This is a genomic window from Paenibacillus sp. LK1, assembly GCF_002750415.1.
Classification (GTDB): Bacteria; Bacillota; Bacilli; order Paenibacillales; family Paenibacillaceae; genus Paenibacillus; species Paenibacillus taichungensis.
In genome coordinates this window covers 57672-173014 of the sequence record NZ_PEII01000016.1, presented here as the reverse complement: position 1 = coordinate 173014, position 115343 = coordinate 57672, and the positions used below count along the sequence as shown (strand labels likewise).

The window sequence follows — 115343 nt, the reverse complement described above, 5'->3', positions numbered from 1 at the left end:
CTATTACAGACCGGTTGAACATGATTCGCCTTTATACCAATTCGGTCAATGAGAGGGATTCGGATCTATCACAGGCTATTAAAGCTTCGGTTACCATTCTGGAGGAGATGCTGAGCGATGTGAACGAAATTCCAAGCAAAATCAAAGAATTCTCCACGATCCAGGCCAATATCGGGACATGGATGTCGACTCTGACCAAGCAACCGCTACTTCTCGATTATCTGGTTGTGCGGACACCGGATGCTAAGACAGGCCTCAAAGAGCCTACTGCACTCTCACGAATACCTTATTCGTTAGCGGACTTCTCACGTTCCTTCTATGTGGATTATGATCTCGGAGGGCCAGAAGAAGAAGGTGCGTTAACGATCTGGGTCGGACGAGGGCGGGATTATGTTGATTTATTGCGCGAACTGGTTAGCCAGGATTTCACGCCCAAGACAGGGATTGAAGTCAATATCAATCTTATGCCAAATCCAAACATGTTAATCCTTGGAAATGCAGCAGGAGAGGTTCCTGATATTGCACTTGGAGTAGGAGAATCGATACCTGCAGATTATGCCATGCGGAATGCTGTCGAGGATTTATCACAGTATCCAGGTTTTGATGACATGATGAATCAGTTCATACCGGGTGTTACCAGAGCTCTGATGTATGATGGTGGAACTTATGGATTGCCAGAAGTACAGAATTTTCAATTGTTGTTTTACCGCTCGGACATACTTGAAAGACTGGATTTAGAAGTGCCTGATACCTGGGACGATGTGTTTGATATCTTACCCACTCTGCAAGAGAATGGGATGACCATGAACGTACCAAAAGCTGATTATTCCACATTGTTTCTGGAACATGGTACCGACCCTTATACACAAGACGGTCTGAAATCTAATATATTCAGCGACACTGGACAACAAGCATTTAAATTATGGACCGAGATGTTTACAAAATACAATTTGCCAATTGATATCCCGGCTTTCTTTCAACACTTTCGGGATGGGGATATTCCGATTGGGATATCTGATTTTAACACCTATGTTCAGTTACAAGTAGCTGCGCCGGAAATTACAGGACATTGGAAGGTCGCTCCGTTACCTGGAATTAAGCAGGAAAATGGTGAGGTTGTGCGCTGGTCTCCTCAAGGCCTAACTGGTGCGATGATCATGAAAAAAAGCGAGCAGAAAGATAAAGCTTGGGAATTTCTGAAGTGGTGGACTTCAGGAGAAATACAATCTCGATATGCTGCGGATATGGAATCATTTTATGGTATTGAATATCGCTGGAATACAGCCAATGTAAAAGCGATGGACTCTCTAAACTGGCCTGCTGATGATTTGAAAGCTATTCGGGAACAAGCCAGTTGGGCGTTGAACATGCCGAATGTACCGGGATACTATTTCTTGGGCAGGGAGATGGATTTTGCATGGAATCGAACCGTATTTGACGGCATACCAGCGGATGAATCATTGGAAGAAGCGCATTTGTCCCTGCAGCGGGAGATGGACCGCAGACAGCGGAACTTCGGCATCATGGGCAGAAGTTTGAATATTCCACAGATTACAGAGCCCTACGTATGGGAGGACACAGAATCGTGAAAACAGAGGTTGTTCCAGTGTTACACCCAACTAAGCCACCTTCACCTTTTGTATCAAAGTGGATGCGTTTTCTAAGAGAGCTTAGAAAAGATGCTTTCTGTTATCTTTTTCTGGCACCGTTTCTAATTTGCTTTCTCGTATTTATCGTCGTTCCTGTCGTGATGGCGGCCACACTTAGTTTTACATCTTATGATGGGTTTGGAAGTCTGAATTTTATCGGTTTTGACAATTTCATCGCATTATTTACGCAAGATATTATTTTTTTGACCAAGGCACTTCCGAATACATTTCTGTTTGCATTAATTGTTGGGCCGGGTGGTTATATTCTATCGTTCTTCTTCGCTTGGCTGATACACCAACTGCCTCTGCGGGTCAGGGATTACTATACATTAGTGTTCTATGCACCCTCTATGGCTGGTGGGGTAGCATTGTCGGTCGTTTGGATTGCAGCGTTCAGTGGCGATAGGGTTGGGTATCTAAATAATTTTTTATTGCAAATGGGCTGGATTGACTCTCAAATCACTTGGCTGCAAGATCCCAAGTATTTGCTTCCTATTATGATTATGGTCTCCTTATGGATGAGTTTCAGCGTAGGTTTTCTGGCGATGCTTGCGGGATTACAAACGGTCAATCGCGAGCTGTATGAAGCCGGCCGCATCGATGGCCTCTCCAATCGGCTTCAGGAAGTATTCTATATCACTATCCCATCGATGAAGCCACAGATGTTGTTCAGTGCCGTCATGACCATCGTGTCTACACTGAAGGCAGGCAGTATTTCGACCCAGCTTACGGGTATGGCGGTGACTCCTCAGTATGCCGGTCATCTGATCATTAATCATGTCGATGATTATGCATTCATCCGGTTCGAACTTGGTTATGCTTCTGCAGTGTCGGTCATGCTGCTGTTGTTCAGCTATTTTGTGATGAGGTTTGCATATCGGCTGTTCAACTCGAAGGAGGAGCTGTAAGTATGATAGCCAAATTACGAAAGCTCCGCTCAGTATCATCTTTCGATGTCATTCTGATTTTGTTGTTTACTTGCCTGGCAGTATTTATGTCACTACCCATTGTATTTATTTTCAATCATGCCTTTAAACCACAAAATGAATTGTTTTTGTTTCCACCTCAATTCTTTGTACAACAGCCAACACTAAATAACTTTGAAACGTTGTTTCTTCACGCTACCAATGCCTTGGTACCGTTCACCCGTTACCTGTTTAACAGTATGGTTGTTGTGTCATTTACACTCATCAGTGTAATCATGGTCAGTACAATGGCAGGTTATGTATTGGCAAAATATCAGTTCCATTTCAAGAAACTCATTATGGGGATGATCACACTTTCCCTTATGTTCGCACCTGAAACTGTTTCCATTCCACGTTATCTGGTCATCAGCGCTCTTGGACTGAACAATACGTATTTCGGACACATCTTACCTTCACTTGCATCACCGGTGGCGGTGTTCATGTTGGTCGGATTTATTTCCCAAATTCCAAATGATCTGATGGAGGCTGCAAAGATTGACGGAGCCAGTCATTTCGGTATATTCAGACGAATTATTCTGCCTTTATCCGTTCCAGCCATTGCAACGATATCCATTCTTACTTTTCAAAATGTGTGGGGTGATGTCGAGACCTCAACTTTGTTCATGCAAAAAGAGGCGATGCGTACTTTACCGTTCTATGTGAATAGCCTGCTTAGTGGGCTGCAGAACAATGTCGCAGGACAGAATATGGCAGCAGCAGCCGGACTGCTCATTTTTATCCCGAATTTGATCATCTTCCTGCTCTTCCAACGCAAGGTATTGGAGACGATGGTCCATTCCGGTATTAAGTAAAGTCATCAGTAAAGGAAGTAGAGTCGCGATGAAAAAATGGTTATCAATGGCACTCATAGGCTTGATTGCGTTAACCGTTCTGCCGAAGGCAGCTTCAGCAAGTCTTCCGTACTGGACGGCTTATTATGACAGTAACCAGTCTAACTGGTTCCAAATTCAGCCGATTTACAGACCAGCAGGTGCCTATTCTGCCGACTTTGGGGAACCGGTAGACCTTGACGTAGCCTCAGACGACAAGGTCTACATCGCAGATAAGAAGCAGAACCGAATCGTAGTGCTAGATCAGGATGGTAGTCTTCTGCGTACAATCGGTGAAGAAGAAGGATCAGGACAGTTGTCTTCACCTGAAGGTGTGTTTGTCACACCGGACAATGCAGTGTATGTTGCGGATTCAGGTAATCAGAGGATCGCGGTATTTGATCAAAACGGGGTGTTTCAGCGTGATTTCAAAAAACCGAATACACCATTAATGGGGTCCGAGCACTTTGTGCCCGTCAAGTTGATCGTTGATCGTCGTGGTGTCATGTACATACAACTGAATTCATCTTATCAAGGGCTTGTTCGGTTAAATCCCCAAGGTGAATTCATGGGTTACTTCGGTGCTAACAAAGCAGATCAATCCATGCTCAACTGGTTGAAGAAACTGGTTCTCAATAAAGATCAATTGGCCAAGGAAAAGGCTGCGCTTCCTAAACCGATTACGAATGTCTCGCTAGACAAAGACGGCTTTATCTATACTTCGACTGCTGGCGGTGAGGGGAAGGGAGCCATCCGTAAACTGAATGCAGGCGGCGTGGATATATTCAAGAATAAGACGTTAGAGAACGGTCACGGTATTGTTGATGCTGCGATTGATGCTGATGCATTTCTCTACAATATTGACCTTGACTCTATGCACATCAATATGTACGACCGTAATGGGGAAGCGATGTTTGAGTTTGGTCTTGTCAATAAAGATACGCAGCAGTATGGCATATTGGGTTATCCGACAGGCATTGGGGTGGACAGCAACCATGCGATCTGGATCTCGGACAGCGGTACGAATACCGTACACAAATATGTGCGTACTGATTTGGGAAGAGATGTGCTGAAAGCGCTAGCATTGTATGCAGAAGGGAAATACGAGCAAAGCAAGCCTTACTGGGAAGCTGTCTACGCCCGTAACGATATGTATAACGGCACCTTTCAAGGTTTAGGAAAAGTGCTTCTACATGAAGGACGCAACGAGGATGCGTTGATGTTTATGAAGGCAGCCTTTGATACAGAAGGTTACTCCAAAGCTTTCTGGAAGCTGAGGTTAGACTGGTTGCAGAACCACTTTATGATCCTGATATATAGCCTAGTAGGGGGTGGACTCTTCCTCCATTTTGGTATACGCGGAATACGTTTATACCTGCGGAAGCGGCCGCTTTCTGAGCGCTTGCAGCAACCTTTCGCTGATTTGAAAAATTTCAGTTATGTGATGTTTCATCCATATGAAGGATTCTACCGGATCAAGGAAGCGAGAATTGCACCATGGATTACGATAGCCCTGCTGTCTCTCGTGCTGGCCATCAAATTATGCACAATCTACTGGACTGGGTTCCTCTTTCATCCAGTTGAACTCTCAGAAGTTAATTTACTAAAAGAGATGGGGTTCTTCATCCTACCATGGATCACCTGGATTGTTGCCAACTACTTAGTTTGCAGTGTCAAAGACGGTGAGGGTAAATTCAGAGAAGTAATTCAAGGAAGTGTGTATGCGCTATCACCATACGTATTCTTCTCAATTCCACTTCTGTTATTATCCAACATCGTCTCACTAGATGAATCGATCATCATTCATGCCATGAATATGGTGATGGTACTGTGGCTTCTCTCCATGTTCTTTGTGATGACACAAGTAATTCACAATTTTGAATTTGTGGAAACGATCAAAAACTCGGCCGTTACTGTGTTTGCGATTCTGACGATCTGGATGTTTGGTTCCATTATTTTCGGATTGTCCTTTAATCTGTATGACTTTTTCTATGAGCTTTACAAAGAGGTGAACATCAATCTATAACACACTCAAACGAAAATGGAATAGGGCAGGATGGACCGCCGTTATTGTGCTGGTGCTTGGTCTGATGCTCATCGTGTTGGTTATAAAACCATGGCAGCAGAGTACAACGGAGATTTTTGCCGCTACTGGAATACAAGTGCTGATACCAGAGAAAGCTTCCCTCTATCAAGGTGAAAGATGGAAGCCTGCTGCACAAGCAGATGGTTATGCAATTGCGGTAGATAACGATCAGTACGCCCTGTATGTGAATCCGCTCAATACGCAAATCTACGTTCTGGACAAAAGAAGCGGATACCGTTGGACCAGCAATCCGACTGAAGTTGAGCTCGCGGATGAGAGCGTCAAGGGGCAACTGTTAGATAATTTGCAGTCTCCGTTTGTATTAACCCATGTACGTACGCAAGGAGCAGACCAAACGGTTAGGGAAACATTGAACAGTAAAGCGCCCGGTTTAGAGACGACGATGATCCGTGATATGAAAGGACTTCAAATTCAATACTGGTTTCCTGACAAACGCATTGGTTTTGCTATTCAATACGAATTAACGGAATCCGGATTAAAGGTCAAAGTGCCGGCAGCAGGAATCCGCGAAGAAGGAGATCACGTGTTGTTTTCAATGGATGTCCTGCCTCATTTCGGCGCTGCTATGGCAAATGAAGATGGATATTTATTTGTGCCTGATGGTCCAGGCGGACTGATCCGCTATGATACGGCAAAGGCAAGCCTTTCCAAAGGGTACATCCATCAGGTGTATGGCCAGGAACTGACCAATGCAGGGAATATCAATTTAATGGTTCAGAACAGAGAGAATATCGCTTATCCGGTATTTGGGTTGAAACGTGGAGATCATGCTTATGTCGCTGTCATGAGGAAGGGCGAGGATTCTGCTAATGTAGTCGCAATGGCACCTGGACAACGCTCATCCTTCTACAATGTGTACTCGAGTCAAATCTACCGAGAAGAGTATTTATATAGAATGAGTAGGTTGGCTACTCCAAGCAAGGCTATTCAGAAGCAAAAATTGGACCTGGACCGTGAGGTAGAGTACCGCTTTCTGAATGGGGAGCAAGCTTCTTATATCGGAATGGCGAGTGCTTACCGAGATTATTTACAAGAATCCGGCCAGTTGGGAGAAGCTTTGCAACCGGTAGAACATGTTCCCCTCTACCTGAAATTGATGGGCGGAAATTATGAAAAGGCTTTTGGAAGAGTGCAGTATGTTGCTACCACAACGTTTGATCAAGCGACTGAAATTGTAGAGCGGCTGCAACAGCAGGGTGTCGCTTCGCTTAAGACCATATTTTTTGGCTGGCAGAACGAGGGCGATTACAACATGGAGAAGCGTTTCCCAATTGAGAGTTCGCTCGGAGGTGAGACTGGTGCTAAATCCTTTGTCGCCTCGATGAAGAAATCAGGTATTGATGTTGCTTTCCAAGAGGACTTTTTATGGGTGGACAGCGAGTCATCATTCTCTGGCAAAACAGATGCCATTCGCGGTATTGATGGTACGGCTTATAACATTGATGGGTGGTATCTTGCTAAACCAGTATATACGGCAGTAAGTGCAGCAAAAACAATTGACAAGTTAAAAGATATTGGAGTAAACGGGATCCATTACAGCGGATTGGGCGAGATTCTTGTGCATGACTATGAGTTGTCCGGCATCCGTACAAGAGAATATACGAAGACCGTATACAATGGTTTACTTGATTACACCCGTAAGGAGTTGGGATCGACCAGCGTTGAACGCGGCAATGCTTATGTGCTTGGCAGCACTGATTTCATTGACGGAATGGCATCCTCCTCTAGTTACGATTTCATGATCGATGAGACCGTTCCATTTTACCCAATCGCACTGCATGGCAACGTACCTTACACATTTGAAGCAGGAAATCTGCGCGATGATGAGGATACCGAATTTTTGAAGGCGATAGAATATGGAGCGCTGCCATCCTTTTTCGTCACTCATGATGATTCACGGAAGTTGAAAAACACACCTGTATATGGTCTATACAGCAGCAGATTCGACAAGTGGGAAAGCCGCATTGTAGAGGAATACGGACGATTTGATAGCTTAAGTGATCTTTATTCGCTTAGGATTGTTGATCACGAACAAATAAGTGATGAACGTTATATGACCACGTATGAGAATGGAACTCGCGTCATTGTGGATTATGCAGCCAAGAGCTTCAAGGTGGAGAAAGGGGCTGCCCGATGAGCCAGTTGCAAGAACACAAGAAGAAGGCGCTTCAATACCAATTCAAGCGCTATGGCGTTGGTTTGCTTTTCATGCTGCCCTGGATGATCGGATTCAGTGTGTTCGTAGCTATACCCATCGGTTGGTCAATGTTCATGTCACTACACAAGGTGGCGGTGGTGCCGGGCGGATTTAAATATGAATGGATCGGCATTCAAAATTACCGGGATGCTTTCCTAAAGGACAATGTGTTCCCGATCGAGATGATCACCTATTTTCAGCAAATGTTGTTGATGGTTCCGATTATCGTTATCTTCGCTCTGCTTATTTCGCTGCTGCTGAATCAGAAGTTTCCCGGAAGATTCATCTATCGCGCTTTATTCTTTTTACCTGTCATCTTCGCCACTGGTCAGGTGTTGTCGGAGCTGTTTACGCAGGGGGCAGGCGATATCCCCTTTCTGGATCAATACAATCTGGAACCGTTAGTGAAGCAATATGTCGGAGGCGAAATGGCGAAGATGATCATGGAAGTGCTGGGTCGCGTTGTCCTAATTCTCTGGTATTCGGGGGTACAGATCTTGATCTTTATCGCCGGATTTCAGACGATATCTCCATCTATTTATGAAGCAGTACGGATTGACGGGGCATCGCCTTGGGACAGCTTCTGGAAAATAACGCTACCTGCCAGCATTCCGTTTATAAGCCTTAATGTACTCTATACCATCATAGATCTCTTCACCTTCCCTCTCAATCCAGTGCTGAAGCATATTCGCGACAATATGTTCAAAGTGGATACCGGATACGGATATGCAAGTGCATTGGCTTGGATCTATTTCGGATTCATTTTTGTCCTGATCGCGATAGTACTCGGAATGTTCAGCCGCAGCATGCGCCAGAGGGGGAGAAGATCATGAAAGAAGAACTATGGTTTGATCGGGCCAAAAATAATGTAAGAGATCTGCTGTGGCGGAGAGAGTCGCAAAAGCTTAAAGCTCTGCTTATGGGCAGGAATTTGTCAGACGGGTTGTTAGCTAAACTGATCATCTATGTGCTGCTGTCTATTGTGGCGTATTTGTATCTACAGCCACTTCTCTACATGATCACCACGATGTTAAAGACGGTCAGTGACCTGTTGGACCCATCTGTGAAATGGATTCCCCGCGTCGTTACATGGGAGAACTTGACAAAGGCTTACGAGGGCTTACAATACCCGGAAGCATTGCGGAATACGGCGGTGATTGCTCTTACTTGTTCACTTGTTCAGGTGCTGATCTGTTCTATGACCGGATACGCACTTGCACGGCTGGCTATTCCCTTCAAAGGACTAATTACAGCACTGGTACTATTGACCTTTCTTATACCTCCACAGGTCATCATTATTCCGCTGTATGTTATTTTCAGCAAGTTAGGACTGCTAAATTCGTTGTTTGTATTCCTGGTACCTGCGATCTTCGGCCAGGGTTTAAAGGGAGCACTGTTTATTCTCATATTCCGCCAATTCTTCAAATCCCAGCCCCCTAGCCTTGAAGAAGCGGCAAAGCTTGACGGTGCATCTGCAGCCCGACTTTACTTCCGAATTATGCTGCCACTGGCTCAGTCCGCCTGTCTCGTCGTCTTTCTCTTTTCCTTCATCTGGTATTGGAACATGTATTATGAACCATCCATGTTTTTGGCCAAGGGATTCACACCGTTGTCGATACGTCTGGACAATCTGGAAGAAGTATTGAATCCCTCTCTGCTCAGCAGCCAGGAGTCGGTTAATAACCCGGTTACGGAAGGAACCAAAATGGCAGCGGCATTCCTCATTATTTTCCCGCCGATGTTGATTTTCATGTTCCTCCAGCGCTGGTTCATCACCGGAATTGAACGAACTGGAATTGTAGAGTAGATCACTACTGGGGAGATAAAGTGATTTTTGACTTCATTGGAAAGGGGGAATGCTGGCCGCTAGTGGCTGTGGACGGTCTGTATCTCTGAAGAAAAGAACACAAATAAGATCACAATGGGGAGGGAAAAGCTTGAAAAAGAAGCGGTTAGGAACATCAATATTGGCTGCAGTCTTGTCTCTGACTTTTATGTTGGCGGGATGCAGTGGAAATTCAGGGACTAGCGGGAATAAGGAGAGTTCACCTCCAGCAGGGAATGACACTGTAGTAACGGAGACGGGTCAGGATGGGGATAGGGAGCCGGTTACGTTGAAGTTCATTTCCTGGAAAGAGGGCACTTATGACGAGTTATATGAACTCTTCCATCAGAAATATCCTTGGATAACCATTGAGCAAATTCCCGTCAATAAGCAACCAATCATGGAAATCATTGCATCACTTGAAGCGGCTGGCACGCCTGCCGATGTGACCGAGATCGATACCGATTTGGTGGCTTTTGAGCAGGGGGGTCTCATTGAAGATTTAACACCTTACATTGAGGAAAGCGAAATATTCCAGAATGCGAAATTTCCTGAGGGTTTCTTGGACACCATGACGTTCAACAGCAAAAGGCTGGCGATACCGATGGTTGATGTACCGATGTGGATCTTGGTGAACAAAGATTTACTTGCCAAGCATGGCGTCGATATGCCCTCTAATGATTGGACCTACGATGATTTCCGGAATATTGCTAAGCAGATTACCGATTCGAATGCAGGCGAGTATGGCGTGACTAGCCAACCAGAAATTCAAATGCGCATGCTCTCCAGTAAAGCGATTGCGGATGGTTATGCTGCGAACCACCAATACATGAACGAAGATATGACACAAAGTTTGCTGAATACACCAGAGATCATGAACGAAGTGAAGTGGTTTCAGGAGCTGGTTACCAAGGATGGTTCCATGCAGAGCAACGCAGCCGCAGAAGCAGACGGAAATGTGACTAAGGATTTCATAAACGGTAAAACAGGTTTTGCAATTGGTGGCGACTGGGTACTTCCGACGTTGAAGGAGAAGGCGCCTTTTCAATGGGATGTGCTTCCGTTCCCCAAAGGGAAAGTGAGCCAGCCGGGTTATTCCATTTATGGACCACTTGCCATGCTTGCGGGCTCCAAACAAAAGGAGGCGGCGTTCCTGTGGCTAAGCTTCCAATTCACGCCAGAAGCGCAGAAATGGAAAATTGACCAAGGGGCAAATGCGTCGGTTAACGATCCGGAAATTACCGCTTATTACGATGAAGCTCCAATATGGGAGGGGAAGAACATTGAAGCGGTAAAAATTGCACAACAAAATGCTAGAATCCAGTCAGGATTGACTGTCGTCGGATGGAGAGATTACAACTACAATAACCTCTTGAACGATATTATTTTTGGAGATCGAGATATTAACGATATTATTCCGGAAACCGAAGCCTGGAACAAAAAAACGCTAGAGTTACGCGAAAGTCTGAAGTAACCCGAAGCGGGAATAATAACCGTTGGTCTTATGATCAGCGGTTATTCTACTTGATGTGATATAAGATAAAAGAGAGAACGAGATCGTTGAATTGACAGGAATTACTCCGCTTATACTTGAAGTAAGAATGAATGCTAGCCTACCAAATCATGTTATGGAGGGTACTCATATGATGCCAGATAGACAATTAGAACGGATGCTCGGGAAGTTAGTTCGATTTACCAAGACCATTGAACCGCTTATGTTTACCAAAGTGGATGAAGTGCCAATGAAAAAATACCATACAACAGAATCTCTATATACGATTCCAGACGAATCGAATTTTAAGCATTGCAAGAAGGGGGATATATGGGAAGGGGAAAAAACATACTGTTGGTTTAAAGGAAGCTACAAAGTACTCAGTAGTCTCGCCGGACAAAATTTATATTTGTATCCTCACATCGGAGGATATGAAATGATGATGTGGGTCGACGGTGTACCGTCTGGCATTTTCTGCTCGAAAATCATTGTGAACAGCCATGGTAACCATTACTGTGACATGTTAAAACAACAGGTAACAGGTGGCGAGAATATAGAGATCGCTTTGGAAGTCTATGCTCATCATGATTTTCCGGGTGTGGCACCTCTGGAAACAGAGAGTCAGGGTAACTTTACTTATGTATATGAAAGCGTTGATATATGTACCAAGAATGATGAAATTTGCGCATTTTATTTTGACTTAAAAACACTTAATCAAGTTGTTGCTAGATTGGACTCTAACAACTTCGTGAGAAGCAATATCGTTGCCCAACTGATCGAAGTGCATAAAGTATTGTACTACGATTACGACAATGTAGATTACGATACTTTTATGGGCGCTATACGAAAAGCACACCCGATCCTGCAAAAGTTACTAAAAAATCAAAATTCTATATCCGCACCAAGTGCCGGGATTATTGGACACTCTCACATGGATACAGCGTGGTTGTGGCATAAAGACGAGACATTGAAGAAATGTACTCGAACCTATGCCAATCAATTAAATCTGATGAAACAATACGATGAATATAAGTTTGTACAAAGTTCCGCATACCATACGGCAATGGTTCAGCGGCATTACCCTGAAGTATTTGAAGGGATCAAAGAACAGATTATAAACGGCAGGTATGAACCCAATGGAGGGGTATGGATCGAAAGTGACTGTAATTTGCCTAATGGGGAATATTTAATCCGCCAATTTATTTGGGGACAACGATACACGCAGGAGAATTTTAATTACCGTTCGGATTGTTTCTGGTTACCGGATACGTTCGGCTATAGCGCTTCTTTGCCTCAAATTATGAAGGGCTGCGGAATAAAATATTTTTTGACAACTAAAATGGACTGGAATGATACGAATGTATTCCCGTATGACACCTTTATTTGGAAAGGACTAGACGGGTCGAGAATATTCGTACATTTTAATCGAACTCATATATGGCCTGATGCTGCAAGCTTGGTAGATTATGTTGCCGGGGGAGAGATGAGGGGAATTAAGGAAAAATCCGTTACAAACAAAAGGTTAATAGCCTATGGTTTTGGTGACGGTGGGGGAGGTCCACAATTTGAAATGATTGAAATGGCACGTCGTGTTCGGGATTTAGAAGGGATTCCTAAAGCAAATCACACTACAGTAAGCGAGTTCATGAAAGAACTCGAAGAAACTGCAATAGATCCGTCCATTTATAGCGGAGAATTATATTTGGAACTACACCGTGGAACATTAACCAGTCAACATAATATCAAAAGAAATAACAGGTTAGCTGAAATTTCATTAAGGAACCTAGAATATGTAACAGTAAGGGAAGCTATTAGGAAAAATACTATAGCCAGTGACGAGAAAATTCGTCCGCTGATGGAAGATATGCTAGTTAATCAATTTCATGATATTTTGCCAGGTACAAGTATCGCTCGTGTCCATGATGAATCCTTAGCTGAAACATCTGCAATCATTGAAAAATCGGCCGAGTACATTCAAGAATTGATTAAACCTAAGAACAAATCACTATCTAGAACGGTTATCAATACCTTATCTTTTGACCGGTGTGAAGTAGTGTATCTAGATTATACTGAAGGTTTAAAGGTGCAAGGAGATTATCTTCAACAAGTGACTGCCGACATTCACGGTAACAAGAAGCTAGCCGTAGAAGTCATGATTCCTGCTTTCTCTAGCATCGTATTAACACTGGAGGAAGGTGAGACTGGAGGTGAAGCAGCGTTCGGTTTGGATGGGAATCAATTAGAAACGCCATTAATTAAAGTTACTTTTAATGATCAAGGTTATATTGAATCATTCTTTGACAAAAAAGCCAAGAGGGAGCTCCGCGGTGAAGGCTATGCATTCAACACCTTCCTTATAGCTGAAGATGTACCAACTGCATGGGATAATTGGGATCTGGATGTGGATAGCCAGTATAAATTCGCGGATTCTACTGCAATGATTTCAAGAGAATTGATTTCTAATGGTCCTATTGAAATACGTATTCGAAGCAAGTATCAAGTTACAGTGAAAACAACCATCATTCAGGATATGGTTTTCTATAGTGACAGTCTGCAAGTGAGGTTCGATACTTTGATTGATTGGCAAGACGAGCATCGTTTCTTGAAAACAGCTTTTGATACATCTATTTTTACAAATACTGCAAAACAGGAAATACAGTTTGGATATATTGAACGTCCAACAACAAGAAATAATTCTATGGAAAAAGCTAAATTTGAAGTGGTGAATCATAAATTTACGGATCTGTCCGAAGCAAGGTATGGAGCCGCCTTATTGAATGATTGTAAGTATGGAATCAGTGTGGAAAATTCAAGCATGCAACTCTCACTACATAAGGGAGGTAATCGTCCAGATCCTCGAGGGGATAAAGGCTTACATGAATGTAGTTATTCTTTCTTACCTCATGATGGTAGCTTTTGTGCGAAAAATGTTGTGCATCCTGCATATCAATTCAATATGAAGCCGCTTATTTTGGAAGGGGAATTTCAGCAAAACAGTCTTTTATCGATAGAGGCTGATAATATTCTCGTGGAAGCCATCAAACCGTTAGAGAATAATGATAGAGGATTTGTCATTCGAATGTATGAGGCAGAAGGAGCATATACAATCACCTCTTGGGATGTAAATATCTCTTTTGACAAAATGGAAATAACTAATATGTTGGAAGAAACGCTCGAAAGCCTGGATTCTAATATGGACCTTGTTTTCAAACCGTTTGAAATCAAGACCATTAAGGTGAGTTATTAAAATAAAACAGTGATGGTTGAATGTTAAATCAAATTACAGAACGATAAATCCATCACTTGAGAAGCATTGTATTTTGTTTGACAGAAGGTGCATAGCCGAGAACCTTTTTATAAGCGCGGAAGAAAGATGAATAATCATGAAAACCTACGGCTGATGCTGCGGAATTGGCTGTTTGGCCCTGTGATATCAAGTTTTGCGCCATAATGACCCGTTTATGAATGACATAATTGCCAACCGTTGTGCCTGTTGCTCTCCGGAACATTTTGTTCAGGTGATGTTTGCTGATGTAGAATGCAGCAGACAAATCGTCCAGCTTAATAGATTCGGTAATATGATCGTTTAGATAAGCAATAATTTTTGATACGGATTTAGTGGATGATAGAGATTCAGATGTCCCTTTGAGTGAATAGCTGCTTATCAATATTTGTGATAGAAGTGATTCGAGACGCACGCGAAGCGACAATTCACGAATAGCTTCGTCAGCATGTCTGGCGTCGATCAATTGTTTGAAAAAAGGAAACATAACCTGATTCCCATTATCCATATAATAGATGTCAGCCGAAGCGTCATCAGGATGGAACGGAGATAATAAGACTGACTGGTTTTCAAGAGGTAGAAAGCCAGGTACAAAATGGAGCGATATTCTCTCATAGGGAATGTCGCTTTCGATTTTGACCCCATGAAAAACGTGGGGAGCAATTAGCAAGAGGCTGTGGGGCTTGGGAACATAATGTTTGCCTTCTACAAGATAGCTCACATCACCGGCAACGAAATAGAACACCTCGTAGTAATTGTGACAGTGAAGTGCATATTGTTCAGTCTTCTTACGGTCTACAGCGTGGTGAAGAATTAACGATTCGGTATGGATATTGACAGTATTCATTCAATCACCTCTTCCACTCGGTGTAAAGTTAGTCTAATAGATCGACGCTATATTTGCAATGTAATTGCTCCGATTTACAATGGAATATCTACATGTCAGAACTATAATTAATTAATGTAGACACATTCCAAACGTAGAGAGGGAGCTGTTTCATGTGATTTTAGGTGCACAGTTGTACACGGTACGTTCTTTTCTTCAAACTGAAAACGACATCAAACGTACATTGCAAAAAATTGCCGAGATGGGTTACACATCGATCCAAGTTTCTGCAATCGGTAAAATCAAGCCGGAAACACTTAGAGCCATGTGTGACGAGTTATCGCTCCAAATTGTTCTGACGCATACGAGTCCTGAGCGGATTTTGTATGAAACCGATCAAGTGATTGAGGAGCATAACATTCTTGGCTGCGATTATATCGGTATTGGAGCTATGCCGGATAAATATCGGTCACTGGATTGGTACGGATATTTCGCGAGTGATTTCAGGGAAGCGGCTGGGCGGATCGCCAGATCCGGAAAGCTATTCATGTATCACAACCATCACTTCGAGTTTGAGAAAATGGATGGCAAGCGTATGATCGAACGTCTTATCGAAGATTTCTCACCCGAAGAACTGGGAATTACTCTGGATACGTATTGGGTACATGCTGCCGGAGCTGACGTATGCGAATGGATCGACAAATTACAGGACCGGCTTCATTGCGTGCATTTGAAGGACATGGGTTCGGATAAGCAAATGGAACCGGTGATGGAAGGTAACATGAATTTCACAGGGATTTTGAAAGCGCTTGAAAGTGCAAATACGAAATATTTGCTCGTAGAGCAGGACGTATGTCAGACGAGTCCATTCGATTGTTTGCAGACGAGCTACAATAATTTGGCTTCTCTAGGTTACCGCTAGAGGAAAAGGAGATCGATCATGAAAAAATTACGTATCGGTATTATCGGAATGGGGAATATGGGATCGGACCATGCGAAAAAATTGATTAATGGCACCGTAATGGAGGTGGAGCTTACGGCCGTATCAGACATGGATGCAAAGCGGATTAAGGCTTCCAAGATGTATTTACCGGATACATTAGGCTATTTTAATAGCCCGGAAGAACTGATAAACAGTGGTCTTTGTGATGCTGTTATTATCGCTACACCGCATTACGATCATCCAAGACTTGCGATACAAGCTTTCAGCAAAGGATTACATGTCTTGTGCGAGAAGCCGGCCGGAGTCTACACAAAGCAGGTAAGAGAGATGAACGAGAAGGCTCAGGAAAGTGGCGTCGTTTTCTGTATGATGTTTAATCAGCGAACAAATCCAATGTATCGGAAAATGCGCGAGTTGGTGCAAGGCGGCGAGCTTGGGGCCATCAAACGGGTGAACTGGATCATTACTGACTGGTACAGAACTCAGGCTTATTATGATTCGGGGAGCTGGCGCGCAACTTGGGCTGGTGAAGGTGGTGGAGTGCTCATCAACCAATGCCCTCATAACATCGACTTGCTCCAATGGATCTGCGGCATGCCTTCGAAAGTACGTGCTTTTTGCCATGAAGGCAAGTGGCATGATATTGAGGTTGAAGATGATGTGACGGCGTATTTGGAATTTCCGAACGGTTCCACAGGCGTATTTGTAACCACAACTGCGGATTTACCAGGAACAAATCGTCTTGAGATTACGTTGGAGATGGGTAAGCTGGTCTGTGAACACGGTAAACTGACGCTGCATAAGCTCAGCCAGAACGAACGTGAATATTGTTTCGAATCGAAAGAAGGCTTTACATCGCCGTCGGTTGAAGTATCGGTTGTTCCAGCGGAAGGGGATAATAGCCAGCATATGGGGATCATCGCTTCATTTGGGAAGGCGATCCTGGACGGAACACCGCTCATTGCGGACGGTGAGGAAGGCATCCATAGCTTAATGTTGTCGAACGCCATGCATTTGTCCAGTTGGACTGGCGAAACCGTTGAATTTCCAATTGACGAAGATTTGTATTTATCCGAGTTGAAGAAGCGGATCTCGACATCCAAACGAAAGATAGGGGGATCAGTACTATTTGATACAACAGGAAGTTTTGGTACATGAAATGGATGGAGAAAGAAATCTGATCGTTCTTAAATGCAGATGGAGGGGAGAATAACCCCTCCTTTTATTTGGTGGAAGAAGTACATCCTTTAAACTGGATGAGATATATGATTTCCATTGTTTTACTAAAAAGAAGTGGGTATATTTAAACAGTGAACACGGGTGAATGCTTTTTTTGATATAGAAATCTTGAATGGATGGCGATGTCCGTATTTCAGAAATGGAAGGGGATTAAATGAAGAGTTCCGTTTTCAGATTCCAGAGGTGGCTGGCACCCTATCTACTATGCATAGCTCTGGCATTGTCGGGATGCATGGGCAGCCCGGGGGCAGATATCAATGATTTTTTCACATCATCTAATCTTCCCAGTGAGCCGGAAGTGACACTCAAGTTTTATTTTGGCGGAGAGAAAAAAGCAGCGACCGATGAAGTATGGACGGCAGTCAGCGAGTACGTAAAAGACAAAGGACTGAATGTAAAGTTTTCTATTCATTTCATTTCTTGGCCTGAATATCCGGAGAAACTTCTAGTTATGGCTGCTGCCGGTGATCGGTGGGACCTTAATTTTGATTCGGATTCTTCCTTCAGAGAGATGGCTTCGCGGGGTTCTTATATGCCCTTAGATAAACTTTTACCCGAGTATGCGCCAAATCTCTATAAAAAATATCAGATGGCTGGTAACCTGCGATCTACTACGATGAACGGAGATATTGTCGGACTGCCTTGGTCTATCAAAATGAATCAACGTCCCTATGCCGGATGGCGGGTAGATCTCGCAGAGAAAGCGGGGATTTATCGGGAACCGGAATCGGTGCAGACGGTTCAAGATGTGGACGTGCTCTTACATGAACTAAAGCGCGCATATCCGAACAGTAAAGTGACTCGTATAACAGCACTTCCATTCTATCTCGTGCGGGAGGAGTGGCTGGATTTGGGGTTTCATGGACTAGGTATTAATCTGAATGATCCTAATCATAAAGTGCAGGCCATTGAGCAGCAACCCTTCTATGTGGAAGCCGCAGTGATGAGCAAGAAATGGTATGAAGACAAGATTTTGAGTCCAGAATCACTGATTGACCGAGCAGATAGTTCCGATCAATGGCGCAACGGTAAAGTGTTATTTACACTTACCTCGCATGAATGGGCACATGCTGCTGATCAGGGATTTGTTGATCCAAACTATCGCCAGCAAATGTCTCTTCTGTACCCGGATAAGAAACAGGTCAACCGCAGTCCAATTTCGAACGTTGTTGCCATTAACCGTAACTCGGAGCATGCTGAATTGGTGCTGCAATTTCTCGATATGATGGAGACCGATCGAAAACTGTATGACTTAGTGATCTACGGCATTGAAGGCAAGACGTATCAGATGGACGGGGAGCAGGTGGTATATCCGCACAACCTAAGTGATTCGACAAGCAACTATATGGGCTGGGGCGGGCAATGGGCGCTTTGGAATTCGCGATTCATCAGGTCCACGGAGACATACCCTGGGGATTTCTGGGGAGAGGAAGCGCGGTTTGCCAAAATACCAGTCAATTTGGATTCGCCGTTAGAAGGCTTGCTGCTTAGTGATTATGCGATCAGCAAGGAAGTTGAAGAACGGGTACAGTTGTATGAAGATATGGGTCGGTCCATTGAATTCGGATTGGTATCTGATGTTAAGGAGGCGGTATCGGATTACCGAATAAAACAACAGAACATCGGGCTTGATAAAATCATTGGCGAGGTGCAGCGGCAAGTCGATCTGAATCTGGCGTCGAATCACCCTGACTAACTTCCGGGAGGCTTACTTCATGATTAATGTGTTAATTGTTGATGACGAGTATGAAATTCGTGAAGGTCTTCGTAAGCGCTTTCCTTGGCATGAATATGGAGTTGGAACAGTCCGTTCTGCCTCCGATGGCGACGAAGCACTACAGATTGCACAGGAGTACAAACCCGATTTGATCATTACGGATATCAAAATGAACCGGATGTCGGGACTTGAACTGCTCAGTGAATTGCAGATGAGGGAACCTAAAGATTGGAAAGCAATTTTGATTAGCGGATATGATGATTTTTCCCTAGTAAAGCAGGCGATTCACCTGGGGGCTATCGATTACATATTGAAACCCATCAACATGGATGAGATGGAACGGATTGTGCGTAAGGCAACGGATCACATCAGGCGGGAGAGGCTAGAGGAGCAAAATAAGACGAATATTGCGTACCAGGTTCAATTCGCCGTTCCCATATTGCAAGAAGAACTTCTGCGCGAAGTGGTAGAAAACGAATATAATCCGTATCGAGAAACCCGCATCACGCATCGGCTGAACTCCTTGCATATGGACTGGATGAAAGAATCTCCTTTGCTTATGATGGTCGTTGAAGGAGATGATCTGAAGGCGCTGGTCAAAATGCAAATGCTGACGGCTGAGAAGGATCTTGTACTATTCGGTATTGGCAACGTGGTCAGCCAGACACTGGCTGAAGAATTGAATGTACCCGCAGCTTTATTCAAGGATACCACGGACCGTTGGGTGGCTGTGATCAGTTGTCCTGATGGAAAAATACTGGAGTTATGCAAATCAGTGGCTGAGATCTGCTTGCAACGGATCAATCAATTCGTAAAAGTGAAGGCCAGTATTGCAGTAAGTGCTTTCCCGAAGGAGCTAAAGCATCTTAATGCCTTGTACGTTGAATGCGTTGAATCGTTAGAGCAGAAAGTCATTTATGGGGGCAATCGGTTGTTCACTGAATCCGTTGATGAGATGGATACTGAGAATGAGAAGATGTCCATTCGCGAACCGGCGGCAGTGCTGGATCTGGTCAGGTATGGTGCAGAAAAGGATATTATTGAATCCATGAAAGGTTTCGAAGACATGGTTAAATCATGGGAGCTCTTAAGTCTGAAGGACATTCAACAGCAAATATTCCAGTGGTTAATGAACATCTATCGAACCGCCGCATCCGCTGGTTGGCCAGACCGTTCGTGGGAACGCGATCCTATTGGGTTGTGGGAACGCTTGGAACAATATGACACTCTGGAATCCCTAAAGAAGCATGTAGAAAAAAACTTGCATCTGTTAGCAAGTGATTTTCATAAAATGGATAACTCATCCAGCAGAATTGTGCAGGAAGCTGCAAAATTGATCCGAACCCGTTACAACGAGAATCTATCGTTGCAATACATCGCATCAATGGTTCATGTTACACCGATTTGGCTCAGCAAGCTGTACAAAAAAGAACGGGGTCATACCTTTCTGGAGGATTTAACAAGTATCCGGATGATACGAGCCAAAGAATTGCTGGGCGATATAAAATATAAGATTTATCAAGTTTCATATGAAGTTGGCTATAAGGATCCGGTTCATTTTTCAAAATTGTTCAAAAAGCATGTCGGGGTAACACCAAAAGAATTCCGTAGATTACGGGGGATTTCGGATGATTAATGCTTTTCTGCGCCTGGCATCTTCCTTTCGTAACCGTATGATTTTGATCTTTCTCTCGATAACGATCATCCCCTTTATCCTATTCTCTGCATATGCCCATACCAAATCAATAGAAGGCATTCAGCAAGCCAATATTACATTCTCGATGAGTTATCTGGAGCAAGCCAAGATAAACGTGGAAACGTATTTAGCTCAGTTAAACGAAGGTATCAATAGCTTGATTGGTGACAAAACATTGCAGTATTTATTGGAGAGGCCACCGTTAAGTCAAAAGGAAGAAGAGACGAACTCCGTTGATATGCTGAGTATCGTGTATGAAAAGAAGAAACAGATGGATGCGCTGCAGATTCGAGTATATCCACTAATTCCGGCAGATTATCCAACGTATATGAGAGCTTTGGAGGAATCTGCCTCGGTTGGTGAAGAAGAGTGGTTTCGGCAAGCAGCGGACAGTAACATGCCATATTGGCAATTATCAGTAAGTGATGGTCCGAATCGGGGCCCGCTATTGTCTTATATTAAGACGTTCACAAGTCTTCACAGCAGGACACCCCGCGGCATTGTGATAACGGATCTGGCTGACAATCACCTAAGCCGATTCTTTTCACCTACCAAACGACTGCAAAGGCAAAAATTTCTGATCATTGATGAAAAAGGGGCTATTCTTTTTGATTCGGCCGGAAACGAATGGACTGGTGATGTTTTACCTTCTCCACAACTGCTAGCCAAGCGCAATCTGTATAACGAAGGCGTTGAGAAATTGTCGATTAATGATCAAGAGCATTTGATCACTTTCGTCCGGATGGACAGCCTCCCCTGGACGATTATCAGTCTGACGCCGATGGATGCTCTAGTGGAGCCTGTTATGGAGATGAATCGGTTGCTTCTTGTCATTATTATTGTCTATTTACTTGTATCCATTGGCGTCGTTATTTATCTTACCCGAAATTTCACGCAGCCTGTCCTTCGATTGGTGCGTCTGATGAAAAAGCTTGAAGAAGGCGATTTTGGAATGTACATCCCGCATCAAGAACGTAAGGACGAGATCGGGTGGCTGTTTCGTGGATTCGGCAGCATCGTACGTAAAATCGAGGATTTGATTGCACAATCTACCCGAGCCGAACGGAGCAAGAAAGAACTTGAATTTCAAGTGCTCAGTCATCAAATCAATCCGCATTTTCTATATAACACGCTGGAATCGATCCGCTGGAAAGCGGAGAATCATGGACGAAATGATATTGGTGAAATGGTGTCTGCATTAGGCAATTTATTACGGCTCAGTCTCAATCAGGGCAAGGATATTACGACAGTTGGTCGTGAAATTGAACAGGTGAAGGCCTACGTGCAAATCGAACAGGCCAGAATCGGTATGCCACTGCGAGTGGTGTACTTTTTTGATGAGGATATGCTGAATATGACGTTCATGCGCCTTTTACTACAGCCTCTGGTTGAGAATGCGATTCAACACAGCATACGTGGGAATTTCGAGCATGGCAAAGTTATACTTTCCGGACGAATAGAAGAGCAGGATCTGGTCATTGACATTACTGACAACGGGAAGGGAATACCGGATTCAGTTATACAGGCCTTGGAGGAGGAATCTGAGGATCAGAAGATGAATGGGCGATCTGGTGTCGGCCTGCGCAATGTCAATGAGCGGTTAAAGATTTATTTCGGTTTAGAGTATAAATTACAAATCGAATCCAAGGAGGGCATAGGCACCCGAATTACAATCCGCCATCCGATTCTGAAAGAGAAATTAGAGAATGGGGCATAAATCGGTTTAATTCTCCGTTTTACTTAAGCCATTTATGTTGCTTTTTCGATATGCTAGTGGAACTAATCCAATGTGTTTGCGAAAAAGGGATGAGAAGTAGCTCACACTTTGAAAGCCACAGGCAAGTGCGATTTCACTTACAGATCTTTTAGTTTCCCTCAACATCTCACAACTTTTATGAAGGCGGTATCGAGTTAAGTAATTGTTGGGAGTTTGACCCATGTATTTATTAAATAAAGTACAACAGCGGCTTCGACAAACGGCTCCTGAGGATGCAATGTCTTCAAGAGTTATTTTTTGTTCGTAGTTTTGATGAATGAATCGAGTCATTTTCTGCATATTCGTCCATAATTGCACATCGTGGATATCTCCCACCTTCGGTTGCAAGTGATCTCCAATACCAGCACATAAAGATAAAGCCTGAGAAGTTAAGCGGAATGGATTTGGAGCAAAATTATTGTGCATTTCAGCATAGATCGCTTGAATGGATAACAATATCTCGTGCTGCCAGGAGATCTGTTCAGCTAGTAATACAAAATCATCCATGTTTGGACCAAACTTCTCTTCCCAGTATGCTCGTATGAACGAACCTTCCCCGATGAGAGAAGAATGGATCACTATAACGATAAATGAACAATTACAATGAGTGTGAGAAAAACCAAAGTGCAATCGATGGCTATTCACAAAAATCCCATTTCCTTGTTCTATACTAACAGTCTGTCCGTTAATCGAATACTCCATGGAGCCTTCCAGAATGTAAATGAACTCTATATCCGAATGCCAATGGGCGGCAGCTGCAAAATTATCAAATTGATTCAAGCTTCCTCTCCGGACATACAAGGGTAGATCAGGTAGATTATAATTCAATCGTTCCGATAAATCAGAAAATACCTCTAAATTTTCCATCCAACAAAGTGCCTCCAATAAATATACGATTTTGACAAAAGTATAGCCAATATTTGTGGAAAGGACAATGAATTTATCCTATCTTGATAATATGGAAAGCAACAGAGAGGAGTGGATATACGTTAAAAAGAAAAAGCGCATACAGTTAACTACTCCTATGACGCGAGATTTCAATAAGGAATTAATCACGCTTGTCATTCCCATTGCATTACAAAATCTAATCTCAGCAACAGTTATATCAGCTGATGTAGTTATGTTGGGAATGATTAGCCAATCTACAATGTCGGCCGTATCGTTAGCGGGACAAATCACCTTTGCATTAACATTGTTTTACATGGGTATGGCTACGGGAGCAGGGATTTTGACTGCACAATATTGGGGGAAGAAAGATGTTCAAACCATACAACGTATTCTCAGCACGGCCTGCTTGTTCTCATTTAGTATTTCTATTTTGTTCTTTTTAGTATCATTTTTATATCCTGAAACGTTAATGCGTTTCTTTACAAATGATAGTGAATTAATTCGTTATGGTTCAATATTTTTAAAGATGAATTCGTTCTCTTATCTTGCAATGGGCATTTCACAAATGTATCTCAGCGTGATTAGAAGTATGGAAAATGCAAAACTAAGCGCTTGGATTAGTTCACTATGTTTAATTTTAAACATTTTGTTTAATGCGTTATGCATCTTTGTACTTTTCCCAGATAGACCTGAAATGGCAATCATGGCGGTGGCTCTCGCTACAGTTTTAGCTCGTTTTATTGAGTTGGGCTGCTGTGTTATTTATTCTGTGACGCGAGGATCGATTCGTTTTCATTTTCCAATATGGGATGGTATTCAGCGCAATCTCCTAAAGGATTTCCTGAAATACACCATGCCTGTACAAGGCAATTATATTGTTTGGGGAGGGGCACTAACTGCGACTGCCGCAATTATAGGACATGTAAGTGCTGATATGGTTGCAGCGAATTCTGTTGCATCCGTGGTTAAGAATTTAACCATTGTATTGTGTGGAGGTATTGCTAGTGGAGGTTCTATACTGGTTGGGAAATATCTAGGTAAAGGGGAGACCGAGAAAGCAAAACAGGTGGGAAGCAGGATGAATCTTTATGCTTTACTATTTGGAATAATAGCAGGGTGCACCATTATTCTGATAAAACCGCTTGTTTTCTCTATAGTAAATCTAAATGCCATATCTCAAAACTACTTGGATGGAATGTTATATATCAGTGCATTTTATTGTATTGCTAAATCCATTAATGCAACTAATATCTCAGGAATATTTACTGCAGGAGGTGACTCTAAATTTGGCTTTTGGTGTGATTCGATTGTAATGTGGGGTATTATTTTGCCGCTTGGTTATCTCTGTGCTTTTGTCTGGCACGTATCACCCCTGGTATTATATATCGTCATTAGTTTGGATGAGATCATTAAGTTGCCATTGGCATTTTACCGTTATCGCCAATACAAATGGCTAAATAATATTACAAGGACTTTTTCACCAGTAGGTTAAGAAAAAGCGGTCAAAGAATGTAAGGTTAACTTAAATAAATAGATTAAATTTAATGCAGAGGGGACTAAGACATGAATATTACAGAACGAATGGCAAGCCGACAACTGTTTACTGATCACGACGCGAATTATCCACTGGAAGCTTCTGATCTGGCTCGGGCACGTCAACGAGGAAAGGCACTATGTTATGAAATCAATCGCTTACATCCCGATGATATTGAAATGCGTAAGACTCTGATGGAACAACTTTTCGGTAGTATTGGTGAAAATGTTTGGATGGAACCTCCTATTCGGATGTCGTATGGATCAAACACTACAGTAGGCAACAATGTCTATATCAACTTTAATTTAACTGTTGTCGATGACTATAAAGTCACGATTGGAAACGATGTCATGTTTGGTCCAAACGTCACGATTGCTGTAACCAATCATCCAGTACACCCAGAAAAGCGCAAAGAAGGTGGAATGTTTGCTCTACCGGTAGTCATCGAGGATGGCGCATGGATCGGCAGCTGCGCTGTGATTGTGCCAGGTGTTACCGTCGGTGCGGGTAGTGTGATCGGTGCAGGAAGCGTGGTAACCAAGGATATTCCTAGCAATGTTATCGCTGTGGGTAATCCCTGCAGGGTTCTTCGTGAAATCACTGATCATGATAGAGAGTATTACTACAAAAACATGCGTTTCGACCAAGTTGAATGGTAATGGATAACCAAGCTAATAATCAATTCTAACTTGGGACTAGACGCTACCTGGCAAGGAGAGAATATGGGAGAATGATGCCACTCATTGTTGAAATCATTTTATCAGTATGTATTTTGATTGGATTATATTGTGTAGTAGGTAGGTTGTTGGAATCCCCACGAGTTGTCAGATACGCAGAGCACCTAGAAGAACAATTTGAAAAAAATCTTAATCTTTATGAAGAAAACACCAATTGAATATTAAAGTTTAAGATCTATAGAATGAATTGTTGTTATCCCCTTTTCGTAAACAAGAGAAAAAGACATCTGTTAAGATGGACTTAATCTTGCTGAGCGGAGGGGATTTTTTCATGGCTAAAAAAGGGAAATCTTATCCATAGTGGTAGCCAAAAGGGTTGGCTTGTATATAGATTGAACTACCGGGTGGGATAGTTTAAGCTTATTCACATTGGTTTATCATAGACCGTATTTAAACACATTAAAAAGCCGATTCTTTCCTTATGAGGGAATCGATTTTTCTTTAGCCAAAAACACGATGACATTTAATTTAAATTGAAATAGGGTGGGGAAAATGGATAAGGGATTTACATTAGCTAGTCAACTATTAACGCTGCTTGATACGGAACATAGATGGTTTACCTTAGCTGAAGTTGAAAAAAGTTTAGGTATCTCCGATAAAACCATACGTAAAATGGTTGAGGAAATCAGCAAGCAATTACCTCCTACTGTAACCATAGAAGTTTCTAGAGGAAAGGGAATCGTTCTTCGGCGAGATGGACGAAGTGAGACGATGAGTGAAGTGATTTCTTCGATGTTCAGACAAACCGTCTTTTATCGACTGATGAATGTATTGTTCACCAATGTGGATCGACTGTCCGTGGAGGAGCTAGCCGGAGTTATGTTTATGAGTACCTCATCGTTGAAGAAACTGATTGTACAATTAAATAATAATGATCTAAAAGCGTATAAGTTACGCATTACATATTCAACCCCGACAATCAAAGGGAATGAAATGAATATTCGATATTTCTATTGGAAGTTATATTGTGATGCGTATGAGTTCACAGGATGGCCCTTTGCGAATGTCGATTTTGCATATATCAATCAGTTAATCACAAATACCGAGAATGAGAAAAATATTGTGTATTTTATCAATTCCAAACGGAGATTATCCTTTTTGTTGGCCATTGTTGTGGAAAGAGTCGCTAAAGGGAAATACGTAAAAATCGACGAAAGTGCTTACCCTTGGGAAAAGGGGATGTTTTATATGCCTGTGAAGACCCTCGCCAAGAGTCTTGGAGAGAAGCTTTCCATTGATTTTCCCCATAGTGAAATTTACTTTATGCAATCCCTGGTCAGTCTCAGCCAATATCATTATTATGAAGGATCAGAAATAACGCCGATGAAAGAAGTTGAATTGCATAAGGACAAAGAAGAATATCAAATGGGTAATCTGCTTCTAAGGCTACTAGCCAAAATATACCCTAACTTGGAGATGGAAGAACGATTTTTATTGGAGATATACGCGTTCTTTGACAAGTTATTAATCGATAATGCAATTCCTGAATGGATGATGATTTCACAAAGTAATTTAACGGCTTATGTTCAAAAGGAATGCCAGCAGCTTTATCAAGAACTGCAAACCTGCATGCAAACGTGGAGTAAAGCTTATCCTGCCGTCTTGTACAATAATTTCCATTTAACCAAGCTAACCTTAATTGTTCGTTCTAGTTTACGTTATAAAAGGAAAAGGGCCTTCTTGGTGATTGGAGAAGAATTTTCAATTCGTCATTACATAGCGGATTTGATCAAGAAGGAAACTGGGGATCAGTTGATCATCAATACTTCCATAATGAAAGGGCTCTCCGACGAAATGATGCAGCAACATCAGATCGATTTTGTCATTAGTAATATCCCGGTAACATTGCAGACCGTGCCTGTTGTTATTATCTCTACGATCCCGTCTAAAAGAGATCTAGACAATATTCGTAAAGAACTGCTTTTATAATTTGATCAATTATTTCCCTTACCCTCCGTAAGATTTTGGTCTAGTTTGTTATGCTGAAAAATCTTATGCTCAATGTACTTTCCGAACTGGTTTTCTGAAGGCAAGTGGAAGAGATTTCGGAAAGACTGGGTTCAACATTGAGAGTAGGAGGCAGAAATATGAGTAGGCATTTAGGCGCAAAAAAAGGAGAAATAGCGGACATCGTTTTGCTTCCGGGAGATCCTTTGCGTGCAAAATTTGTAGCAGAACACTTTTTAGATGAGGCCATTTGTTATAACGAAGTAAGAGGCATGTATGGGTACACCGGATTATACAAGGGGATACGTGTATCGGTTCAAGGGACAGGGATGGGGAATCCATCGATGAGTATCTATGCAACGGAATTGATCGTCGATTATGAAGTGAAGAAATTGATTCGTATTGGTACATGTGGCGCGATGCAGAAAGACATTAATATCCGCGATATTATAATAGCCCAATCCGTGTCTTCAGATAGTAATATGACGGATAAGATCTTCCATGGCTGTAATTATGCACCTACAGCAGATTTCTCATTGTTAATGAAAGCGTATCAACAAGCAAAAGCTAAACAAGTAAGTGTCTTTGTCGGTAACATCTATAACTCCGATGAGTTCTACCGTGAGAGCTTAGATCGACTTCACAAGTTTATGGATTTTGGTGTATTAGGAGTTGAAATGGAAAGTACAGCCTTATATACGTTAGCCGCTAAATACGGTGTGAAAGCTCTATCCATTTTGACAGTAGGCAGTCAACTGTTAACACAGGAGCACTTAACTCATCAAGAAAGTGAACAATCATTTTATGAAATGGTCGAAATCGCTCTTAACACAGCGATTGAGAGCTAATCTATCGATACGAGTACGGGTGCAAGAAAAGAGAGTGAGTAAGAAATGAAGGGAATACTATCTGGATTGCAGTGGATGATGTTTATGATCGCAGGTGCAATTGCTGCGCCAATTGCTATCGCAGATTTATATAACCTAACACCTATAGAGGCTTCTGGACTCATCCAGAGCACACTGATTACTTTAGGAATAGCTGGATTTTTACAAGGCGTCATCGGCCATAAATTCCCTATTCATGAAGGTCCAGCAGGGTTATGGTGGAGTATTTTCACCATTTACGCAAGTTTAGTGGGGGTATTGTATTCTTCGAATATTGCTGCCATGCAAGCTTTAAGTGGGGGAATGATCTGTAGTGGAGTTTTATTTATCCTAATCTCAGCATTTAAGCTAATGGATAAAATCGCTCGTCTATTTACGCCAACGGTCACTTTTATATATTTGCTCTTATTGATCTTTCAATTAAGCGGTTCTTTTATGAAAGGCATGATGGGGATCACGTCAAGCCACACCTTGTTAGATGTGAAAGTGTTCGTGCTGAGTGTGATTGTGATTTGCATTACCTTTGGGTTAGGGAACAGTCGCTTTGTTTTGCTGCGCCAATTTTCAGTAATAATCAGTATATCGATAGGCTGTTTATTGTTTATCATATGCGACAAGATGCCGGTGATTTCACCGGCGGATACGCTATTTAAACTGCCCAAAATATTTCCTTTTGGAAGTCCAAGATTTGATAGCGGAACAGTCACAACTGCCTTTCTATTAACACTATTATTAATAACCAATGCGCTTGCGTCTATTCGGTTGATGGAGACCGTTATGAAACAAAAGAAATTGGATCATAACCGTTATTTGCGTGCCGGATTTGCTTCTGGCATTACCCATTTTATTGGTGGTAGTTTCGGAGCGATTGGTTCAGTGCCTATTTCAGGAGCAGCGGGATATGTTGAAAAAACAGGGATGAGGGAACGGAAATCGTTTTTAATTGGATGCATCTTAGTCATCTCTGTATCCTTGTTTCCGCCAATAATGAACGTAATATCCGGTATCCCAGCGCCTATAGGCTATGCCGTTACATTCGTCATCTTTGTGAAGATGGTTGGATTATCGCTGAAGGAATTGAAGAAGGTTCTTTATGAAGAACGAACATTTATTGTTAGCGGAGTTTCTCTGTTAGTTGGTGTGGGTTTAATGTTTATTCCAACATCCGCTACGAGCCATTTATCTCCGATTGTAATAGCCATTTTGAATAATGGGTTAATTTGCGGAAGTCTATTGGCGATTATTTTGGAACAAGCGTTAATGTGGAAAGATGCAAATCGATATGAGGATCCCAAAAAAAAGTATCGATAATTTGGAGGGTTAATTATGCATTATCTAATTTCTGTTGTTGGTCTGGTTATTGTTCTATTATTGGCCTGGCTTGCGAGTAATAATAAGCGGAAAATCAAATATCGTCCAATCATCATAATGATTGTTATTCAGTTAGCTTTGGGATTAATTATACTAAAAACAAGTATAGGCGAATTCTTAATCAAAGGGTTTGCCGATAGTTTTTCGAAATTACTCGGATATGCCAACGAAGGAACGAACTTTGTTTTTGGTGGGATTGCCAATGAAGGAGCTCATACCTTTTTCCTGTTTGTGTTGATGCCAATTGTTTTCATGTCAGCATTAATAGGAATCCTGCAACATTACAAAATACTGCCGTTCATTATCAAGTATATTGGTCTGGTGCTAAGTAAAGTAAATGGCATGGGGAAATTGGAATCTTATAATGCGGTTGCAGCCGCAATTGTAGGTCAAAATGAAGTATTTATTTCTGTGAAAAATCAGCTTGGATTATTACCAAAACATCGCTTGTATACATTATGTGCATCTGCAATGTCAACGGTATCCATGTCCATTGTTGGTTCATATATGACCATGCTGGAACCTAGATATGTAGTAGCTGCATTAATATTAAACCTATTTGGCGGCTTTATCATTACATCCATCATTAATCCGTATGAAGTCACAGCTGAAGAAGATATTGTTGAAGTTCAGGAAGAGGGCAAACAAACGTTTTTTGAAATGCTGGGCGAATATATTATGGATGGTTTTAAGGTAGCCATTGTAGTTGGGGTAATGTTAGTTGGTTTTGTTGGAATCATTGCTTTAATTAACGGGGTCTTCAGCGGCATATTTGGTATCTCGTTTCAAGGAATTCTAGGGTATGTCTTTGCACCAATTGCCTTTATGATCGGAGTACCATGGCATGAGGCGGTTCATGCGGGGAGTATTATGGCCACGAAGCTGGTTGCGAATGAATTTGTTGCCATGCTTGACTTTGTTAAGATTCAAGACGGTTTAAGTGGGCGTACTACAGCCATTGTTTCCGTTTTTCTAATCTCATTTGCTAACTTTGGGTCCATTGGTACTATCGTGGGTGCAGTAAAAGGATTGAATGAAAAACAAGGGAATATTGTTGCTCGTTTTGGATTGAAACTTTTATATGGCGCAACACTTGTAAGCGTTTTATCTGCCATAATTATCGGAATTATATTTTAGTTGAATCATTTTCTTTTGAATACAATTTGACTCGAAATAGGGCTGTTCCAAAAGGACGGTTGATGTCGAGGGATATAAAATTTTCACATTAAAGTCGCTAATTTTAGCGGCTTTTTTTCGTGTGTTTACTCAAATTCGGAACGACGAATTGGATGCAGTTCACACCAGTCACGAGCAGTCAGACCATGGTTTTCAGCCTGAACTGTACATTGGATAATTACAGACTATCAGTCCAATATGTTCGATTGATCTATTCGGCTTACTCACAGATCAACCAATTAAATTTATGAAAGTATATATTGACAGGGAAAAAAATGTGTATTACATTTAATCCCGTACTTTTTAAACATTTATCTTTAAAAAGTAACTTGGAATAAAAATAGGTATTATTTGTTAGTTATTCTTCACTTCGAAATGGGTTAGAACAGCGTCTGCAGAAGATACATAGTTAGCGTACATATTCAATATTTGATTTTGGGAGGACAATTAGATGGCTTTATTATTCAAAAATCGGGGCGCTCTGCTGCTTCTAATGTTTAACCTATTTTTAGTCTTTGCTGGCATTGGTCTGGTTATACCAGTGATCCCGCAATATATTACTATTTTAGATATTAACGGAACGATTGCTGGCATGCTTACTGCTTCCTTCGCATTTACACAGTTGGTTTTCTCACCACTGGCGGGACGATTATCCGATTCCTTAGGACGCAAGCGAATGATTGTCGCCGGAATGCTAGTTTTCGCCTGTGCCGAGGTGATATTCGGGTTAGCTGACTCAGCTCTGCTACTTTTTGTTTCTCGGATGATGGGTGGCGTTAGCGGAGCACTCATCATGCCAACGGTTATGGCTTATGTGGCAGATGTAACCTCTGAGGAAGATCGAGCCAAGGGAATGGGATTCATTAACGCTTCGATCTCGACAGGCTACATCATTGGCCCTGGCATCGGGGGATATATTGCCGAATTCGGTATCCGCGTTCCGTTCTATGCTGCGGGGGTCGCTGGTCTGATCGCTGCGATCCTCACTATGATTGTCCTGCCGGAATCACTGTCGTCTATTGTAAAGGGTGATGAGAATAGATTGGCTAATCTGGAACCCAAACGAAGTCTAATTCAACAGTTGCGTTCTACTTACCGCGAGCCTTATTTTATCAGCTTAATTATTGTGTTCGTCATGTCCTTTGGACTTGCCAACTATGAAGCGGTATACGGTCTGTTCGTTGACCATAAGTTTGGCTTCACACCAAAGGATATTGCCTTCATTTTCACATTCGGCTCCATTGGAGGCGCGTTGGTTCAGTTAACCATTTTCGGCTGGATTATAAGCCGTTATGGTGAGAAAGCAGTCATTACAGTTTGCCTGCTACTTGCCGGGGTATTTGTCCTGTTGACGTTATTTGTTCACCAATACTGGCTGATCTTCGCCGTCACCTTTGTTGTATTCTTGTCCATCGATATTTTGCGCCCAGCCATCAGCACTCAAATGTCCATGGTCGCAAAAGAACATCAAGGATATTTGGCTGGACTTAACTCCGCTTTTACCAGCCTTGGCAATATCATTGGGCCGGTAGTAGCTGGACTGATGTTTGATATCAATGTTAACTACCCTTATGTGGTTGCCGGAATCATTCTGATTCTTTGCTTCGGGCTTACACTACGCACAGGAATCAAGCGCGTACAGCGTGCACGTGTTTAACGATTTTCGGAAGACAATGCCAGTAATTCAATTCATACAAATTTGGACATTCTACTGCTATAATCAGATTACTTTTAAACCAAAAGTGATTGACGGGAAAATATTAGCGTTTGGAGTGTTGGTTATGGGAAGAGAATTAGTTGTGAATGAAAATATGTATGGGTATGTGGAGGACAAGGAAATTTCAAAACCTATTATTACGGAATACTGTTCTTTTAATGAAAAGGGCAGTATTTTCCCTCCTCATTGGCATGAACAACTTATGATTTTATATATTGAAAAAGGAAAGATGATTCTCCAGGCTGGTAATCAACAGATAATAGGAGAGCAAGGTACAATTTTAATTGTGAACCCTAATGTAATTCACTCAGGGGAAAATATAAATTCGGACTTAGCATATTATTTATTCAAAATTGACCTTTTATTGCTTTTAGGAAATCAGCCTGATTTACAACAATCCATATACACTGAACTGCTCTTAAAGAATCGATTTCTGTTTGAGGAGAAGATCACGGAGGATGAATTTATCCTTGGCAGTATACAGAAGATGATCCGAGAGTATGAGGAGAAGAAGGAAGGATTTGAGCTTGTTTTAAGGGGATTAACTTATCAAATATTGACTGATCTTATCCGATCTTATACAAAGAAAATACCAGAGCAATCAGAAATAGATATCCAGTATAGAAAATTAAATCAAATTAAGTCAGCCATTAAACATATGGAGAAACATATTTCTGAAAAAATCACATTAGATGATCTTTCAAAGGTTTCTCATTTAAGTCCAGTCCACTTTTCAAGAGTTTTTAAAACGGTGTCAGGTTTCTCGCCGATGGATTTTCTAAATCAGATGCGTGTTCAAAAGGCAGCACAGCTTTTGATAACCACGAATAAGACGATTATTGAAATCGCATTGGAAGTAGGTTTTAATGACGGTAACTATTTTAGTAGAATCTTTAAAAAAATTAAAAATGAAACTCCTAGCAATTTTAGATGCAAATATCTAAAACGCTAAGTGTTTTCTTTTTTTTCTACGTAGTTTAACTCTGCGAAATTCTTTCTTGCTGTAAAGAAGACATGTAATAATTTTCTGAGATAATATTGTGCTACATTGTGTTGTTATTATCCACGCCTCAAAAATTTCATGATGATAAATTATATAAGTAAAAGAAAATCATGAAATTTAAAGAGAAGAGGAATAGAAATGAAGATTTTTGTTACGGGAGCAACCGGGTTTGTAGGTTCTGCTATTGTTCAGGAATTAATTCGTGCGGGTCATGAGGTGCTAGGGCTTGCTCGATCAGAAGCAGCTGCTCAATCGCTTAGCGGAATAGGTGCACAAATTCATAGAGGCGATATGGAAGACCTAGATAGTTTGCGCAGTGGAGTATCGGGGGCTGATGCAGTTATTCATACTGCATTTAATCACGATTTCTCAAAATTCAAAGAGAACTGTGAGAAGGATAAGAGGGCTATTGATGCTATGAGCTCTGTTTTAGCTGGTTCAGACCGTCCGCTTATTATTACATCCGCCCTGGCAGTTCTTCCAAAAGGGAGACTCGTAACCGAAGATACGTTGCCGGTGTTCAGGCCACATGCTAATCCTCGTATGGCTTCAGAAGAGGCAGCTGAGGTAGCGAAGGAGAAAGGGGTTAATGTTTCTATAGTTCGGCTTCCGCCTTCCGTACATGGAAATGGTGATCGTGCTTTTATTCCAACACTAATTGATTTAGCTCGTAATAAAGGTGTTTCGGCTTTTATTGAAGAAGGAAATAATTGTTGGCCGGCGGTACACAGGCTTGATGCTGCTCAACTATTTAGGCTGGTTCTGGAGAGCGAAACAACAGGGGTATATCACGCAGTTGCAGAGGAGGGTGTAGCTTTTAAAGAAATAGCTGCTGTGATAGGGGAAAGACTTAACGTTCCTGTTAAAAGCATAGCTCGCGAGGAAGCTAACAACCATTTCACATGGTTTACTCATTTTGCTGAAATGGATCTAAATTCTTCAAGTGAAAAAACGAAAGAAAAGCTAGGATGGAAACCAAAACAACATGGGCTTCTTAATGATATAGATAGCCTGAACTATTTTAAACTAAAAGGCTAATAAGCAATTAATAAATATTATGTTCAATTCCGTAACGACCGATCTCCATACATTAATTTTGTTCAAGCAAGCATGTTCACAAAAGCAGGATAATTTAGGAATAATGTGGAATAAGTATACAACTTTACCGAATTTGGAGGTCGTGAAATGGCGTTTCCGACACATATTGTCTCATCTGGTGGAATTGTAGAAGATGGAAAAGGAAATATCCTATTAGTAAAAGCCCATGACGATGGTTGGGTGTATCCTGGTGGTATAACTGAAGTTGGAGAAAATCTGATTGATGGCGTGATTCGTGAAATTAAAGAGGAAAGTGGAATAGATGCCGAGGTTAACCATTTAATTAATGTTGTTTCGAATACAGCGGTACATAAATGGTATGACGGTGTAACTGATGTTCCTACGAAAGTGATGTTTGATTTCGTGTGCAAGGCTGTAGGTGGAGAGTTAGCAACTTCTGATGAAACGAGTGAATGTAGGTGGGTTCCCAAGGAAAATGTTCTGGATTGGATCACATTACCTGCCATCCGTATGCGTTATGAAGCTTATTTGAACTTTAACGGTTCTGTGAATTATATCGAATACGTCACGGGAACAATGTCAGAATGTGATATCAAGCTTCAAAGGCGTGTTTAAAGTGTACGAAGGATCAAACAAGAACATAGCTCCAACCCAAGTCGCTACAATAGCGGCTTTTTTATTGTTGGACCAAGTTCTTGCTCCAAACTGAGGACAAGAACTTGATCTGATCATTAAACTCAACAAATACTCACTGAAAAAATACCATCAAATGATATCCTCTCAATATCCTACAGAGCGGTCCCTAGATGTCCTTGATGGATGCTGTTTGCGAAATTCTTTCGCGAATGTCTTCTTCAGTTCGTGGGACAAGAAAATCTACCATCAATTCCGCGTTTGCTTGCACTTCCTCGATGAAAGGACGGAAACTCTGATTATATTCTTGGAACGCAAGTTCATAGTTCCCATGGTTTTTATGGAAAGCATCAGCCAAGGCTGCCGCTCCATCGATTGCGAGTGATCCACCCATGCCAGCAGCCGGAGAGGCGCAGTATCCAGCATCACCGACTAGCGCTACCCTGCCTTTTGTCCACGAGGGCATTTTCATTTGGCACAGTTTGTCAAAGTAAAAAGTTTTGGAGTTCTTCACTTCTTCCAGCAATTCTGGCGTTCGCCAGCCTAGTCCGGAAAATTGATTCAAAATGATATGCCGCTGCTGTTCCTCGTTTCGGTAGTCGTAGGGGAGCTCCTTCTCCGAAGAAAAGCAGAGCACGATATCGGTTTTATTGTTATAAGAGTTCAGCATGACCGCCTTGCCCGGCTCGTTGTACATTTGTGTCGTATTCTCCCGGATCAACAACTTATCCACGATCGTGATAGAGAAATACGTTTTAAGAAAATGCGAAAATTCCGCTTCCTCGCCGAACCATAATTTTCTGACGACCGAATGAATACCATCACAGCCGAACACCAGGTCATAAGAGCGTTTTTGTCCTCCTTTGAAAGCTACCTCAACGCCATTAACTTCTTCCTTCAAAGACGTAATGCTATCCCCGAAAATAAACTCAACGTCATCTTGGACAGCCTCGAACATGATATCCAGCAATACATCTCGCTCAATTTCATATTCATCTTCTGCAAGCTGCTCACGGATTTCGACTCTTTCAGTGACATCATCGGAATTTTTGAATTCCATTAATTCCATGTCTATTTTATTCGACTGGATTTGGTCTAGAAGCCCCATACGTTTTGCAATGTCGGCGGTATTTTCGCGGATATTTACAGGTGTGCCGCCTTTTTTAAGACCTTCAGCAATCTCAACAACGGTCACGTTGTAGCCAAACTGCTTCATCCAGTAGGCTGTTGAGATGCCGGCGAAACTCGCCCCGCTAACTAGAATATTTTTTATCATATTCGTTCCTCCCATGATCCATAATAGTTCTAATGATGTTGTATAGAATAAAATAGCTTTGTGAACTGAATATGAATGGCTCGTGCAGAGCTAGTCGTTGATATTTTCCTCAAGAAAAGCCAAGTTTGATTGTGGGGAGTATGGCTCCACTAATAATTATGGATATGGGTTGTATGAAGTAAGCATGAAGCCTGCCAAAAATACAGGCATCGTATATCATACTTTTTCACCTACACAGGACCTGCTCATGGCACGCAATGGGATGAGATTGATATTGAATTCTTAGGAAAAGACACGACCAAAGTACAGTTTAATTATTTTACGAATGGGGTCGGTGGTCATGAGAAGGTTATTAACCTTGGCTTTGATGCATCACAGGGATTCCATACCTATGCTTTCGACTGGCAACCAGCAATATCCCCATAACTCCCGGTAAAATTATGATGAACATATGGAATGGGACCGGGATTGATAGTTGGTTAGGTGCTTATAACGGTGCCAATCCATTGTACGCTGAATACGATTGGGTTAAATATACGAGTAATTAGTTATGCAGAAGCAGCCGCTCAGCGGCTGCTTTTGTTTTTTCAAGAGCACGAGGTACCTCCTGAAAAGAAATTTCGAGTAGAAGATGTTAATGAAATTATCGGCAATTCCGATAAAAATAGCTGAGGGGATTATGGAAGAATGCTCTGGGCAGCCTAGGGGCAAGCGATTCATATACAGTTCATAAATGCAATTTACAATAAGATAAATTCTTGTTAGTAACGTGTTTTACGAAAAGCTGCTAATTACAGATAAATATGGAGGTAAGATTCGTTTGGAATTGTTTGAATTTATTTTATTGATGCTGGTGGCGGTCTCTTTATCCAATTTAGTAAACCGGTTTATACCTTCGATCTCCGTGCCTATTATTCAAATCGTGCTGGGGATGTTGATTACTTTGCTACCCTTGCACTATGAACTGAAATTAAATCCGGAGCTGTTTTTACTTCTATTCATTGCCCCGTTACTGTTCAATGATGGCAGGCATGCGGATAAAGAAGCACTGTGGAAGCTAAAGAAACCGATCCTTTTGCTTGCACTGGGTCTGGTATTTGTGACAGTAGCCGTGATGGGATATTTCCTGAATTGGTTACTTCCGGTCATCCCGCTGGCGGCAGCCTTCGCATTGGCAGCAGCACTAGCGCCTACCGATGCTGTGGCCGTAGGCGCACTGGAGCAGAAAGTGAAGATCCCCCATCAGACAATGCAAATTCTTGAGGGAGAGTCTTTGATAAACGACGCATCAGGGCTGGTCTCCTTTCAGTTTGCCGTAGCCGCAATGGTCACAGGTGTATTCTCTTTCAAAACCGCCAGTATCAGCTTTATTGCGATTTCACTTGGCGGTGTGGTGTTGGGCCTGCTGCTCACCTTAGTAAAATATGGTGTGGTGAAGTGGTTGCGCAAACTGGGAATGGAGAATGTCACGCTTCATATGCTGATTGAGATCCTGACTCCATTTTTAATTTTCATGGCTGCAGAGGAATTGGGGGTCAATGGTATCCTGGCCGTTGTCGCCGCAGGAATTGCCCATTCTTTCGGTTACAAGAAAATGAACCCTGAAGTAGCCAAGCTAAGTGTTGTATCCAAAAGCACCTGGTCAGTTATTATTTTTGTATTAAACGGACTCGTTTTCCTCTTGCTTGGAACACAGCTTCCTGATATTATCCAGACAATTTGGAGTAACCCCGAAATAGGTAATTTTAAAATCATTATGTACACACTATTATTGACTTTTGCTGTACTCGGACTGCGTCTCATCTGGGCAATGCTGATGGATATTTTCGAAGGGACCAAACCGCGTGATCCTTGGGCGCTGAGGTTGAAGAAGGCGCTTATCCTCAGTCTTTCGGGAGTTCGGGGAACGATTACACTGGCGAGTACCTTGTCACTGCCGTTTTTACTTAATGATGGCACTGCATTTCCAGCCAGAGATCTGATCATTTTCCTCGCAGCAGGAGTTATCCTGTGGACACTTCTGGCATCCAACTATCTGTTGCCGCTTTTATTGGGTAAAGAAACACAAACGGAGCAGGAAGAGGACGAAATTCAGGCGAAAATTGAGATTCTGAGGAATGTGGTTACCGGATTAAATGAACTGATCACGGACCAGAATCGTCTTGCGACCGCCCAAATCATCAATACGTATACTTCCAGAATACGAACACTCAAGAAAGATGAGAAGAAGGATAAGGCACAGCGGTCCTTGGGTTTGTCCATATTGAAATGGGAAAGAGAAAATACGCTGCATGCGCTTGAAAAGAAAGAAGTGAATCCATACACAGCGTACCGTTACCTTAACCGAATTAACAAACTGTTGTTTATGCACACAAGAGATGCCCGTTATAAAAAAGAGTTTTTCCCCGTTAAGCATTGGGACGAAGTGTTCGGGATGCTGCAGCAAGTCCGGTTAAGCTTCCGTGAAAGAAGGGCTGAATTGAATAGTCTTAGAATTAAAAATATTACTTATGTCATTAAGCAGCTAAATGTTCAACTCGTAGAAGGCGAGCAAGATATGGAGATGGTCAGCTCGCTAATTCTGCAGTATGAACGAATGTTGCTGGGTCTGACCAGAAATGAAAAGGACACCGGCACCCGAAAGGAGTTTGGCATATCGCTGCAGGAGCTGGCCCGAGTCGGAATTCAGCTGGAGAGAGACAACATCCAGTCCATGTTCGAGACAGGCAGGATTTCAAGACAGGGCGTGAAGGAGATGAAACGAGATATTCTATTCATGGAGCATGATTTGCGAGAAGAGACAAGCTGAGAGGTGCCGTTCGATGTTTTTGTCAAAAACCTAGGGGGAATGCAAAGATCCCTTCCGAAAGCTCAGTGAAGAAAACCGCTATTTTAGCGGTTTTTTTTGTTTTTATGGAACTTTGGAACTTTGTCCTTGACCTGAATACTCATAGGCTGTTTTTAGGCAAGGAGTTGCCTAGAGGATATAAGTGTGTTAAAGTACCTATTAACCAAACATCCTACGTTTAAAAAATAGATGAAATGAGGGCTTACGAATGCTTCAGAAAACAAATCGGCTGACACTGGTCGAGCAAGTCGCATTGCAAATGGAAAGACAGATCGAATCTGGCAAGTGGGCTGTCGGGACTCGTATTCCTGCTGAACCAGAATTGATGGTCGAGTTGAATGTTAGCCGTAATACATTGAGGGAAGCCATTCGGGCGTTGGTCCACGCAGGACTCTTGAAGACAAAACAAGGGGACGGGACGTATGTCAGCTCTTCGAGCGTGCTGGGCGTTGTGCTACATAAACGAATCATGCGCTCCGATACAATGCAGACATTGGAAGTCCGGCATGCGCTCGAGCGCGAGGGAGCCCATCTTGCCGCACAGCGCAGAACGGACGACGAGGCGCGCGAACTTCTTCTCCAATTGGAACGCTGGGAGGCGGCAGCAGCACGCGGTGACATGGATGGAATTGTAACAGAGGATATCCGTCTACACCAAGGCATCATCGCGGCGTCTCATAATGAAATCTTAATCGAATTATACAACCATATCGCGGACGCATCACAAGATACGATTATCAGCTTGACTCGTTATGAAATCGGCGCGAGTTTCAAGGAGATGCACCGGCATCTGGTTGAAGCGATAGTTGATCAAGATGCCGAACGTGCCGTGGCAGCGGTTCACCGTCATATTGCGGAATCGAAAGCTGTTTTTGAGGTCAAAGGAGATGAGCAGCCATGAGCGTACTAAGCGATACAAAGTCAACGATTGGGAAGAAACCGTTGTCGTTGGCTTGGCCAATCATCCTCGGCATCGTTCTGATTGCAATGATTATGCGGTCGCCGTTAACATCGGTAGGCCCATTGATCGGCTCGATTCGCGAATCCCTCGGACTGTCAAATGCTACGGCTGGTCTGCTCACTACGCTACCGTTGCTTGCTTTCGCGCTGCTCTCACCGTTCGCCCCCTTTCTGGCACGCCGTCTTGGGGTGGAACGAACCCTTCTTTATGCTTTGGTTTTACTCATAGTAGGTATTGCGATCCGTTCGTTGGCCGCAACAGCTTCTTTGTTTGCAGGAACTGCTTTGATTGGGTTGGCGATTGCGGTGTGCAACGTACTCATACCAAGTCTGGTTAAACGTAATTTTGCTCATCAAGTCGGTCTCATGACAGGTGTGTACTCGGTGTCGATGAATTTATCCGGTGCGATTGCATCCGGTGTCAGTGTTCCGGTCGCCCGTGATCTCGGTTTCGGCTGGAATGGCGCGCTCGGCATTTGGGGCGTACTCGTTCTTTTGGCTGCATTGTTCTGGTTGCCTCAAGCTCGGGCGAGTAGGGGGGCTGCCGTATCGGCAACAAGTGGTGCGCTCAAGCGTCGAAGTCTGTGGCGTTCGCCTCTAGCATGGATGGTTACGTTTTTTATGGGGATACAGTCTCTCCTTTTCTATGTTTTGGTCGCTTGGTTGCCAGAAATCATGACAAGCCGGGGATTGAGTGAAGACAGCGCCGGTTGGATGTTATCGCTGTTTCAAACTGCTGCGCTGCCTGTAGCGTTCATCGTGCCGATTGTTGCGGGACGCATGAAGAACCAACGTTTACTGGTCATCATCATGACTATCCTGTTGTTTGTTTCATTGGGAGGTCTTTACTTTGGGGGAAATGCGCTCATTTCGTTATGGACAGTTTTACTCGGAATTGGTGGGGGATGTGCGTTCAGCTTGGCCATGATCTTTTTAAGTTTGCGGACGAAAGATGCCCACGATACAGTTTCTTTGTCCGGCATGTCGCAATCCGTAGGATATTTGCTGGCAGCAACTGGACCGATCTTGTTTGGTTTGCTTCATGACATCACGGCAAGCTGGAACCCCCCGCTATTGCTTCTGCTTGGCGTTAGCGCTTTGCTGCTCCTGTTTGGTTTGGGCGCATCCGGCAATCGCACGGTATAAGAGAGAAGAATAAGCAGAGCTTGTGTAACACGCCGAATTCCAACGGCAGATGCAGAATGAGATTTGTAGCATCAATTCTGTCGGTTCTGCCGGAATACCATTTCAACTTTAAGGCAACCAAAAAGAATCGTTTATCCAAAAGACTATGTTGTTTGGGATGACTATCCATTTACTTAATAAAACCATTCGTTTAGATCTAGATTAAAATATTGATCTAGTTTCAAAATTCCTGTCGAGGGATACAACATCATCCCATTGAAAGTCGCTATTTTAGCGACTTTTTTTGTTTTAATGCTCCAAATTCTTGTCTGCTGTTACGGTTATGTATTACAAAAGGAACTTAATTTGAAGATAGGATGTTATACGGTTGACCTCAGAAAGTTCTTAGAGTAAAAAAATGGATTATTTAGAATCGATACGATTTGGTTTAGCGTCATGAATATATATCACATGACATTTTTTTGATGTTTGCAGTTGGAAAACCGAAAAACTCATGTTCAGAATTGGTTCAGAATAGTTCGATATACTTTGCATGTAATTGCAATTTTTAAAATGTACACGAGGGGGAACATGAATTGAAGGGAAAACCAAACCAAAAAAGGTCCCAGATAGCGAGTTCAAAATTTGAACTCATTAGAATTCCATTTATAGGGAAATAATAAACGCGGGAGGAAGAACATGAAAATTTTCAAACGAGGTCTGGCGATAGTATTGGCATTCCTGATGACGGTGGCGTTCATACCGCAGAATTATGCAGAAGCTGTTTCCGACGAATGGGAACAACTAAGTCCATTCCCAACAGCTAATACAATTAATGATGTAACCTATGGCAACCATCAATTTGTCGCAGTGGGACGAAATCAAGTGATTCTCACTTCCACTGACGGGAAGAATTGGATGGTTTCGGATCATCCAGAAGCCATTAATTCCAGTCTATCAAGTGTCAGCTACGGCAATGGCAGATTTGTCGCGGTTGGATCAAGCGGATTGGTAGTAACTTTGGTAGACGGGGAAACAGAGTGGAAGATTCAGAAGCAAAATATTACAACTTACGGTATATCTAGTGTTGTATACGGCACCGGGAAGTTTGTAGCAGTAGGGGCCGACGGGAAAGTGATGACCTCGACCGACGGGATGACTTGGACGGGACAGACCGTAGGCAGTACAAGTAACTTTCACATGGGTGTTACATATGGCAAAGATAAGTTTGTTGGAGTAGGGATTAGAGGATTTGTCATTCAATCCGCCGACGGGATTAGTTGGAGTACCAAAACGGTTAGTACTACTAACATGTTTTACGGAGTAACCTATGGCAACAACAAATACGTAGCCGTAGGGCAGAGTGGCTTGATTATGACATCGACAGATGGGACGAACTGGAACAGTATGACGAGCAATACCTCTGCCACTCTGAATAAAGTAATCTATGACAATATCAGCAACTTATATGTGGCGGTAGGCGGAGGAGGGACCATTGTTACTTCTCCTGATGGTACGACCTGGACAGTTCAAATAAAAGAGACTGCTAAGGATCTTAACGGCATCGGAACTGGAGATGGACTCATTGTGGTCGTTGGGTACAGCGGTGTGATCTTGACTTCAGACAATGGGATCTCATGGACAGACCAGTTGAAGGGAACGGCGGCAGGCCTCGAGGGCTTAGTTTATGGCAATGGTATGTTTGTTGCTGTAGGGAATGAACTGGTGGGATCGACAACCTCACAAAGTTTGATTCTCACATCTCCAGATGGGAAGGCTTGGATTAACCGGAAGCCATCCGTAGCACCTTTTACGCGAGATTATATTGGAAGTGTTAGTTATGGTAATGGCAAATTTATTGCATTGGGGTATAAGGAATCAGCCGCATTCCAGGGCCTTATTATGACCTCGTCCAATGGGATATCCTGGACTGAGCAAACGTATGGTGAGGGTACGCTTTTAGGAAGTGTATATGGAGATCAGCAATATGTAATTGTAGGTGCTAACGGCACGATACTGACTTCATCAAATGGGGAGACTTGGACGAGCCAGGCTAATGAATCGTCAGACGTGCTCTATGGTGTCAGTTATGGAAACGGTCTATATGTCGCAGTAGGTGGCAGCACAGTTTTAACGTCTTCTGATGGGATAACATGGAAGCAACAACCCACTGACTCTTCAACCTATCTGTATAATGTAACCTACGGCAACGGTTTGTTTGTAGCGGTCGGGGAAGGCGGAAAGATCATTACTTCCTCCGATGGGTTAACCTGGACGGATCAAACGAGCACGGTATATAGCGCCCTGCATGGTATTCATTATGACGAGAATGGCTTCAAAGCCGCTGGGGCTTCCGGAACCATTGTAACTTCGACAGATGGAATCACTTGGACGAAGCAACCTAGCGGTACTAACATTTATCTTATGGATATTGTTTCGAGCGGAAGCGAAGATGTAGTGATCGGACAGGAGGGGGTCATTTTACGGAAAACGGTAACGAACAGTACAATCAATCCCACAACTGGATTTTTCGATAAATACAGCTCATCACCGGATTACAAGGATGTAACAACAGAAGTTGTCTTAAACGGAAATGAACTTACTGGAATTACCAATGGGGTTGAAGTACTTGTGCTGGGTACCGACTATAACGTTGTTGCTGGTACGGTGACGATCAGTAAAGAGTATTTGTCGAAACAAGCGGAAGGAACGCTAAACTTGATCTTCACCTTTAGTAAGGGAGCACCACAGAAGCTGGAAGTTACAATCAGTGACACGACACCGCAGATGCTAACGGTTAGCTATTTGCCCGGAGATCACGGCGCTTTCGAAGGTACAAGCGAAAATGTAGCAATTGGTGGACATCCGGCAACGGTGCCAACAGTCACGCCAGCGGAGGGATATCATTTTGCAGGATGGAGCAGCGATGGCGGGATTACAAAGCTTACAAGTCAACAAGTAACTGCAGTTACGGTGACAGCTGATGTGACGTATACCGCGTATTATAAAGTGTTTGTCATGGGGGACGCCGATGGCGACGGTAAAGTGACGGCTGCGGATGCACTTCTGTTGAGCAAATATATCAAAGGCAAGATCACACTAACGCCCGAGCAATTGCAGGCGCTTGACATGAATGGTGACTGTAAATGGGACGATGAAGATATCAAAGTGATTCTTGCCATCTCCGTGGGAAAGGGTTGATATAATGCGTTGGAAAAAAATCATATCTACAATGCTGGCGGCCGTAATGCTGTTGCCTTTCGGAACGACGGGTTATGCGGAGTCAGAAATAGCGTCAAACTCAATGAAGGTAAGCAGCGAAGAAGGGTATCCCGGAGATTCCGTTAGCGTGTCGGTATTTTTGACACCTGAGGAAATGATTAACCAATACGACATTTCGATTGGGTTCGATACCAACTCTCTGGAGCTGGAATCCGGAAATGAAGTGACAGATGAATTAGGGAGCTTTACAGATGAGGGAGATTTTGCAACGGATCTCTCCATTGATGGGACAATCAATGTAAAGGCTAATCCAGTATTGGTTGTAGAAAGAGATACAAAGGTGTTCACACTTCATTTCAAAATTAAGAACACTGCACAGTCTGGGGATTCTAACTTGAGTTTGCTCAAATACGAACTCTATGAGGGTAATGATATCGCTTCGACTACAGTAGAGAACGGAAAAATCACAGTAAAGGCAACAAATGCAGCGCACTCCGTTACGTTCGACTCGCAGGGAGGGAGCACGGTAGAGCCGGCGACTGATGTGGCTAACGGCATGACATTGAGTGCTCCATCAACGCCTAATAAGGCGGGTTACACGTTTGCAGGGTGGTATAAAGATGAGTCCGGTACTAAAGCTTGGAATTTCGAAGAAGACGCTGTAACGTCCGATGTAACGCTGTACGCCAAGTGGACGCGGCACGCAGCACAGATCCAGATCGGTTCGGTCAGTGGTGCGCCGGGGTCTACAGTGGACGTACCGGTAACAGTGATCGACTCTACCTATGGAATTGCAGCTCACAGCCTACAGATTGATTTTGACACAGAGGGTCTGGAAGTAACGGGCGTTGTGGGTAATTCAGGAGATTACTTCGACTCCAATTACGATAACGATGCAGGCTGGCTCAAAACAGTATGGGTAGACAGCGATGCAGGAGATACGCCAATTGCGGCTGGAGAGAAGTTGTTCACCGTCAGCTTCAAGATTAAGGGCGAGGCGACTTTAGGTGATAAGGCACTGACGGTTCAGACAGAAGAACCCACTCTTTTCTCTATCCTGGATTCGTCCGGGGAAGAGATGAATAAAACGTTGATCCCTGGCAAGGTAACGGTAAAAGAGGGACCGATACAACACACTGTATCGTTCGACTCCATGGGAGGTAGTGTGGTTTCCAGTATCGCCAATGTGGATAGCGGCAAGACAATCAGTGCTCCGCCAGCGCCGACGAGAGCGGACTACACATTCGCAGGCTGGTACAAAGAACCAGCGGGAACAAATGCTTGGAACTTTGCGGCAGATATAGTCATATCTGATATGACATTGTTTGCGAAGTGGACAACCGGTGGTTCTAACAATGGTTCAAACAATGGTTCAAATAGTTCGAATAACTCTGGCACGCCATCAATTCCAAGTACACCGACCGTCGAGAAACCTGCGGGCTTACAAGTCATTGTTGACGGCATTGTGAAAGACCAAATTGCTACAGGATCGATGACTAAAGAAAACGGCAAATCGGTGTTGACGGCTACGATCGATCCATCCAAACTAGTTGATCAGCTCAAACAGGCGGCCAACAAATCCACCGTGATTATCCCCGTAACCGGAAGTGTGGACACAGTATTGGTCGTTTTGACGGGTGAAGCGGTGAAGAGTATGGAAAACAAGCAAGTGATTTTGGAAGTTCAGACGCCAAACGGTACCTACAAGCTGCCTGCCGGGCAAATCGCCATTGATAACATTTCCTCTAAACTGGGCGAACAGGTCAAACTTTCGGACATTGTCGTTCATGTGGAAATTACCAAGAGTAATGAGGCTGTGGTGGTTCTCGCGGAAACTGCGGCGGCTCAAGGAGGATTTGAGATTGCGGCTCCGCCTGTTACCTTTAATGTTACGGCATCCTACAAAGGTAAAACGGTAGGCGTCGAGCAGTTCAGCAGCTACGTGAAACGCGAAATTCCGCTTCCCGCTGGCGTTGATATGAGCAAGGTGACAACGGCAGCCGTGCTGAATTCAGATGGAAGTGTACGCCATGTTCCGACCTATATCACAAGTCGTGATGGGAAAAATTATGCGACCGTGAACAGTCTAACCAACAGCGACTATTTCCTGGTCTGGAATCAGAAGAACTTCGCAGATGTGGAAGGTCATTGGTCGAAGCAGGCCGTAAATGATATGGCTTCCCGCTTAATTATCAAAGGTAAAGACGAGAACCATTATGAACCTGATGCTGTCATTACAAGGGCAGAACTCACAGCCATCGTGGTTCGCGCGTTGGGCTTGTCTGATAATGGCAACGAGACGACGTTTACTGATGTTACGTCCAGTGATTGGTATGCTGGCGCTATCGCCAAGGCTGTGGAATATGGCTTGATTGAAGGCTATGAAAACCAGACCTTCGCTCCTAACCAAACCATTACTCGGCAAGAAGCATTGGTGATCATGAACCGGGCTTTGAGACTCGCGGGTCTAGAAACCGACGGAGCCGATGCAATATCTCTGCTGTCTCCGTTTGCAGACCAAGCAGCGGTTGCTGCCTGGGCGAAACAGGCCATGGCTGCAGCCGTGAAGAACAGACTTGTGGAAGGATCGACTGAAGGCTTGATGCCAACAAAGAACCTGACTCGGGGCGAAACTGCAGCGATAGTACAACGTTTTTTGGTAGGAAGCAATTTGATCGATAATCAGAATAACTGACAAATAGTTTAACAATATTACAAACCAGCCTACTATATATTTTTATTAGAGGCTGGTTTTTCTTTTTTATTACTTGATGGAGGAGAAGAACTTTCAAGTCTCAATCACTTCCTGACGATGTATAAAAACTTCATAAATTCCTTCGTTTTTATAACAGAGATTTTTCATTTAGATTGTGTATGCTGGTCTTAAGGAAACGAAATGGAAAAATGTATTCGCATTACGTAACTGGTGCGTCTGCACAAAGTATTGTAGAGTTGTAGGAGCAATTACGCGATGAAGGTGAGAAATATGGAGATCAATAATATTCTTGTTGTAGACGATGAACCGGAAATTCGAGAAGCTCTCGTTATTTACTTAAAAAGCAATGAAGTAGATGTATTTACGGCCTCTAACGGATTGGAGGCACTGGAGATCCTTGAACAAGAAACGATTCATCTTATTATCATGGACCTCATGATGCCGCAGCTTGATGGGATCAAGACGACATTTAAAATTCGTGAAGATAAAAATATACCGATCATTATGCTTTCCGCCAAATCGGAGGATAGTGACAAGATTTTGGGACTTAATGTTGGAGCCGATGACTATATAACAAAACCATTTAATCCCTTGGAACTGGTCGCTAGAGTCCGATCTCAGCTACGCCGGTTTACGAATTTAGGTTCCTTTCACTCCATTGGGGAAGAGATCATTCAAGTGAAAGGACTCGTGTTGAACAAAAGCTCGAAAACTGTTGAAGTGGATGGAGAGGACGTTAGACTGACTGCGAAGGAATACAAAATTTTGGAGCTGTTAATGGAGAACAAGGGCCGAGTTTTCTCGATTGAAGAGATTTATGAACGCGTGTGGAATGAACCGGTTTTTGCTTCAGAGAATACGGTTGCCGTACATGTGAGAAATATTCGTGAAAAAATTGAGATCAATCCTAAAGACCCAAAATATTTGAAGGTGGTATGGGGAATTGGATACAAAATTGAGAAAAAGTAAAGCGGATCGAACGATTGGAATCGACCCTCTTGTCCTCATCATCGCAGTTATTTTAGGGATCTTCTTACTTATTAACGAGTATTCATACTTGGGGGTGGGTCTGAGATTTTCAACTTCACGTTTTATTTTGGAACTACTTTCCATTATTATCTTGGGTTTGTTGGTAGCCAGACTGTTTCGTTATATTAAGGCGCCTCATAATAAACGTACCTTCTGGGATGGCAGTGTGTTGCTAGATTACTTTTATATTTGGAGGACCGGCTTTAGAGCCAGTCTGCAAAACGGGAGACTAACGTTTGGCCTCATTATTATGTTTCTGCTGACCGCCTTAGCCGGCATTTGTTTTTGGGAGGCAGTCACATATTACGGAGAGGGATGGCTCATCCTTTATTTGTTGCTATTTGTGCTGTTTGTGGTTCCTTATATGCTCTCCAAGCTTAGACGTTTCATCGCCATCATCAATGGAAGTAAAAAGATTGCCGAAGGGAATATTAAGAGTTCAATTCAAGATGCTGCCGGAAACGATTCCCTATCTGAACTTGCTGGCTATATTAACAATATGAAAGCCGGGTACCAAAGCGCATTGGAACATCAAATGAAAAGCGAGCGGTTAAAAACGGAACTGATAACCAACGTATCGCATGATTTGAAGACTCCGCTTACTTCGATTATCAACTATGTCGATTTATTAAAAAAAGAAAATCATTCTTCGGAAACCAGCCGAGCTTATATTGAAACGCTGGAGCGCAAGTCGCTTCGACTGAAACTGTTAATTGAAGACCTGTTCGATATCTCTAAGATGGCCAGCGGTTCAATAGAGCTGGATATGGAGTACGTCGATGTGGCAACATTATTGACACAAGCGATAGCGGAATCCAACACTCATATGGGACAGGAGTCGCTCGAAATGCGGGAGAGGATTGCCAAGTTCCCGATCCATGCGTATTTGGATGGTAATAAAATATGGCGTGTATTTGAAAATCTAATTAACAACGCGCAGAAATATTCACTTCCAGGAACTCGCATCTATATTTACTTGGACGAGACGGATGCTCTGGTAAGATTCAAAATTCAAAACACCTCTGCCTATGAGATTGATTTTGATGCGGAAGAATTGTTTGAACGTTTCAAAAGAGCAGACGAATCCCGCCAGACAGAGGGCTCGGGCCTAGGTCTAGCTATTGTGAAAAGCATCGTTGAGTTGCATGGAGGGCAGATCAAAGTCGAGATTCACGGCGATCAATTCAACGTTATTGTGCATTTACCCAAGAAGCGCTGAATGAAATATAAGATCATCAACAGGGTACATATGTTGGTGATCTTTTTTTGCGAATTAAATTCAACGGTACTAACTCAATAATCCCCAACGGAAAGCATAGGCAACGACCTGTGTCCGATTTTTTGCACGCAGCTTGGTCATCAAGCTGCTTACGTAATCTCTCACTGTATACTCGCTGAGGAACAACAAGGAAGCGATTTTCTTGTTATCATAACCTTCCGCCAGAAGTTCGAGAACGGTTGCCTCTCTTTCTGTTAAAGCGATGGCCATCGTTTTGGCGGTGTTTTCCTTCTCTTTCCTAGATAAAAACAAACCAATCCTTTTCCCCACTTGTTCAAGCAAATCCAGCTCAGCCTTCGTGCAATCAAATGAATCTCCCATTTGGTCAAAAGTGACCCAGCCATACAATTGATGCTCGTGAGCAATCGGTATAAATATAATCGAAGACAACTGAAATAACTGGATATGCTCATCCCTTAGATAAGGTTTTGGATTTTTCAAATAGATCGGTCTTTTAGAGTTGAAGATTAGATTTTGCTCGGTCAATTGTCCTTTCATACTCTGAATTTTTGGAAGTTCTTCACCAATGACCCCATAGAACTGGTTGGACCAAGGTACATAGGCATAGAAGACACAACGTTTGTAATTGAAATACTTCTCACATTTTTTCAGGATAAAGGCTAGATCTGAAGCTCCCGAAGAACTTACTAGGAGTTGGTTTAATTGGTCCAGCAAACGCAGTTTTTTTAATTCGTTATTTTCCTCCGTTTCATGATTACCAGACTCCGTATCAGCCCACTTATGAAAGCTATGCATCAGATACGAAAAGACTGATAACATGAACATAAGCGGGTCCAACATCCGTTGATGTTTCAGTTGTATTAATAGTGTTAGTAAAGATTTTTCCAATATAATTTGAAGCCATTGTAAGCTTGCCATATTTAAAATAGTTAGCTGGGATTGAACCCAGGTATCCAAATAAGAAGAATAATGATTATCCATATGATCCAAGTCTGAATAAGTAAACATCTGAAAAAAGGATCTCATCAGTACTTCCGTTTCGATCCGATGTGTTTCAGAAATATTAGCTTCCGCGATCAGGTAAATGTTTGTGTTTTCTTCGAGCTGTTTGCTATGCGTTTTGAAAAATAATACAAATTCCTGAAAAGTCATTTCAGTATATGGATGAAAATTTTGTGTCATAATAAGTCGTTCCCTTCAAATGAAATACCCTACAAATGGGGGTATACAATCCATTATTACACAGAACTTTATAGGATAGTATTTCAAAATTAAAGGAGTAAGATTGAGGAGTACAAGTTCATGAATCTTACTATGAAGAAATGGAGCGGTTGAATCTTATGAAATTAAATGAAAAAGTAGCTATTGTTACAGGTGGTGCTAGTGGAATTGGAGAAGCCACCGTTCGCCTTTTCGCAAAAGAAGGAGCAAAAGTGGTCATTGCTGACTTTTCTGAACATGGTAAAGAACTAGCTGCTGAACTCAACGGGGAAGGTCATGATACGTTATTTGTCAAAACAGATGTGACTAAAGAAGAAGATATTAAACACATGATTAATGAAACCGTTGAGAAATACGGTAAGCTGGATATTATGTATGCAAATGCAGGGGTTGCTGATGACGAAATCGCTGATGTATTGTCATATGATAAATGGAAACGGACGATCGATATTAACTTGTCAGGTGTATTTCTTTCCGATAAATATGCGATTGAGCAGTTCCTTAAGCAAGGAAATGGTGGAGTTATTGTTAATGCTGGCTCAATCCACAGCTTTGTTGCGTTGCCTAAAACGACAGCGTATGCCTCGGCAAAAGGAGGCGTTAAACTGTTAACTCAGAATTTATGTACTGCATATGCAAGCGAGGGAATCCGTGTCAACGCGGTATGTCCAGGATACATTGAAACGCCTCTGTTGAAAAATGTAGATGTAAAAAGCAAAGAATATTTAACTTCACTTCACCCACAGGGCAGACTTGGACGACCAGAAGAAGTAGCAAAAGCTGTGTTATTCTTAGCCAGCGATGATGCTAGTTTCGTGAATGGTACAACCTTGCTTGTTGATGGAGGGTATACCGCACATTAATTTTGGTGAGATAAAAGATGATTTTATCTGAAAACCAATGTTCAAATCGAAATAAACCTCTAATCATTGAAGAATTCATTCATGATTAGAGGTTTTCTTTTACATACGGCCGAGGCTATAGAAGCTTCCTAAAATACCCTTTGACAGAGCATTAAGGTTTGCTGCATACTGACTTTATAAAGTTGTTTTATAAAGATGGTTACAAAACGCACGGGCTACATTAGAAAGGACCAATGGAGATACAGGAGGTGAGCGTTATGGTATATATAATTTTAGCAGCTATCATTTGGATTGGGGCATATGCGGCTTTGAAATTGTCGAATCAGCCTATAGAAGTGAAGCCAGTTCGATCCATTAATGATCTTTTTGAATAGATAAAGGAATTGCCATAGATACTTAATAAGTTTGCTTTATAAAGATAAATAATAAATCCCACTTGAAGTCGGAGGATTTAAAATGATTAAACTCGTAGTAACTGATCTGGACGGAACATTTCTGAATAATCAAGGCTCGTTTGATCATGAACTTTTTAATGAAGTACATGAAGAAATGCAAAAGAAAGGAATAACGTTTGTTGCCTGTACGGGAAAACAGTGTGAACGAGTAGAAAAGTTGTTTGGTAACCATGGAAAAGGAATTTGGATTCTCGGAGATAGCGCGGCCAGAATTAAGAAAGATGGAAAAGTCGTCAAAGAGTTTAGCATTGATCGCACGCTTGTTCTGCGAGCCATTGAAGAAATTCAAGGTTTTGATCCCCAAATGACAATCATTGTATGTGCAAGCGATGCAGCATACGTACATTCCTCGATCTCTGATGATATGTACAACGTAGTTAAAGGCTCTTATGAACAAGTCATAAAAGTGGATTCCTTCTCTGAAATCGAGAGTGATTTTATCAAAATAACCGTATTTGATACAGAAGGCAGAAGCACAATGCTTAGAAAACATGTAGAACAAACGTTAAATGGGAAAATCTATATTGTCGACTCTGAAGCCAGATGGCTGGATATTACTGCTCTTCATACTCATAAAGGCGAAACGGTAAAAAAATTACAGGATATGCTGGGGGTAACTGCGGAGGAAACGATGTCGTTCGGTGATGGAGAAAACGATGTTGAACTGATGACAATTGCTAAGTACAGCTTTGCTGTTAGCAATGCTTGCGAGAACACCAAAAAAGCAGCAAGTTTCATCACAAAATCTAATGAAGAAAACGGCGTTCTAATAACCATTCAAAAAATGATGGATTTACAGTAGGACTGGCTCTAAACATTCAAATAGAAATTACTATATGACAAAGGCTGTGAAAAGGAGCGTGTGATATTTGCATAAAAATGTATATTTGTCAGGCTCTATACTTACTTCTGGGGAACGACGGAAATTGGAACGGTTAAATACGATTATGGAAGCACATTTCTTAACCACACATCTACCACATAGAGACATAGAAACTCAATTTCTGGACTCAAAAAGTAGAGATGAAATGTTCAAATTCACTGTTAAGGCGATAGAAGAATGTGATATGTTTGTCGCTGTTATAAACAACAATGGCTTGAATTTAAGTAATACCTGCTGGGAGCTTGGTTATGCTTATGCGCATAAGAAACCTATCTTTTGTCTACATGAAGGTGAATTCGATATCAATCAATGGGGACAACTCATGTTGATGAATTCTTCAGTTGTTTGTCATAATGTGGAAGAACTTAAAGAACAATTAGATCTTACATTACAAAAAATAAGTGCACCCTCATAATTGATCAGAAATACAAATAAAACGGTACGAAGTACCATATGAAACAAACGCCGGCGACCTTAACAGGTGACCGGCATTTCGCTTATTTTTTCGGCATTTTACTCTCATCCATGTATAACAGGTTCCAGCGGTGACCGTCCAGGTCGGCAAATCCTGCGCCGTACATCCAGCCGTCGCTTTCACTCGGTTTGCCAAAGATGCTTCCTCCAGCAAACTCCACTTTTTGAATAAAGGTATCTATTTCTTCTCTGCTTTCAGCGCCAATAGAGAATATTACTTCTGCGCTATGGGAAGTATCTGCTGTTTTTGAACCTGTAAATTTCTCAAACGCTGACTCCGGGAACAATAGAATAGCTGTTTGACCTATGGAAAGCTTGGCTCTTTCGTTCCCAACGCTCACCGCTTGGAATCCAATCTCATTGAAAAAGGCAGTTGACTTCTCAACATCTTTGACAGGCAGGTTAATCCAGATTTCTTGTGGCATGGCTGTCGCCTCCTAAATAAAATTTTAACTAAGCTTAATATACTCTACTTCTGGCAGCAGATGCGAATCTTATCAAAGAAATAAATGAATGTTATTATTATGAATATTGAACAAATGGAGGGATGGACATAGATAAGAAGAAGTACTTTATCCTGATGCCACCGATGTTAATCATTGGACTGTTTGTAATTTACTTTCTTCCAGCAAACCAGAGATCATATGTATTCTTAGTTCCTATTGTATTTTGGTTGGCATACTATATCTGGGTATTTGTTGAACGAAAACAAGATAAAAAAGAGAATAAGAAATTATAGGTTGAGAGGTGTTAAAATGATTTCGCATCGCTTGCTTACTCACGATACAATTATTGAATTATTGCCCAACATTAATACAGAACAGAATTTGCTTTTTTATAGTTATTTAACGCAACGTATGGATAAGGCTCAATATGTTGGTCAATTTATGAATAGTCAACTTACAGCCGTATTAGCTTATTATAGCGAACTATCCTTTCCAGCATTTTCTTTCTTCCGAGTTGAAGGTCGGGACATCTTTTTGCCAGAACTCGTTGCTTTTACAAGAGAAACGATCCAACTTGACGAAAGTGCTGTATGTGGTACGATACTCTGTCAACGGGACCTTGAACTTTTTCAATCCTTCGGTCTCATCAAAGGAATTCCTCAGCGTTTTCTAACGATGAAACATCAGGATGAATCGAAACTCCTTGAAGCTCACATTGCAAAAAAGATAAATGAAAATGAATATTCTAAGGTAATTGATTTTTTACATAGTGGGGAAATGAGGTTTTTCACAAGAAGTGAGTTAGAGAATTACCCTTTCCTTGGAATTAAGGAAGGGGAAGATTTCATAGCTGTTGGTGGCTACCATTTTTATGACTCTCAGCTAGTAGAGCTTGGGAATATTGTTACCAGGTTAGATTACAGAGGCAGAGGATTAGCTAAACGCCTAACCAGTGAATTGACACACCTCGGTAAAAAACGGTCACCAGATGTTTATCTGGGCGTTTTAGCAAATAACGTGCCTGCTGTTCGCTTATATGAAGGCTTGGGGTATCAAACAACAATGGAACTTTATATTGTCAATTTTACTTTATCCACGACAAAAATATAGTCCAAATCTATAGTCGCTACTTTAGCGGCTTTTTTTGTTTGATTGGTACAAAAACTAAATTCAGTGTAGCTTACTCTAAAAAACGAATGAACACTCCATATCATCTCTATATAGTTCGTAAATAACTGTGAACAATACGTTAATTCATTGACAATGAGTGTAATATTTATTAAAATTCGAAAGGGCATCAGGGTAAAGCAGATATGAGTATCCTTATCATTGGTTTAGAATCTTAGCTTTTTAATCCTAATGACGAATATAGGAGCGGTAATATTACAATCCTATGACGATGATTAGGATTTTTTTGTTTTTAGCTTTGGTGAATAATTTGAAAGTTGGAGGCTGGCTTTAATCATGGACAATTGGTTCAAACTAAAAGAAAGAGGCACGACCGTATCAACGGAGATCATCGCAGGGATTACGACATTTTTCACGATGGTATACATAGTGATCGTAAACCCAGGAATACTCAGCAGTACGGGCATGGACTTTAACGGCGTATTCATTGCTACGGTGCTGGCAAGTATTGTCGCGACACTGATTATGGGAATAGGGTCCAATTATCCGATTGTCATAGCGCCTGGTATGGGTCTGAATGCATTCTTTGCCTATAGTGTAGTTGCTGGATATGGTGTGTCTTGGCAGGTTGCACTAGGAGCGGTATTTATAGCAGGGCTTTTGTTTATTATTTTATCACTTACTTCATTTCGTTACATGCTGCTTGATGCCATTCCTGCGAGCCTTAAGCACGCGATAACAGCAGGTATCGGATTGTTTATCACAACAGTAGGTCTGCAAAATTCCGGGATTATTGCCGATTCAGAATCGAATTTGATTACGATCGGGAACTTGGCAGAACCTATGACTTACTTGACCATTATCGGATTAATTATCACTGTTGTGCTTATGGCATACAATGTAAAAGGTTATCTGTTCATCGGAATGGTGGTCACAGCGGTTCTTGCCTGGATCATGGGACTATTTCAAATGCCTGAGTCGATTGTATCCTTGCCGCAAGGCCTCACGTCAACGGCTTTCCAATTGGATTTGGCAGGTGTATTCTCTAATGGTTTGTATACCATCATATTTACATTCCTGTTGATCACGCTGTTTGATACGACGGGGACCATGCTCGGCGTTGCTGAGCAAGCAGGACTGCTGAAGGAAGGTAAGTTTCCGCGCTCACGCGGCGCCCTATTGGCAGATGCCGTAGGAACTACCACCGGCGCTTTGCTCGGAACGAGCCCAACATCGGCTTATATCGAGTCCAGCACAGGGGTGGCTGCAGGAGGAAGAACAGGGCTGACGGCGGTAACGGTAAGTGTACTGCTTGCTCTTACGTTGTTCTTTACACCTATCGTAAGTGTCATATCAGGTATCCCGGCGATTACTTCTCCGGCACTGATTATTGTGGGTTACTTTATGATTAGCGTAATTAGCAAAATCAACTGGAAGGATCTCGAAGAAACATTTCCAGCCTTCTTGATTATCATACTTACTCCGTTGACGCACAGTATTGCGACAGGGATCGGTGTTGGCTTTATTTTCTATCCGGTACTCAAGCTGCTTCGCGGAAAGGGTAAGGACGTTCATCCGATATTCTACATTTTTGCCGTATTGTTCTTCATTCAGCTTGTATTCCTGGACCACTAAGAAACGGTTTCATCAAAAAGGAGAACTGCTTATTTAAAGGCGGCTCTCCTTTTTGATATGTAGCCCTCGGTTTAATCCTTTAGAGAAGAATTCTTCTTCGTATTTAATACTTCAAATGCTTCTTTTAAAAAATCCATAGTATGCTTAGGCACCAACGATTCATAGGGTTTTACGTTTTTATACAGTTCTTCATTATTTACCTCGTCATTAAAAAACAGATTACTTAATGGAGTATCTGCAAATATATCGTGCAACTGCTGCTGTATGAAAGGATGGTCTGGTTTAAGATCCTTTACGATAGCTCGATGGACCAGCAATAACAAATTGTAAAATTGTCCATCCAAGTACGTTTGCTTAGAGAAATCCTCTGGAAACACCTGATCAATAATATCTACAGAGATATACTTTTGAAGCAGCTTTTTTTGAGCCTGCTCAACACGCATGGAATTCATAAGGAGCATAAGTATTTCAGAGTTTGATTCATTGAGTTGATCTTGCTCGGTTACCAATTTGATTCGTTCAATTGATGCTAAAGAATAATCAATTGCTTCTCTGCGCTGCCGTAGTGATTGTTCTTGAACTCTAATGATTTCATTGAAAGAATAATTTGGATTATCCAAACAGACTTTAATCTCGTTTAATGAAAGACCTAGACTTTGCAATAATTGGATTTCATGAAGCCTTTTAAAATCCTCATTTACATATATATAATGTTCATTTTCATTTTTTTGTGAGGGTACTAATATGCCAAGTTGTCGATAATGTCTTAATGTACGAACCGTTGTGTTTGCCAGTTTTGCAAATTTACTCACCGTTAATCTCATCTAAAATTCCTCTTTTCAAAAAATCATTTCTTATATTTTTTCGCCAGAATAATTCCAATAGAAGTATTATAAATCCCATGGGCAAGCATCGGCGGGATTAACGACCCGGTAAAATAAAAGAGTAGTGCTAAAATCAAACCATTTACAAACACGCCAGTAAGGATACCAGTGGCTCCTTTATATTGGGGAACATGTATTACCCAAAATAGAAATGTGCTTATTAGAATAACGAGCCAATCCACTATTATTGAGTATCCAATAAATAATCCGATCAGGACACCTCTAAAAAAGAATTCTTCAAACACACCACCACCTATTGCAGATACAGCTATACCACTTGGTCGGATCATTATTTTTTTGATCATATCTGATCCTTCAGTTTTGGGTAGTTCTGTTCTTGTTTTGATGAAAGTAATTAGAACAATAGTTGTAATAAACAAACTAGAAATAAGACCAATGAGTACAGCGGATAAAATACTAATTTCGTTTGGTATAAATAAGGAAGCTATAAATGGTAACATTTCTCCCCACTTAAATATCCCAATAAAAACCAATCCGATAAAAAGAAATGATGTGAGCGTTAGGGATGCTTTCAACAGTATTTTGTATTGTTCCTTTGTAGTAGGCTTAGTCATCATAAAACTCCTTTTATCTCATTTTTTTCATTGTAGATTGTGACGTAACGTCCCCCGCAATATTTGTTTTTTGTTATAAAAAACAAAGTTCTCGTCCCAAACGGAGGGCAAGAACTTTGTGTCATAGCTGATTAGATGTAAAATTGATGAATATAATTATGCTTACGGGCAAATTCTAACCTCTAGAAATGAATGAAAAAGTATCCAGAATGAGGAGGGGAGAGTTATGATCCATAAGCCAGCTTTATTGATTATAGATGTACAAACCGGATCGTTTATAAATCCTCTCTTTATTCACAACAATGAAAAATTATTAAATAATATTAAACAACTTATGACTTGGGCTCACATAAGCAAAATTCCAGTCATACTTACTCAGCATAATGGTAAATTAGGGACGCTTACCTCAAAAACAACCTCAGGGTGGAGTCTCCATCCCGCTTTACCCTTGATCACTCAAGATGTGAAAATTGAAAAGAACTTTCCAGATTCATTTCAAGATACCAAACTTGAATCACATTTAACTCAACTAGGCGTTAATCAACTGATTGTCGCAGGAATTCAAACTGAGATATGTGTTGATGCGACATGTCGTAGAGCATTTAGCTTGGGATATGACGTTATTTTAGCAAAAGATGGTCATAGTACCGCGGACTCCTCCTCTTTAATTGCAGATCAAATCATTACACATCATAATACTGTTCTACAAAACTGGTTTGTATCTTTAAGTGATACCCAGAATATTATAATGTCGATTTTACGGTAGACAAGTATCCAACTGCGTATAATGTTTGCCTCCGCAGATGAGATGAGTTATAAAAATAGTGTTGTGGAGCGTACGTTCATAGATAGTTCCAGGCCTTGAGGAGGTAAAGTCTCAAGGTCTTTCTTTTATTCTCTCACCAAGTATTGATGTGAAATATACTGAAACCTATTGTTTTTTGACTATTGTCTTACGTTTTTGATCTAGGAATCATCTGGCGATTTTCATAGAATTACAACTAATCGAGGGTAGGTTCTACAAGAAGGGAAGAATGATATGGGAGCAAAAGTCACCCGCAAAAGAGTAAGAACACGCTGGCGCAAGCATGATACCGAGCTCACGTTGCTCGTGCTTCCGACCACAATCTGGTACATTTTGTTCAGCTTCTTGCCAATGTTCGGTGTCATTATCGCTTTCAAGAATTTCAAGATTCACGGGAATTTTCTTAGTAATGTTATAAACAGCGACTGGATCGGGTTCAAAAACTTTGAATTCCTGTTCAGTTCGAATGACGTCTGGATCGTAATTCGCAATACAATCGGTTACAACATGATCTTTATTATTCTGGGTATCATCGTGCCTGTGTCACTTGCATTGATGGTTGGACAGCTGCACAGCCGCAAGGCAGCCAAGGTTTATCAAACGATGATGTTTCTCCCGTATTTCCTATCATGGGTTGTCGTTTCCGCGGTGCTTTGGGCATTCCTGAGCTATGACAAAGGGATAGCCAATCAAGTTCTGACCCATTTCAACCAGGATCCAAAAAATTGGTATATGGAACCATCCTATTGGCCTTATCTCCTTGTATTTATGAACATGTGGAAGGGTCTCGGCTATGGGATGGTTGTTTACTTGGCGACAATCACAAGCATGGATTCGACCTATTACGAAGCGGCCGTCATTGATGGCGCTAGCAAGTGGCAGCAGACACGGTATATTACACTGCCTTTAATGAAATTTGTTATTGTGCTGATGTTTATCCTGTCAGTCGGAGGCATCTTTTCCACGGATTTTGGCTTGTTCTTCCAAGTGCCACGGGACTCCAATTCTCTCTACAACGTAACCACGACGGTCGATGTGCTTGTGTACAAACAACTCAAAACCGCGACGGTCGGGATGGCGTCCGCCTCTGCCTTCATGCAATCTGTACTGGGCTGCGGAATGATCCTATTCGCGAACTGGATCGTTCGCAAAGTTGATCCAGAAAGCGCACTGATTTAGAGAGGAGGCAGGAAGATGTCAACACAATCAAGCTACGATTCCGGTCTTGAAAAGTTTAACCGCGTTGGCAAAGGAACGAACATTTTGTTTCACTTGATCTTTATCATTTTAGCCTTGCTGTGTGTAGTCCCTATCGTCGTGGTACTGTCCATTTCACTGTCAAGTGAGGCTTCGATTCGAGAGACCGGTTACCAACTCCTACCGTCGGCATTCTCGGCTGAGTCCTACAACTATATCGTTAAGCAGGGCTCGATGATTATACGTGCACTCGGAGTCTCCGTATTCGTTACGGTAGTAGGCACGCTGATCGGCGTACTGCTCACCACTTCGATGGGTTATGCATTGTCCCGTCCCCAATTCAAACTAAAAGGACTGCTGACATGGATTGTATTCATCCCAATGGTTTTTAACGGCGGTCTTGTCTCCAGCTATTACATCAATTCGACGATGTTGGGATTAAGCAACACAATCTGGGCGCTGATTCTACCCTTAGCCGTGTCCTCCTTTAATGTCATCATCTGCAAAACTTTTTTCAAGACGACCATTCCGGATGGGCTGATCGAATCGGCTGAAATCGACGGAGCAGGTCAATTCCGCATCTTCTTCACAATCGTGCTCCCGATCTCACTGCCTGTTCTAGCGACGATTGGACTGTTTCTCTGCTTCTCGTACTGGAATGACTGGTTTCAATCGATGTTGTATATTGACGACCAAAGCTTGTATTCGCTGCAGGCACTACTGAACAGCCTGATGAGCAACGTTGATGCGCTGGCTAAAAACGCTTCGACGATGGGCATAAGCTATGCTGAGCTTGTCGCCACGATGCCCAAAGAATCGGCACGTATGGCTGTTGCGATCATTATTGTACTGCCCGTTGCTCTGGCTTACCCGTTCTTCCAGAAATACTTTATCTCCGGTTTGACGGTCGGTGCAGTTAAGGGATAAATCGAAATAAATCTGGAAATTTCAGGTTTATCATAATTTTGTACAGGATCAGTGCGTGTTAACTTAAGGGAGGGAATAGAGGAATGAGGACAAGGTTTAAAGCATGGATGAAAGCTCCGCTTTTGATTGGAGTGGTAACGCTGGCTATCTTTGGTTTAACAGGCTGTTCCGGTTCAGACAACAATAACGCGTCAAACAACACGCCATCGGAAAACTCAGGATCGAATGCAGGCGAAGGTTCCGGCGAGGTACCTACGCTGGTCTGGTGGACGATTGGCGGACAAGTGCCAGCCAATTTTGATAAGGCAATTGAGAAGATAAACGAATATACGGCAGAGAAGATTGGTGTAAAAATCGATCTCCGCGTTGCCAGTTGGGGCGATTGGGACACTAAGATCAATACGATTGTAAACTCCGGTGAAGCTTTCGACATTATGTTTACGAATAACGGAAAATACAGTCAACAGGTCAACATGGGTGCTTTCACGGATATTACCGACCTTGTGCCAAGCACGGTGCCGGAATTGCACAGCTACATCCCAGAATTGGTGTGGGATGGTACGAAAGTTGGTGGCAAGATTTACGCTGTTCCAACGTATAAGGATTCTTCATTAACCCAGTACTGGGTGTTTGACGATGCGCTCGTTCAAAAGTACAATGTCGACCTCGGCAGCATCAAGACACTACAGGATCTGGACAAGCCATTCCGTGAGATCAAGGCTGGTGAAGGCAAAGGGTACTATCCACTGTCTTTGACTCAGGGAGAGGGCATTAACGGTTTCTTTAATGACTATGACGATATGACTCTCGGCTTTCAGCCGATTGGCGTCAAGGCCGAAGATGAATCCCGCACAGTCGTTTCTGTTCTGGAACAACCGGATATACAGGAAAAGCTGAAGCTCATGCATCAATGGTATAAGGACGGTATTATCAATCCGGATGCGCCGACCAAGATCGAGGCTGACCCTTATCGCCCGTTCTTCAGTGCGCAGGCGTTCCCTGGTGCAGAAGTGAATTGGCAGATCTCCGCGGGTATTGATAAATACGACATGGTTCAAATTCTGGGTCCGATCTATACAACCAGCACAATCCAGGGATCCATGAACGCAATTTCTGCCAACTCCAAGTACAAGGAAGAAGCGCTTAAATATCTGGAACTGGTAAACACCGACTCCAAGCTGCGCAATATGCTCGCCTATGGCGAAGAGGGTGTCGATTTCGATTATGTAAACGACAATACAGTTGAACGGAAAACGGATTCGTGGCCATTGGCGGCCTATACGCAAGGAACGTTTTTCAACATGGCTGTCACAAAAGGCGCACCTGAAGATCAGTGGGATCAGGTCCGCAAACTGAATGAAGCAGCCACTTCATCTTCGATCCTTGGCTTTGCACTGGATATTAGCGAACTCGGCACTGAAGTAGCCAATGTGAAGGCTGTATGGAACAAATACAATTATGAGTTGATCACTGGCGCATCCGATCCAGAGCAGAAGATACCGCAAATTGTAGAAGAGTTGAAGAAAGCTGGCTTGGATAAGATTATGGAAGCCGCCCAAGAACAGATCAACGCATATTTTAAATCATAATTCTTGAGACTTGCGACAATAACCCGAACGGAGCCGTTGTGGCCGTTCGGGTTTTCCAATCTTATTGGAGACATTTGTGTTTAATTTAAGCTTATAACGGATTGATTTGTCCGACAAATAGCTATATGTTAAAACTATAAGTCTCAATATAATCCAACTGCTAAGGAGAGCTGCATGTTTTCCTTCTTTCAAATCAAAATCTACCGCCGCAAATTTATTGCTTACGCGATTTTCACGTTATTCATGGGTCTGATTTTAAGCGTGTTGACCACGCTTGTCTTGCTGCAGCAGTGGTTAGAGAATGCTCAGAATCAAGCGGCAGATGCATTCTCCCGGGTTGAAAGCATTCTTCAAAACGATGCTGAGCGGATTGAAGCCTATTTACAGCGAGTTTACTCTAATAACGGTCTGGTGGCAGACGTTCGTTTTTTTCTCGCCAATAGTGCGGAAGGCTATCTGACGGGAAGACTCCAGAACAGCCGCTATGATCAGCCTCTCGCTTCGTTTCCAGAAGACGTGAAAGCTTTTCTCGGCAGCGGGCAGGAAGATATCATCCAGGTAAGTCTACATACTGAGGAACGAGGCAACGTAGTGCGTTTTGCCAGTAACGGCGCGATGAGCTTTTTGTTTAATCTGCCGAACACGGATGATATATTTCGAGAGACAATCCAAAGAGGATTCGTCATCCGCAAGCAGCTGCTGGACGAAAATCAAATCTCACGCCAGCTCGGTGAGTTTCGTTTTTTGGTCAGCAGCGATGTATTATTCAAAGGCGTGCAGAACAATCGGTGGATTGAAAACGGAGTCGTCAGCACGGCTGGGGATGTCTATCTCATGGACGCTGGAGGCAGAGTCAACCAGGAATTATTCAGACAGGTTGCATTGCACGAACGTAGCAAGGGCTTTATGCAGTTAGGCAGGCTGGACCGCGTGTTTTATGTGATTCATTCGTCCAATGCTTACGACTACCAATTTATAAGTGTTGTAGACATGGCAGTGCTTTTCCGGCAAAAAGCCAGCATGCTAATTACCGTGTTCTTAATCTTTTTGGCAGCTATGGTCAGTTTTCTCCTATTAATCGGATACAATCTTCGTGAAGATGCAGGTTTTCTGCAACGGATTATATATTCCATCCAACGTGTAAAATCCGCCAATTTTACGCCAATCAGTCCGACCCGATATCGGAAGAATGAGTACGGAATGATCGCGAGGGAACTCGACGATATGACGCGTCAGCTTAACCAACACATTCGAACCGAATATTTGCTGAAACTGAAACAGAAGGAAACAGAAATGAAAGCGCTTCAAAATCAAATTAACCCTCATTTTTTGTACAATACACTTGAAATTATCCGATCGTTTGCGCTGGCCGGCCGCGCAGTTGATACGGCTGAAGCGGTAGCTACCCTAGGCTCGTTATATCGTGCAATCGTGAAGAACGAAGATATTATTCTGTTGGGCAGTGAGCTGGCTTTGCTTGAAAAATACTTAAAGATCATGGAATTTAAATATCCGGACAGATTCTATTATCAAATCAATGTGGACCAGGGACTACTGTCTCTGCCTACCGTTAAATTCTGGATGCAGCCGCTCGCCGAGAATTTTTTTGTTCACGGCTTCCATTCGGACCATGAATTTAATCTGCTTGTTGTGAATGGCATTGAAAATAACCACTCATACGTATTGGAGATTGTAGACAACGGGAACTCGATCTCGGAAGATCGATTGGCTGATATCCGCCGCAATCTGTCTTTTATAGGAGACTCGGTATCGGAGAGCATTGGCCTGCGCAACGTGTATACACGGCTTCATTTTTTCTATGGGAAAGGCTTTACCATGCAAATTGAAAATAATGTGGAAGCTGGTGTCAAAGTTACCTTAACCATAGCGAAGGAGGCGTAATGTATGTACAAACTTCTGATCGTTGATGACGAGCCACTAATCCTGGAGGGAATCAAGCGAACGCTGGACTGGGAAATGCTTGGCTTCAGACAGATTGAGACCAGCGAAACCTATGGGGATGCGCTAACAAAGGCTGTGGAGTTTTGGCCGGACCTCGCAATTTTTGACGTTTGCATCGGCAAGGAGCGTGGCTATAACGCCATTCACAAGCTTAATGAGCTAGGGCTCCCGACGACCTATATTATGATGAGCGGTTATGGTGAGTTCGAGTACGCCCTGGAGGCTATTCATTGTGGGGTTAAGGATTATCTACTCAAGCCCGTTGAGCGAGCAAAGCTTCAAGCTCTGATTGAACGAGTTATTGTCGAAAATTTGAACGGTACGCTGGAGGGAAGAAATCCGAACTGCCGTGACATAGACCCCATATTGGAAGTGCGCTACGACAGCTTATCCAAGCTAACCAACCGCATTCTGCTGATGGTTAAGGCTGAATACGATCAAAATATCAATCTCAAAGTGTTGGCCAGTCGTTTTCGGATGAACGGAACCTATCTTGGACAGATGTTTCTTAAGGAAACAAAGATGAAATTTTCGGAGTATCTTATGGTTTACCGAATGTTATGTGCACGAGAGCGTATTCAGGCTACAGACGAGAAGATATCGACAATTGCACTCTCCGTCGGTTACGCTAATCTAAACTATTTTTACACGCATTTCCAAGCCTACTTCAGCAAATCGCCTTCAGATATGCGGAGAAAGGAGTAGTCCAGAAATGATACATTCATCTATCTGGAACACATTGATCAAGTCTGTCCTGATTACAGCGATGATGACGCTGCCTCTGTCGGGGTGTATATCAATATCCGGGAAGAACGAGGAATTCGACAGAAGTATCAACACAGTGAATCTGATTTATTATACGCTTGGCAATCCTGACCAGGATCTGAAGATGGTAAACGCTAAAATCAATGAAGTGTTGGCCCAAAAAATCGGAATCACTATTACATATATTAAGGTTGGGTGGCAGGAGTACAATGACCGGATCAATACGCTAATTTCGACGGGAACTCCTTTTGATATTGCTTTTACCACAGATTACTCAAGCTATGTTCAGCGAGGAGCATGGCTGAGACTGGACAGCTACTTATCCAGCTTCGGCAAGGATATGTACGACACGATCGACCCCGTTCTATGGCAGGGCGTTCGCATGGAAGACGGCGGCATCTACGGTGTGCCTACGAATAAGGAGCTTGCCGTCCGCATGCAATGGATGTATCCGGAGACGCTTGTCCAAAAGTATGACATCGACATTACAAAATACAATTCCCTGGAGTCTTTGGATCCTCTGTTCCAAATGATCAAGGAAAAGGAACCTTCCTATCAGTTGATGGAGCTGGACAAGGATTCCCAGAACTTCTTCGCCATGTACGGTTACGAATATGTGCTGGATAAACCGCTACCACTGATGGTGCGTTCTCTGGATCCAGATGCGCAAGTATTCAATATATTTGAGACCGAGGAAGCAAGGCAGGTGCTGGATACACTCCGCAGCTATTACGTCAAGGGTTACATCAATGAAGACGCCGCCCTGCGGGAGAGCCAAAATCTCAAACGCGAAGAACGGGTTTTCTGGAAAGCTGCGGGAGGAGGCCCCCTTTCGGAAAATAGCTGGAGCAAAGATCGCGGCTACAAGGTTGTTGCTCATCCCGTGACCCCGCCTTTGATCACGACGGAATCCGTTCGCGGCGGAATTATGGCAATAAACGCAAAGTCAGCGCACCCCGTTGAAAGTGTAAAGTTTTTAAATTTGCTCAACACGGACCCGGAAATCCGCAATCTGTTTAATTACGGTATTGAAGGTGTTCATTATACGTTGGACAAGAACGGACAGGTGCTGCTGAAATCTTCCGGAGACAGCGACGACGATCCAGTCTCAGCAGTTGGCTATGAAGGTGTGCAGTATACGCAAGGAAACTGGTTCATTCTCAAAACGATCGGCGGAAAATTTCCCGATCCGTTGGATAAGTGGGATCAGTTCCGAGCAGCAAACGCAGAATACGTCAAATCGAACTTACTCGGATTCACGCCGAATTTGACCCGTATGTCCATTCAGGTCAACCTTATAAAAATGGTTTGGGAAAAGTACTATCCGAGCTTGATGACTGGCAGTGTGAATGTGGAGAGGGTACTGCCCAAATTCAACGAGGAGCTGAAGCAGGCGGGTCTGGACGAGGTGCGGGTAGAAATACAACGGCAGCTCGACGCTTGGCGTGTTGACCATCCATAAAGGGGAGTTACCGAATACCCGAAAGTTTTCCTAATTTCACTAATCCCTAATAACCGGCTGTGCCTTCCTTCTAAACTGGATGGCACAGCCGGTTCGTCAATAGGTGGAATACGATAGGGTTTTCCTATACTGTCATTTAAAAGTGTAAGGTTTAGATAAGCTTAGACAATTCCTTTGTCCATGGCTTTGCCGATCAGTGTAGCAAACAAACTGTTGGACCAGGCGAACCATTCACGTGAAAAGTCGGCGGGATCATCCGGGTGAAAGCCTTCATGCATATATCCGGTGTCCGCATCGGTCTGAACAAGCATATCAATTAATTTTTTGATCTCCTCATCGTTATCTGCTGTCAGCGCCTGCATGGACAATGCCATATGCCACACATAACCTCCCGGGGTATGTGGACTACCGATGCCTCTGGCATGTTTACCCTCGAAATAGAAGGGGTTGTCGAAGCTTAGGGCAAAGCGGCGGGTGTTCTGATAAATTTCATCCTCCACACCCACATAACCAATATAAGGAATAGATATCAGTCCTGGTGTACCTGCATCGTCCATCAAAGAATAATTACCGTATCCATCCGTTTCGTAGGCGTAAATTCGGCCGTATTTTGGATGATTCACAATTCCATACTTCTGGATGCCGAAGTTGATTTCCTTGCGCAGCTTTGCTGCCTGGGCCGCCAGTCTTTCGTCCTTATAGATTACGCTTGCGATCTCGCGAATATAGTCCAGAATCACTACAGCGAACATATTGGACGGAATATTGTAGCCGAACTCACAGCTGTCATCGCTCGGACGGAAGCCTGACCAGCTCATGCCGGTGTAATTGACAGGCATGCCGCGTCCGTTATTGTGCAAAGTTTCCGTATCCTGAAGTGTCTCCCGGATGAAATGGTACGGAGATTTCTCCCCGTGGTACTGCTCTGTTTCGATAACGTTCACGATAGAAGTCAGCGCTTGGTAGCAGGCAGTATCAAAGATATCAGTCTGCTCCGCTTCCTTCCAGTACATATAAGCCAGCTGTACAACGAAGCAGAGGGAGTCCAACTCGTATTTGCGCTCCCACATCCAAGGGTTTAGATTGCAGTCATCCGTAGCTCGGTAATGTTTGTCACTTGCCGTTTCGTTGAAGGCATTGGTGTACGGATCAATATTGACATAGAACATCTGGCGGGCGATCAGGCCGCGGAGAATCCGCTGCAGCGCAGGGTCATGTTTAGCAAAAGGGATATAATGGCGCACTTGCTCCGTAGAATCACGCAGCCACATGGCCGGGATATCCCCGGTAAATACAAAGGTGGTACCGTCTTCAAGCAGCTTGGTTGTTGTTTCCAGCGTATTCGGAAAGCAGTTGCGGAACAGTTGCTGCAATTTCGGATGATGCGCGAGCCGTTCATTGGCTTCAGTAAGATACGTAGTTATGGAAGCTGGCATGTTCATAGTCTAACTCCTCCTGTAAAGTTAAGATTAAGATTGTAGGATTGTACTACAGCAGAACAAAATCTTAATTGGGTTGGCATTCGTAGCAAATGTTTGCATACCTTCCCAATGAACACAATATGTCACATATGAAGTGTGATAAGAGGTTCATAATTCACATATTTGCAGCGATGCTTCGTCTGAAAATATTCACTTCAAGGCAGGCCGGAAAATACCACAGCAACGCGGTTTTACACTCTCTTAACATGACAATGCAGAACCTACATATTTACGGTGTCAACTTTGTTTCACTACACTTCGAATTGTAAGCGTTCGCAAGATTGGATGAGCAAGAATGCGAATCAGCTATATGATTTCATGTAACGAAAAACAACTTAGAGAGGAGTGGGAGAATGAAGGGGAGTTATGCACCAGTATCCGTGAATCCTTCAGTAAAGAACAAATCCCTTGGCAAAAGAATCTGGAAAAATTGGGAGCTCTATCTGTTCATGCTTCCCGTGTTATTGTATTTCCTCGTTTTTCATTACGGTCCGATGTACGGTATTCAGATCGCTTTTAAGAATTTCGTACCTTCGAAAGGAATTACGGGCAGCGAATGGGTCGGTTTTGACCATTTTGAACGGTTTTTCAATTCCTATTTTTTCTGGGATCTGCTATGGAACACGTTCAGCATCAGTTTCTATGAACTTGCTATCGGTTTTCCGCTTCCGATCATTCTGGCGCTGGCTTTCAATGAAGTCCGCAACGGCCCGTTCAAGAAGTCGGTTCAGACAGTAACTTATGCGCCGCATTTCATTTCTGTAGTTGTTATGGCAGGCATGATCATTACTTTTTTATCACCCTCGAGTGGAATGATTGTCCGGTTCATTGAGTTCCTGGGCCTACAACCAGCGGCGTTTCTGACTGATCCGGCCTGGTTTAAGACAGTGTATGTCTTCTCGGGCGTCTGGCAGAGCACCGGGTGGGGAACTATTATTTATCTCGCGGCTCTGTCAGGCGTAGATCCCCAGCTGCATGAAGCGGCCATTATGGATGGAGCTAGCCGGTTTAAACGGATGCTGCATATCAATCTGCCGACGATCGTGCCCACGATAACGATCATGCTGATCTTGAATATGGGTAATATACTGGGCCTTGGCTTCGAGAAGATTCTGTTGCTGCAGAATTCGCTCAATATGGAGGCTTCCGATGTAATTTCCACCTATGTATACCGCGCGGGCCTAGTGAACGCCCAGTACAGCTTCTCAACGGCTGTAGGATTGTTTAACTCGGTAGTCAACGTTATTTTGCTTGTTACTGTCAACCAGATCGCCAAACGAACCAGTGAGAATAGCCTCTGGTAGAAAGGAGTTGAAGTCAGTGGTTACTGCCATGAAAGAATCCAGGGGGGACAAGCTGTTTCTGATTAGCACCTATATCTATTTGGGCCTTGCACTGCTTGTAGTTCTCTATCCGCTAATCTATATTCTCAGCGCTTCAATCAGTTCTCCGCAGGACGTCAATTCGGGAGCAATGTGGTTGTTTCCGAAGAATGTGACACTGGACGGCTACAAGCTTGTATTTGAGAACCCGAAGATATGGAATGGTTACTGGAACACGATTATTTACACTGTAGTGGGAACTCTGGTCAATCTGGCCGTTACTCTGCCGGCCTCGTATGCCCTAAGCAGATCTGATTTTGTCGGGCGCCAGTTGTTTATGGGCCTCATTCTGTTCACGATGTTCTTCAGCGGCGGAATTGTGCCGACGTATCTGTTGGTCAAGAATCTTGGTCTCATTAATAGTATGTGGGCATTGATCCTGCCAGTGGCCGCTTCGGTTTGGAATATTGTCGTAGCCCGCACCTTTTTTCAGACGACCATCCCAAAAGAACTGCAGGAAGCGGCGCATATTGACGGTTGTACGAATTTAAAGCTGTTTATACGCATTATTTTGCCGCTGTCGGCACCGATTGTGGCCGTTATGGCCCTGTTCTATGGAGTAAGCCATTGGAACAGCTACTTCCCGTCCCTGATCTATTTAAATGATGAAGCCAAGTATCCGCTGCAGATGGTTCTGCGCCAGATTCTTGTCCTTCAGGAAATGTCGGCCGAAACCACGGGCGCTTCGATTAATGGCGAGGTGGCGAGCGCTATGAATAATAAGGCGGAAACGGCATCGTTGATCAAATATGGAGTTATAGTTGTCTCCACACTGCCCATCGTTGCAGTTTATCCGTTCCTGCAGCGTTACTTTGTCCAGGGGGTCATGATCGGCTCTGTTAAAGGCTAAACAATAGAATGTTTGTATAACAAGGGAGGAATTATTCATGCAGATTACACGCAAACCATGGAAGCTTCTGCTTTCTTCGGCTCTAGTTCTTACACTGCTGGCAAGCTGCAGCAATTCAAATGAAGGTGCAGCGAATAACAGTACCGGCGAGGTCGCTGTTAATAAAGAAGGTTTCCCAATAGTCAATGAATCCGTTACTTTGACGCTTATGGCGCCGGATGTAGGAATTCAGAACTGGGAGAAGATGGCGGTGCTCCAGCAGATGCAGGAGAAGACCGGCATTAAGCTGGAATACAAGAATGCACCGAAGGACAGCTTCGAGACCAAGAAGAATTTGGTGCTCGCCAGCGGGGATTACCCGGATATTCTTTATGCTGCCGGTCTGACGACCGCAGAGCAGATGAATTATGGAGAGCAGGGTATCATCATACCCCTGGAGGATCTAATTGAAGAATACGCTCCCAATTTCAAGGCACTGCTGGAGGAGAATCCGGATGTCCGCAAATCAATTACAGCACCGGACGGGCATATCTATTCCTTGCCGGTAGTAGAACTTAGCCAGCACTGGTACCGCAATCCGATGTGGTATAACGGGGATTTCCTGAAGGCGCTGAATATCGACAAGCTTCCCGAAACGACGGAAGAGCTGTATACCTACCTGAAACGTGTGAAGGAGGAAGATCCAAACGGCAATGGCAAAGCCGATGAAATTCCGATTTCCTCAGTGACAACACCCGCTGCGAACCTCCGCGATATCCGTACCTGGCTGCTTGGCGCCTTCGGTATTTATGAAGAAGAAATTTACGTGGACGATGCGGACAAGGTGCATTATACACCGCTTGAAGAAGGTTATAAGGAATATTTGACCTATATGAACCGCCTGTGGTCCGAAGACCTGTTGGATCACGAGAGCTTCTCGCAGACGGCAGAGCAGAAGAAGGCCAAAACGCAGAATAATCAAGTTGCCCTCTTCTCAGACTGGCATGCCTACATGTCCAAGGGCGGAGAGCCTTCGACGGCAGATCCGATGTTTGCGCCTGTACGCAGCGAATCCATTGCTGCTCCTGCGATTGCAAAGAACAGAGGAATCACAACTGGTGCATTTGCCATCACGGAAAGTAATCCCACTCCGGAAGCGTCTATGCGCTGGGTGGATTATCTCTATTCTTATGAAGGGGCGATGTTCTTCAATAAAGGGCCTGAGGGAATTCTCTGGGAATACACCGACAAAGAGAATCGGGTCAAGAAGTACTTGCCTGTACCGGACGGCAAGGAAATGGAAGATTACCGGGCAACTCTGACGCCCAACTACGGCATTCCAGCTCCAACCCTGTCCATGGATGATATTAGTAAGGGGCTGAAGACAGACTTTGACCTCTGGGTAGAGCAGGAAACCCAGCAGAAGCTTCTTGATAAAGGCGCACGAATTCCATACCCGACCTTGTTCTTCACCGTGGAAGAGCAGACCGAAATCAGCAGCCTCAATTCTGATTTGAGAACATATGTGAATCAGATGGAAGCGAAGTTCATCACGGGTGCCGAGCCGCTTACGGGTTGGGATAATTATGTGGCGACCGTCAAGAAAATGGGTGGAGAGCGTGTAGCTGAAATCAACCAGGCTGCCTATGACCGGTGGAAATCCAACTAATCATGCCAATGCGGTTCCGTGAAGATTTTCGGCGGAGTGATCAGTTTTTCTTTTAAACCCTATGAAGTCCAGACGAGCAAACTATACCATGAACATGAATTGCAGGAGGAATAAATATGCAAATCACGAGACATCCGGATAATCCTATTGTTGTCCCGGGAGGATATGAATGGCGCAAGGTTACGGTTTTCAACCCTGCAGTCATCATTGATAACGGCAAATTTTATATGATTGAGCGCACCGCAGGTTCCCTGACGCCATGTAAGAATTATCTTGGTCTGCTTGAGAGCGAAGATGGCGTAAACTTTACCCATGTGAGGGATGAGCCGATTGTGACGCCAGATATGCTGGGGTTCCCTTATGGCAGTGTGCAGGACCCGCGGATTGTCAAAATTGACGGGACTTTCTATCTGAACTACGCCCTGCGCCCCTGTGCAATGAGCTATTATCCTACAGGGGCAGGTGTCCCCTTGCGCTCTATTCCCGAATATCCGGATGGGTGGGGGGAAGAAGAGGGGCATTGGCTGACCCGGTCCTCTATTCTGAAGTCGGATAATCTATTGGATTGGGAGTTTGTGGCGGACACGACACCACTTGATATCAATGACAGGGACAACATTCTGTTCCCCGAGAAAATAGGCGGCAAATTCGTGCTGCTGCGCCGCCCCGAGGAATACGTGGGAGAAGACTATGGAACGGATAATGCGGCCATGTGGATTACCTACTCCGAGGATCTTGTGAACTGGGAAGAGCCCAAACTGCTCGCCACCGCCGGAAGCCTGTCCTGGGAATCGCGGAAGATCGGAGGTTCTACGCCACCGGTACGCACGGACAAGGGCTGGCTGGTGCTCTATCACGGTGTTGATGAGGATATTGTCTACCGTGTGGGAGCGATGCTGCTGGATTTGGAGCAGCCAGAGAAAATCATTGCCCGGACAGCTAATTTTATTATGGAGCCGGAGACGTACTATGAGAAGTTCGGGTTCCAGATTCCGAATGTCATCTTCCCTACCGGAAATGTGGTCAAAGACGGACTGCTCTATATCTATTACGGGGTAACGGATACAGCGATTGCGCTCGCAACGGTTCCTTTGAATGAGCTGGTGGAGCATATTCTCCAGGAAGCGCAGTAGCAGAACAACCTATAAAGTGAAAGTTTAGCTTTTCTGAAAGGGCGGAAGGTCCGCCAAGTTAACCGGTCTTTTCGCAGCAGCCCCCTTCAAGGCATGTTCCTTGCGGTACTGCCCCGGCGTCAGACCGGTTTCTTTTTTGAACTTGCGAATGAAATTAGGCGCATCCAAATAACCGACCTGCTCAATAATTTCTTTGAGCGGTGCATTAGTGCTTTGTAGTAGCCGGATGACCTCATCCATACGTCGCTGCCAGATATATTGTGAGAAATTGCTGCCGGTCTTATCTTTGAAGCTACGGCTTAGATAAGAGGTTGAAATGGCAAACTTAAGCGCCACATGCTCCAGGCTGAGGGTGTAGTCTGCGAACTGCTTGTCCACATAAGCCAGAATGTCATCCATTAATGAAGGCTCGCTTGTCTCCGTATTTTGTTCGACCTGCGCGCAAATAGCAGAGGCTAGAGAGAGCAGACGGTTCTCAAGCTCTTCGAGGGTCTCAAAGGAGGTCAATTCCGGCATATTGGCGAACACTTCATGCATGCCAAACTCGGAGGCTGTGCGCAGAAAAGCGTTCAGCAAATCGAAGCAGATGCAGCGCAGCAGATGAACCTGCAGCGGCTCATCTTTGATTTTATCAATGGTATCAGTAATCATCTGGGCAGCAACCGATTCATTGCCTTGCTTCAGGCTCTGCTCCAGCTTCAGCATGGATTTACGTGGAATCCAGAAGCTCTGGGCAGCGGAAGGGACTAGCTCTACGAGCTGCTCGAAGTAGGATACCTGTCCGCTACGCCGGATCATTCGGTGCTCCAAAGCTGCAGCGGCTTCGATGAAAGATTGATTAAGGAGAGCCAGGTCCCGGTAGGCCATGCCAACACCGATACTTAGAGACAGCTGCGAGTGTTTGCGGATTACCTCTAGAATGGCTTCAATAACCTGCTCCATACGGCTTTGAACCGGTAAGTCCGTATCGTCAGGAAGTGAAATAATCAGAGCAAACTGGTCCTTGACCGCGAATTCCACACCGAAGATCTGTGCATCGGGACCAGACAGACATACATTGCTCAGTATTTCCTGCAACAGATGGCGTTCCTGCCAGGACTTGTCACCTGGCACAGTTTCATCCCAGGACAGGATCGCCGAGAAATAGAGGCCTTTTCCCTGAGGATGCTTGAAACCTGCGCTGAGAATCATCTGCTCAATTTCAGGATCATCCGGTTTGCCATGCTTGAGCAGCAGCAGCATGCACTGATTACGGACGAAGGGTTCCTGAAGATCAATTCTGGCACTGTAATCGTGGAGAGTCTGCCGAATCCATTCCCATTCATTGCGGAGCTTGGGAGCGTCATTGCCACTTCCTCTCAGCTTCGCAAATTCCATTAGATCCCTAATTGGATGGTACTGCCGTTTGGCCAGCAGCAGTGCGGCAGCTATGCCGGTAATGACTGTTATACAGAAGACGATCAGAATCAGGGTCTGGACATGGGCGACACGACTGAAGAACTGGAAGCTTGGCATCGTTGTCACATAGGTCCAGCCATTTTCTTCAGATTTTACGGAAACGACGGAGTATGGTTCCCCGTCCAGCTCCAGATTATGAGTACCTGGCTCAAGTGCGGATAAATTTTTAAGTTCCTCCTGGGGAAGGCTGACGCCATTATTGTTCGCTGTTAACACCTCTCCGGAGGGACCAAAAATATAGCTGCTACCGGAGAAATCACTCAAAATCGAATCCATGACCCCGGTAAGATTGGATTCTTTCATTAAATAGAGAACAGTCCCGTACGGAAACGGGTCATTCGGTTTGATGGGTACGAGCATGACGAGCATCGGATCCATTCGGGAATTGACCGTCACATTCTCGGCGGGACGTACCAAAGGCTGCCGAGTTTCATTCAAATCCCGTCGCAATTCTTCTGAGGTCCAGCGCTCGAATTGATAGAAGGAATCAAAGGTGACATGAAGATTAGCCAGACCGCGGTATGAATAGATGTTGGAATCGCCATGAAAATAGAGAAGCAGATCCTCTGCTATGTTACTGCTGGCCTTGTAATTCGCCAGCGTCTGAATCGCCTCCAGACCGTAGTAAGGATGCCGAACCATATAGGGGGTCAAATGCCTGTCATAGGCGATTCTGCCCGCTAGTTCCTGGAGCTCTTTCATACGACTATCTATGGTGCTCTTCACTTGATTGAGCTGATTGACATTGGATTGTTCAATTTCGACACGCAGGCCCTTGACAGCGTTCTCATAAACGAAAATGGTTACACCAGTTAGAGGGATAAGAAATATTAGGATGTAGGAAAATGCATATTTCAGCAGAAGTTTTGATTTGAAATGATTCCAGCTGAGCTTGAACCTATTGAGCAAGGATGGCTTGGGTGCCGGATTTGCCATAAAGCAGTCCCTCCAGAGTTAGATATTCGGATGATAAATCTTGGGATTATAAATCACTGTTCTCTTCTAGATTACACCTGTGCTAATATAAACATTATAACATTATAATCTTTAAAGTGGAGCAGCTATCCAAGATTATTATTAAATTTAGGGATGTATTGCTTTCAGGAGATTAATCATTTTTTGAATTTTTCTTTATACCGGGGTTGATGAAGGAGATGGGAAGAGTGGGCACAGAGCATGTGCTGCGCAATTTGCAGCTTGTGGATGGGCGAATCATGGATATAGCCATTCAGGATGGGATTATCACCGCCATTACACCTGCATCTCAGGCGGAAGGAGAGAGCGGGCTAGACTGTTCCGGGTTATATGTGTCCAGCGGATGGATTGATCTGCATGTGCATGCTGTACCGGAGCTTGATCCCTATGGCGATGATATCGACGAAATTGGTGTAAAGCAGGGCGTAACAACACTGGTGGATGCCGGAAGCTGTGGTGCAGACCGAATCGGAGCTTTGTATACCGCGAGTCTGAAGGCTGATACCGAGGTGTTTGCTCTATTGAATATTTCAAGAATAGGGCTCGAACGGACAGATGAACTGTCTCAGCTGGAATGGATTGATCAAGACAAGGTTCTGGAGGCGGTAGCGACCTATCCGGAATTCATCGTCGGTCTGAAAGCCCGTATCAGCCAGAGTGTTGTCAAAGATAGCGGTATACAGCCGCTCAAGCTGGCACGCACACTGTCGGAAGAAACGAAGCTTCCGCTTATGGTGCATATCGGCTCCGCTCCACCCGCGATATCCGAGGTTCTGGAGCTGCTGCAACCGGGCGATGTAATTACCCATTACCTTAACGGCAAGTCCAACAATCTGTTCCAAGCGGACGGAACACCCCTGCAAGGGTTGCTGGATGCAGTTGCCCAAGGAGTTCATCTGGATGTGGGGCATGGCACGGCGAGCTTCTCCTTCCAGATTGCAGAACAGGCCAAGGCGGCAGGCATTGCGCTGAATACCATCAGCACGGATATCTACCGGGGCAACCGTCTGAACGGACCGGTGTACAGTATGTCAAATGTGCTGACGAAATTTTTGATTCTCGGCTATAGCCTGGAAGAGGTCATCCAAGCTGTTACAGTCAGCGCAGCGGAGTGGCTCGGCAAACCGGAGCTCGGACAGATAAAGGTGGGACAGCAAGCCAACTTGACTTTGTTTGCACTGGAAGCAGGTGAGAAGCTGCTTAAGGACTCGGAAGGTGATGTTCGGGTCGCGCAGTATTATATTGAGGCTAAAGGAGTTTTTACTAATGGATCATTCATTACAGGCTAGATATGGATTGAAACGTGTTATTAATGCCAGTGGAAGAATGAGCATCCTTGGTGTTTCCGCACCAACAGATTCGGTCATGGAGGCAATGAAGCAGGGCGGACAGAGTTACGTGGAAATTGCGGATCTTGTGGACAAATCTGGAGAATATATTGCACGGCAGCTTGGTTCGGAAGGGGCGGTTGTCGTGAACTCAGCATCCAGCGGCATTGCACTGTCGGTGGCAGCGTTTGTGACTTCTGGAGATCCGCGACTCAGCCTTCGGCTGCATCAGGAGCCGGTACTGAAGAATGAGATTATTATGCTGAAGGGCCATAACGTGCAGTATGGAGCGCCCGTTGAAACCATGGTATTCCTTGGCGGAGGCAGGGTGGTAGAAGTTGGATATGCCAATGAAGGTCGCAAAGAGCATATTGAACAGGCAATTGGTGAACGCACCGCAGCCATCCTTTATGTCAAATCCCATCACGCCGTCCAGAAGAACATGATTTCTGTAGAGGAGGCGTGGGATGTTGCTGTGCGCAGAGGGATGCCACTGATCGTCGATGCGGCAGCGGAAGAGGATCTGCGCAAATATGTCCAGTACTCGGATCTGGCGATCTACAGCGGGTCAAAAGCTATTGAAGGCCCTACCGCCGGCATTGTCGCCGGCAAAATGAAATATGTCGAGTGGCTAAAGGTACAGCTGCACGGGATCGGCCGCAGCATGAAGGTCGGCAAAGAGACCACCTTCGGGCTGCTTCAGGCTTTGGAGGAATATCAGGACAAAGCCGACAACAGCGAACGGGAGAGGCAGGCGCTGGAGGCTCTTCAGCCGCTTGCCGGGCTTCCTGGAGTTTCGATCCACATCGTGCAGGATGAAGCGGGAAGAGCGATTTTCCGTGGGCGCATCCAGATTGATTCATCTGTTGCAGGAGTGGATGCGAGGCATGTCAATGATCTGCTACGTAAAGGCGTAATTGCGATATATACAAGGGACTATGGGGTTAAGCAGGGGTATTTCGATATTGATCCAAGATCGCTTCAAGGTGATGATCTTCAAGTCATCGTCAGCAGAATACATGAAATCGTGGGGGGAAACAAGAATGAGTAATATTCAGCAGCGTTTATATAAAAACAGAGCCGCTCTTAATGTACTGGCCAGCAGTATTGAGAACGCGAAGGAAGTGTACGAGGCAGCGGAAGGATATGTTTTGGTAGGCGTGCTCTCGAAGAATTACGCGACGGCATCGGAAGCGGCAGCCGCGATGATCCAGTACGGTCAGACGATTGAGGACGCTGTATCTATCGGATTGGGTGCCGGAGATAATCGACAAGCTGCAGTGGTTGCGGAGATTGCCTCAAGCTATCCTGGAAGCCATATCAATCAGGTGTTTCCAGCAGTCGGGACAACCCGCGCTAATCTGGGCGCCAAGGATAGCTGGATTAACAGTTTGGTCTCCCCTTGCGGACAGCCAGGCTACGTAAATATTTCAACCGGCCCCGTCAGTTCAGGTACGACTCCGCATGCTATTATTCCGGTACATGCTGCCATCGCGCTGGTTCGTGACATGGGCGGCAATGCGTTGAAATATTATCCAATGCAGGGGTTGAAATTGGAAGAGGAGTACCGTGCAGTTGCCAAGGCCTGCGGGGAATCCGGGTTTGCTCTGGAGCCTACGGGTGGAATCGACCTGGAAAACTTTGGACCCATTTTGGAGATTGCACTTCAAGCTGGGGTGCCCCAGGTTATCCCGCATGTGTATTCATCTATTATTGATCCGCAGACGGGAAGTACGAATGTCCAGGATGTCGTCAAACTGCTTGAAACGATGAAATCGCTGGTGGATCGGTATGCCTAGGATTGCGGCTTTTGGTGAAGTGATGATGCGGTTGCAGGTCCCGGGCCATGGAACGCTTGTCCAGAGCAATACGCTGGATTATTCTTTTTCCGGCAGCGGGGTTAATGTAACGGCAGCGCTGGCTGGGTACGGTCATAACGGTGCTCTTATTACCACTTTGCCGGAAACACCAGTAGGCGAAGCGGCAATTGCTTATCTGCGCAAACTTGGGGTGGATACATCACTAATTTGCCGGGGAGGTAAGCAGCTGGGGATGTACTTTCTGGAGAATGGCTTTGGAGCCCGCCCCGGCAGAGTCACTTACACAGATCGACTCGGCAGCAGTTTCAATACCGCGGAAGCAGGTAATTACGATATGGTTGCTCTTGCCTCCCGGATCGACGTTCTTCATTTATGCGGTATTACGCTGGCTATGAATGAAGGCGTTCGCAAGCAAATGAAACGGCTTGCTGCGGAAGTGAAGAGTGCCGGGGGAAAAGTTGTTTTTGACTGCAATTACCGTCCTGCGTTATGGGGAGCGGATGGCTATGCCAAGGCCCGCCCACATTATGAGCAACTGCTGGAGCTGACGGACCTGGTGCTAATGAATGAGAAGGACGCACAGTTTATCCTTGGATTTGGAACCGGAGAATATGATAGAATGACACAGTTGAAGCACGCGATTCCCGAAGTGGTTGAGCGCTTCGAAATCGGAACGGCAGCGGGAACCCACCGTGAAATTAACGCTGACCATACGCATTCCCTGACAGGATATATTTATCAGCATGGTACGTTTCTATTTTCTCGCAAGCTGACTTTCCCGGTGTATGACCGGATCGGTGCCGGCGATGCCTTTGCCAGCGCCGTCATTCATGGGGAATTGCAACAATATCCGCAGCAGCAGACGGTTAATATGGCAGCGGCAGCAGCGATGCTCGCCCATACCACTCAGGGTGATACAGCGCTTTTTACCGAGAGCGAGGTGCTCCGGGCGCTGTCGGACCATACCTTAGATGTTGAAAGGTAGTGAACAACGAGTGTCTTTGAAACGAAAGCAAGGTCCTTTATATCAGCAAATCCAGAAAATTCTCAAAGACCGGATTTTGCATGGCGTGTATCCTTTAGGGAGCATCATCCCCTCCGAACCGCAGCTGGAGAAGGAATTCGGTGTCAGTAAAATGACGGTCCGCGGCGCTGTTCAAGAGCTGTCCCAAGAAGGTTATGTGCAGAAGAAAAGCGGTATCGGAACGATTGTCATGCGCAATACCTCCCATCAGAAGCTCTCTAAGGGCAAACGGTTTACGGAGCTGCTCGTAGAAGAGGGCCACAAGCTGGAAAAGAAACAGCTGGAATCCCGGTTAATTGCGAATGAAGCCGGAACGGAAGACTATGACCGCTATGGGCCGTATTGTCAGCGAATTGAACGGCTCTACATTTTGAATGGACAGCCTTATATTCATCTGATACACTTCTTGGCTGCAGTTGCATTGCCCGGTGGAGGTACAGCAGAAATGGTCACAAACATTCAGTCGCTGTATGACTCACTGGAGGAGAACGACATTGCGCTGGAAAACTTCAGAGACCGTTTCTATGTAGAGACGGCACCCCCTGAGGTGTGTCAGTTGCTGGAGATTCCACCAGGGACGCATGTACTCAAGCGCCTGCGTAACTCCTTCGACGGAGAAGGAAGACTTATTGAGCACAGTATTGGCTGCTATAACACAGAGCTTCATCATTATCTGGTCAATTACGACACTTGAAGTCTCTTAAACAGTAACCGGAAAGTTCGGAAGCAGCGGTGTAGTTTGAGGGACGGCTTGTAGGCGAGGCGTTGCAAACGGCTGAGAACTTAGGGAAATGAAGGGTAGTCTGAATTGAAGCTCATACCAGAAGTTAAACCACGGAATACCGTGGTTTTTTTGTTTTATCGGTAAAAGCTTTTGTTCTGTAATACGTTTTGATATGACATGCTTGGTGCTCTTTAGATTAAAAAAAATCATCAACAAAACAATAGAACTATTCCTGTGACAGCATACATATGTGAATGAATAACATTTTCTTTGAAAAATAGATGCACTGAATCCACAATTTACAAATTTACTAGAAACTTTTCCCTGAAACTAGCGTCTAATACTATGACTTTTTGAGAGTGTAAACATTACTTGGGAGCAGAAGGAGCCAAAGACAAAGCATGAATCTGAAGAAGAAATTGTCCATTTTTACCGCTTTAGCCGTTTTACAAGCATTTGCAGTCGGTTCTGTGAGTGCGCAGTCAGAGTCGCAAGATGATACAGCGTCAGTTAATACAGCAAAAGTAGAATCGGTTGAGGTGCTGAAGAAAGAGCAGCCGATTGCAGAGAGTGAAGTGAAAACGGGTAGCAGCAACGCATCCAGCAGTACTCCGTCCACTAAAGGAAAAGAAACCGGAACTTTGACAGGCACTGAGGTAACGCCTAAAACAGATATCGAGAAACCCGCCATAGATGGGGGAGAGACGACTACAAACGAAACGAGTACAGGGTCTACTACAATTCAGGAAGGATCCACTGAGGATGTTGAAACGCCATCTACCCCTGCTCAAATAGAGCAACCATCCGTTGATGGAAATTCTGCCGTAGCAGCAGGCGGCGATCTGACGTTGTACATGAATAGCAACAAAATGGAGCAGGATGGGAAAACGTATCTTGCTGGCCAGCCAATGACTGTAAAGAACGGCGTATCTTATGTTGCGATCCGTGCACTGGTCGACCGTGTAGGGTACGGGGTCAAATACGATAACAAAACCAAGGAAACCATCATCATCAGTGGTGATAATGAGCTCCGATTCAAAACCAACAGCACGGTCTATACCGTAAATGGTGAGTCCAGAACGATGAAAGGCCCTGCTTATCAGCAAAAAAATACGTTCATGGTGCCTTTAACTTCCATCACTCAAGCTCTGAACATCACCTATAAAGTGAATCAGTCTGCTAAAACGGTTGTGCTGAATCTGAATACTAAACCCATTGCAAGCTTTGTGATTTCCCAAAAGGAAATTTTTGCGGGCGATAAGGTGGACTATGTGACTTCTTCCAGTTCTCCAAATGGATTGGATATCCTAGACGAACGCTGGACAGGTCGTCAGGAATCGTTTGTTCAAGCGGGTACATATACGATTTCATATCAAGTACAGGATTCCAACGGCCAATGGAGCGATCCCTATTCGATGACGATTCAAGTTTTGAGTCCTAATCTTCCTCCTGTAGCCATGTTCACCACAGACAAGGAACAATATAAAATGGGTGAAAAAATAACATACATCGATCAAAGTACAGATGATGAAAACAGGATTGAAAAAACGGTATGGGAGAACAATTCGCTGGCCTTTTTTGAACCTGGTCCCAAAACGGTGACACTCACCGTTACTGACAATCACGGCGCAACGGACACTTACTCCAAAGTTATAACCATAACCAATGAGACATTATATTCATTTTCCGATTTCAATTTGCTCTTCACGCCGGTAGGACAGAAATTTACCTTTAACGGTGGCGAAGTAACTTCCATGGAAAAAGTGCCTTATACGTACACGGATGAGCCAAGTCTGTTGATCCGCAGCAACAGTCCTGAAACGGTTAATACGGAAGGCATCGTGTATAAAGAATCATCTTCGGGGCAGACGCGTTTCATGATTCACCACGTAAACAATACAGGTAAAAGAGTGAAAATGTATGTGATTGCAACCAATAACAACCCCAATCCGGCAGTATTCGAACAACAAAATATGGGCTTTGCTGGGCCTACACCGTATGCTACCGTAGCTGGGAAATTGTCTATTGATAAATGGTTCAAGTCGATTCAGACCGGAGCGGATCAAAAGAAAGAGTACCTTCAACCTGGGGAAAGCAAATTGATTTTGACAGAACTTAATAAAACGCCGATGAAAGAAGGACAAGTCATCTCTCTCTATTCGGACGCTTATAGTGATTATTCCTTAGACTATAACGTTATTCTGGTGGAAGAAAATAAAGATCCGTTCGAGGCTCTGCCATTACTACCTGTGCTTGATCGTGACGGAGTGCACAACCGTGGTACGTACCCGAATGCGACTCGCATTATAAAGTACGATGAGCACGTGGGAATCAAACCTGCCCGTCTGCCACTTGGTGACAATTCAAGCGATCCCAATCTGGTAGGAACAGATCCGATGGCTTACACAGACGCATCCAATGCGGGTAATTTCGGCGTATTATACAAAATCACGCTGACCAATGTTGCACCGCGTACGCTTATCTCCTTTAACCCTCGTGGAGGGAAGTATTCCGGAGTAGCTCTGGTGAACAATCAGTTGGTATCGATTGCCGAAGGTAACGTTGCGGTTGCCAATTCAAGTGAACAAAGCGTTCTTTACCGTACAGGGGCATATGGAGAGAGCGTTACGATTCTTTTCTCTGCCGCGCCAGGAAGCAACCTGCCGGTCAATCTGCTCTTTACACCGCTCCCATCGGAGAAGTGATATAGTTCTCTCTCAAAGCTAGAGCGGGAATGAATGATTGGGTTGGCGTATTAAATTAACTATCGAAAGAAGACTCCATAAGGAGTCTTTTCTTTTCACTGGGGATATGAGGATATACGGAATAGATGCTGCTTAAAAAGCCATATTTAAAACCGCTTATTTCTACTGAGGAGGAATCAAATTCCGATGAATGTAGTCGTCAAGTTGATACGTGAATTCAAAGAGCGTGATACCCGGCGTTTGTTGAAAGATTATCGAGACAAAGTGGAACTTATCAGGAAACGGAATTTGGAAGCTTGGGACGATCAGCGGCTACTAGCTGAATCCCTTCGGCTGCGAGAAGAAGCAAGATCAGGCACACCTTTGAATGAACTGCTTGTTGATGCTTATGCATTAGTCTGCGAGGCTGCGAAGAGGACACTCGGATTACAGCCTTACGATGTCCAGATTATGGCTGCTATCGCTTTGCACGAGAGATTTTTGATCGAACAGCATACCGGTGAAGGAAAAACACTCTCTGCTGTTATGCCTGCTTATCTCAACGCGTTGACCGGCGAAGGCGTTCATGTACTCACATTTAACGACTACTTGGCAAATCGAGATGCAGAGTGGATGGGTCCGATCTACCATTTCCTCGGGTTAACGGTAAGCTCGGTTCAAGCGGGCATGAGTTTGCTCGAAAAACGGGAAGCTTACGCCAAGGATATAACCTATGTTACGGCTAAAGAAGCAGGATTCGATTATTTGCGTGACACAATCGCATTAAATGAAGCTGATACCGTACACCGTCCTTTCCACTACGTCATCGTCGACGAAGCAGATTCATTGCTTCTTGATGAAGCGCGGGTGCCGCTAGTCATTAGTGGCGATTCGAGCGCTTCCAAGAGTGATGGCGTTCTTTTCGCAGAAGTGGCCCGGCAGCTGCAGCCAGCAGAGCATTACGATTTTGACGAGTTCCAGCGGAACGTTTATTTGAATGATGCGGGTGCTGCGAAAGCGGAGTTGCTGCTGGGATGTGGCAATTTGTACGATAACCATAATAGTCATATGTTAACGTCATTAAATTGTGCGCTGCATGTGGAATCGTTATTAAAAAAAGACGTCGATTATATCGTCCGGGACGGTGTAATTGAGCTAATCGAAGAACATACAGGTCGTGTGGCCGAAAACAGGTATTTGCCGGACGGGTTGCAAGCTGCCCTTGTGGCCAAAGAAGGGTTACAGTGGAAGGCCGGCGGGAGAATTCTCGGCACGATCACGATTCAACATTTCATTAGCCTGTATTCGGGAATTTGCGGAATGACGGCTACGGCGCACGCTTCAGCAATGGAATTCGAGGATATCTATGCGCTGCAGGTCGTGCAAATTCCTCCGAACCACCCAAACATACGGATCGACCACCAGCATCGGATTTACACCCATAATGAAGCCAAATATAAGGCGCTTATACAAGAAATCTCTTCTGTCCATAGGGGTGGACGCCCCATTCTTATTGGTACGTCAAGCGTCGAGGAGTCTGACATGTTGGCAGAGGCGCTTGCGCTTGCCGGCGTACCTTGCCAGGTTCTCAATGCGAAAAACGATGCAAAAGAAGCCGAAATCATCGCCAAAGCGGGAGAAATCGGAGCCGTAACGGTATCTACGAATATGGCAGGGCGGGGTGTCGACATTCGTCTCGGCGGCGGCAATCCTGCTCAGGCAGAGCTGGTTGCCAAGCTGGGCGGATTATACGTAATAGGTACACATGTAAACGAAAGCATGCGGATTGATAACCAGCTGCGCGGGCGTTCCGGCCGCCAAGGCGACCCGGGAGCTTCCGTATTTTATATAAGTTTGGAAGACGAGTTGATGCTTCGCTTCGGCATTCATAGACTTTTTCGCACTCCCAGGCAGGAAGAAGTTCTTGATGATCCGGCGCTCCGCAGCAAAATCGAGCATATTCAGCGCGTTATCATCGGTCAAAACTTCGATATTCAGCGGGAATTGAACTGTTATTCGGATATGGTGGAGGATCAGAGGCGAATCCTATACGAAGAACGGCTCGGAATATTGAAAGGCGAGAGACCGATGAGTCCATCGGAGCAGCGGGTACGGCTTTTTTATATCGACGAGTTCTGGGCTGACCATCTGGCATACGTTTCTTACATTCGCGAAAGCATCCATCTCCAGAGCATTACCAGTCGCAACCCGATCGACGAGTTTCATACGCAAATCACCCAAGCATTCGAGCAAATTCCGGCTAAAATAGATCATGAGTCGGCGAATATGCTTAGAAAACTTGGAGGTTCGAATGATCCGGAGAAATGGGAACAGTTCGGTCTGAAGAGTCCTATTTCGACTCGGACTTATATGATCAACGATCAATATAGCCAAGATAAGCGCAGCTCATGGACCGGAACGACGGTATTTGCTTTTTGGGGCAGTAAGATTTTGAAGCTGTTACTGAGGCCAGTATATAGGATGTCAAAATAGTGATGGGAGCGTGACGATCGATGAACAATAGAGAACGGTTTACGACCCGGGTCGATTCGTATTTAAAATACCGCCCGAGCTATCCAAAAGAGGCTATTGACCATTTGTACGACGTCGTCGGTTTACGTGCGAACAGTAATATAGCAGACATTGGTTCAGGCACTGGGATCATCTCAAGGCTACTACTGGAACGCGGAAGCGATGTAATCGCAGTCGAGCCAAATCAGGCAATGCGGGAAGCCGCCGAGCAAATGTTAGAAAGTAATCCGAAATTTCAGAGTACATCAGGTTCTGCGGAATCTACTGGATTACCTGATCAGTCGGTTGATTTTATTGTCTGCGCTCAGGCATTTCACTGGTTCGATCGCTCCGCAGCCCATATCGAGTTTCGCAGAATTCTGCGGCCAGGTGGGAGAGTAATACTCATCTGGAATTCTCGTCTTACTTACGGTACTCCGTTTCGTGAAGATTACAATCAACTGCTTCATACATACGGAACCGACTACGAAAAAGTTAATCATAAAAATATTTCTCAGAAGATGCTGCTCTCTTTTTTCAAGGAAGGTTCAATGCATGAAATGCAATTCAGAGTGAGTCAGGAGTTCGATTTCGAGGGTTTGAAAGGCCGGTTGCTATCATCTTCATACAGCCCTGTACCCGGGCATGCAAATTACGATCCAATGATGACAGAACTGCGGAATTTATTTGATAAAAATAATCAAGATGGTTTTGTTGAATTCGATTATGAAACTGAGATTTTTTGGGGAGAAGTATAGATCACCAAAATGATACCCAGCTATATCCTCAAGCTATAGCTGGGTATTTTTGTGAAATTTACGTCCATAGAGCCTTGTCACGACTGCAGACTGTAAACCTAGATGTTGATTTTAAGTCGTAATTCGGCCATCATAGCCTCAGCTTGTTGTGGATCTTCATTCAGCAGCTTCCTGTATGTCAGCATCCAATTCAGCGTTAGAAGCATATGATCGTACTCTTCCTTCTTGCGCTCGATCTCATTGATCTTTTGAAGAATCCATTCGATTACTTCTTGGTTGGTGCGTTCGTTCGTATCGTGATCCTGCAAAATCGTCTTTAGTTCAGCCAACGAGCAGCCAATGCCTTGAAACTTCTTAATCAGCCTTAACCGCTCAATTGCTTCGTCTAAATAGTTGCGGTAATTATTCTTCTCTCGCTGAATATGCCTGCCATCAAGCAAACCTTCCTTCTCATAAAATCGAATGGTGTGGGGGGTTAAACCCATCAAGTCTGCTAATTCTTGAATTTTCATATGAGATCATACCTCCAAACGCTTGCCTTAGAGTTCACTTCATAGTTTAGACTGAAGTTATATCTTCGTCAAATGCTTAAGGAGGCGCTAAAATATTATGCGTATATTTGTTACTGGTGCAGCAGGTTATATTGGTACAGCCGTTGTCCGCGAACTCATCGGTGCGGGCCATCAGGTCGTTGGGCTGACCCGTTCGGAGAGTGGTGCTCACGTATTAGAAAGCTTGGGAGCTGAGGTGGCTCGTGGTGTGTTAGAGGATCTGGATATACTGCGCAGCTGTGCTGCCACTTCAGACGGTGTTATTCATCTGGCATTCAATCATGATTTCTCTAATTTTGCCGCATCACTGGCAGCTGATCTTAGCGCCATCGAAGCAATGGGAGAGGCGCTTGCCGGCTCCGGTAAACCACTTGTTATTACAGCCCATGCGAATGGCAAACCATCGGAGGATGCGGCACTTGCGTTTATAGAACAAGGCGTGAGAGCATCGATCGTCTCGCTTGCACCTTCCGTTCATGGAGAAGGAGATAAAGGCTTCGTGCCGCAATTAATCCGGATCGCTGAGGAAAGAGGCTCTTCTGCTTACATTGGAGACGGCTCTAATCGTTGGCCAGCGATTCATCGCTTGGACGCGGCAGTTTTGTTCCGCCTCGCTGTAGAATCTGCGCCTGCAGGCTCGCGACTGGATGGCGTGCAGGATGAAGGCATTGCATTTAGAGACATTGCCGAAGCCATTGGTCGTCATGTGGGTGTGCCGGTAGTCAGCATCCCGCCTGAAGAAGCGCAAGCCATCTTCGGTTTTCTAGGCATGGTCGCGTCGCTTGACTTAGCCAGATCAAGTGAAGGGACGAAAGAACTTCTCGGCTGGAAGCCTGTCCAGCGTGGACTTCTCGCAGATCTGGAACAAGGGCATTATTTCACGAAATAGTCTAACTGGAATGAATCAAACGTTTGCTATCAATTTATACACAACAAAAAATCGTTGCCTAATACAAAGTAGGCAACGATTTTTTGGTTATAAAATTCTTTCAACATTAATCTAAACTATAATTGAATCTCCCGCTATAAAGCACCGCCGTGCACATAAAAGTATGTTGGACGTTCATTATCCAATTGACCATCGGGTGTAATGATAGTTAAATAACTTCTTGGATACTTTTCTGCGTATTGAATATTGGTTGTTAACTGATATTTACCATCAATAGTTGTAGTAGTAGATGGTTCTGCTGTGTAAGTGTTTTCTGCTCCAGATCTGCTTTGCAAATAAAAGCAACTGGCTTTGGCGTAGCGTGTATCGAGAGGTTCGTCCCGAATCGCGTTCTAAGGTGTTCCACCTTATACGGACGAAACTAACATATCTTTAAAAATGAATATGCATTCTTTAAAGTTTGCTATAGTTCACTTCAGGTGGAATGTATAAAATGGAAACAACACCCATGTAAGCGTTTTATATTAGCTGGGTGAATTTGAATGGAGGTGTATGATGAAAAGAAAGACATGGTGGATGTTTACGATTTCGGGAGTGGTTTCATTATTTCTCTCGGTAAGCGCTTTCGCAGGGTTTGTATTTTGGGAGCCTCTAACGTACCACAACCCGAGCACCTGGCAAAAGGCTGATGGTTATTCCAACGGTTCAATGTTTAATTGCACCTGGCGAGCGAACAATGCAAACTTTACGAGTGATGGTAAGCTGAGACTGAGTTTGACCAGCCCGTCCAATAACAAATTTGATTGTGGTGAATATCGATCAACCAATTCTCAAGGATATGGTCTGTATGAGGTAAGTATGAAACCTGCCAAAAACACAGGCATTGTCTCTTCTTTCTTCACGTATACCGGACCTGCTCACGGAACGCAATGGGATGAGATTGATATTGAATTCTTGGGAAAAGACACAACCAAGGTACAGTTCAATTATTACACCAATGGTGTCGGCAATCATGATAAGATCGTTAACTTGGGATTTGATGCATCTCAGGGCTTCCACACTTATGCGTTTGATTGGCAACCAGGCCATATCAAGTGGTACGTGGATGGCGTTCTGAAACATACGGCCACAACGAACATTCCAACGACGCCTGGTAAAATTATGATGAATCTGTGGAATGGAACAGGCGTGGACAGCTGGCTGGGCCCTTACAACGGAACTAATCCGCTGTATGCTGAATATGACTGGGTGAAATATACAAGTAATTAGAGTGATTTATTTGCATGATAGCGAAAAACGAAGAGGATAAGAGGACAGGAGTGTAAGCCGCTGTCCTCTTTTTTTGCATGTTATTTTAGACATTTCATAAGGACCATTGCACTAATGCAACATTCATATCCATTTTCCAATATCCTAAATTAATGCAATAAATGTTGTAATATTAGTATGGGCATCCACCTGGATCATTCATTATGATGGATTCTGTAGACAACATCATTACATAGACAGGGGGAAACATAAGTTGGAAACAGGCAAAAAACGAAAAATAGTCAGTTTCGCTCTCGCCGGAATGTTCGCGCTCTCGGCCGTACTCAGCGGATGCAGCACAAGTGGACAGGATAAGGAAGCTTCTCCAAGTACACCAAGTGCTGCACTGGAGATGAAGGATGGTAAATATGATCCGCCCGTCAGCATCACGTATTTGCGCCCATGGGGTCCGGATGTAAAGTTCAAATCGGGTGAAGATCAGGATAATAACATTCACACGAAATGGGCCAAAGACAAGCTCGGCATTGAATTGAAAAATCAGTGGGTTTCACCGTCGACCAATAATGCTTTCGAAACCAAGCTTCGCCTGTCGCTTGCTTCCAATGCAGAGATGCCGGACATTATCTCGTATCGCGGGGAATTTAATCTGGTGCGTGAATTGATCGAAACGGGCAAGTTTGTTGATGCTGGCGAATTGTTTGATCAATATGCGAGTGATACCTGGAAAGCAGCCGTTAAGGAAGATCCTTCCGTATGGTATCCGTATATGCAAGATGGCAAACGAATCGGTATTCCCATTCTGGACTATGCCTATAATGGTGATCCGGTGATGTGGATTCGTGAAGACTGGATGAAAAAATTTAATCTGAAAGCACCGGAAACATTAACTGATCTTGAAGTAATCATGGAAACGTTTACAAATCAGGATCCAGATGGAAACGGCAAAAAAGATACGTATGGTCTGACGATAGGATTCAAAAACTGGCTGAACACCTGGATGTCAGATGCAGGCTGGATTTTCGGTGCATATGGAACGATGCCGAACCAATGGAACCTGAATGCTGATGGCAAGCTCGAATACGGCTCTGTGACACCGGGTGCAAAACAGGCTTTGGCCACATTGCAGAATTGGATGAGCAAAGGTTACATCCCTGAAGAAGCCGGCGTTTACGACGAGACCAAAGCTGCGGAAGAGTTTACGGCAGGCAAAGCAGGAATTGTTGTTGGACCTCACTGGATGCCATCCTGGCCGCTGGAGGATGTGAAGAAAAATAATCCGGAAGCTGAATACAAAGCCTACCCTATTCCGGCTGGACCAGATGGGAAAGCAGGCAGACATGGAACATCCAATGGTAATGGTGTGATCCTGATTAACAAGGATATGAAGAACCCGGAAACGTTCTTTACCTATCAGAACTATCTGTTTGATCACTACGCGAATCCTAAAGAAGGTGATGAATTCGAACACGGTTTCGCTGAAGGATATGACTGGGCTATGGTCGACGGCAAACCTTCAACAGATGCCAGTGTGACCGAAGGTTACGCGCCTGAGAAATACACGTTGACATTTGACGGTGCACGGATTCCGAACCTCAGCATGACCACACTGGCCAAGCTGGCAAGCGGGGAAGAAGCAACCACACCTTTCGAGAAAAAAATTCAATCCGGCGTGCCAGAGCCTATGCTCGCAGCAGCCAAAATTGTACTGGATCAAAAAGATATCGTCTATAACCAGATGTTCACAGGCGCTCCAACCATGACGATGCAGATGAACAACGATATTCTGTCCAAGATGGAGAAGGATATGTTCTCGCAGATTGTTTATGGTAAAGCTTCAATAGACGCATTTGACGGTTTTGTAGAGAAGTGGAAATCTTCCGGCGGGGATCAGATAACGCAGGAAGTTAATGAATGGTATCAATCCGTAACGAGCGGTAAATAAAGTTAAAGGCATTGCTGGAGAATATTCCGGCAATGCCTTTTGTCTGTGTTATCTATGTCAGCAACCAGCAACACTCCGCTCTTTCCTTGTCTCAAACGGGTAGATTCTCTCTGTATTCTTGCGGTGTGACGTCATAGAATTTTTTAAAAACCCGAATGAAATAAGCGGTATTGTTATACCCGACAAGCTCGGCAACCTCAAATACCTTTGCATTGGATGAACGCAAGTAGTATGCCGCCTTTTCCATTCGTAATCGATATACATAGGCTGTAAGGGCTTCTCCGGTCTCTGCCTTATACACCTTGGACAGATACACCGGGTGAAGGTGAACATGGTCTGCTATAGCGGGCAAGGATACGTCATCAGCAAGGTGAAGGTCTACAAAGCTTTTGACACTGCGCACAATCGTACTGTGATTATCCTTCAGCTCTTGTTCTGCGTCCTCACTGATTGAATGAATCGCCCGAATTGACCAGTCTTTGAGCTGCTGTGTAGTGGCATAACTCGGTGCCTGAAAGTATCGATACGTTTCGGCAGGGAGGACGGACGAGATCTGTTTTCCGTTCTTGTGAATAATGTACGCAAATGCACCGGCCAGGGCGTGATACACTTCAACGGTCGTTTCCGCGATATCATGCTGTTCTCCTGAATGCAGCAGTTCTTCGAAAATTGCCTCGATTTTCTGCTCCACATCATCGAAACGTCCGGCTTCCAGCAAACTAATCAGCGTAGGCGGTTTGTAGAGCGAACGGATTGCTGGTAGCGGATGCACATCCGGATCATCCGAAGCTGTCACGAACAGTCCTCGTGCCTGACCCATCCGCTTGCGCATGGAGCTTACCGCCCCCTCATAGATTTCTCCGATGTCATATGGGAACTTGCCCCAATGGGAGACTGAGATGGAGATGGCTCCTTTTAAGTAGAGCTGTACATTGGTTTGAATCTGGGTAGCATAGTGCTCCAGCAGTGCTTGCGGTTTCTCATCCCTGGTCAGTCCCATCGGAGCGTCATGTTTCACACTAGCCAGGACGACAAGATAATCGTGGACATCCCTTGTGTGCCAGATATGAAAATGATGCTGCATGACTTCGCTGATGATATTGCATATCGCGTATTCCATTAGAGACAGATCATACTGTCCCATCTCGGACAAATGCTCCTCCATGCGGATCACCATCATGCCCAGTTCCTGCCCGACCGAATAGGGCAGCTCCAGCAATTCAAGCTTGTCCGACAAGGCTTGCGGAGAATAGGTTTTCCCCGTGAGCAGTTCGTGAAGCATCGTCGATTGCAATAGTGGCAGATTGTCCTGAAAAGCATGCAGGGCACGTTGGTAGGATGCGGCGGTTTCCCATTTTTGCTTGATACGGTCCACGAGACGCTGTACGGTCTCCATCAGGTCTTCATCACTGACAGGCTTGAGCAGATAATCGAAGCTTTCCTGCGCCATCGCCTGTTTGGCATATTCAAAATCGGCGTATCCCGACAGAAGAATGGTCTGCACATGAGGCCAACGCTCGTGAATGGTGGTGATCAGTGCAATACCGGACATCTCCGGCATACGAATGTCTGTCATGACGATATCAATATCGTGATTTTCCATTATTTCAAGCGCGACCGCGCCAGATAAGGCTTCGTGAACCATGCTGATTCCGCAGCTTTCCCATGGAATCGTTTCCGCTAATGTTTCCACAACCGATTTTTCATCGTCAACTAATAAAATCTGTAACATATGTGTCACCTACTCATTGATATTGTCGTGCCATGTGATGCTTGCTCTCACTCCGCCACTGGGTGAATGTTCATACTGTAGTCCGGCACCGTCACCATACAAAAAGTACAAACGCTGATGCACATTCCAGGTACCGCAACCCATATTTTCATCCAATGGTTTCAGCAGGTTGCTCTTTAATTGATCCAGCTGATCATCTGTCATGCCAAGTCCGCTGTCTTCCACGGTAATGGTGTACCTTTCGTCCTTGTAATCCGCATAAATGGTAATATGCCCGTCTTCGGATCGAGGCTCAATCCCATGAATAATAGCGTTCTCAACAATAGGCTGGAGAGTGAGTCTTGGTACGGTTTTGCTCAAAATGTTATCGGGCACATCGATTGTAAAATGCATTCGTTCCAGTCTCAATGACTGAATCTCCAGATAGTTCTTGACCATCGTCAGTTCTTCCTTAATCGTGGCCAGATGGTTCTCCGATCTCGTTATGTATCGATAATACTCCCCCAGATTCAGTGCCATGGCGACCACGGCTTTTTCATTTTTCATCCTCGCCATATTCTTGATATAGAAGAGGCAATTATAGAGAAAGTGCGGGTTAATCTGCGATTGTAATTGCTTCAGCGTGGCTTCGCGTCTTCTCAGTTGTTCCTCATACACATTCTCAATTAACTCCTGAATACGCTGGGCCATGATGTTAAATCGTGCAAACAGCAAGCTGAATTCATTCCGTGACGAATGATGCAAACGAACGGTGAAGTCTCCGGTCGACAAACGATTCGTTCCTTTTACAAGCTGAAGCAGCGGGAGTTGAACACTCCGGTACAAGACATATAACACAATGATGCTCATGACAATTAGTACAGTGATGGAAGCATAAAAGAGATTGCGGCTGCTCGTAATCGGTCTCAAAATCTGCTGCATCGGAACATAATCGACATAATACCATCCCAGACTGCCGGATTGAATATAAGAGACATAATATTCGGTCTGATCCAGGTTCGTGGTGAAGCCACCTCTGCTCTGCAAATCCATCTGCTGAAGTTTGTTATGTATCAAGCTCAAGGTATCATTGCCGCTGCTGTTGCTGATCAGACCGAGCTCCGAATGAAACATGAAGGGGTCGCCATTGTTATTTAACTTGTTCTGATCCAGCATCGCCGTTAAATGCCGCACAGGAAAGCTGATCTTGGTAATTAATCTGGCTTTGTCCGGCTTGATGCTCGCTGTCGTTGGGTCCGTTGTGTACCACTCAAACTGGTTTTGAGTATAAGTCCAGGACTTCGAGAGCGGCTCTTTGAATTCATCCTCCTTGTAGGGGGTGTAGGCATAATAATCCGTCGAGATGACTTTTTGCAGACGTGGAAAATACAGCGTAATTGTCGAATGCCATTTGCTTGCCGCATTGTACAGATTCATCTTTTCCAGAATGGCACTGCCTACCTTGACACGTTCATAAGGGATCTCTTTATAGTCCGGCCGCTGGTACTCCTGAATGCTGGAATCCTGTCCAATGGATATGCCATATAGAGATAGTTGGTAAATATTGGATTCTACAGAATCGGCAAAAGTGGATAGGTGGTTCATCGTATTATTCTGGATTTCGCGCTCAATCACACGCACACTTTCTCTGTTGGAGTAAGTGTAGAGGAATAACACCAGGATGAGCAACATGACAAACAGCAATGTGATTTTGGTAAAGACATTCAAACGGGCGAACAACGCTCAACCTCCTCAACTTATTAAAATATTGTTATCGTTGTTGCAATATTAGGATATAGATCGCAAATGGGCGTTGCTATAATTTTAATATACAAGTTCACGCGCACTTGTAAAATACAAAATTGATAACATGGGGGATGTTGGGGTGAAGGAACATACGTTAGAGACGCCGCGCAAACGGCGGGCCATCAAGGTAAAACAGCGCTGGAATATGCAACGAAACTGGTCCTTGCATTTGATGCTTGTTCCGGCGGTTTTGCTGGCAATCATTTTTCAGTACATACCAATGGGAGGCATTGTCATTGCTTTTCAGGATTTCAAACCTTATCTGGGATTTACCGAATCCAAATGGGTAGGTTGGGATAATTTTAAATATTTGTTCCTGTATCCGGATGTGGGGCAAGTGATCTGGAACACGCTGGTAATTGCATTTTTCAAAATTATTGCCGGGTTAGTCGCTCCGTTCTTGTTCGCCGTTCTGTTAAACGAAGTTCGTCTGGTCTCTTTCAAAAGGGTCAGTCAAACACTCGTTTATCTGCCGCACTTTCTCTCATGGGTTATCCTCGGCGGGATATTGCTGGATATTCTTTCTCCGCAAGGAGGCATGGTGAACAAACTAGTTGTTGCCTTAGGTGGAGAACCTATATTTTTCCTGGGAGATGGAACGTGGTTTCGTATAACACTGATTATAAGCGATGTATGGAAGGAATTTGGTTTTGGCACAATTGTATTTTTGGCTTCTCTCTCAGGCATCAACCCGGCATTGTACGAAGCGGCTGAGGTGGATGGAGCGAACCGGTTCAAGCAGACACTGCATATTACGTTTCCTGCGTTGATGCCGATCACGATCGTACTGATGACCCTTTCCATCGGAAATATTCTGAATGCGGGATTCGATCAGGTGTTCAACCTGTACAATCCGCTTGTGTATGACAAAGGCGACATCATTGATACGTTCGTATATCGACTCGGTATCCTGAACGGCAAGATGAGCTTTGCTACAGCTGTAGGATTGTTCAAATCGGTGGTGGCGACAATTCTGATCGTTATTTCGTATCGACTCGCTTACAAACTGGCTAACTATCGCGTGTTCTAGAGAGGAGAAAAGGGCTTGTATTACAAAACAAAAGGCTACCGATTATTCAGCATATTCAATTATATCTTTCTCGGCGTATTATCGTTGCTCTGCATATTGCCCATTATTCATATTTTGGCCGTCTCGTTCAGCAGCATGGCGCCAGCCTCATCCAATCTCGTTAGCTTCTGGCCGATTGGATTCACCACTGACGCTTATGTGAAGACATTTGGCAATTCCAATTTTATTAACTCCTTGCTGGTCTCGGTGAAACGAACGGTGATTGCGACCATCATTGGCATGGTCATTATGCTGCTTACGGCATTTCCGCTCTCGAAGGAAGATATCAGCTTCAAGGGCCGTTCGATCTACACATGGTTTTTCGTTTTTACCATTTTGTTTAGTGGGGGACTGATCCCCAGTTACATTCTGATTCAGAAGCTGGGACTTATGGATACGATCTGGGCACTGATTCTGCCGGGAGCACTGTCCGTATGGAATGTTATTCTCATGATGAATTTCTTCCGCGGTCTGCCCAAGGAACTGGAGGAAGCAGCCTATCTGGATGGAGCGGGTCATATCAAAACCCTGGCGCTGGTGTACGTGCCGCTGTCTCTTCCGGCCATTGCTACGCTGTCCCTTTTCACTATGGTAGGTCAGTGGAATTCCTGGTTTGACGGTATGATCTATATGTCGGACGTAAAAAATTATCCACTGGCTTCCTTACTGCAGACCATTATCGTGCAGCAGGATCTTAGTAAAATCAACGTAGATCCGTCCATGTTGGAGAACGTCTCTCAGCGTACGGTCCGCGCAGCGCAAATCTTTATAGGGGCTTTGCCTATTTTGCTGGTGTATCCATTTTTACAACGCTTTTTCGTTAAAGGGATCGTTATCGGGGCAGTGAAAGAATAGCATGGCCGTGCAAGTAACAACACATAAGGGGAGGAATACGGGTGAAAAAAGGATTGGCTTGTCTCTTGGCAGGAAGCATGATGGTTTCACTAATATATCCGGCAATGGCCGGAGCAGACAGCGCAACCAAGCAAGCGCAGGGAATGGAGCAGGTGCAGGCGAACAGCCTGCATTCCACACCCTATCGGGACATGACGGCCCACTGGGCAGAACAAGCCGTGACACAGATGCAGGAGCTTGCTGTGATTCAAGGTTATACGGACGGCACATTCAAGCCGAATGAACGCATCAGCCGCGCTGAGTTTGTTGTGATGCTGGACCGGATAATGGGCTTTGCTCGCGGGCAAGAATCAGCGTCTGTATCTTTTTCCGACCTGAATGAAAACGATTGGTATAATGAAGCACTGGTTAGAGCGAATAGCGCAGGGATCATACTGGGCACTGTTGCTGGACAGCTGTCACCCAATCAACCCGTCACCAGACAGGATGCCGCAGTTATGGCTGATCGAGCGTTCCAACTATCAACAGGCCAGGAAGATGAGCACGTGCTGACTCGTTTTACAGATGCGAAACAGGTGGCAGACTACGCCAAAAAAGCGTTCAGTTATTTCATTCAGGAGAAAATTGTAAACGGATACAATAAACAATTGGCTCCGACTGCCGACATTACGAGAGCAGAGGCAGCAACACTGGTATCCAATATGATTAAGGATGTGAAAAGCAGCCCGGGTACGTATGAGTCCAGCGTTGATGGCAACCTGGTCGTTCGATCAGCTGATGTCACCCTCCAAAACATGACCGTTGGCGGCAATCTATTGCTGGCCGAAGGGATTGGCGAAGGTACAGTGACGCTTGATGGGGTGACGGTTACGGGAAGTGTCATCATTAAAGGTGGAGGAAGCCATTCCATTAACATTCGTAATACCCAACTGAAACGAGTGGTAGTGGACAACGCTTCGGGACCGGTACATGTGAATATTACGGGTAACAGCCTGATTGAAGAATTGATTATTCTGCGCAAAGCGATGGTTGAATTGTCTGACGAGAGCGTCATTGCTGCATTAAGCGTGAAGAGCAAAGCTCGGCATACCCGGATTGATGCAAAAGGAAAAATCAAACTGCTCAATGTGGAAGCGGAAAACGTGCTTGTTAACGGGAAAGAGGTCACAACAGGCCAGCACAGTGTTAATATGACGCTGGGTAATGAGCAGCCAGCAGCATCGAGACCTCCTACACCTGGAAACGGGAACGGTTCAAATGGTTCCACGCCTTCGAATCCGGGTGGACAGAGCCCTTCTGTTCCTGGTAATCCTGTGGGAGAGAAGCCTATTCCGGCAACGATGATCCCGAACAAGGATTGGGAAATGATCTGGAATGACGAATTTAGCAGTTCAGCTATCGATGCATCCAAGTGGACGGTTCAGGATACCGGACTTGTCTATAACAATGAATTGCAATATTACAGCCCTGACAATACACGCATCGTGAAGGACGGAGATCGGAATGTACTGCAAATTGAGGCCAAACGGGAGCAAAAAAGCGGCAAGTCGTTTACCTCAGGCAAACTGATAACGATGGGAAAAGGGGACTGGACCTACGGTAAAGTTGTCGTTCGGGCAAAGCTGCTGGTGCAGCAGGGCATGTGGCCAGCCATCTGGATGATGCCTACGGATGAAGCACATTATGGCGGATGGCCGGCTTCCGGTGAGATCGATATTATGGAACTGATCGGTGGCAAAAATAAAGACCATGAAGTGTACAGCACCATCCACTATGATGCCGTCAAGTCTGACGGCTCGCACGGGCATGATCAAGGCAAGTTTACTCTTCCCGCTGGCGAGTCCTTTGCAGATGATTACCATGATTTTCAGGTGGAATGGCTGCCTGGCATGATTCGTTTCTATGTGGATGGCAAGCTTCATCATCAGGTGAATCATTGGCAGACGACTGCAGCAGGTCAGCCGGAGAGCTATACCTTCCCTGCACCCTTCGACAGACCGTTCTATTTGATCCTAAATCTCGCGGTGGGCGGAGATTGGCCGGGATCACCTGAGAATGAATTTGTCTCCGAGAAGATGAATGTTGATTTTGTTCGGGTGTACTCTTATAAAAAAATAAACGAATGGCCGGACGTGACTTCAACTCCAATTGAGCCTGAACGGCAACGTGCTCCACAAGCAGACGGCAACGAAATCTATAATGAACGCTTCACTGAAGGCTCCGATGCAACCGGGGTGCCCAATGAATGGAAGTTTATTACGAATGAAGGCGGAGCTGGGGCAGTTGAAATCGTTGACGATGAACAGCAGGGCAAGGCTGCGAAAGTGACCATCTCCCAGGCGGGAACCGAGAGTTATTCCGTACAATTGACGCAAATGCCGATCTATATGAAGAAAAATAAAAGGTATAAAGTAGAGTTCGATGCCAAAGCATCCGCTAACCGTGATCTTCGCTCCAAAGTAACACAATTTGAGAAAAGCTGGACGAATTACTCCGGTGAAAAAACCTTCTCATTGACCACTGAATGGCAGCCATTCGAATACACATTTAATATGCGGGATGGCGCAGACAATAATGCTCGATTCGAATTCAATCTGGGCCTGGATGAAGGGACAGTCCTGTTGTCTAATGTCAGACTGACGGAGATGGGAGAGGCTGATCCGATCCCTGTGGAGCGGAAAGCATTGCCGGATGGCAATTATGTTTATAACGGTACGTTTGATCAAGGCAAGGAGCGATTTGGCTTCTGGTCCAAGCAGATTCAACCTGATGCTGAAGCTCAGATTTTCGTCAACAATTTCCTGAAGTTCCCAATCATGGAGCGACAGCTCGTGGTTGATGTGAAACAAACGAATGGGGAGCAAGATCAAGTTGCTGTCGTTCAGCCTGATATGAAACTGGAAGGTGGCACAAACTACGGATTCTCTTTTGATGCCAAGGCCGATGTATCTCGCACGATGGATGTGGAGTTGTCTACCGCTGAGGGTCATGACGTACAGATACATCAAGGACAATCGATTCAGATTGGTCAAGAAATGAAGAATTATTCGGGTGAGATTGTGATCGGAGAGGGACCCGCTGCAGCAACGTCTGAACTGAAGTTATTATTTGGCAGTTCAGCAGGAAAGGTCTACGTCGATAACGTTCGTCTGACGAAACGGGGAAAGCCTGTATCGATCCAGAACTATGCACATATTCCTGCAACAGAAGCATGGCTCATGCAAGGCCTGCAACTCGAAAACTCCGATGAAGGCGGCAAACATGTCAGCTACATGGACGAAGGTGATCTGCTGCAATTCAAAATGGACGGGGCGAACGATGGGGTGTACGTTTTCTCCACACGGATGGCGAGTGCCAAAGCCGATTCAAAAGTTCGATTCAGTGTCAAGGATGAGCAAGGTACAACGGTGGCCACCTCACAGCTGGTGCTTGGAGATACAGGTGGTTGGCAGACCTATAAAACCATATATTTCCCAGCGGTTTCCCTGAAAGCCGGGGCAGTGTATTACGTTAATTTTGAAGGGAATGAATATAATACACGCTGGCTGGACGTCTCGCAAAACATACTTCAGAACGGGGAGCTGACTTCAGATCAAAGTGGTTGGGAATTGATCCCCGCTGATCTCGTGGTATCCCATGGAGTAGATCGAGGTATTAGCATCACTTTGCCGGGAACAAATGAGAACTGGTGGGAAGTGTTATTGCAGCAGGAGAAACTTTTGCTGGAGGGAAGAAAAACGTATCGTTTAAGCTTTGAGGCATCAGCAACCACTGCAAAATCCATGCAAGTGGTAGTGTCACAGGGGAACGGCGAAGACACAAAGTATATGGATGAAACGGTAAACCTGACAGAAACCAAACAATCATATGTATATACGTTTAGAATGGGGGAACAAGGGGGGTCAGCTGCCTTGTTAAACTTTGGTCTCGGCACCGCTTCGGCAGGAGAGCATAACGTATCCATTCAGAATGTAATGTTGTACGAAGTGAATCCTGGTGCGGATCAAGGGGGACAGCCGGAACATGTCAATCTGATTCCGAACGGCGACTTTGCAAAAGGCAGCGAAGGATGGTTTAAGCATTCTGACGGGAATAGCGAAGAAATGGCATTCCATGTTGCGAATCAGAAGCTGCAAGCTCAAATCGGTCAGGCGGGAACTAATCCGTGGGATCGACAGGTTATTAATGAAGGTTTTGCCATGCAACAGGGATATAAATACAAACTGACGTTCAAAGCCAAAGCGGATAAACCGCGCAAAATGGGCCTAGGCATCGGTTGGGTTGACGTTCCCGCAGGATATGCATGGCACGGATTTTTTGGTGAACAAGTGGACTTATCTACCACGGAGCGGGAGTATACCTTCATATTTGATACTAACGAGCCGAGCTATGCGAACAGCCGCATCGTGTTTGATATGGGCAACATTAGTGGTGTCGAAGACGGGAATACAGCGATTATGTTATCGGATGTGAGCCTCAACCATATGGGGCCAACCCAATAAAATGGCATAATTTTCATTCATGAGTTTGTTACACTAAAGAATGCATTGCAAGTCATGGGAAAATAATATAGCCCTCCATCAAGTGCATGAAAGAGATCCATTTAACATCTTCACTATCATAACAATGAGATTTTTAGCAAACAAGCACGTTTATCCATTGGGGATGAACAGTGCTTGTTTGTATTTTGGGAAGATAAGCTGAGTATAAAAGAATATGAAGATCCATTTATGATTTTGTCGGTATAAGTTCCGGTACGCATCGATTGTTCAGTTTAGTCTCATTGCTTGTTTATTAGGCTAGTACGGCCTACATACATAAAATCTTATAAGAAATTCTTGAAATTTCAGAAATTTATCCGATAGGGGGGTGCTAATATACAAATACAAACAAAGACGAGGTGATGATATGCAAGTGAAATTGGCAGCGGACGCCATTCCCCTCTCCAAAAAGCGGAAGTCATGGATAAGGACGATCCAAAAATATAAAGTGATGTATGCTCTCTTATTACCAGCCTTAATTTACTTTGCCGTATTCAAATACATTCCTATGGCGGGAATATTGATTGCTTTTAAAAACTACAACCTGGCTTTGGGAGTATGGGATAGCCCATGGGTGGGATTCAAAAATTTTACGGATTTTATGAACGGCGTTTATTTCTGGGACATCATGAAAAATACGATTGTTATATCGCTGTATAAGCTATTGTTCGGTTTCTCCGCTCCCATCTTACTTGCTTTACTGCTCAATGAAGTTCATACCCAATGGTTTAAGAAAATCGTACAAACCATTACTTATTTACCCCACTTTCTGTCTTGGGTCATTGTGTATGGATTGATGGTAGCATTATTAGCCCCAGGCGATGGTCTTTTTAATATGATTTTGAAGGAAAGTGGTTTTCAGCCCATTTCATTTCTAACGGAGCCTGCTTGGGGAAGACTGCTGGTCATCGCATCTGAAATATGGAAGGACATTGGATGGGGAGCGATTTTGTACCTCGCCGCATTAGCAGGTATTGATCCAAGCTTATATGAAGCGGCTCGAATGGATGGCGCTTCCAAATGGAGACAGCTCTGGCATATCACGTTACCCGGCATTCGAGGAGTCATTATTCTGATGCTGATCCTTAAATTAAGCCATATTCTGGATGCTGGCTTTGACCAGATATTCATGTTTGCCAACACCTTTAACCAGGAGAAGATCGACATTATCGACACATGGGTATACCGTGAAGGGTTGGAGCGTCTTAAAATCGGCTTGGCTACTGCTGTAGGATTGTTTAAAGCTGTCATTGGATTTGGTTTAGTTTTGGCAGCAAATAAGCTCGCCAAAAAATTCGATGGGCAAATTTGGTGAGGTGGTTTTTAATATGATCAATTTGACAATCGGGGAAAAAGTTTGGCAATCCGTCGTTTATGTGATTCTTATTTTTTTATCGCTACTTTGCTTACTACCCTTTCTGTATGTGATTGCTGTCTCCGTGACGCCAGAATCGGAAGTGTTAAGAAGAGGGATTGTTATTATACCAGAATCTTTTACCTTTCTGGCCTATAAAGAAGTATTTATCTCTCATGGGATCTGGCAGGCGTATAAAATTACGTTGTTTCGAACGATTGTAGGTACGATGCTGAATGTGCTTTTTACGGTCTTAGCAGCTTATCCGTTATCCAAAAAATATTTGCCGGGACGCAGCCCGTTTTTACTATTCATTGTGTTTACCATGATGTTTAGTGGAGGGTTAATTCCGACTTATCTACTAATTCGCTCTCTGGGGTTGCTAAACAGTCCGTGGGTATTGATTATTCCAAATCTCATTAGTGCATTTAACCTGGTGATCATCAAAGGCTTTTTCGAGCAATTGCCTGGTGAAATCGAGGAATCAGCGAGGGTTGACGGTGCAAGTGAACTTCAATCGTTATGGCGGATCATTTTACCACTGTCTTTGCCCGTCATTTCCACCATTTCTTTATTTTACGCAGTGGGGCATTGGAACAGTTATTTTGATGCTATTGTTTATATCAATGATTCCAACTTCATGCCGCTTCAAGTAGTCTTGCGCAACATCCTGCTCAACGTTGCAACACAAAGCGCTGAGTCGCTCGCCAATTCCGGAGCTGTAAGTACGTTCGCTGTGCAGATGGCTACCGTTGTTGTGACTACGGTTCCGATTTTAATCGTTTACCCATTTTTACAAAAACATTTTACCAAAGGTGTGCTCTTGGGATCCGTTAAAGGTTAAAAGGTGTTCCAACCTAACTTATTACGGTGAAACCGTGATAATATACAATCAAAGGAGAGGTCAATATGCAGCGTAAGAAGATTTCATTTGCTATTCTGTCGGCAATCTTAGGATTGGGTACGCTACTGTCAGGATGTGGGGGAAATGAAGAAGTTACATCGACAGCTTCGAGTAATTCGCAAGGCCAGTCTGGCCAGTTTGCAACCAAAATGAAAATCTCAATGTTTAACCAAGGCACTTTCAACGCTGCTGCTCCGGTACCTCCACGTGATGAAGATGTTCAACGTCAAATGTTGGAAAAAGAGATGAACATCGACTTGGATATGATGATTCCTCAAGCTGGGCAAGCAACAACCAAACTGAATACACTCATTGCAGGCGGAGATATTCCAGATTTGATCTTCTTGAAGAGTCGGGCTGATCTCGCGCAATATTACGACCAAGGCGTTCTTGCGGATTTGACACCGTATCTGGATCAATTCCCTGAATTAAAGAAACGGTTTGGCAACGACTCATGGGATGCAATGTCCTATCAAGGAAAAACGATTGGAGTTCCAGGCTATGATAATGTTAACGGTATTAGTCGAAGCTTCTTCATCCGCAATGATTGGCTGAAAAAGCTGAATATGGAGGTACCAACGACACCGGATGAGTTGTTCGAAGTTATGAAAGCCTTTACAGAAAAAGATCCGGACGGGAATGGTAAAAATGATACGTACGGATTCATCGGCGGTATGAATAAAGAAGGTAATCTGCAAACCTACGGCTTCGATAGCTTGATGTGGATGTTTGGTGTCAATCCTCCTTCGGCCGTTGAGATAAAAGATAATGAACCGGTATTTCTGTTTATCGATCCTAAAATGAAAGAAGCGCTTGCTTATATTAATAAAATGATGGCCGCCAAGGTGGTTGACCCAGACTGGGTGACGATGAATTCGCCTGATTTGTTGGACCAAAAGATGTTTAAGGGTAAAGTTGGCTTCATGATCAGAGATGCTCGCAGACTGGAGCCGGATTATCAACAGAAAATGAAAGAAATTAGTGGCGAGGTGCCGGAATGGATCGTCATTCCTCCGATGAAAGGTCCTTATGGTGATCAAATTGTAGAGAGAAAATCATTTCAAGGCAATTCATGGGCCATTTCCGCGAAAGCGGATAAGGACAAAATCATTCGGATCTTGTCCATGCTGAATTATCTCTTTACAGACGAAGAAGCTTATCCGAACTTTGCATACGGAATTAAAGGTATTCATTGGGATGTGGTGGACGGCAAGATCAAAAATAAAACCTCCGAGTTATCGAAGGAAATGAAAGAGAAGTACCTGTGGGTCGATCATTATAGAATGCCACGTCGTGGTGATGATGCGGAGTACTTCAGCTTCCAGAATCCGAAGACGGCGGAGGCTTTCAAGGACAATCAGCAATATGTGGGGCCAACGTTGCCCGGGAATTTATTGACCCCAGACCCAAGCGATACCTTGGATGCTGACCGCACACGTTTCATTAATGAAAGTTTAGTTAAATTTATGACAGGCAAAGAGCCTCTTTCCAACTGGGACAATTTCCTCCAAACGTTGGATACCAAGTTTGACATGCAGAAATATAAGGAAACAGCAATCAAACAATTTAAAGAGGCTGGCCTTATCAAGTAAAATGAATAAACGAAGAGAGTGGCTATTCGTAGCCCCTCTCTTTATTAGCATATGCTATTCTTAGTTTACTATAGAATTAAAAGGAAGATGATGGATGCCAAGAAGAATCAGCTTGCCTTTAAAATTATTTTTTCTCGTGTTTGCGTTTGTGTTAGGGTGCATCATCTTGATAAGCCAATTGTCTTATCGCTATGTCCAAAAGGAAATAAGAACCAATGACATTTTTTACACCAACCAAATCCTTGACAAGGTAGACCAGTACTTCACTGTTAATTTTTCTTCCTTCCAGACGATTCTCTTCTCAGTCGAAACATCAGTGAAAGCCAATATTGACAATGCGGAAGTGATTAAAAAGCAATTAAGAGAACTGTATGAACTCAATAGTAGTTACGTCAGTAATATTTATTTGATCAAAAGCGATTTATCCATTCTAGGCGGAAGTACAGCTACTCGAATATTCGATGAACCTCTATCTGAAAGAGAACCTTTGTTTGATGCGGCTGATAAGAACAGAAGGACTACCTTTGTTAGTGAACCATACAAATCGAAGTATTCTGGCTGGACCGTTACGATGGTTCGATATCTGAACGGTGCTCCGTTTCCAATGGCCATTGCGGTTGACTTGGATCTAAATGCCATTGAAGAAACCTTGTTCAAGATTAATAAACAAGAACAAATGAATCTGGCTCTGATCACAGCGTCAGGTAAAATCATTGCCGGATTTTCTGAAAATAAAGGACTACTGAATATTCAAGATCATACGTTTTCAATCGGGGAAACGTCAGCGGAACAAATTCTGGATACGACAGAAACAAGTCTTCAACTGCATACCATGGATGGCATTCCGGTCTCCCTTCTAAAAAAACCGACGGAGAAATTCAACTGGACTATCATCTCAATCAATGATGAATCACGCTTGAAAGCAGCTTTGTCCAGATTGGAAACCTATTATATTGAGCTTCTAGCTGCAGGTCTTCTCTTAAGTTTGATCATTTCTTTCTTGGTTGCCAAATATATAAGGAAACCACTCTATACACTCAAAACAAAAATGAAGCAAGTGGAGCAAGGCTTACTCACAACGACAATTACGGTTAATCGAAACGATGAGTTTGGAGATCTTTCACGAGCATTCGATCGTATGCTGCAGCAAATTGTGGAACTGATTCGGCGAGCGGAACTTCATAATGAACTTGAGCGGAAGTTGGAAATCCAGGTGCTACAGTCTCAAATTAACCCTCATTTTCTGTATAACACACTTGGTTCGATCAGCAACGTTATACGTCTCGGACAAATAGAGAAAGTAGATGTAGTCATCGGATCGCTTATTTCATTATTGGAATACGGGATAGACGATGCTTCAGAGAAGGTTTCCTTAAGTCAGGAACTACGTAATGTAGCGGACTATATTGAGATCCAGAACATTCGGTATAACCGAAACTTCCACTTGATTGAAAATATCGAAGCAGGGTTAATGGATTTTCCTGTTTTTCGAATGCTGCTGCAGCCTCTTGTGGAGAATAGCATCTTCCATGGTTATAACGGAGGAGGAATTGAGGGGCCTATTACGATTCATGCGTACAGGGAGGACGGTATCGTCATCATAGAAGTTGTTGATCAAGGCGAGGGAATTCCAGCTGATAAAATAAAGCATATTTTAACCTCAGAACCGAGTGAAATGGAACTAAAAAGGAAAAGAATCGGGCTAAATAATATTCATGGCCGAATAAGACTTCACTACGGAGATCAATTCGGACTGCAAATCATTAGCATACCTAAGGAAATAACCCGTGTACGCGCTGTATTCCCGGCAGAATTGCAAAAAGGAGATGCATAATGGTGAGAGACTATACCTGCTTCATTGTTGACGATGAAGACCTGATCATTCAAAGATTGGAATTGTTTTTTTATGAACTCTCTCATAGGGATAAGCGATTTGTTCTAGTGGGCAAAGCGAATAATGGGCAGAATGGGATCGAGGAGATCATAAAACTTAAGCCGGACATCGTCATATCCGATATCGTTATGCCGCGAATGGACGGAATCTCCATGATTGAGCAGCTCAAGGCGGAGCTCCCCCATACCCAATACATACTTTTGACCGCCTATTCATCCTTTGAATACGCCCAGCGAGCTATTCAAGCCAACGTATTGGAGTACATTGTAAAGGTTCCATTGAGGGAAGCCGATTTGAATCGAGCTTTGGATAAAGCAGCCGGAATTTTAAATGAGTTTAAGAAAAAAGAAGCGGAATTTCAATCATTAAATGTATCCGTGCTTGAAAATAAATATAGAGTGCGCAAGCAATTTTTCAACGAACTGATCAGAGGCGAAATTCCTTCTCATCGGGCATCGGATTTTGCTAATCGCATGCAGTTTCATTTCTTTCAAGCGAACTATTGCTGCTTCATCGTTGAGATGAATACGTATGAAAGTTTCCGAAACGAATACGCTGCCGCAGATCAAAACATCTTGAAATATGCGATTACAAATATCATCGAAGAGACGGTAATGAATGGTGGTAGTGGGGTAGCTGCGGATCTGTCCGATAATTGTTTTATTGGCTTTCTATCCTGGGAAAATAGCCGCAGTGATATGGAAACGGAATATGCTTGCCTTTCCTTGGGAGGGCAGATTGTCTCTCATTTGCATCAATATTTGAATCAAAGAGTATCTGTCGCTTTTGGTGGTCCACACCGAGGCTGGGAATCGATCAAACAGGCGTACACGGAAGCTAAAAATGTGAGTGAGGATTTCTATTATCATACCGAGAAAGTCGTAAAAACACCGATGCATCGGTTCCAATACCATAATGACAAAAAAGCAGAGTTTCAGCAGAAGCTGGCTGATTTTCTTATACGGCTGAAAAGGAAGATTTCCAAGGAAGAGCTGGAGAATGCACTTGCCGATCTGTCACAATTTGTTTCGGACCATAAAATCCACAAGTCCATCATGGCGCCAATGATTAGAGACTTGTACAGAGACATTACCGTAAAGTTTAAATCAGGGAACAAGATGGCCACGGAAGTCCCAGACTTCCCCATGGAATTTATGGCTTTTCAGGAGCAGCTCGCTTATATTGGTGACTTCACATTCGAATACGTACACGCGGGCCAACTATTACATCGTGCAGAAATCATGAGTGCTATGCATTTTATCGAGAAAAACCTGAAACAACGCTTAACGTTGGAGGCAATTGCGGAGGAAGTGAATCTAGCGCCATCGTATTTTAGCAGCTTATTCAAAAAAACAATGAGCGAAGGCGTGATCAGCTACATCAACCGTAAAAAAATCCATCTCGCTCTTGAGTTGTTAAACGTCCGGGATTATTCTTTATTGGAATTGTGTGAGGAAGTAGGCATCGTCAATGAAGGTTACTTTTGCAAACTGTTCAAAGAATATACGGGTGATACACCTAAGCAATATCGGATAAAAATGACACGGTACGAATCCAAATAAGGATACAAAAAATGTATGATTTTTTCGTGAAATCCTGTAAAAAAAAAGAGGCCAAAACCATTACCATGATAGGAGCATCTAATCATGGAGGTTATCAAAATGGAGCTTATGAAAGCAGATGTAACCGTCGTAGGTGGAGGTATTGCAGGGATATGTGCTGCCATTGCAGCTGCACGCCAAGGTCTGCAGGTTTCACTTATTAATGATCGGCCGGTGCTTGGGGGAAATGCGAGCAGCGAGGTCAGAGTTCATATCAACGGGTCGGCATATCTCGGAAATAGTCCATCCTATTATGCCCGTGAGGGCGGGTTGGTAGAAGAACTCAAGCTGAAGATCTTTCATTATAATCCGTTATACAACAAGAAGCTTATGCTATCGCTTTCGGATACGGTCTTGCTCGACATGGTTTATGATGAGCCTAACATTTCTCTGTTTCTGAATACATGTGTACATGAAACGGGCATCGAGAACGGCAGAATTCAATGGGTGGAGGGCCTTCAATTAGCTTCCGAAAGAAAATTTCGTTTTGAAAGCCCAACCTATATCGATTGCTCCGGTGATGGAATTGTTGGATACCAAGCAGGTGCTGACTTCCGATGGGGAAGAGAGGCGAAGCATGAATACAAGGAGGAGCTTGCTCCAGAAGTGGCGGATCATTACACGATGGGCGATACGATTCTGTTTCAAGCCCGTGACGTAAACTATTCCGTTCCTTACAAAAGACCTGGCTTTGCGTATGATATCACGAAGCTGGAGTTTTTCGATAGTATCCGAAAAGGATTAAACCATCGGTCTTTTCCAAGGAAAATCAATGGACTTGGTGGATTGTGGTGGCTGGAATACGGCGGACATATGGATATTATCAAGAATAATGAAGACATCGCATTGGAACTGCGGAAATTGGTGTACGGGATCTGGGATTATATCAAAAATAGCGGTGAGTTTGATGATGTAGACAATCTCATCTTGGATTATGTATGCCCGATTCCGGGAAAGCGGGAGTCGAGACGTTTTATCGGGGAACACATGCTGTCTCAGAACGATCTTACAGAAAAGACTCATTTCGAAGATGCTGTATCCGTCGGAGGCTGGTATATGGATCTGCATGCGAATAAAGGCATCTACGATGAGGGGCCGGCTACAGCGTGGAATTTCGTGCCGGGATTGTATAATATCCCTTTCCGCAGCTTATTTTCACGCAATATTCCCAATCTCATGTTCGCTGGTCGCAATATAAGCGCTACCCATGTGGCTTTCGGGTCTACAAGGGTGATGGCGACCTGTGGTTGTATGGGGCAGGCGGTAGGAACAGCTGCTGCGTTATGCGTAAAATATGACACAGACCCCGCGGACATCGTCAAAGCGCATATGGATGAGCTTCAGACGCAGCTGCTACGAGACGGGCAAACGATTGTAGGGCTTCAAGAGCAGTTGGATCCTTATTTTGCTGATGGATTAACGATTCGTGCCTCGTCACAGCGAAGCTATGAACATCTTCATCCAACCGAAGAGATCTTCTTGGAGAAAGCGTTATGTTTGGTCTTGCCGATTCAGACATCCGTGGCTGAAAGTGTGCAGATCAAAATTAAAAATAGATCCGAGCATTCGGAAACGTTGCAAGTGAAGCTATTTGGCGGGGAACGGAAGGAAAACTATATTCCTGCCAGCGAGCTGAAAGGATACAACTTGGTGATTTCAGCGGGGCACGATGACTGGATTACACTGGACCTCAGCTGTAAGAAGCCAGCTGACGACAAAATCTACATCGTATTGGAAGGTACGGCGAGCCTTGGCGTATATGGTAATGAAGAAAAAATGACAGGAGCGGTGAGCTTCTATTATAGACCGGAAGAGCCATCCAGACTGAAGAAATTCAACAGAAGCATTTGCTTCAAGGATCTAATACCATCCCAGGATATGTATAATCCCGCGAATGTCGTCAACGGCTTCTCCAGACCTTATGGTCTGCCGAACGGCTGGATTTCTGAACGTTCGGAAGGACAGGAGTGGTTGGAATTTGGTTTTGCAAGCCCCAAGAATCTGGATGAAATCCATCTTGTTTTCAATTCGCAGCTGAATTTGGAGCATTTCGACGATCCGATCGAGCCGTTGATTCAAGATTATGATGTGATCTTAACCTTAGAAGACGGAACCGAGAGTGAAATGAATATCCGTGGTAATTATCTTTCGTTGAATAAACATGAGGTGCATGCAAAAGGTGTAACCCGAATCCGGTTTGATTTCTGTGCAACGTATGGTTCGCCTTATTATGAAGTGTTTGCTGTCAAATTTTTTGCTCCTAAAAACGCTAAGTGAGGGCGGGTGAAGTCACGATGAAGGAATTTTTCCCTCGAAGAGGGCTGCCTAATGTCATTCAAAAGTTGGAAAATGGGGAAACAGTAACAATTGTCTATTTTGGCGGCAGTAATACACGTTCTAAAGGATATAGGGTCATGACGGCGGATTGGCTGCGAGGGCAATATCCCCATGCAGATATCCGCTCTGTGAACGCAGGCATTGATGGGACAGGATCGGACCTCGGCTGCGCCCGTTTGGAGACAGATGTACTGCGTCATCAGCCTGATCTCGTATTTGTTGAATTTGTTGGAAACGATGGGGGAGTTCCCGAATCCAAAGCACGGATCGAAGGTATTGTCCGACAGATTCGCAAGCACAGCCGCTTTACGGATATCCTGTTTGTGTATACGGTTAAGGAACGGGATTTGACCTCATTTCAATCCGGCCAATACCAGAAGGGCGCTCGTATGCAAGAGGAAGTCGCCGACTATTACGGCATTCCTTCGATTCATCTGGGCGTAGCAGTCAGTCAATTGGTTTTGGATGGAAAGCTCATTTTCACCTTAAGAGCAGACGTATCTATTCCCGGAGCCGTTATTTTTACGCATGATTCGATTCACCCAACGATTCCCGAAGGACATCAGATTTACACAGATACAATCACCCGGTCGTTTGAGAAAATCAGAGAGCTTCGAGATCACGTAGGAAAAGTCGAACATCACTTGCCGCAGGACCCATTGGTCCCGGCCAACCCTTGGGAGTATGCAACCATGCTGCCACTGGATCGTCTTACTCATTTTTCCGCGGGGTGGTCTTACATGACCCCTGATGATTTTGCTTTAGTGCGCGAGTATGATTGGTTGTTCCCCGGTCTATGGCGAGCAGTCGATCCCGGAGAGACGATCACAGTGGAGTTTGAGGGAACCCACATCGGATTATTCGATATTGGGGGGCCGGATTCCGGCAGATTGAAGGTAACGGTGGATGGAGGGGAACCCTTTCTTATCGATCGATTCACATCATATAACGATCATAATCGAAATCAATATGTTTTCTTACCGGAGCTACCAAATGGGAAACATACGGTTCGCTTCGAAATTGATCACGAGAAGACAGACAAAGCGGCCATGTTTGAGGCGGTCGGCAATGAACGAAGTATGGAACATGTTCGGCAGCATCCGGCTTGGTATGATCAAACGGTCATTCAGCTTGGGAAGTTGCTATTGGTGCAGCCGCCATTATAATTGATTAGTCTACTTGGAAGACCTATATTCTATCTGACTGCAATGAGCGCTCAATTAGGATGTAGGTTTTTTTTTTACTTAAAATCTTATAAGAAATTCTTAAAATGAAAGAAATTTCACCGTGATGTGACATGCTAAGATAGAAACGACAGAGCGGGATTAGCCAGAAGACTAGGTTAATTGCTTTTTTACGATCATTTGAGCAAGGGTAATCTTTTTTTTTGGAAGCGTTATCATTAATAGGAGAGGCTGTGAGTTGTATGGTCAAAAGGAAGCTTTTTTTCTTCATCGTTTTCATGTTGACGATAGTAGTTCCTTCCAGCCTGATCGGAATAAGGGCCGCTTATGCGGAGACCTTACCTTATCAGACCATTATCATCGATGACGGGAGCATTAAGATTAATGATGTTGTGACACCTGATGCGGGTAACGAGAACAATGGATATTCGGCTCCAAATTGGACCACAAGCACAGGGGTGAAGGGGTATGATCTTTCCAGCACCCAATATACGAGTACAGCAGGCAGAACGATAACATGGAATCCACGCTTGGAAGCAGGAACGGCGAAAATATCGTTCTACAAGCTGGATTGGGCGGATAAGGCTGATAGCAATGTAAAAATTGAAATTGTTCATAATGGAACGACGGATGTAGTCTTTATGGATCTAAGACCCTCATCTGGCGCTCCAGTTGGTTGGGTTGATTTGGGAGAGTACTATTTTTCCGGAGTTGGTGAAGAATTCGTTAAATTGACCCGGTCTACCGGCACCACGAACACGATTCTTACGCGCGCGGATGCGGTCAAGTTCGAAGGGAATATAAGGCAGAAAGAGCCACATAAGACGATTATCATTGATGATGGAAGCCTTACGATTGATAATGTCGTCACTGTTGATTCAGGCAATGTCAATAACGGGTTCTCCGCTCCTTATTGGACCACAAGCGCAGGAGTAAAGGGATATAATAATTCCAGTTCCAAATATACGGATGCTGTAGGTAGAACGATCACATGGAATCCGCGCTTGGAAGCAGGGACGGCGAGAATATCGTTCTATAAGCTGGATTGGGCGGATAAGGCTGATAGTAATGTGAAAATTGAGATTGTTCATAACGGAATAACGGATGTAAAGTTTATGGATCTAAGACCTTCGTCAGGTCCATCGGTTGGATGGGTGGATCTGGGGGAGTATGAGTTTAGTGGTAATGATAGCGAATTTGTCAGGCTGACTCGAACGCAACCTACGACGGGTACAATTATTACTCGAGCCGATGCAGTCAAGTTCGAAGGAAATATCCGACAGCAAGCACCACCGTTGCCCCCGCTGCGGAGCCGAACCTTAGCGAATCTCAGTTACACGGAGAAAGGCAGCATCGAAAATGCAAACTATAAGGCAACTTTCTATGAGGCAGCATGGGATGGAGGCAAATCCATCGTTCGTGACATGTTCTACAAGAACACGGACACGGGAAACTGGATTCCGATCAATAATGTGTCGGAAAGACTTGAAGAGCAATGGGTTTTATTGGATGGGAATGCGGGCAGCCGAACCAATTACTACGATACGATGAACAAACGCTGGATTACATTCGACGAGGTCCATTTTCCAGACAGCCACACGGCGGTATTAACCGATTCTACGCATGGCAGTGATTACGATTTTGAAGTGAACTGGTCCATGGCAGGGGAAAAACCAGATGTTTCTTTCGCCTTTACGCCTCGCCGCGATGGCAATTATGTGATTGGATATCAGTCCTTCACAACGGAGGCAGTCTCCGGCATCAATGAAGTGTTAAATGGATTCAGGTCGCATGCCAAAATGGTAGGTACAGTAGAATCAACAAGCTTGAGAGAGCTGAGCGCTCCGATGAGCCTGGTTGAGAAAAATGATGGTTCGGGAAATCCATTAACGTATGGTGTATTTGTACCTTCGGCAGAGCTTCCGGTTGAATTTGAACCGACGGGAGGCGTAACGAAACAACGACTGGGCATGAGCCTGGTCAACAACGAAGGCAGCGTGCAGCCAATCCTGTATGCGCCTCAATTAGGGACTTACTCGCAAATGACCGCAGAAAGCACTTATCAATTTCATATGGGGCTTATCGCTCAAAAAAGCAATCTGTATGAGTCCTACGCGGATATTCTTCGCAATGAGTACGGTTATTCAGCATACCGCGAAAATGTGTCAGATCAGTCGCTTACTGACGCGATGTTCAATATGATCGATTTGCTTAAGATTGAGCCGCAAGGGGACGACTCTGTTAATTATGTCCCGTCACCCAGCGGGTGGTGGAGCCGTGCCAAGGGCTTTATTGATATCGAAAACGAGGATAGCGTCCGAACAAGCTCGAATGCAGTTCTTTTGGGGGCTTACTATCTGACTGGGGATGACCAACTTTATGATACGAGAGCATTGCCGTCCGTCCAGTATGGCGTATCGCGAAATGGTATCGGTTGGTCGCCGACGCAAAAGAAAGTATACGGTGTGCCTTCCTTATGGAAAATGGCTACTCTGCCGTTCGATGTTTCAAGTGTAGCCGCTGTCAATCAGATGATGGGTACTTCGGCAGGAATTGGGGCGCTGGCACAGGAAGAGTACCTCATGCGTGATCCTGACCAGAAAGACCGGGGGCCTGTCATTCAACCCCTGATGATGTATCGTATGACGGGAGAAGCGCAGTATTTGCAGGCTGCCAAGGATGCAGCAGATAGTTATATCTTGCAATATATCGATACGCCTGCATCCGTGGATGTGAGTAAAAATGAGTTCATTTATTATTATAGCAAGCTGTGGATGGAGATCTTGGAGCTTTATGAGGAAACTCAGGATCCCAAATACTTGAATGCCGCTTATAAGGAAGCCAAACGATATGCAACCATGTTCGTTGCTCGTCCAGTTCCAGAAGGTAACGTTACGATTCCCC

The 115343-nt window shown here is 44.1% G+C and carries 81 protein-coding genes and 1 pseudogene (2 of these 82 cut by a window edge); 70 read left to right on the top strand and 12 right to left on the bottom strand.

The window, feature by feature from the left end; all coding sequences use genetic code 11:
- The 9 genes from CS562_RS28385 to CS562_RS28345 form a co-directional block, all read left to right on the top strand.
- Positions 1-1589, top strand: the 3' portion of a protein-coding gene (locus tag CS562_RS28385; RefSeq protein WP_099858931.1) for an extracellular solute-binding protein. The gene continues 1372 nt to the left of window position 1, outside the view; the window shows 1589 of its 2961 coding nt (coding positions 1373-2961); the start codon falls outside the window, past its left edge; the stop codon is at positions 1587-1589.
- Positions 1586-2557 carry a carbohydrate ABC transporter permease gene (locus CS562_RS28380; protein WP_257219631.1) on the top strand — a complete coding sequence of 324 codons (972 nt, stop codon included), beginning with the start codon at positions 1586-1588 and terminating at the stop codon, positions 2555-2557. Before CS562_RS28385 ends, CS562_RS28380 begins: the two co-directional genes overlap by 4 nt.
- 2 nt (positions 2558-2559) lie before the next feature.
- A complete protein-coding gene (locus tag CS562_RS28375; RefSeq protein ID WP_076291413.1) occupies positions 2560-3426 on the top strand; it encodes a carbohydrate ABC transporter permease in 867 nt (288 codons plus the stop codon).
- Between the two features lie 28 nt (positions 3427-3454).
- Positions 3455-5470 (top strand): YIP1 family protein, encoded by a 2016-nt coding sequence (locus CS562_RS28370; protein ID WP_099858927.1) that lies wholly within the window; start codon positions 3455-3457, stop codon positions 5468-5470.
- A gap of 46 nt (positions 5471-5516) precedes the next feature.
- Positions 5517-7688 (top strand): DUF5696 domain-containing protein, encoded by a 2172-nt coding sequence (locus tag CS562_RS28365; RefSeq protein ID WP_099858925.1) that lies wholly within the window; start codon positions 5517-5519, stop codon positions 7686-7688.
- Positions 7685-8581 carry a carbohydrate ABC transporter permease gene (locus tag CS562_RS28360; RefSeq protein ID WP_125477339.1) on the top strand — a complete coding sequence of 299 codons (897 nt, stop codon included), beginning with the start codon at positions 7685-7687 and terminating at the stop codon, positions 8579-8581. The genes CS562_RS28365 and CS562_RS28360 overlap by 4 nt, the downstream gene beginning before the upstream one ends.
- Positions 8578-9555, top strand: coding sequence for a carbohydrate ABC transporter permease (locus tag CS562_RS28355; RefSeq protein WP_064637608.1), 978 nt, complete (start codon positions 8578-8580; stop codon positions 9553-9555). Before CS562_RS28360 ends, CS562_RS28355 begins: the two co-directional genes overlap by 4 nt.
- 130 nt (positions 9556-9685) lie before the next feature.
- Positions 9686-11047 (top strand): ABC transporter substrate-binding protein, encoded by a 1362-nt coding sequence (locus CS562_RS28350; protein WP_180287236.1) that lies wholly within the window; start codon positions 9686-9688, stop codon positions 11045-11047.
- 169 nt (positions 11048-11216) lie between these two features.
- Positions 11217-14312: an alpha-mannosidase gene (locus CS562_RS28345; protein ID WP_218966753.1), complete on the top strand. Its 3096-nt coding sequence runs from the start codon at positions 11217-11219 to the stop codon at positions 14310-14312.
- Positions 14313-14364: 52 nt separating this feature from the next.
- On the opposite strand, the gene CS562_RS28340 is transcribed toward CS562_RS28345, so the two are convergent.
- Entirely contained in the window at positions 14365-15195 is an 831-nt protein-coding gene (locus CS562_RS28340; RefSeq protein ID WP_076291409.1) for a helix-turn-helix domain-containing protein, read from the bottom strand.
- 154 nt (positions 15196-15349) lie between these two features.
- Here CS562_RS28340 and CS562_RS28335 point away from each other — a divergent pair, with 154 nt between their 5' ends.
- The 5 genes from CS562_RS28335 (at position 15350) to CS562_RS28315 (ending at position 22486) form a co-directional block, all read left to right on the top strand.
- Positions 15350-16096: a sugar phosphate isomerase/epimerase family protein gene (locus CS562_RS28335; protein WP_076291408.1), complete on the top strand. Its 747-nt coding sequence runs from the start codon at positions 15350-15352 to the stop codon at positions 16094-16096.
- 18 nt (positions 16097-16114) lie between these two features.
- Positions 16115-17275 carry a Gfo/Idh/MocA family protein gene (locus tag CS562_RS28330; RefSeq protein ID WP_099858922.1) on the top strand — a complete coding sequence of 387 codons (1161 nt, stop codon included), beginning with the start codon at positions 16115-16117 and terminating at the stop codon, positions 17273-17275.
- A 235-nt stretch (positions 17276-17510) separates the two neighbouring features.
- On the top strand, positions 17511-19052 hold the full coding sequence (locus CS562_RS28325; RefSeq protein ID WP_099858920.1) for an extracellular solute-binding protein: 1542 nt from the start codon (positions 17511-17513) through the stop codon (positions 19050-19052).
- A gap of 19 nt (positions 19053-19071) precedes the next feature.
- Positions 19072-20709 (top strand): response regulator, encoded by a 1638-nt coding sequence (locus CS562_RS28320; protein ID WP_099858918.1) that lies wholly within the window; start codon positions 19072-19074, stop codon positions 20707-20709.
- On the top strand, positions 20702-22486 hold the full coding sequence (locus tag CS562_RS28315; protein WP_099858916.1) for a sensor histidine kinase: 1785 nt from the start codon (positions 20702-20704) through the stop codon (positions 22484-22486). Before CS562_RS28320 ends, CS562_RS28315 begins: the two co-directional genes overlap by 8 nt.
- Positions 22487-22492: 6 nt before the next feature.
- Here CS562_RS28315 and CS562_RS28310 read toward each other — a convergent pair whose 3' ends face one another.
- On the bottom strand, positions 22493-23392 hold the full coding sequence (locus CS562_RS28310) for an AraC family transcriptional regulator (protein ID WP_099858914.1): 900 nt from the start codon (positions 23390-23392) through the stop codon (positions 22493-22495).
- 67 nt (positions 23393-23459) lie between these two features.
- Between CS562_RS28310 and CS562_RS28305 the strand changes: the two genes are divergently transcribed.
- The 10 genes from CS562_RS28305 (at position 23460) to CS562_RS28260 (ending at position 35459) form a co-directional block, all read left to right on the top strand.
- Complete coding sequence (locus tag CS562_RS28305; RefSeq protein WP_257219630.1) at positions 23460-24905, top strand: MATE family efflux transporter; 1446 nt, start codon at positions 23460-23462, stop codon at positions 24903-24905.
- 71 nt (positions 24906-24976) lie between these two features.
- A complete protein-coding gene (locus CS562_RS28300) occupies positions 24977-25606 on the top strand; it encodes a DapH/DapD/GlmU-related protein (RefSeq protein ID WP_099858913.1) in 630 nt (209 codons plus the stop codon).
- A gap of 570 nt (positions 25607-26176) precedes the next feature.
- Positions 26177-27613, top strand: coding sequence for an AcpB/EbpR/MafR family transcriptional regulator (locus tag CS562_RS28295; protein ID WP_099858911.1), 1437 nt, complete (start codon positions 26177-26179; stop codon positions 27611-27613).
- A 158-nt stretch (positions 27614-27771) separates the two neighbouring features.
- Positions 27772-28479, top strand: coding sequence for a purine-nucleoside phosphorylase (gene deoD, locus CS562_RS28290; protein WP_076291400.1), 708 nt, complete (start codon positions 27772-27774; stop codon positions 28477-28479).
- Between the two features lie 45 nt (positions 28480-28524).
- The gene (locus tag CS562_RS28285) at positions 28525-29829 is read left to right on the top strand and encodes a purine/pyrimidine permease (protein WP_099858909.1); all 1305 of its coding nucleotides are present in this window, start codon (positions 28525-28527) and stop codon (positions 29827-29829) included.
- Between the two features lie 15 nt (positions 29830-29844).
- Positions 29845-31026, top strand: a complete 1182-nt coding sequence (locus CS562_RS28280; protein ID WP_076291398.1) for a NupC/NupG family nucleoside CNT transporter — start codon at positions 29845-29847, stop codon at positions 31024-31026.
- A gap of 490 nt (positions 31027-31516) precedes the next feature.
- Entirely contained in the window at positions 31517-32722 is a 1206-nt protein-coding gene (locus CS562_RS28275) for an MFS transporter (protein ID WP_099858907.1), read from the top strand.
- A gap of 124 nt (positions 32723-32846) precedes the next feature.
- Positions 32847-33734: a helix-turn-helix transcriptional regulator gene (locus CS562_RS28270; RefSeq protein ID WP_180287235.1), complete on the top strand. Its 888-nt coding sequence runs from the start codon at positions 32847-32849 to the stop codon at positions 33732-33734.
- Positions 33735-33923: 189 nt separating this feature from the next.
- Entirely contained in the window at positions 33924-34823 is a 900-nt protein-coding gene (locus CS562_RS28265) for an SDR family oxidoreductase (protein ID WP_099858904.1), read from the top strand.
- Between the two features lie 147 nt (positions 34824-34970).
- Entirely contained in the window at positions 34971-35459 is a 489-nt protein-coding gene (locus CS562_RS28260; RefSeq protein WP_099858902.1) for an NUDIX hydrolase, read from the top strand.
- 187 nt (positions 35460-35646) lie between these two features.
- Here CS562_RS28260 and CS562_RS28255 read toward each other — a convergent pair whose 3' ends face one another.
- Positions 35647-36753, bottom strand: a complete 1107-nt coding sequence (locus CS562_RS28255) for an FAD-dependent monooxygenase (RefSeq protein WP_099858900.1) — start codon at positions 36751-36753, stop codon at positions 35647-35649.
- 121 nt (positions 36754-36874) lie between these two features.
- On the opposite strand from CS562_RS28255, the pseudogene CS562_RS28250 reads away from it, so the two are divergent.
- From CS562_RS28250 to CS562_RS28215, 8 genes and pseudogenes are all read left to right on the top strand, one after another.
- A pseudogene (locus CS562_RS28250) lies at positions 36875-37301 on the top strand (family 16 glycosylhydrolase); the annotation flags it as partial.
- A gap of 272 nt (positions 37302-37573) precedes the next feature.
- Entirely contained in the window at positions 37574-39562 is a 1989-nt protein-coding gene (locus tag CS562_RS28245; protein ID WP_099858899.1) for a Na+/H+ antiporter, read from the top strand.
- A gap of 247 nt (positions 39563-39809) precedes the next feature.
- A complete protein-coding gene (locus CS562_RS28240) occupies positions 39810-40502 on the top strand; it encodes a FadR/GntR family transcriptional regulator (protein ID WP_099858898.1) in 693 nt (230 codons plus the stop codon).
- The gene (locus CS562_RS28235; protein ID WP_099858897.1) at positions 40499-41707 is read left to right on the top strand and encodes a CynX/NimT family MFS transporter; all 1209 of its coding nucleotides are present in this window, start codon (positions 40499-40501) and stop codon (positions 41705-41707) included. Before CS562_RS28240 ends, CS562_RS28235 begins: the two co-directional genes overlap by 4 nt.
- Positions 41708-42385: 678 nt before the next feature.
- On the top strand, positions 42386-44887 hold the full coding sequence (locus CS562_RS28230; protein ID WP_099858895.1) for a X2-like carbohydrate binding domain-containing protein: 2502 nt from the start codon (positions 42386-42388) through the stop codon (positions 44885-44887).
- 4 nt (positions 44888-44891) lie between these two features.
- Positions 44892-47603: an InlB B-repeat-containing protein gene (locus CS562_RS28225; RefSeq protein ID WP_099858893.1), complete on the top strand. Its 2712-nt coding sequence runs from the start codon at positions 44892-44894 to the stop codon at positions 47601-47603.
- A 291-nt stretch (positions 47604-47894) separates the two neighbouring features.
- A complete protein-coding gene (locus CS562_RS28220) occupies positions 47895-48593 on the top strand; it encodes a response regulator transcription factor (RefSeq protein ID WP_076291430.1) in 699 nt (232 codons plus the stop codon).
- Complete coding sequence (locus CS562_RS28215; protein WP_099858891.1) at positions 48568-49872, top strand: sensor histidine kinase; 1305 nt, start codon at positions 48568-48570, stop codon at positions 49870-49872. Before CS562_RS28220 ends, CS562_RS28215 begins: the two co-directional genes overlap by 26 nt.
- A 69-nt stretch (positions 49873-49941) precedes the next feature.
- On the opposite strand, the gene CS562_RS28210 is transcribed toward CS562_RS28215, so the two are convergent.
- Positions 49942-51075 carry a LuxR C-terminal-related transcriptional regulator gene (locus CS562_RS28210; RefSeq protein ID WP_099858890.1) on the bottom strand — a complete coding sequence of 378 codons (1134 nt, stop codon included), beginning with the start codon at positions 51073-51075 and terminating at the stop codon, positions 49942-49944.
- A gap of 158 nt (positions 51076-51233) precedes the next feature.
- On the opposite strand from CS562_RS28210, the gene CS562_RS28205 reads away from it, so the two are divergent.
- The 3 genes from CS562_RS28205 (at position 51234) to CS562_RS28195 (ending at position 53730) form a co-directional block, all read left to right on the top strand.
- Entirely contained in the window at positions 51234-51977 is a 744-nt protein-coding gene (locus CS562_RS28205) for an SDR family NAD(P)-dependent oxidoreductase (RefSeq protein WP_076291428.1), read from the top strand.
- A gap of 456 nt (positions 51978-52433) precedes the next feature.
- A complete protein-coding gene (locus CS562_RS28200) occupies positions 52434-53234 on the top strand; it encodes a Cof-type HAD-IIB family hydrolase (RefSeq protein ID WP_099858889.1) in 801 nt (266 codons plus the stop codon).
- A 67-nt stretch (positions 53235-53301) separates the two neighbouring features.
- Entirely contained in the window at positions 53302-53730 is a 429-nt protein-coding gene (locus tag CS562_RS28195) for a nucleoside 2-deoxyribosyltransferase (protein ID WP_099858887.1), read from the top strand.
- Between the two features lie 82 nt (positions 53731-53812).
- On the opposite strand, the gene CS562_RS28190 is transcribed toward CS562_RS28195, so the two are convergent.
- Positions 53813-54214: a VOC family protein gene (locus CS562_RS28190; protein WP_076291385.1), complete on the bottom strand. Its 402-nt coding sequence runs from the start codon at positions 54212-54214 to the stop codon at positions 53813-53815.
- A 330-nt stretch (positions 54215-54544) separates the two neighbouring features.
- Here CS562_RS28190 and CS562_RS28180 point away from each other — a divergent pair, with 330 nt between their 5' ends.
- Positions 54545-55345, top strand: coding sequence for a GNAT family N-acetyltransferase (locus tag CS562_RS28180; RefSeq protein ID WP_076291383.1), 801 nt, complete (start codon positions 54545-54547; stop codon positions 55343-55345).
- A 354-nt stretch (positions 55346-55699) separates the two neighbouring features.
- Positions 55700-56998 carry an NCS2 family permease gene (locus CS562_RS28175; protein WP_063563691.1) on the top strand — a complete coding sequence of 433 codons (1299 nt, stop codon included), beginning with the start codon at positions 55700-55702 and terminating at the stop codon, positions 56996-56998.
- A gap of 71 nt (positions 56999-57069) precedes the next feature.
- On the opposite strand, the gene CS562_RS28170 is transcribed toward CS562_RS28175, so the two are convergent.
- Positions 57070-57822 (bottom strand): MerR family transcriptional regulator, encoded by a 753-nt coding sequence (locus CS562_RS28170; RefSeq protein WP_099858885.1) that lies wholly within the window; start codon positions 57820-57822, stop codon positions 57070-57072.
- A 23-nt stretch (positions 57823-57845) separates the two neighbouring features.
- Entirely contained in the window at positions 57846-58457 is a 612-nt protein-coding gene (locus tag CS562_RS28165) for a CPBP family intramembrane glutamic endopeptidase (protein WP_180287234.1), read from the bottom strand.
- 226 nt (positions 58458-58683) lie between these two features.
- Between CS562_RS28165 and CS562_RS28160 the strand changes: the two genes are divergently transcribed.
- The 7 genes from CS562_RS28160 (at position 58684) to CS562_RS28130 (ending at position 67164) form a co-directional block, all read left to right on the top strand.
- Positions 58684-59223 carry a cysteine hydrolase family protein gene (locus CS562_RS28160; protein ID WP_099858883.1) on the top strand — a complete coding sequence of 180 codons (540 nt, stop codon included), beginning with the start codon at positions 58684-58686 and terminating at the stop codon, positions 59221-59223.
- 273 nt (positions 59224-59496) lie between these two features.
- Entirely contained in the window at positions 59497-60441 is a 945-nt protein-coding gene (locus CS562_RS28155) for an ABC transporter permease (protein WP_099858882.1), read from the top strand.
- A gap of 15 nt (positions 60442-60456) precedes the next feature.
- Entirely contained in the window at positions 60457-61386 is a 930-nt protein-coding gene (locus CS562_RS28150; protein WP_099858881.1) for a carbohydrate ABC transporter permease, read from the top strand.
- 83 nt (positions 61387-61469) lie between these two features.
- The gene (locus CS562_RS28145) at positions 61470-62975 is read left to right on the top strand and encodes an ABC transporter substrate-binding protein (protein WP_257219629.1); all 1506 of its coding nucleotides are present in this window, start codon (positions 61470-61472) and stop codon (positions 62973-62975) included.
- A gap of 174 nt (positions 62976-63149) precedes the next feature.
- Positions 63150-64877 (top strand): sensor histidine kinase, encoded by a 1728-nt coding sequence (locus tag CS562_RS28140; RefSeq protein ID WP_099858880.1) that lies wholly within the window; start codon positions 63150-63152, stop codon positions 64875-64877.
- A gap of 3 nt (positions 64878-64880) precedes the next feature.
- Positions 64881-65642, top strand: coding sequence for a response regulator transcription factor (locus tag CS562_RS28135; protein WP_076291376.1), 762 nt, complete (start codon positions 64881-64883; stop codon positions 65640-65642).
- A 7-nt stretch (positions 65643-65649) separates the two neighbouring features.
- Positions 65650-67164, top strand: a complete 1515-nt coding sequence (locus CS562_RS28130; protein ID WP_099858879.1) for an ABC transporter substrate-binding protein — start codon at positions 65650-65652, stop codon at positions 67162-67164.
- 161 nt (positions 67165-67325) lie between these two features.
- On the opposite strand, the gene CS562_RS28125 is transcribed toward CS562_RS28130, so the two are convergent.
- Positions 67326-68606 carry a glycoside hydrolase family 125 protein gene (locus CS562_RS28125; protein WP_099858878.1) on the bottom strand — a complete coding sequence of 427 codons (1281 nt, stop codon included), beginning with the start codon at positions 68604-68606 and terminating at the stop codon, positions 67326-67328.
- Positions 68607-68998: 392 nt separating this feature from the next.
- On the opposite strand from CS562_RS28125, the gene CS562_RS28120 reads away from it, so the two are divergent.
- From CS562_RS28120 to CS562_RS28105, 4 genes are all read left to right on the top strand, one after another.
- On the top strand, positions 68999-69949 hold the full coding sequence (locus CS562_RS28120) for an ABC transporter permease (protein ID WP_076291373.1): 951 nt from the start codon (positions 68999-69001) through the stop codon (positions 69947-69949).
- Between the two features lie 16 nt (positions 69950-69965).
- Positions 69966-70877, top strand: coding sequence for a carbohydrate ABC transporter permease (locus CS562_RS28115; protein ID WP_099858877.1), 912 nt, complete (start codon positions 69966-69968; stop codon positions 70875-70877).
- Positions 70878-70914: 37 nt separating this feature from the next.
- A complete protein-coding gene (locus CS562_RS28110; RefSeq protein ID WP_099858876.1) occupies positions 70915-72525 on the top strand; it encodes an extracellular solute-binding protein in 1611 nt (536 codons plus the stop codon).
- A 116-nt stretch (positions 72526-72641) separates the two neighbouring features.
- Positions 72642-73658 carry a glycoside hydrolase family 130 protein gene (locus tag CS562_RS28105; RefSeq protein ID WP_076291371.1) on the top strand — a complete coding sequence of 339 codons (1017 nt, stop codon included), beginning with the start codon at positions 72642-72644 and terminating at the stop codon, positions 73656-73658.
- A gap of 24 nt (positions 73659-73682) precedes the next feature.
- On the opposite strand, the gene CS562_RS28100 is transcribed toward CS562_RS28105, so the two are convergent.
- Positions 73683-76052 (bottom strand): helix-turn-helix domain-containing protein, encoded by a 2370-nt coding sequence (locus tag CS562_RS28100; RefSeq protein ID WP_099858875.1) that lies wholly within the window; start codon positions 76050-76052, stop codon positions 73683-73685.
- Between the two features lie 218 nt (positions 76053-76270).
- Here CS562_RS28100 and CS562_RS28095 point away from each other — a divergent pair, with 218 nt between their 5' ends.
- From CS562_RS28095 to CS562_RS28060, 8 genes are all read left to right on the top strand, one after another.
- Complete coding sequence (locus CS562_RS28095) at positions 76271-77380, top strand: amidohydrolase/deacetylase family metallohydrolase (RefSeq protein WP_099858942.1); 1110 nt, start codon at positions 76271-76273, stop codon at positions 77378-77380.
- Entirely contained in the window at positions 77358-78470 is a 1113-nt protein-coding gene (locus tag CS562_RS28090; RefSeq protein WP_099858874.1) for a DgaE family pyridoxal phosphate-dependent ammonia lyase, read from the top strand. The genes CS562_RS28095 and CS562_RS28090 overlap by 23 nt, the downstream gene beginning before the upstream one ends.
- Positions 78463-79218 (top strand): 2-dehydro-3-deoxy-phosphogluconate aldolase, encoded by a 756-nt coding sequence (dagF, locus tag CS562_RS28085; RefSeq protein ID WP_099858873.1) that lies wholly within the window; start codon positions 78463-78465, stop codon positions 79216-79218. Before CS562_RS28090 ends, dagF begins: the two co-directional genes overlap by 8 nt.
- A complete protein-coding gene (locus CS562_RS28080) occupies positions 79211-80224 on the top strand; it encodes a sugar kinase (RefSeq protein ID WP_099858872.1) in 1014 nt (337 codons plus the stop codon). The genes dagF and CS562_RS28080 overlap by 8 nt, the downstream gene beginning before the upstream one ends.
- Complete coding sequence (locus CS562_RS28075) at positions 80211-80957, top strand: GntR family transcriptional regulator (protein ID WP_175381052.1); 747 nt, start codon at positions 80211-80213, stop codon at positions 80955-80957. Before CS562_RS28080 ends, CS562_RS28075 begins: the two co-directional genes overlap by 14 nt.
- A gap of 431 nt (positions 80958-81388) precedes the next feature.
- The gene (locus tag CS562_RS28070) at positions 81389-83692 is read left to right on the top strand and encodes a copper amine oxidase N-terminal domain-containing protein (RefSeq protein ID WP_099858871.1); all 2304 of its coding nucleotides are present in this window, start codon (positions 81389-81391) and stop codon (positions 83690-83692) included.
- A 186-nt stretch (positions 83693-83878) separates the two neighbouring features.
- A complete protein-coding gene (locus CS562_RS28065) occupies positions 83879-86164 on the top strand; it encodes a preprotein translocase subunit SecA (RefSeq protein WP_099858870.1) in 2286 nt (761 codons plus the stop codon).
- A 20-nt stretch (positions 86165-86184) separates the two neighbouring features.
- Positions 86185-86940, top strand: a complete 756-nt coding sequence (locus CS562_RS28060) for a class I SAM-dependent methyltransferase (RefSeq protein WP_099858869.1) — start codon at positions 86185-86187, stop codon at positions 86938-86940.
- A gap of 98 nt (positions 86941-87038) precedes the next feature.
- Here CS562_RS28060 and CS562_RS28055 read toward each other — a convergent pair whose 3' ends face one another.
- Positions 87039-87452: a MerR family transcriptional regulator gene (locus CS562_RS28055; RefSeq protein ID WP_099858868.1), complete on the bottom strand. Its 414-nt coding sequence runs from the start codon at positions 87450-87452 to the stop codon at positions 87039-87041.
- Positions 87453-87549: 97 nt separating this feature from the next.
- Between CS562_RS28055 and CS562_RS28050 the strand changes: the two genes are divergently transcribed.
- The 3 genes from CS562_RS28050 (at position 87550) to CS562_RS28040 (ending at position 91591) form a co-directional block, all read left to right on the top strand.
- Positions 87550-88380, top strand: coding sequence for an SDR family oxidoreductase (locus tag CS562_RS28050; protein WP_099858867.1), 831 nt, complete (start codon positions 87550-87552; stop codon positions 88378-88380).
- A 555-nt stretch (positions 88381-88935) separates the two neighbouring features.
- Positions 88936-89649 (top strand): beta-glucanase, encoded by a 714-nt coding sequence (bglS, locus tag CS562_RS28045; RefSeq protein WP_099858866.1) that lies wholly within the window; start codon positions 88936-88938, stop codon positions 89647-89649.
- A gap of 253 nt (positions 89650-89902) precedes the next feature.
- Positions 89903-91591 (top strand): extracellular solute-binding protein, encoded by a 1689-nt coding sequence (locus CS562_RS28040; RefSeq protein ID WP_099858865.1) that lies wholly within the window; start codon positions 89903-89905, stop codon positions 91589-91591.
- A gap of 91 nt (positions 91592-91682) precedes the next feature.
- Here the strand turns inward: CS562_RS28040 and CS562_RS28035 are convergent, their stop codons facing one another.
- Positions 91683-93323, bottom strand: a complete 1641-nt coding sequence (locus tag CS562_RS28035; protein ID WP_099858864.1) for a response regulator — start codon at positions 93321-93323, stop codon at positions 91683-91685.
- A 9-nt stretch (positions 93324-93332) separates the two neighbouring features.
- Entirely contained in the window at positions 93333-95042 is a 1710-nt protein-coding gene (locus CS562_RS28030) for a sensor histidine kinase (RefSeq protein ID WP_099858863.1), read from the bottom strand.
- A 145-nt stretch (positions 95043-95187) separates the two neighbouring features.
- On the opposite strand from CS562_RS28030, the gene CS562_RS28025 reads away from it, so the two are divergent.
- The 11 genes from CS562_RS28025 to CS562_RS27975 all read left to right on the top strand — a co-directional run.
- Complete coding sequence (locus CS562_RS28025) at positions 95188-96138, top strand: ABC transporter permease (RefSeq protein ID WP_373561768.1); 951 nt, start codon at positions 95188-95190, stop codon at positions 96136-96138.
- A gap of 15 nt (positions 96139-96153) precedes the next feature.
- Positions 96154-97032, top strand: a complete 879-nt coding sequence (locus CS562_RS28020; RefSeq protein WP_090899062.1) for a carbohydrate ABC transporter permease — start codon at positions 96154-96156, stop codon at positions 97030-97032.
- Between the two features lie 41 nt (positions 97033-97073).
- Positions 97074-101534: a carbohydrate binding domain-containing protein gene (locus tag CS562_RS28015; RefSeq protein WP_099858861.1), complete on the top strand. Its 4461-nt coding sequence runs from the start codon at positions 97074-97076 to the stop codon at positions 101532-101534.
- A 406-nt stretch (positions 101535-101940) separates the two neighbouring features.
- Positions 101941-102888 (top strand): ABC transporter permease, encoded by a 948-nt coding sequence (locus CS562_RS28010; RefSeq protein WP_053781115.1) that lies wholly within the window; start codon positions 101941-101943, stop codon positions 102886-102888.
- A 13-nt stretch (positions 102889-102901) separates the two neighbouring features.
- Positions 102902-103771, top strand: a complete 870-nt coding sequence (locus CS562_RS28005; protein ID WP_076291360.1) for a carbohydrate ABC transporter permease — start codon at positions 102902-102904, stop codon at positions 103769-103771.
- 65 nt (positions 103772-103836) lie between these two features.
- On the top strand, positions 103837-105423 hold the full coding sequence (locus tag CS562_RS28000) for an extracellular solute-binding protein (protein ID WP_099858860.1): 1587 nt from the start codon (positions 103837-103839) through the stop codon (positions 105421-105423).
- Positions 105424-105589: 166 nt separating this feature from the next.
- On the top strand, positions 105590-107257 hold the full coding sequence (locus CS562_RS27995; protein WP_257219628.1) for a sensor histidine kinase: 1668 nt from the start codon (positions 105590-105592) through the stop codon (positions 107255-107257).
- Positions 107257-108879, top strand: a complete 1623-nt coding sequence (locus CS562_RS27990) for a response regulator transcription factor (RefSeq protein ID WP_099858858.1) — start codon at positions 107257-107259, stop codon at positions 108877-108879. The genes CS562_RS27995 and CS562_RS27990 overlap by 1 nt, the downstream gene beginning before the upstream one ends.
- Before the next feature lie 84 nt (positions 108880-108963).
- Positions 108964-111195 (top strand): FAD-dependent oxidoreductase, encoded by a 2232-nt coding sequence (locus CS562_RS27985; protein ID WP_099858857.1) that lies wholly within the window; start codon positions 108964-108966, stop codon positions 111193-111195.
- A gap of 17 nt (positions 111196-111212) precedes the next feature.
- Positions 111213-112421, top strand: a complete 1209-nt coding sequence (locus CS562_RS27980; RefSeq protein WP_099858856.1) for an SGNH/GDSL hydrolase family protein — start codon at positions 111213-111215, stop codon at positions 112419-112421.
- A gap of 260 nt (positions 112422-112681) precedes the next feature.
- Positions 112682-115343 carry the 5' portion of a golvesin C-terminal-like domain-containing protein gene (locus CS562_RS27975; RefSeq protein WP_099858855.1) on the top strand. It continues 2405 nt past the right edge of the window, so 2662 of the gene's 5067 nt are visible here — the first part of the coding sequence; its start codon is at positions 112682-112684; its stop codon lies beyond the right edge, outside the window.

Excerpts from the sequence above, each read along its gene's own strand:
- CS562_RS28375 (WP_076291413.1), top strand. The coding sequence starts at position 2,560 with ATGATAGCCAAATTACGAAAGCTCCGCTCAGTATCATCTTTCGATGTC.
- CS562_RS28370 (WP_099858927.1), top strand. The coding sequence starts at position 3,455 with ATGAAAAAATGGTTATCAATGGCACTCATAGGCTTGATTGCGTTAACC.
- CS562_RS28360 (WP_125477339.1), top strand. The coding sequence starts at position 7,685 with ATGAGCCAGTTGCAAGAACACAAGAAGAAGGCGCTTCAATACCAATTC.
- CS562_RS28355 (WP_064637608.1), top strand. The coding sequence starts at position 8,578 with ATGAAAGAAGAACTATGGTTTGATCGGGCCAAAAATAATGTAAGAGAT.
- CS562_RS28345 (WP_218966753.1), top strand. The coding sequence starts at position 11,217 with ATGATGCCAGATAGACAATTAGAACGGATGCTCGGGAAGTTAGTTCGA.
- CS562_RS28340 (WP_076291409.1), bottom strand. The coding sequence starts at position 15,195 with ATGAATACTGTCAATATCCATACCGAATCGTTAATTCTTCACCACGCT.
- CS562_RS28330 (WP_099858922.1), top strand. The coding sequence starts at position 16,115 with ATGAAAAAATTACGTATCGGTATTATCGGAATGGGGAATATGGGATCG.
- CS562_RS28325 (WP_099858920.1), top strand. The coding sequence starts at position 17,511 with ATGAAGAGTTCCGTTTTCAGATTCCAGAGGTGGCTGGCACCCTATCTA.
- CS562_RS28320 (WP_099858918.1), top strand. The coding sequence starts at position 19,072 with ATGATTAATGTGTTAATTGTTGATGACGAGTATGAAATTCGTGAAGGT.
- CS562_RS28315 (WP_099858916.1), top strand. The coding sequence starts at position 20,702 with ATGATTAATGCTTTTCTGCGCCTGGCATCTTCCTTTCGTAACCGTATG.
- CS562_RS28310 (WP_099858914.1), bottom strand. The coding sequence starts at position 23,392 with ATGGAAAATTTAGAGGTATTTTCTGATTTATCGGAACGATTGAATTAT.
- CS562_RS28305 (WP_257219630.1), top strand. The coding sequence starts at position 23,460 with ATGAATTTATCCTATCTTGATAATATGGAAAGCAACAGAGAGGAGTGG.
- CS562_RS28300 (WP_099858913.1), top strand. The coding sequence starts at position 24,977 with ATGAATATTACAGAACGAATGGCAAGCCGACAACTGTTTACTGATCAC.
- CS562_RS28295 (WP_099858911.1), top strand. The coding sequence starts at position 26,177 with ATGGATAAGGGATTTACATTAGCTAGTCAACTATTAACGCTGCTTGAT.
- deoD (WP_076291400.1), top strand. The coding sequence starts at position 27,772 with ATGAGTAGGCATTTAGGCGCAAAAAAAGGAGAAATAGCGGACATCGTT.
- CS562_RS28285 (WP_099858909.1), top strand. The coding sequence starts at position 28,525 with ATGAAGGGAATACTATCTGGATTGCAGTGGATGATGTTTATGATCGCA.
- CS562_RS28280 (WP_076291398.1), top strand. The coding sequence starts at position 29,845 with ATGCATTATCTAATTTCTGTTGTTGGTCTGGTTATTGTTCTATTATTG.
- CS562_RS28275 (WP_099858907.1), top strand. The coding sequence starts at position 31,517 with ATGGCTTTATTATTCAAAAATCGGGGCGCTCTGCTGCTTCTAATGTTT.
- CS562_RS28270 (WP_180287235.1), top strand. The coding sequence starts at position 32,847 with ATGGGAAGAGAATTAGTTGTGAATGAAAATATGTATGGGTATGTGGAG.
- CS562_RS28265 (WP_099858904.1), top strand. The coding sequence starts at position 33,924 with ATGAAGATTTTTGTTACGGGAGCAACCGGGTTTGTAGGTTCTGCTATT.
- CS562_RS28260 (WP_099858902.1), top strand. The coding sequence starts at position 34,971 with ATGGCGTTTCCGACACATATTGTCTCATCTGGTGGAATTGTAGAAGAT.
- CS562_RS28255 (WP_099858900.1), bottom strand. The coding sequence starts at position 36,753 with ATGATAAAAAATATTCTAGTTAGCGGGGCGAGTTTCGCCGGCATCTCA.
- CS562_RS28240 (WP_099858898.1), top strand. The coding sequence starts at position 39,810 with ATGCTTCAGAAAACAAATCGGCTGACACTGGTCGAGCAAGTCGCATTG.
- CS562_RS28235 (WP_099858897.1), top strand. The coding sequence starts at position 40,499 with ATGAGCGTACTAAGCGATACAAAGTCAACGATTGGGAAGAAACCGTTG.
- CS562_RS28230 (WP_099858895.1), top strand. The coding sequence starts at position 42,386 with ATGAAAATTTTCAAACGAGGTCTGGCGATAGTATTGGCATTCCTGATG.
- CS562_RS28225 (WP_099858893.1), top strand. The coding sequence starts at position 44,892 with ATGCGTTGGAAAAAAATCATATCTACAATGCTGGCGGCCGTAATGCTG.
- CS562_RS28220 (WP_076291430.1), top strand. The coding sequence starts at position 47,895 with ATGGAGATCAATAATATTCTTGTTGTAGACGATGAACCGGAAATTCGA.
- CS562_RS28210 (WP_099858890.1), bottom strand. The coding sequence starts at position 51,075 with ATGACACAAAATTTTCATCCATATACTGAAATGACTTTTCAGGAATTT.
- CS562_RS28205 (WP_076291428.1), top strand. The coding sequence starts at position 51,234 with ATGAAATTAAATGAAAAAGTAGCTATTGTTACAGGTGGTGCTAGTGGA.
- CS562_RS28200 (WP_099858889.1), top strand. The coding sequence starts at position 52,434 with ATGATTAAACTCGTAGTAACTGATCTGGACGGAACATTTCTGAATAAT.
- CS562_RS28190 (WP_076291385.1), bottom strand. The coding sequence starts at position 54,214 with ATGCCACAAGAAATCTGGATTAACCTGCCTGTCAAAGATGTTGAGAAG.
- CS562_RS28180 (WP_076291383.1), top strand. The coding sequence starts at position 54,545 with ATGATTTCGCATCGCTTGCTTACTCACGATACAATTATTGAATTATTG.
- CS562_RS28175 (WP_063563691.1), top strand. The coding sequence starts at position 55,700 with ATGGACAATTGGTTCAAACTAAAAGAAAGAGGCACGACCGTATCAACG.
- CS562_RS28170 (WP_099858885.1), bottom strand. The coding sequence starts at position 57,822 with ATGAGATTAACGGTGAGTAAATTTGCAAAACTGGCAAACACAACGGTT.
- CS562_RS28165 (WP_180287234.1), bottom strand. The coding sequence starts at position 58,457 with ATGACTAAGCCTACTACAAAGGAACAATACAAAATACTGTTGAAAGCA.
- CS562_RS28160 (WP_099858883.1), top strand. The coding sequence starts at position 58,684 with ATGATCCATAAGCCAGCTTTATTGATTATAGATGTACAAACCGGATCG.
- CS562_RS28155 (WP_099858882.1), top strand. The coding sequence starts at position 59,497 with ATGGGAGCAAAAGTCACCCGCAAAAGAGTAAGAACACGCTGGCGCAAG.
- CS562_RS28150 (WP_099858881.1), top strand. The coding sequence starts at position 60,457 with ATGTCAACACAATCAAGCTACGATTCCGGTCTTGAAAAGTTTAACCGC.
- CS562_RS28145 (WP_257219629.1), top strand. The coding sequence starts at position 61,470 with ATGAGGACAAGGTTTAAAGCATGGATGAAAGCTCCGCTTTTGATTGGA.
- CS562_RS28140 (WP_099858880.1), top strand. The coding sequence starts at position 63,150 with ATGTTTTCCTTCTTTCAAATCAAAATCTACCGCCGCAAATTTATTGCT.
- CS562_RS28135 (WP_076291376.1), top strand. The coding sequence starts at position 64,881 with ATGTACAAACTTCTGATCGTTGATGACGAGCCACTAATCCTGGAGGGA.
- CS562_RS28130 (WP_099858879.1), top strand. The coding sequence starts at position 65,650 with ATGATACATTCATCTATCTGGAACACATTGATCAAGTCTGTCCTGATT.
- CS562_RS28125 (WP_099858878.1), bottom strand. The coding sequence starts at position 68,606 with ATGAACATGCCAGCTTCCATAACTACGTATCTTACTGAAGCCAATGAA.
- CS562_RS28120 (WP_076291373.1), top strand. The coding sequence starts at position 68,999 with ATGAAGGGGAGTTATGCACCAGTATCCGTGAATCCTTCAGTAAAGAAC.
- CS562_RS28110 (WP_099858876.1), top strand. The coding sequence starts at position 70,915 with ATGCAGATTACACGCAAACCATGGAAGCTTCTGCTTTCTTCGGCTCTA.
- CS562_RS28105 (WP_076291371.1), top strand. The coding sequence starts at position 72,642 with ATGCAAATCACGAGACATCCGGATAATCCTATTGTTGTCCCGGGAGGA.
- CS562_RS28100 (WP_099858875.1), bottom strand. The coding sequence starts at position 76,052 with ATGGCAAATCCGGCACCCAAGCCATCCTTGCTCAATAGGTTCAAGCTC.
- CS562_RS28095 (WP_099858942.1), top strand. The coding sequence starts at position 76,271 with ATGGGAAGAGTGGGCACAGAGCATGTGCTGCGCAATTTGCAGCTTGTG.
- CS562_RS28090 (WP_099858874.1), top strand. The coding sequence starts at position 77,358 with ATGGATCATTCATTACAGGCTAGATATGGATTGAAACGTGTTATTAAT.
- dagF (WP_099858873.1), top strand. The coding sequence starts at position 78,463 with ATGAGTAATATTCAGCAGCGTTTATATAAAAACAGAGCCGCTCTTAAT.
- CS562_RS28080 (WP_099858872.1), top strand. The coding sequence starts at position 79,211 with ATGCCTAGGATTGCGGCTTTTGGTGAAGTGATGATGCGGTTGCAGGTC.
- CS562_RS28075 (WP_175381052.1), top strand. The coding sequence starts at position 80,211 with ATGTTGAAAGGTAGTGAACAACGAGTGTCTTTGAAACGAAAGCAAGGT.
- CS562_RS28070 (WP_099858871.1), top strand. The coding sequence starts at position 81,389 with ATGAATCTGAAGAAGAAATTGTCCATTTTTACCGCTTTAGCCGTTTTA.
- CS562_RS28065 (WP_099858870.1), top strand. The coding sequence starts at position 83,879 with ATGAATGTAGTCGTCAAGTTGATACGTGAATTCAAAGAGCGTGATACC.
- CS562_RS28060 (WP_099858869.1), top strand. The coding sequence starts at position 86,185 with ATGAACAATAGAGAACGGTTTACGACCCGGGTCGATTCGTATTTAAAA.
- CS562_RS28055 (WP_099858868.1), bottom strand. The coding sequence starts at position 87,452 with ATGAAAATTCAAGAATTAGCAGACTTGATGGGTTTAACCCCCCACACC.
- CS562_RS28050 (WP_099858867.1), top strand. The coding sequence starts at position 87,550 with ATGCGTATATTTGTTACTGGTGCAGCAGGTTATATTGGTACAGCCGTT.
- bglS (WP_099858866.1), top strand. The coding sequence starts at position 88,936 with ATGAAAAGAAAGACATGGTGGATGTTTACGATTTCGGGAGTGGTTTCA.
- CS562_RS28035 (WP_099858864.1), bottom strand. The coding sequence starts at position 93,323 with ATGTTACAGATTTTATTAGTTGACGATGAAAAATCGGTTGTGGAAACA.
- CS562_RS28010 (WP_053781115.1), top strand. The coding sequence starts at position 101,941 with ATGCAAGTGAAATTGGCAGCGGACGCCATTCCCCTCTCCAAAAAGCGG.
- CS562_RS28005 (WP_076291360.1), top strand. The coding sequence starts at position 102,902 with ATGATCAATTTGACAATCGGGGAAAAAGTTTGGCAATCCGTCGTTTAT.
- CS562_RS28000 (WP_099858860.1), top strand. The coding sequence starts at position 103,837 with ATGCAGCGTAAGAAGATTTCATTTGCTATTCTGTCGGCAATCTTAGGA.
- CS562_RS27990 (WP_099858858.1), top strand. The coding sequence starts at position 107,257 with ATGGTGAGAGACTATACCTGCTTCATTGTTGACGATGAAGACCTGATC.
- CS562_RS27985 (WP_099858857.1), top strand. The coding sequence starts at position 108,964 with ATGGAGGTTATCAAAATGGAGCTTATGAAAGCAGATGTAACCGTCGTA.
- CS562_RS27980 (WP_099858856.1), top strand. The coding sequence starts at position 111,213 with ATGAAGGAATTTTTCCCTCGAAGAGGGCTGCCTAATGTCATTCAAAAG.